The following is a 105685-nucleotide window of genomic DNA, read 5'->3' as shown; positions in this document are numbered from 1 at the left end:
CCGACCTACACGATCGGCGGCACGGACCTGCACAACGTGGGCGACGCGCTGACGAACCTGGATGGTCGTACGCAAGCGAACTCGGACGGTCTTTCGGACCTGCGCGACAAGCTGTCGGACGGCGGTGTGATCGATCCGACGACGGGCGAATCGCTGGCGGTGACGTACACGGACGCGAACAAGACGGCCGTGCAGCTGGGCAACGCCGGCACGCCGGTGACACTCCAGAACGTTGCGCCGGGCGCGCTGTCGGCGACCAGCACGGACGCGGTGAACGGTTCGCAACTGTTCGCGACGAACCAGTCGATCGGCGACCTGAAAGACTCGCTGTCGCAAGGCGGCGTGATCGATCCGACGACGGGCGAATCGTTGGCAGTGACGTACACGAACGCAGGCAAGACGGCGGTGCAGCTGGGCAACGCCGGCACGCCGGTGCGCGTGTCGAACGTGGCGGACGCTGTTGCGGACAACGACGCGGTGAACCTGAAGCAGCTTCGCGATTCGGGCCTGATTGGCGAGGATCCGAACACGGGCGATCTGACGTCGCTGGCCGTGACGTACGACGACGCGACGAAGGCAGGCATCACGCTGGGTAACGCGGGCACGCCGGTGTCGATCCACAACGTGGCAGCGGGTGCTGTTTCGGCGACGAGCGCGGACGCGATCAACGGTTCGCAACTGTTCGGCACGGCACAAAGCGTGGCGGGCGCGCTGGGCGGCGGTGCGGCGGTGGGTGCGGACGGCACGATCACGGCACCGACCTACACGATCGGCGGCACGGACCTGCACAACGTGGGCGACGCGCTGACGAACCTGGATGGTCGTACGCAAGCGAACTCGGACGGTCTTTCGGACCTGCGCGACAAGCTGTCGGACGGCGGCGTGATCGATCCGACGACGGGCGAATCGCTGGCAGTGACGTACACGGACGCGAACAAGACGGCGGTGCAACTGGGTAACACCGGTACGCCGGTGACGGTCCAGAACGTTGCAGCAGGCGCACTGTCGGCGACGAGCACGGACGCGGTGAACGGTTCGCAGCTGTTCGCGACGAACACGCGCGTCGGTTCGCTGGAAGACACGCTGTCGAACAGCGGCTTGATCGACCCGACAACGGGCGAATCGTTGGCAGTGACGTACACGGACGCGAACAAGACGGCAGTGCAGTTGGGTAACGCCGGCACGCCGGTGACGCTCCAGAACGTTGCGCCGGGTGCACTGTCGGCGACCAGCACGGACGCGGTGAACGGTTCGCAACTGTTCGCGACGAACCAGTCGATCGGCGACCTGAAGGACTCGCTGTCGCAAGGCGGCGTGATCGATCCGACGACGGGTGAATCGCTGGCGGTGACGTACACGAACGCAGGCAAGACGGCGGTGCAGCTGGGCAACGCCGGCACGCCGGTGCGCGTATCCAACGTGGCTGCGGGTACGGCGGGTACCGACGCGGTGAACGTGAGCCAGCTCACGAGCGGCCTGTCCGATCTCCGCGACGACCTGACCAACGGCGCGATCGACCTGCGCTACATCAAGGTCAACGCAACGGGTACCGCCGCGCTGGCAACGGGTGCGCAAGGCGTGGCAATCGGCTCGGGCGCATCGTCGTCGGGTCCGAACTCGCTGGCGCTCGGCTCCGGCGCGCGCTCCAGCGCGAACGGCGCGGTGGCGATCGGTTTCAACTCGGTCGCGAACCAGGCCAACACCGTGTCGGTGGGCAGCATCGGCAACGAGCGCAAGATCGTCAACGTCGCGGCGGGTGACCTGAGCGCGGGCAGCACCGACGCGATCAACGGTTCGCAGCTCTACTCGGCGTTGAACGGCCTGACGACCACGCTGAAATCGGAAACCGACCAGAAGATCGCCGAACTGAGCGCGAAGTCCATCGGCGTCAACGATGCGACCGATCCGCTCGTCGCGATCGACGGCCAGCGTATCGACAACTACGCTTCGCTCAACGGCGGTGATCCGGCGAGCGCATCGGCGATCGCCGTCGGCGTGGCCTCCGTCGCGAGCGGCAGCAATACGACCGCGATCGGCCTGCAGGCACTCGCCGGTTCCGACAACTCGGTGGCGATCGGCAGCTTCGCGCAGACCGGCAACGGTCAGCCGTATGCGGTGGCGATGGGCTCCGACGCGCAGACGAACGGCGCGGAAGCGGTGGCGCTCGGCGCGCACGTCCAGGCAAACGCGGACAACGCGCTCGCGGTCGGCAGCAACTCGAATGCGATCGGCAAGAGCTCGATCGCGCTCGGCAACGGCGCGCAGGCGCTCGCCGGAACGACGAACGCGATTGCAGCAGGCACGGGTGCGACCGTTGCGCTCAACGTCGCCGACGCGATTGCGCTTGGCGCAAACGCATCGGTCGCGGCCGGCGCGAACGGCGGTATCGCACTCGGCGCGGGCTCGGTCGCGAACCGCGGCAACGCACTGTCGATCGGCAGTGCAGGCGCGGAGCGTCAGATCATCAACGTCGCGGCCGGTACGCAGAAGACCGATGCCGTCAACGTCGGCCAGCTCGCGGGTGTGACCGGCGCGCTCGGCGGCGGTGCGGCGGTTGGCGCGGACGGCAGCATCGTCCAGCCGACGTACACGGTCAACGGCAAGGACTACACGAACGTGGCCGATGCGATCGACGCGGCAGCGGCGAGCGGCGGCGCACCGGTGGAAGGTGCGGTGACCTACGACGACGCGACGACGAAGTCGAGCCTCACGCTGGCCGGCGTGGACGGCACCACGATCTCGAACGTGAAGGCGGGTGCGGTGAGCGCGACGAGCATGGACGCGATCAACGGTTCGCAACTGTTCGGCACGGCGCAGAGCGTGGCCGGCGCGCTGGGCGGCGGCTCGACGGTGAATCCGGACGGCACGGTCACGGCTCCGACTTACACAGTCGGCGGCACGAACGTGCATACCGTCGGCGATGCGCTGACGAACCTGGACGGCCGCACGCAAGCCAACGCGGATGGCCTGTCGAACCTTCGCGACAAGCTGTCCGATGGCGGCGTGTTCGATCCGGCGACGGGCGAATCGCTGGCGCTGACGTACACGGACGGCACCAGGACCGCTGTGAAGCTGGGCAACGACGGCACGCCGGTACGTGTGTCGAACGTGGCGGACGGCGTGGACGACCATGACGCGGTGAACGTGTCGCAGCTGAAGTCGACCGGCCTCGTCGGCGACGACGGCAACGGCAACCTGACGTCGCTGGCGGTCGGCTACGACGATGCGCAGAAGGGTTCGATCACGCTGGGCGGTGCGAACGGCACGACGATCACGAACGTGGCGGCAGGCGCGGTGAGCGCGGCGAGCACGGACGCGATCAACGGCTCGCAGCTGTACGGCTCGGCGCAGAGCGTGGCGGACGCGATCGGCGGCGGCACGACGGTCGACGCGGACGGCAAGCTGGCGGGCACGGCGATCGAGGTGAACGGTTACAAGTACAAGACCGTTTCCGAGGCTGTCCAGGCCGCGGCTGCGTATGGCGCGACCGATCCGCAAGCGGTGCGTTACGACCTGAACGGCGACGGCACGGTGAACTATGGCTCCGTGACCCTTGGCGGCTCGGCGGCGGCGCCGGTGGTGCTGACGAACGTCGCGAACGGCACGAGCACGTACGACGCCGTGAACTACGGGCAGTTGTCCGACCTGCGTACCGAACTGAGCGATCGTATCGGCAGCATGGACGATCGCGTCGTTCGGCTCGAACAGGGCAGCGGCTCGGGCGGTGGTTCGGGTGGCGGCGACCTCATCGGCGGCACGGCCGGCGATGGCGGCAACATCGTGCCGGCTGACCCGGGCAACGGCAACGGCAACGTGGCCATCGGTTCGGGTTCGTCGATCAGCGACGGTGTGAACAACGGCACGGCGATCGGGTCGAGTTCGAACGTCGGCGGCTCGAACGGCACCGCGATCGGTTCCGGTTCGAGCGCGGGCGGCGAAGGCAGCACGGCGATCGGCCAGGGGTCGAGCGTCGCGGCCGGCGCGGGCAACTCGGTCGCGATCGGCCAGGGCTCGGTGGCCACGGAAGCCAACACGGTCTCGTTCGGCAACGGCACCGACGACGGCAACCGTCGAATCGTCAACATCGCGGACGGTATCAACGCGAGCGATGCGGCGACGAAGGGTCAGCTCGACCGCGCAGTGGGCGGTCTGCAAGGGCAGATCAACGACGTGTCGAAGAACGCGTACTCGGGTATCGCGGCAGCCACCGCGCTGACGATGATCCCGGGCGTGGATCCGGGCAAGACGTTGTCGTTCGGTGTCGGCGGCGCGACCTACAAGGGCTATCAGGCAGTGGCGTTCGGCGGCGAAGCCCGCATCACGCAGAACCTGAAGATGAAGGCCGGCGTGGGTCTGTCGAGCGGCGGCAATACCGTCGGCGTGGGTGCGTCGTACCAGTGGTAATCGCATAGGGCGGGGCGGCTCGCGCCGCTTCGCCCATGCACCACCGCGTCACGCATTCCGTTCATTCCAATTCAAATCAGGCGTCCGCCTTCGGGCGGACGTTTCATCATGACCATGAAAACTCTGTTGTTGCGCGCCGCATCGGTCGGCGCGATCGCGATGGCGCTCGGCGCCTGTACGACCCAGTCCGGGCCGACCTACGACATTCGTGCGGTATCGATGCCGGGCAAACCGGACAACGTGTTCCGCGTGAGCTGCGACGGGCTGCTCGGCAGCGCCAACTCCTGCGCCCGCGCGGCGGAGGAATTCTGCCAGGGCAAGGGTTTCACGCCGCTCGAGATGATCGACCGCGTGTACAGCCGTGCGCCGATGAAGGACCCGCGCGAGATCACGTTCATGTGCGGCAAGCCGCAGCCGGTCGCGCAGCCCGCGCCGCAGGCCCAGCCTCAACCGCAACCCGCGCCGCAGCCGGTGCAGCAGCGCCAGGTGCTGCTGCAGGGCGACGCGAACTTCGCGACCGACAGCGCGGTGCTGACGCCGCAGGCCCGCAACGACCTCGACCGCTTCCTCGCGGTCAATCGCGGCGTGCCGTTCGCGCGCGTCGCCGTGACCGGCTTCACCGATTCGACGGGTAGCGCGGCCCACAACCGCACGCTGTCGGAAGCACGTGCGCGCACCGTGGTGAACTACCTGCGCATGAACGGGCTGCAGGCGCGTTCGTTCGTGGCAGAAGGCCTCGGCGCATCGGACCCGGTCGCATCGAATGCGACCGAAGAAGGCCGCGCGCAGAACCGCCGCGTCGAGATTCGCCTCGACATGCAGTAACGCATCGCGGGTGCCGGACAGCCGGCGCCCGTCATGCCGGCGCCGGCCATGAACCGGTGCACGGAACGCACGTGGCCGGATCGTCGCGTGCAGCTTCCTCCGGCAGGCTTCAGGCCGCCCGCTCCACAAGAGCCGGCGGCCTGTTTCTTTTTGGGGACACGCCGGCGCGGCGGTGGCCCGCCCGCGATCCGTGGATCACGCCCCGGTTTCGTGCGAAGATAGCGCCGAATCAGCATCCGGCCACGCGCAGCCGCGCCGGTGCCGGCAACCGGGCGGCCGTTCGCCGCCTCGACAGCGGTGAACCCCCGGACGACTATGGGAAGCTATCAGATACGCGTGGTACTGGCCGACGATCACCCTGCGATGCTCGTCGGCGTCGAGCATGGCCTGTCGTCGGTGCCGACGATCCATCTCGCGGGCAAGGCCGGCAATTCGACCGAGCTGATCCGCCTGCTCGACGAAGGCGCGTGCGACGTGCTCGTGTCCGATTACGCGATGCCCGCCAACGAGCACGGTGACGGCATCGCGCTCTTTTCCTACCTGCAGCGCCATTATCCGGACGTCAAGCTGGTCGTGCTGACCATGCTCGACAATGCGGCCGTCGTCGGCGCGCTGGTGCGCCTCGGCGTGGGCTGCATCGTCAGCAAATCCGATACGGTCGACCATCTGATTCCCGCGATTCACGCGGCCGCGACGGGCGGCACCTACCATTCGCCGTCGGTCGACAAGGTCGTGCGCACGCTGTCCGCGCATTCGAGCGCGCGCTTCGTCGATCAGGCGCCCGCGCTGAGCACGCGCGAGATCGAGGTCGTGCGGCTGTATGCGACGGGCATGACGATCAACGAGATCGCGGACAAGCTGAGCCGCAGCAAGAAGACGATCAGCACGCAGAAGTCGCGCGCGATGCAGAAGCTCGGGATCGAAAAGGACATCGACCTGCTGCGCTACGCGATCGAGAACGGCATCGTGGCCGCGTCGGGTAGCGAGGGGAAAGGCGGGGAAGAGGCGGGCGGGGAAGCAACCGGCGGGAATCCGGGCGCCGGCGCGTGAGCGTCGGCGGCGCGTGCACGAGGCCGCGCGGCCAGCCGGCGCCGCTGCCGGCGGTCAGCGCGGCGTTCGGCGGCCGGTAGCAGGCGGGCCGGCGCGGGATGCGGCGCCGTCAGGAGGCCGGGTCGATCGGCGTCGCCGCGTTGCCCGGATCGGCGACCAGGCCACATGCGATCGCATAGCGGACCACGTCGACGTCGCGCTCGAGGCCGAGTTTCTGCATCGCCGAGCTTTTCTGCGTGCTGATCGTCTTCTTGCTGCGGTTCAGCCTGTCCGCGATCTCGTTCACCGACAGCCCCGAGGCGAACAGCCGCACGACTTCCGCCTCGCGCACCGACAGCGTGGGCGTCTTGTCGCCGCCTGCGCCAAGCTGGCGCAGCGCGCGATCCATCGACGGCGACAGATACCGGCCATCCGTATAGGCGGCGTGAATGGCCATCGTCAGATGGTTCGTCATGTCCGACTTGCTGACGAGGCAATGGATCCCGAGATCGATGAGCGCGCGCAGCGCGACCGCGTTCTCCAGCATCGTCATCACGACGATCTTCAGGTTCGGGTGGCGCTTCAGGATCGCGCTGAACAGCGTGATCCCGTCGCCGTATTCGTTGCCGGGCATCGCGTAGTCCGACACGAGCACGTCGCACGGATGGGCGGCGAGCGCCTCCATCAGCGCCGTCGAATTGTGCGCGGTCGTGACGACCGCCACGGTGCTCGACGCCGACAGTTCGTATTGCGCGCCGACGACGACGGCCGGATGGTCGTCGGCAATGATCACGCGTATGGGGAAGCTCTTCATCATGTTGGTCTCGATTGTCGCGCCGCACCATGCGAGCGCGTTTCGTCGTTCTGCATCAATGCTTGCCGGGCGTCGGCGTGAGAGCGCGATCGCAGCCGGCCTCGCGGCCGCGCGACGACACCCTCGCACCGACGGCCGATGGCGGCTCGCAACGAACCGCCATCGGCCGTCGGGCGAAAAGAGCGGAAGGATCGCTCCCCCCGCTCTCGCTCCGTTGCTCCGCGAACCGCAGCGATTCGCGGAGCCGGCCGGTCAGAACTCGTAGCCGACCTGGGCGCGCACACCCGCATCGCCCGTCGACGTGACGGACAGCGCACCGTTCATCAGCCACTTGCCGTCGCGCGTCCGGTAGGTCGCGCCGGCCGCCACCGCCGAGCCGCTCTTGTAGTTCGCGGCACCGACCGCGACGACGGTCTTGCCCGGCTGCGACGGCGTCAGGTTCGGCATCGCCATGGCCGCGGCCACACCGGCGTACGCGTTCTTCGCGACGTCGTTGATCATGCGGTTGGTTTCGCCGAAACGTTGGTCCACCGATTCCATCGCGCGGTCGAGCTGGCCCTTCGTTGCCGCGTCCGTCTGATTGACGCCGTCCGCGATGTTGACGAGCCGGCGGTTGCCTTCGTCGGTGCCGTCGCCGAACGAAACGGTCATCGCTTCGTCCGCTTTCGAGCCCGCGCCGATCGCGACCGAGCCGTTGCCGTTCGCGCTCGAACCCTGACCGATGGCCGTGCCGTTTTCGCCGGCGGTCGAACCTTGGCCGATGGCCGTGCCGTTTTCGCCCGCGCTCGCGCCCTGGCCGATGGCCGTGCCGTTGTTGCCCGACGCAACCGAGCCCTGGCCGACGGCCGTGCCGTTGTCGCCCGACGCAACCGAGCCCTGGCCGATGGCCGAACTGTTCTCGCCCGACGCGTTCGAGCCTTCGCCGACCACGAGCGAGCCGTCGCCGCCGGTGCCCGTGCCGGGGCCCATGCCGCCGCCCGATCCACCGCCCGAGCCGCTACCTGTTTCGAGGTCGCCGACGCGATTCGACAGGTCGCCGAGCTGGCCGCTCAACTGGCCGTACTGCAGCGCGAAGTCCTGCTGCAGCGCATACAGCTGGCCGCCGTTCACCGCATCCATGCTGCCCGATGCGATCAGGCCGGGCGCCACGTTGTGCAGCGCCGTGCCGTTCATGCCGCCGAACGTCACGCTGTCGAGATCGATGCCGTCGTACACCACGGCGCCGAGCTCCTTGCCCGTGTAGTCGATCAGGCCGGTCGCCTTAAGCTGCGCGATCGTCACCGCATCGTCGTCGTTCACGCCGTTGCCGACGCCGCTCAGCGTGCGCGGGCCGCCCGTGCCGGCAAAGTTCACCGACGTGCCGCCGGTGCTCGCGCCGACCGTGATCGTGCCCGTCGTCGCATCCTGTCGGACGAGGCCGATTTCGCCCGCCGCGAGCTGGTTGTTGATCGTCGTGATCGCGCCTTCGTTGTTCGTCACGCGGCCGTCGATGTTCGTCACGACGTCGCCGATGTTGTGAACGATGGTCGTGCCGCCGTTGCCATCGCCGACGGTGAAGCTCGGTGCGGTGATCGAGCCGTCCGGGTTGACCGTCGAGCCGCCGCCGATGGCCGACGCGACGCTGTCCGCCACGCCGTGAAGCTGCGAGCCGTTGACGGCCTCCGTGCTTGCGCTCGACACTTCGCCCGCCGCGACGCCGGCCAGCTTGCGCTCGCCCGCGGTGCCGGTGAAGTCGACCACCGCGCCGTCCGTGTCCTTCGCGACCGTGATGTTGCGCGTGGTCGCATCCTGCTGGACGAGGCCGACGGTGCCGTTGCCGATCTGGTCGGCGAGCTTCGCGATGTCGCCTTCGTTGGTCGTGACGCGGCCGTCGAGATTGGTCACGACGTCGCCGACGTTGTGAACGATGGTCGTGCCGCCGTTGCCGTCGCCGACGGTGAAGCTCGGTGCGGTGATCGAGCCGTCCGGGTTGACCGTCGAGCCGCCGCCGATTGCCGATGCGACGCTGTCCGCCACGCCGTGCACCTGCGAGCCGTTGACGGCTTCGTTGCTCGTCGCCGTCACTTCGCCCGCCGCGACGCCGGTCAGCTTGCGATCGCCCGCGGTGCCCGTGAAGTTCACGGCCGCGCCGTCGTTGCTCGCGCCGACCGTGATGTCCGCGCCTGCGCTCGCCTGCTGCACGATGCCGATCGTGCCGCTCGTCAGGTCACCGAGCTGGTTGTTGATGTTCGTGATGTCGGTCGCGTTCTTCGTGATGCCGGCCTTGGCCGTCGTCAGTTCGCCGTCGAGTGCGCCGAGCGCGTCGCCGACGGTGTGCTGCGTGCCGCCGTTCACGAGCGTGTACGTCGGGCCCGTCACGGCACCCGTCGTCGGATCGATCGATGCGCCGCCGCCGAGCGCGGTCACGACGGGTTCGAGCTGCGACACGTTCACGGCGTCGGTGGCTTGCGTGCCGGCGGCCATGTTGACGATCTGGCGTTGCTGCGTGGCGTTACCCACGGCAACGCTGTTGTCGCGATCGGCGCGCGAGTTGACGCCGAGCGCAACCGACTCCGAACCCGATGCGATCGCGCCTACGCCGAGGGCGGACGAGTGATAGCCGGTGGCCGACGCATAGGCGCCGATTGCGGTGGCTGCGCCCGTCGTGGTGCCGTTACCCCCGATGGCTTCCGCGCCGAAGCCGAACGCGGAGCTGTTCCGACTGCTGGCGACGGTGTTGTTGCCGACGGCCGTAGCGGCCACGCCGGTGCCCTGCGCATTCGCGCCGACGGCGATTGCGCTGCCGGCTGCCTGTGCGGCGGCGGCGCCCGACGACGTGTCGACCTTGAAGTAGTCGTCGGTCACGGCCGTGGCGAGCTTGTTGTTGATGGTCGTGATGTTGCCGTCGAGCGCGCCGAGTGCGCCACCGACGGTGGTCTGCGTGCCGCCGTTCGCGAGGGTGTACGTGGGGCCGGTGACGGCGCCCGTCTTGGCGTCAATCGCGCCGCCGAGTGCTTTCACGACCGGCTTGAGCTGCGACACGTTCACGGCGTCGGTATCCTGCGTGCCGGCGGCCATGTTGACGATCTGCTTCTGGAAACTCGCGGCGCCAACCGAGATCGTATTGGCACGATCGGCAACAGCACCGCTTCCCACCGCGGTAGAACCATTCGCCGATGCAGTCGTGCCATATCCCAGCGCAGTCGAACCGATCCCCGTCGCATTCGCGGCACGACCGAGCGCGGCCGTATAGCCTGCCGAGGCGTTGGCACCCACACCAACGGCTAAGGACTCGGTACCCATTGCGTGTGCAATTGTGCCGAGCGCCATGGCGTTTTGCGCGCTTGCCGTCGCACTGCCGCCGAGTGCAATAGACGACATACCGGTTGCGGTGGAGTTCGGGCCGATGGCCATCGAACTATCCCCCGTTGCTACCGCCGGGTTTGCAGGAGCATACGAGCCGGTTCTCAACTGAATGTAAGTATCGTCGAGCGCCGCCATTGTCCCGACCGAGCGCGCGCTCATCGTGCTTGCGATCTTGCACACGCCAGCCGCGTCGAGCACACCATTCTCGCCGTCCGCCGTCGTGCACGCATCGGCCGCGAACGCGCCACCGATACCCGCACCGCTCAGCGCGAGCGCGACCACCGTGTTGCGCGCCACGCGCGCCGAGCCCTTCGAATGCGACTTCGCCGTTTCGGCGACAGCCGTCCACGTGCCCGTCGCGGCGTTCCAGATATTGCGGTACGTCTTGTTCATTTCCCTACTCCTTTCAGTTTGTTGGGTAACTGAAAGCATGGTAGGGATCGGGCGCGTCCGATTCTGTCGTCCGGGGCTGAATCGTGGCGTGATCGTCGTGGGGCCAGTCCTACACGCGGGCGGCCGCTTGACATGGCATGTGCCTGAACGGCGCTCGAGGGGCGGGCGTGAGCACGGGCAGGCATTGGGATCGAGCCGGTACGCGGGCTTGCCGCGCGCTGCGGCCGCTGCCGGGCGGCAATGCAGCGTCGAAGCGCACGCATTGCGGGTCTGCCGGAAGAATGAAGGACGGACGCCGCTCGCATGAAGCGGGACCGCAAACCATCGTGGGTAGGGAGATCGCAACGCTGCGACTCGATCGAAGGCGGCGCCGGTGCGATGCGCGGGTGCATCGCACGCGCATTTGCGTGGTGCGATCACGCCGCCGCGCATGCCGCCTTCGCGGCAACGGGAACGACGGACTGAGGGGCGAGCGTTCAGTGTTCGCATCTGGCAGCGTGTACGTATCAACACCATCACCCATCTTTGTCGTGGCCGCGCCCACCGGCCACCACCAAACGTTCGCCCCTCAGTCGGCTCCCGGCATGAATGCAACGACTATTGCCGGAATCATGTCAGGACAGCTTACCTTCAACATCCGTATCGTCCAATCGGACCAGGCTGAAAGTGATCGGAGATCCATGCGCGCGAGAGCGGTCGCGACAACACACGGCGCGCGAATCGCCGCTGCGTTCGCCTGCATGCGTAGCGTGCGTCACGGAAATGGCACACGGTCGATGCCGTGTCGACGGCGCAGTGCCATCGTAGCGGCAGAAAGCGCGTGTGACGATCAGCCCAGTCCGAGTCGGGCCGTGAAAACGTGCGACGGAGAGGGCGGACGACGGATGCCGGTCAGGCCGCCGGTGCCGGTGTCGCGCGTCGTCGCAGCGCTTCGCGCGCCAGGCGTTCGGTGTCGGCGAACAACGCGGCGAGCGGTGCGGTATTGCCGGTGCGCACGGCGTCCTGCATGTCGCGCACGGCGTCGGCCACCGCATGCTCGTGAATCGTCGCGAATGCACCGCGCAGCGCATGCAACTCGTCGCGCAGCGCGCGCGGGTCGTCGTGCGCCAGTGCCGCGCGGATCGCCGCGAGCGAGCGTTCGACGCTGTCGGTCAGCAGCACCTGCACGTCCGGCGGCAACGGACCTTCCGCGAGTTCGACGAGCGCCGAGGCGCGCGGGCGTGCGGTGGCGACGTTCGCGAAACGCCGCACCGTGCGGTCGATCGTCTCGAGCAGCACGGGCTTCACGAGTACCGCGACGATGCCGGCTTCCGCGCAGCGCGCACGCTCGTCGGCGCTCGCGTGCGCGGTGCTCGCCACCACGGGCAGGTCGGGATACTGCGCGCGCAGCACGCGCGCGAGCGTATAGCCGTCCATCCCGGGCATGTTGAGGTCGGTCAGCACGAGGTCGTAGCGCGTGTCCGCGCAGCGGCGCAGCGCGGCGGCGCCGCCGTCGGCCGCGTCGGCCGCATAGCCGAGCGCGACGAGCTGGTTCTGCTGCAACGTGCGGTTGACCGGATGATCGTCGACCACGAGCACGCGCGCGGCGAGCGCGGGGAGTGCCGTTGCGTCGTCCGCGTCGGCGTTGCGTGCGACGTCGGCGTCGCCGGCCGCGCGCAACGGCAGCGTAACGACGAACGTGCTGCCCAGGCCGGCTTCGCTCTTGACGTCGATCGTGCCGTTCATCAGTGTCGCGAGCCGCTTCGTCAGCGCAAGCCCGAGCCCCGTTCCGCCGAAGCGGCGCGAGATCGACGTGTCCGCCTGCGTGAACGGTTTGAACAGCGACGCGCGTTGCGCATCGGTCATCCCGATGCCCGTGTCGCTGACGCCGATCGCGACGGGCGACGCGGGATCGGTGTCGTCGCGCAGATAGACTTCGAGCGTGACGTCGCCGCGGCTCGTGAACTTGATTGCATTGCCGACGAGGTTCGCGGCGATCTGCCGGATGCGGGTCGGATCGCCGACATAGCGCGGCGCGAGCGCGTCGTCGACGACGATGTCGAACTGCAGGCCCTTGGCCGCCGCGAGCGGCTCGAACATCGCGCCGGTCTGGCGGATCGTCTCCGCGAGGTCGAACGGGATCGCCTCGATCGTCATCTGGCCGGCCTCGATCTTCGACAGATCGAGGATGTCGTTGATCAGGTCGAGCAGCGTCGACGACGCACCTTCGACCGTCCGCAGGCGCTCGCCTTGCGTGTCGCTCAGCGGCTCGCGGCCGATCAGCTCGAGGTTGCCGAGGATCGCATTCAGCGGCGTGCGGATCTCGTGGCTCATCGTCGCGAGAAACGCGGACTTCGCGTCGTTCGCCGCGTCGGCCGCGCGTCGCGCGTCGTCGAGGTGGCGCTCGATGGCTTTCTGCGACGTGATGTCGGACACGTTGCAGAGCAGCACGTCCGCATCGCGAAAGCGTGTGCGCACGAGCGTCGCGAGCAGGTCGACCGTGTCGCCCTGCGTGGTCGGCAGCGGCACGTGCAGATCGGGCTGCCACGCATTCGCGCCGGGCGACCGGTCGAAGCGCGCGAACAGGCGCGCGGCGAGCGACGTGTCGCCGGCCGCGCGCGCGTCGTACGCGCGCATCGTGTCGTTCTGCATCAGCACGGTGCCGTCGTCGAGCGACAGCAGCGCGATACCGGATGGCGCGGCTTCGACGATGGTCCGGTTCAGGTTCTCGCTTTCGACGATGCGCCGCGTGCGCGCGTCGTCGGGTTTCAGAACCTTGCGGTCGAACAGCACGAGCATCGTCCACGCGACGCCGAGCGCGATCGTCATCAGCGCCGCGTACCAGCCGACGCGCCGCGCGAGCGCGGTCAGCACCGAGCGCATCGAGAACGACTGGACGAGCGTCCAGTCGGTGCCGCCGATACGCTGGCTCAACGTGAAGTCGCCTGCCCGATGCGCGGGCTGCGGGCCGTCGGCGCGCACCGCGCGCGCGGCGGCGACCAGCCGCTCGACGACAGCGTCGGCCGCATCGCCGTGTTCGGCCGCGCCGACGCGCAGCACGGGACGGCCGGCCGAGTCGACGACGATCGCGGCATCGCCGTCGTCACGGCCGGCGAGCCGCTCGCGCAGCAGGCCGGCCGGCAGCGTCGACACGAACACCATGCGCGGCTGGCCGGCGTCGTACGCGGTGCCGACGAGCCGGAACACGTCGCGCCGCTGGATCGGGTCGTAGGCGGGCGCGTGCCACACGTAGCGCCCGGGCGGCGCGGGCCCGAGGTCGGGTGCGAGCTTGTCGAGCAGCGCGGCGACGTCGGCGGCGCCGACCGTCGCGAGCGGGTCGGCCGGCTGAGGCTGCGGGATGACGAGCGCGAAATGGCGGTTCGGGTCGTACGCGTAGCCGGCGATCGCGCGGTCGGCCTCCTGTTTCGCGACGTACGCGCCGACCCGGTAGCTCATGTCGCTGGCCATTTCGAGCGCGCGGCCGTACGACGCGGCGGGCTGCGCGGGCGAGAGGTCGGCGAGGGCGAGCACGGGCGGAAACCGCGGGCTGCCTTGCAGCACGACGCGGCCGTGCCCGTCGGCGAGCCGCGCGGCGAGCGCCGGATCCGTCGAGCGCGTGCTCCAGACCGCTTCCTCGTGCGTGACCAGCGTATCCATGCCGGTCGTGCGCAGGTTGAACTCGAACCGGACGAAGAACTGGCGCACCGCGAACTGCGTATAGCGTTCCTGCACGTAGTCGCGGCCCATCGCGTACAGCAGCGACGCGCTCGCGACGAGCGCCGCGAGCGTCACGCCGATGCCGCCCGCATACAGCAGTGTGCGCTGACGGCGTCCGACGGGCGTGCGGGAGGCGGAACGGCGGCGGTCTGCGGCGGCGCGATGATCCATCGTGGCACGGGGTGGTCGGAGAAGGTTCCGCCATGATAAGCGAGACCGATCGCGCTGCGGGCGCGACATGCGCGCACCGCGCGGGGCCGCGGCCCGTCGCTGATCGCGCGACGAACGCGCGAAAGGGGCAGTGCGCGAGCGCTAATCCTGTTCCGCGCGATCGTCTTCGGGCCCGGATTCGACGAGCCGATAGCCGCATCCGTCGACGGTGAGCAGCCGCAGGCCGTGCCGGCCGTCGAGCTTCAGCCTGTCGCGCAGGTTCGCGACGTGCATATCGAGACGACCGTTCGCCATCGCGGCAAGCGAACCCCAGACGAGCTGGCTCAGATGGGCGCGCGACAGCGGCCGGCCGACGTTCATGAACAGCGCCGTGGCGATCTGGAAATGCTTGTCGGTCAGTACGTGCTCGCGGTCGGCGACGCGGATCGTGCGACTGCCGGCATCGACCTCGAAGTCGCCGATGCGCCAGCGCCGATGGCCGGTCGCCCGGTAGTGGGCCCAGCGCAGCCACGTCGCGACGCTCGACACGATCGTTTCGGCGGGGGACGTATACGGCAGGTACTCGTTCGCGCCGGCCTCGAGCGCGAGCACTTGCGCCGTGGCGCCGTCGGTCTGGCTGGTCGCGAGGATGGGCATCGAATCCGCGAAGCGCGCACGCAGCGTGCGGATCGCGTCGCTGGCCCGATAGCACGGCGTTTCGCACTGCACGACGATCAGATCGAAAGGCTGGATATCGCAGGCGGCCAGCAACTCGGGCAGGTATTCGAAGCGAACCGGACGATAGCCGGCCCGCCGGAGGATGTCGTCGATCCTGAGGCGATCGTTTCCGTGGCCGGCGCGCCGCAGCCGGTCGTCGAACGCATGGCGTGACGGATGATCGAGCGTCAGGATGCCGATGACGAGCGTCGAGTCGACGGTCATGACCGGCGCGTACAGAAAGCATGCCGGCAGCGCGCGCGGCGCGCGGGTGCGCCGGGCCTGCGCGCTTGCATGCGCCGCCGGCGCGCGGCGGCTCGTCCGAAACCGGGTGCCGCGCTGTCGCGGCGCTCGTCCGGCGAGATGGATGCGGCTTCGATGCGCCCGCGCCGCGCGAACGGAAGAGTGCTCATGGACGGACTCGATGCGCGCGTGAAAGACGAATGTCGCGCGAAAAAGATCCCGCCGTGAAGGCGGGATGAATATCGACAAACTATCTCTGGAATGCACGGCATGCCCGAATTCGGGGAAGGCATGCCGGCGGGAGAATTGTGATGCCGTTGGCGCACGGCGTGAATCGGTCTGGTCCGAAAATCGCGGGCGGGATGCGTACATGTCGAATCCGGCGTACCGGCTCGTTCGCGGCGACTTGCGTTCGGCCCTTGCCGTATCGGACTGGGCTTACCGGTCCTACGCGCAGTATCGGACCACGCGCAGCGGGATCGTGCGGACAATGCGTGCTGCGTCAGGATGGCGCGCCAAGGATGCGCGAGCAGGCATTCGGCCGCATCGCGTGCATTTCATCAAGGAACACGGTACTCGACATGAACGTTACACGAACCGCGATTACGCGGCTTGTTACCGCGACGCTATGCGCGGTGACGACGTCGCTCACGCCCGCGCATGCGGCCGATGCACCTTCGCCGGCGAGCGCTACGCCAGCCACCGACACGTTCGATTACGACCACCAGCGCGACTGGCATCTGGAATCCGGCGATGCGCAGTCGCCGGTGGCGATCGATTCGGGCACGGTCAGGCAAGCGACCCGTTATGCCGACGAGAACAACGCGATCGGCATGCATGTCGCCGATACGCGCGCGAAGGTGATCGACAACGGCCACACGATCCAGATCGTTCCGGCCGTCGGCAGCGCCACCATTCGCGGGCGCCATTTCAGGCTTCAGCAGATTCACTTCCATTCGCCGTCGGAGCACACGATCGACAGTCGCAACTATCCGATCGAGGGGCATTTCGTGTTTCGCGCGCAGGACGGGCGCCTGGCGGTCGTGGCCGTCCTCTATCGCACCGGCGCGGAGAATGCGCAGTTCGCGGCCGTGATGGACGCGCTCAAGACGGGCGACACCGCGAGCCTGTCGTCGTTCCACGCGGCCGCGCTGATGCCGGGCAACATCAATACCTACTATCACTATCTCGGGTCGCTGACGACGCCGCCGCTGACCGAAAACGTCGAATGGTACGTGCTCGACGAGCCTGTCGAGCTGTCGGCCGACGACATCGCCGCGTTCCGGATGCGTTATTCGCACAACGCGCGGGTGGTGCAGCCGCTGAACGGGCGGCCGTTGCTGCGTTACGACGTGAGATAGGCGGGTCGCATGTCGCAGCCGCGCGAATAGGTCCAGTCCGATTTACTCGGGCCGTGCGTGCAGCGATACTCGGAGCCATTCATTCACATCACGGGAGAGCGGATCGGCGCGGCACACGCGAGACGATTCGTCGTCGACATCATGGGCATGCAGGACATCACCGGACATTTCGCGTTACCGCTCGCGCGTCCTTACACGGACGTGCCGCCGCCGTACGGTCGGCGTCGCATGCCGTTCGTGAAGAGCAAGCGGCCACGGCCGGGCGTGTTCGATCTGCGTGCGGTGCGCGGGGCGACGGAGGCTTCACGCGTCGAGGTTCGCGCAACGGATTTCGGTTCGGACAACCGACCGTGGGTGAAGCCGAAAGCGCCGCGTCGCCGCTGGCGGCCCACGCTGCTCGCGCTGATCGCAGGCCTCGCGTTCGGCTCCGCGGGCTTTGCGGCCACGCGGCTGTTCGACGTCGGCAAGCCTGCGGCGTCGCCGCATACCGTCTACGGGGCGGCGATTGCCGTTCGGCCGGCGGAGACGGTCGTCACGACACTCGCCGCGGCGAACGTGGCGCCGGACTCGCCGCCACCTGCCGCGAACGGCGCAGCGGCAGTCGCGCTGCAAACCTCGAGCGCGCCGCAAGCCGACGTTCGCGCCGCCGATGCATTGGCGACGCCGGTTTCCGCGGCGAAACCGGCCGTTGCGCGACGCAAGAAGGCAACGGTCGCGGTGCCAGATCGCGCGGCCGCGTTCGGCGGCGTCCCGGCGCACGCGGCGGCAGCGAAGCCTGCCGTGCAACGCCAGCGGGAGGCGTCGGTCGAGCAGGTACCGAGCGCGGCCGACGCGGTCGGCATGACGGCCGCCGAGTTCTCGCGCTGGCTGGACGCGACGCGCGAGTCGTCGCGTGCGGCTGCTGCGCCTGCGCCGTCGAATCCCGACGCGTTGCGCGTCGGCCTGACGAATCAGACGCGCTTGACGGATCGTTGATTCGCGCATCGCGCGACGTCGAAATCCGCTGGCTTGCATCGAGCCGCGCGTCGCGACATTCACGGAGCGATATGGCCGGCGCTTGCGCACGCGATGCATGGCGGCGAGAAAGCGTTCGAATAGAACATTCGTACAACAGACGAATTGAATTCCATCGCCGGATTCGGACCAGGCCGATTCTCAGCCGATCAACCGTCGTCGACAATGGACGTGCCGGCCGGACGTGGTGACCTGCCGGTGTCTCCTCGACACGGAGACCTCTCCTTGACGACCGCTCTTCCCGGAGCGGTCTTTTTTTGTCCATGTCGGCGGCGCAGCCTCGAATGGACTGCGGCGACGCGGCGAGCGCATCGCACGCACATCGTCTGAAGACTTCGAATATTCAAATGGAGGCGCACATGGCGAATCAGGACGCGGCATCGACCATCGAGATGCCGGGCGAATCGAACGCGCCCGTCTCGGCCGTCCGCTACTTCCAGCTCGCGCTGCTCGTGTGTGCGGCGGGTGCGATCTATCCAATGCTGTACAAGGGGCTCGCGATCGGCGTGATCTCGCTGCCCGGCTATTCGCCGGACGTCTTCCTGCCGCTGCTCAACGGCCGGCTGACCACCGAGTATCCGGGCATGCAGGGTTACCAGCTGCATTTCGGCTACATCGCGTGCGGAGGTCGGTCGTGAAAGGGAACAGGAAGGCGGCTTGGATGCGGGCGCTCGATGCTCGCATGAGGCAGCGTTTCTCTAGAGGTACGGAACATGGCGTCGGACGACACGTGGCCGCGCCCACCGGCCACCATCGAGCACCCGCGTTCAAACCGTCGCCGGCACACGGGGCGCGGCAGCGGAGCGGTTCGCTCCTCCCGGCATGCAATGTCCAGACTGCCGCCCACGAACCGTTCCGGTACCGCGCATCGAAAGCATACCGGCCGGCAGGCGGCCCGCCAATCGGACTGGACTGAAACGGCACGGCAGCGACGCGCTGGCGTCTTTCGTATCGGAATCCAGAGAGATACGCGCGGGCGGCGCTCGCCGAACGATCAGAAGCGGCCGCGCAGGCCGATGAACACTTCGTTGGAGCGCAGCGACGCCTTCAGTTGTTCGTCGCGCGCCGATACGCGGTTCACGAACGTGTTGTAGCCGGATTCGACGTTGCCCATGTCGACGAAACGATAACCGACGTCGAGCGTGAAGCGCTTGTTGATCGCATAGCTGACGCCCGCCCCTGCGGAATACGCAAAATTCGTTTGCGTGCGCGACGCGAACTGGCGCGAATCGTTGGTCTGCCAGCCGTCCGCCGACACGATCGCCACGCCGATACCGGCCGTGCCGTAGACGGAGAAACCGCGGCCCAGATCGAAATCGCGATAACCGTTCAGCATCAGCCGTTGCGACGACACCTGGAACTGGTTCGCGTTGGCGTCGAACGGCGCCCAGTAGCTGACGAAATTGCCGCTGCGCTTGAACGTGTATTCGCCTTCCGCGCGCCAGCCGTTGCCGAACTGGTACCCGAGGCCGACGGCGCCGGTCACGCGCGACTGGCCGTCCGGGCCGCCGATGCGGCTCGTTACGCGCGGGCTGGTGAGTTCCATGTTGGCGGCGTTGTCGAACGCGCCGACGACGCGGGCCGTCGCGTAGTAGCCGGCGTCGCTGTTGGTCGACGTGCGGGACGTCGGGCTCGCGGCATCGGCGAGGGCGGCACCGGAGAACAGCATCGCGAGCGACGACGGGACGATGAAGAGTCGGGACATGACAGCGTTTCCTTGTAGACGATCGATGAAAACCGTCATCGTAGGAATTACGCCGCTCGCTCTGTACCCGCTCACGTACGGATGGCGCCTCCGTAGCGTTACGGAGGCGCCGCGCCGAGCAACGCCGCGTAGTCGCGCACGAGTTCGACGAGTGATGCGGTGCCCAGCTTGTCGAGGGCGATCGCCCGGTACGTTTCGACGGTGCGCGGCGACAACGCGAGTGCGCGCGCAATCTCCTTGTTGCTCAGCCCGCGCACGATGCCTTCGAGCACCTGACGTTCGCGTCCGCTCAATGCGGCGACGCGCTGCGCGCGATGCCGTTCGGCCTCGGCGCGCGCGCGCCGGTCCGCGTGGCGGCGGATCGTCTGCTGCACGACGTCGATCAGCTCGTCGTCGTCGGTCGGCTTGCGCAGGAAGTCGACGGCACCGCGCTTGAATGCGCGACGGCATGCGTCGACGTTGCCATGGCCGGTAAGCACGATGACCGGCAAGTCGCGTTGCTCGCGCAGACGGTCGAGCGCATCGAGCCCGCTCATGCCCGGCATGCGGATGTCGAGCAGCACGCAGCCGAGCGCGGTGTCGAGCGCGTCGTCGAGGAACGCGTGCGCGTCCGCGTAGCAGCGGGTCGCTATGCCGACGGTGCGCAGCAGCAGCGCGAGGCCGTCGCGCACGGCTTCGTCGTCGTCGACGATCGCGACGACCGTCGCTTCGGAGGTCGTCATGGCTGGATCTCCGCGAACGGCAGCGACAAGGTGGCCTCGACGCCGCCCGACGGCCGGTTGTGAATCGCCAGTGCGCCGTTCTGGCGCTGTGCGAGCGTGTCGCAGAGCGGCAGCCCGAGTCCGAGCCCGTGGCCGCGTGTGGTGAAGAACGGCTCGAAGAGGCGCGGCAGCATGTCGGGCGGTATGCCGGGGCCGTTGTCGATCACGGTGAAGCGATATTGCCGGCCGGTCCGCTCGCCACTCACGCGGATCGATCCGTGCGGTGCACCCGACAGCGCGTCGCGCGCGTTTTGAATCAGGTTGTGCAGGATCTGCTCGACGGCGACCGGATCGGCAAGCGGCCGCGCGCCGGGCGTCGCATTGTGCCAGCTGAGCGAAATGTGCTCGCGAGCCAGCTCGTCCCGGTACAGAAGTTGCAGCGCGGACACGATCGCGTCCGGATCGAGCGCATGGCGCTCGCCGCCGTGCGCCGACGTTGCGGCGACGCGCAGCCGGTCGAGAATCGATGCCGCGCGCTTGGCCTGCGCGACGCTCGTCTGCAGCGCACGCCGGACGTTGTCGCGTTCGACCGGGAGATCGAGCAGCCGCTCGGCGGCGCGCGTGTGCGTGACGATCGCCATCAGCGGCTGGTTCAGTTCATGCGCGATGCCGGCCGCCATTTCACCGAGCGTATCGAGGCGGCCGAAGCGGTCGAGCCGCGCGCGGGCGTGTTCGCGGCGTTGCGCGTCGCGCAGGCGCCATGCGCCGAGTACGCCGCCGACGAGCAGGATCGCGACGGTGTTCCACAGCGCGATCGGCAGCCACGGCAGATCGTCGACGGTCAGTGCGCGCGTCGCGTGCAGCCGCAGCGCCTGAGGCCCGGTCGGCAGGCGCTTGTCGAGCGTCATCGGCCAGGCGAGAGGCATGGCGGCCGGCGGCCGGTTCAGCACGTCGAACCTGCGCCCGTTCAATTGCAGCGTGACGGACGTCAGCGACGCCGGCCAGTCGCCGGGCTGGAGCATCGCGCGCGGGTCGATTCGCACGGCCCATCCAGTCGCGGCGACAAGCCAGTATTGGCCGTCGGCGTCGAATTCGAGCACGTAGGGATTTGCCGCTGTGGTCGGCGGCGGCCGCACACCGGGCGCCGCGCCGTTGGCCGCCTGCCATCCGCTGCCGGGCCGCCAGCGCGCGAGCCCCGTGAGTTGCGGCATGCGTTCGCGCAGCTCATCGAGCATGTGCGGCGGCACGGTGCCCAACGGCGTGGCGCCGAGCGTGGCGAGGATCGCTTCCTGCTGGGCCGTTTTCTGGCCGAGCACGCGGATCGCGATGCTGGTGTCCTGGAAAAAGCGGTCGTGCGCGTCGGACACCGAACGCGACAGCACGAGCGCGGTCCCCGAAAGGCTCAACGCAAGCCAGCCCGACAGCGCCACGATGCGAGTGGAAATTTTCATGATGCGGCGGCGATTACCGGTTCGATGCGCGATGCGTCGACGCGGCGATCGTTTCGCCGGGTGTCGCCACGCATGCGCCGCAATGCGGGCAGGTGCCCGTGTCGGTGCCGGCGGACGCGGCCTGTCGTGCGCGGCCGCGCTCGAGTGCCGTCGCCACGAGTTCGGCGCCCATGATGCCGGTCGGGAACGCGATGATGCCGTAACCCAGCAGGATCGCGCACGACGTGATCAAGCGCCCGAGCGGCGTGTGCGGCGTCAGGTCGCCGTAGCCGGTGGTGCTCATCGTCACGGCGGCCCAGTACACGCCGACGGGGATGCTCGTGATGCCGTTCTCGGGGCCCTCGACGAGGAAGATCACCGTGCCGAGGATCACGACGATCACGAACATCCCGCCGATGAATACGAAGATCTTGCGCCGTGCACGCGCGAGCGCGCGGATCAACATCTGGCCTTCTTCCAGGTAGATCGCCAGCCCGAGAATGCGGAACACGCGCAGCAGCCTGAGCAGGCGCACGTCGATCAGCGCATGCAGGCCCGGAAAGAAGAAGGCGAGATAGGTCGGCAGGATCGACACGAGATCGACGATGCCGAAGAAGCTGCGCGCGTATGCGGCAGGCTTCGGCGCGGTGAGGAGCCGCACCGCGTATTCGACGGTAAACAGCAGCGTGAACGCCCACTCGGCGGCGTACAGCGCTTTTCCGTGACGCGCGTGCAACTCCTGGACGCTGTCGGCCATCACGACGAACACGCTCGCGACGATCAGCGCGAGCACGGCGATGTCGAGTCCGCGCACGAAGCGGCGGTGACGGGCGGCGTCGCGGATCGCGGCGCGCACCGTCCGGCGAAGGGGTTCGGTCGAGAGATTCACGCGTCGGAGTCTACGAGCCGTATGACGTCAATCCAATCGGACCCGTCTGATTCGGCCCGACCGTGTGGCGTGCCAGCGGTAGCGCCGGCTCGGTATCCATCCATTGGGGCCGCATTGCTTTCGGACTGGTCTTATCGAACCGAAGGCATCGAAAAAATACAGTGATTTCCAACGGATCAACTCATCTCTGGAGTCACCATGAACAAAGCACATCGCACTCTCTTCAATACGGCCACGGGCACTTGGGTCGCCGTTTCCGAGCTTGCAACGGCCCGCAAGAAGTCCGGCGGTCGGCGCGCGCTGGTGCGCAGCGCGATCGCGCTGGCGGCCGTCGCACTGAGCTTGGGCGCTTCGCAGGCCTTCGCGGCTACGGCGGGGGCAGACGCGTGCACGACGGCCGACGGCCAGAATGGCGTGGTCGGCGAAGCGGGCGTGTGCACGGTGCCGAGCGCCGGAGCGATCGGGTCGGTGGGCACCATGGGCGCCATCGGCACCAGTGCGGTAGTGGACGACGCGTATATCAAGGTATTGCCGGCGACGATGGGCGGAACGGCAGCCACCGCATCGGGAACGGCCGCTGTCGCGATCGGGAATGCGGCGGTCGCCAACGGCACGTCGGTTCTGGCGTTCGGATCTGCCGCGACCGCAACCGGCACCGGTTCGATGGCATTCGGCCGTCTTGCAAAAGCGACCGGCGGCACTTCCGCGACCGCGATCGGTAACGATTCGATCGCGTCCGGCACGTCGGTGCTGGCGATCGGTTCCTCGGCGACGGCGACCGGCAGCGGCGTCGTGGCAATCGGTCGCCTTGCGACCGCAACCAGCGACAACAGCACCGCGTTAGGCAACCAGACGTCGGTACTGGCCACGGGCGGCGTTGCGCTGGGCACGCTCGCCGGCGTTTCGGCGGGCGCCACCAATTCCGTTGCGATCGGTAATCATGCGACCGTCGACGCGAACGTCACGAACGCAATGGCACTCGGTACGAATTCGAACGCGACGCGCAACGACACCATCTCGGTCGGCTCGTCGACGCTGCAACGGCAGATCACCAACATGGCAGCCGGCACGCAGGACACCGACGCCGTAAACGTGTCTCAACTCGCACCGGTCGTAACCGCACTCGGCGGCGGCGCGGCGATCGATCCGGTAACGGGCGTCGTGACCGGCCCGACGTACGGGCTCGCGAACGGCGGCACGCAGCACACCGTCGCCGACGCGCTCGGCGCACTCGACGGCGAACTGACGATCGCAAAGGGCGATATCGCGAAGAACGCGTCCGACATCACGAATATCAACAGCAAGCTGAACGCGGCCGTGACCGACGACTACGTGAAGATCAACACGGTAGCGGATCCCGCGCTGGCGGCGGCGGACTCGATTGCAATCGGCGGTGCGGCCACGGCAGTCGGGACCTACTCGGTCGTGGTCGGCCACCGTGCGGCCGCGACCGGCAACAACGCCACCGCGCTGGGCGTGGACGCGCAAGCATCCGGCGAATCCAGCCTGGCAGTGGGCAAGGGCGCAACGGCAGCGGGGCACTTCGCGTCGGCCATCGGAGTCGGTGCAACGGCGTCGGGCGACCAATCCGTCGCCCTCGGTATCCGCTCCGTCGCGGATCGCGATGCTACGGTGTCCGTCGGCTCCGCGACGCTGCAGCGCCAGATCATCCACATGGCCGCCGGCACGGACGATACCGACGCGGTCAACGTCGGCCAGTTGAAGGGCGTGGCCGGCGCGATCGGCGCGGGCACGGCCGTCAACGCGGATGGCTCGATCGCGGCGCCGAGCTTCATGGTGGGCGACGGCAATGGCGGCACGAAGACGTTCGATAACGTCGGCGACGTGGTGACGAATCTCGACGGCCGCGTGACGACCAACGAAAGCGACATCGCGAAGCTCGCGGACCAGATCGGCAGCGGGACGACGGGGCTCGTCCAGCAGGCCGGAGCCGGCGCCGGGATCACGGTCGGCGCGAACACGGACGGCGCGACGGTCAACTTCGCCGGCACGGCCGGCGAGCGCAAGCTGACGGGCGTCGCGAATGGCGCAATCGCGGCGGGCAGCACCGATGCCGTCACGGGCGACCAGTTGTTCGCCACGAATCGCGACGTCGCGAAGAACGCGTCGGACATCGCCGGTCTGGGCAGCGACGTGTCGAACCTCGGCACGCAGGTGACGAACATCGACGGTCGCGTGACGCAGAACGAGACGCACATCGCGAAGAACACGTCCGATATCGCCGGTCTGGGCAGCGACGTGTCGAACCTCGGCACGCAGGTGACGAGCATCGACGGTCGCGTGACGCAGAACGAGACGCATATCGCGAAGAATACGTCGGACATCACCTGGATCAACGATCAACTGGCCGAGCTGTCGGGCGGCACGATCGGTCTGGTGCAGCAAGCGGCGGCTGGCGCGGATCTGACGGTCGGCGCGAACACGGACGGCGCAGCGGTGAACTTCGCCGGCACGGCGGGCGAGCGCAAGCTGACGGGCATCGCGAACGGCGACGTTGCGGCAGGTAGCCGCGATGCGGTCACGGGCGATCAACTGCATGCGGTGGCCGTCGACGTCACGCATCTCGATCAGCGGGTGACGAACAACGAAACGTCGATCACGCAGATCCGCAGCGAAATGAACAACGGTTCGATCGGTCTGGTCAAGCAAGCGGCGGCGGGTGCGGACCTGACGGTCGGCGAGAACACGGACGGCGCGGCGGTGAACTTCGCCGGCACGGCGGGCGAGCGAAAGCTGACGGGCATCGCGAACGGCGACGTCGCGGCAGGCAGCCGCGATGCGGTCACGGGTGATCAGCTCCATGCGACCAACCGGTCCGTCGCGCAAAACGCGTCGGACATCGCGGACAACCGCACGGAGATCACGAACATCAACGACCGGCTCGCCACCGGCCAGCTCGGCCTCGTTCGCCAGGACCAGGCGACGGGCGCGATTTCAGTCGCCGCGAACACGGGCGGCGCTTCGGTGAGCTTCGCCGGCACGAACGGTGCGCGCACGCTGTCGGGTGTCGCGAACGCCGCGAACGACGACGAAGCCGTGACGCTTGCCCAGCTGAAGGCATCGGGGCTGGTCGACAAGGATGGCAAGGAACTCGGCGCGGTGGTGTACGACGATCTGTCGTTGGCCAGCGCGACGCTCGGCGGCGTCAACGGCACGGTCCTGCGCAACGTCGCGCCGGGCCTGATCGCGTCGGGCAGCATGGACGCGGTGAACGGCGGCCAGTTGTACGACATGCGGCAGGATTTCGAGAACCGGTTCGCCGGTCTGGGCGACCGCGTGTCCGATCTGGAAGCGGGCGGTGTGCCGGGCGGCCCGGGCAACGGTTCGGGCGACTTCGATCCGTCCGGCAGCGGCGCGGGCAGCGTTCAGCTCGGCGCGGGCGCCGACGCGGCGGGCAGCAACAGCACGGCGATCGGCAACAGCGCGAGCGCCACGGCCGGCGGCAGCACGGCGATCGGCCAGGGCTCGGTGGCGTCGGGCGAGAACAGCACGTCGCTGGGGCAGGGCTCGAACGCATCGGGCAGCGGCAGCACGGCCATCGGCCAGAACGCGAATGCGGCGGGGAACAACTCCGTCGCGCTCGGGGCGGGTTCGACCGCGGATCGCGACAACGCGGTATCGGTCGGCAGCGCGGGGGCAGAGCGGCAGATCACCAACGTCGCGGCGGGTACCGCGCCCACCGATGCGGTGAACGTGCAGCAGATGAACAACGCCGCGCACAGCGCGCGTCAGGACGCGATGGGCGGCGTAGCGGCGGCGATGGCCGTCGCCGGGCTGCCGCAGTCGACGCAGCCCGGCCGGACTTTCGTTGCAATCGCCGGCAGCACGTACGGCGGCGAATACGGTTCGGCGCTGGGTGTGTCGTACATGACGCGCGACGGCAAGTGGACGATCAAGGCCTCGGCGAACACGAGCAGCCGCGGTGCCGTGGGCGCGGTCGTGGGGGGCGGCTTCTACTGGTAAGCGGCATGCGTGCGACGGGCGGCGGCGCCGTGCCGCCGTCCATCGGTCCACTGGCGGTACGGAGTGCGCTTTGTGTGACGGCGTCCTTCATCCGCACGGTGGCAGCTTGCCGATGTGCGATTCGGCGGGATTCGCGGTTTCGACCGACAAGTCCGGTCACTTCCCCTGGCGCCGGTGTCGCGCGTATGTGATGAGCGCCATCAGCGGCTGATTCGGTTCGCGTGCGATGCCGGCTGCCGTTTCGCCGGGCATTTCGAGCTGTCGTAGCGGTCGAGCCGCGCACGCGCGTCGCGACGGGAAAGGCGATGCTTCGCCCAAGAATCGGATCAGGCCTACATTTCCCGCGCATCGTCGTCATGCAGTCCGATGTCTGTACGCGCGTTCAATCTTCAATATCTCTGTTTCGCGATCGGGCGCGACGAAATCGCGCTCGAAGGCGGCGGGCGCCCGGCGTCCGTCCCGCCATTGTTCCAGCGGTGCCAGTGTCTGCAGGATGCCGGACCCAACACCCTCACCACAACAGAACGAGAACCGACATGATCCTAGAAAAGTTTCGGCCAGCAACACTGGCCGCCCTGATGCTACCGCTGATCGCCGCATTGCCTCTTTCGGCGCACGGCCACGTCAAGTGGTTCAGCGAATACGACGTGAAAACGAGTCCGCTCGCTTTGAGCGAGCTCGCAACCTCTACGTTGTTCTTGACGTTGTTCGCCGCGAGCCTGATCGCAGTGCTGATCGTGATCGCGATCGATCGCAGACTCACGATGCCATCGGGCATCGCGCGGCTCGAGTATGCCGGCGAACGGTACGCGAGCCGTTTCGTGCGCGCCGCGACCGCCGTGTTCTTCGTCTCGTTGCAACTCGCCGGTCTCGACGTGCTGCTGACGCCTGAACTGGCATCCGCTTCCGCGCTCGTTCCCGTGCTGCACTATGCCATTGCCGCGCTCGTGCTGTTCGAAGCGACCGCGTGGCTCGGCGGCGTGCTGATCGTTGTGCTGTATGCGATGGGCGCGAGCCAGTACGGCATGTTTCATATGCTCGACTACGTGATCTTCATCGGTATCGCCGCCTTCCTGGTCCTTGTGTCGTTGTTTCGTGGCCAGCACGTCGAGAGGGCGTTGGCGATACTGCGCCTCTCGACGGCATTCTCGCTGCTCTGGGGCGCCATCGAGAAATTCGCGTATCCGGACGGCTTCCATCAGCTGTTCGACGCATACCCGTATTTGACCTTCGGGCTCGACAGGACCTTCTTCCTGTGGAGCGCCGGCTTCGTGGAGTTCGTGTGCGCGTATCTGCTCGTCGCGGGGCGGCTATCGGCAAAAGGCAGTTGCGTAGTGCTGCTGTTCTTCTTCGGGATTGCCGTCATTCCGTTCGGCATGGTCGATGCGATTGGCCATTGCATGTTCGCGGCCTCCTTGATCGCACTGCTATGCACCCCTAACCGGACCGGCGCGACCCTCCGCACATTCAGAAGCATCGGCCGTTTTGTGGGAAGCATGGTCGTCATGTTCGGGACGTATTACACGTTGCAGACTGCATTGGTGTAAGCCGGCGACAGCAGCTCGGCCAAGGTGGCCGTCAGCATCGCGGCGCCCCGACCATACTGCCGCGCCAGCGCGCCGATCGGCATTGCGCGCTGGCATGGCGGGCCTTGCCGCGTCGGCTCCAGGTTGCCGCAACGCTCGGATCACGATACGTCGGTGCGATGGGCGCACGCTTGCCTGATGCCACGACACGCATTTCTACAACCGGCGCCGGCCCGATGGTCCGCATCGCTATCAGCCTCCCGTAACGGCCCGTCGAGCCAGGCTGGATTCCGATAACGTCGACATCAGACGCACTGCCTGATCGGTTACAAAATTCCGTCGCGGGTCGCCTGGATGTGCGCCAATCGCGAACCATGCCCGCCGAGCGCCGGTCAAGTCGGGCGCAAGGCATTCAAGTGGCGCGGCTGCGCCGATTGCATCGCGCAGGTGACGAACCAGCTCGCGCGCATCGCCGGTATGGCACCGTCGCTTCAAGACGGTCTCAACGCGCATGGCCGTCAACAGCGCGTCGAGTTCGTCGGTCGCTGTGCACGCGCGCCGCCTTGTCGCGATGAGCGCATCTTCGTCGATGCCGCGCGTCGTGACGAACGTACGGACGAGTTCGATGTATTCCGTGACGGCCGCAATCGCACTGCTCGATACGGCGTCGAGCCGCCCGCGCTCCCAATCGGGCCACGCGAGCACGCTGACGCCGAGCGCAACGAGCGCGCCCGCGATGCTGTTCGCGACCCGCATGCCGGCAAGGAGCCACGGCGATGCGATCGGTGCACCGAGATACGCGACCAGGATGAAATGCGGCGTCAGGAACAAGATGTACGACACGTAGTCGAGCGGCCTCGCGGAAAACGTGCCCGTCGCAAGCGGCACGATGGCCAGCGCGAGAACCACCGGGTTATGACATACGAGCGCGACCGCTGATGCGAGAATCGCGCCCAGGATCGTGCCGAGTACCCTCAGGGCCGACGTCCTGAGCGTGTGCGGCACGGTCGGCTGCGCGACGAACAACGTCGTCAGCACCATCCAGTAACCCTGTTGGACGTCGAACGCGCGCACCAGTATGGCCGAGAGCATGGCCGCCACGGACAGGCGCAGCGCATAGCGCGCGATGCGTCCGTTTGCGCGGATTTCCATCAGCGCCGAGCCTGTCGCGGTCGCGATCGCGCCGAACGGCTCGTGCCGTCGCGTTTGCTGCGGCGGTGTCGGGCGTCGATTGACGCCATCCGTGCCGCCGATATCCGTGAATGCCATCACGAGCGCCAGACACGATTGCAGCCACGTCCGCGCCGGTTCGGCCAGCGCCGCGCCTTCCGCTCGCAGCGTCGCGCCGCGCAGATCCGCAGCCAGCCGGTTGCGCAGCCGCGTGACGGCGGCGCAAGCATCCGGCCGCGCAAGCACGGCGTCGGCGTGCGCGTCGATCAACGCGATGAGCCGATGCAGTGACGGAACCAGCAGCGCGGCTGCGGCGCCGCTGTCGGTCGGCCGATTGCGCATCAAGCTATCGAGGCTCGCAAGCAGTGCGATCGAGCGTTCGCCGCCTCGCTGCCATGCCGTCACGGCGGCGCCGACATCGTCCGGGTGGCTCCGTGCCGCGCGAACCAGCGCATCGAGGCGCGTTCGCAGTGCCGCGCGGTTCGGGCCGCTCGCGTGCCGCGCATCGTGCGCGACCGGCACCAGCGCACGCACGAACGATCCCGCCGCGTACAGATAGGCGAACGCCGCCCGGCGTGCGCGGGTCGCAGGGGTTTCGTGCCAGAGGCCGACGAGGCATGCGACCGCCCACAGGCTGCCGGCCGCGAAGCTTGCTGCATACTCGGCCGGCGCCGGCCACGGATGTGCGGGAAACGCGGCCGACACCGCGCACGCGGTGGCAAGCAGCAGGCCGCGCGTGCCGATCGTTGCGCCGCCCAGCCGGGCGAGGCCGCCGATATAGACGGCAATGCCGGTCAGGGCGATCGCGAGCCAGGCGAGATCCGCCACGGCTGTCGCGGCGGCGGACGCAAGCGCGCCGACCAGTCCGAACAGCACGCCCGCGAGCGCACGCTCGCGGATCGATTCCGACGGCTCGTCGGCGAGGCAGGTCCAGAACGCGGCAATCGCCGCCCAGCACAGCAGCGGCGCGTGCAGCGTGGCGGCGAGCAGCGCGGGCGCCGCACACACCAGTCCGGCCTTCAGAGCCGTGGGCAGCGGCAGGTGATGCCGCCCGTCGCGTACCACGCGGATAGCCGAGTCTCGGATGCGCTTGATGGCACTCATCGGATGCTCCTGCGTCAACGATCGCCGACGGGCCTCGGCAACGGGATAACGGTGAGCGAGCGGATACCCTGCGCGCCGCGCACCAGCACGCCCTCGATGTCGGCAGTCGCCGACGGCCCGCTCATCAACACGGCGTAATTGGCCGCGAAGAACTCGCTGCGGTGATACGCGTGGTGCAGGTTGCCGACGATGTCCGCGGGGTCGAGCAGGGCGACCAGGTGTTGCGACAGATAACCGAGCGCGTTGACGCCGTATTGCGCCTCGCTGAGCCAGATCGAGCCGGTTTCCGCGACGGCGAACGCCGGGCGCACGATGCCGACGTCGACGTCGTTCAGCGCGCGCGGATCGTCGATCGTCGCGAGGTCGCGGTTGCCGTCGAATTCGGGCGTGGCCGAGCAGAACACGGATGCGCCGGGAAACCGTGAGCGGACGAATGCATCGAGCGACGTGTTTTCGGGCATCGCGCACCACGTGCCGCCGAGTCGCGCGAGCGATGCGCGGAACGTATCGACGGCGGGCGGCAGAACCGTATCGAACAGCGGCACGTCGGGCAGCGGCCGGGGCGTGGGACGCACGTCGCGCAAACGGGAAAGAATCAGGTCTCGGCTGCTCATTTCTTGTTCCTCTTCAGATACCAGTCACGGAAAGTCTGCTCGGGCGCATCGGGCACTTCGCGATGCTTGCCCCACACGTTGAGTGGGTTGTAGAGTACGGCGCGCGGCAGTACCGATACCGCGGTGCCGGCCGTCTTGACGGCCGCGCGGTACAGCGCCGGCCGTGACAGCACCTGCCCGGCGACTTTCATCGCCTCCTGCTTGACGAACGGCAGTTCATGCTTTTCCGCGACGATCTGGCGCCACTTGTAGATCTGCTCGTGGATATTGATCTTTACCGGGCATACGCTGGTACAGCTGCCGTTCATCGTGGACGCGAACGGCAGTGAGCTGTACTTGCGCAGGTTGAAGGTCGGGTTGATGATCGCGCCGATCGGGCCGGAGTACACGCCGCCGTAGCTCAGGCCGCTGCTGCGGCGATAGACGGGGCACGTATTCATGCACGCGCCGCAGCGGATGCACTTCAGCGAGTACCAGAAGTCGTCCATGCCGAGCCGCTCGGAGCGGCCGTTGTCGACGAGCACGAAATGCATTTCGCCGCCTTTCTTCGGGCCGCGGAAGTGCGACGTGTACTGCGTGATCGGCGAGCCGATCGCATTGCGCGACAACATCCGGATGAACACGCCCAGATGCTCGAGCTTCGGAATCAGTTTCTCGATGCCGATCGACGCGATGTGCAATGGCGGGACGTTGGCGCTCAAGTCCGCATTGCCTTCGTTCGTGCACACCGTGATGCCACCCGTTTCCGCTACCGCGAAGTTGCATCCGGTCATGCCGGCGTCCGCATTCAGGATCAACGGGCGCGTGGCGTTGCGCTGCGCTTCGGCCAGTTTCGGGATGTTGCTCTCGTTCGGGTCGGTGCCGATCTTCTCCGAGAAGATCTTCGCGACGTCGGTGGCGAGCTTGTGTACGGCAGGCACGACGATGTGAGAAGGGAGCTCGTCATCGAGTTGCTGAATTTGCTCGCCGAGGTCGGTTTCGACGACGGTAATGCCGCGCTCCTCCAGGTACGGGCGCATTTCGCATTCCTCGGTCAGCATCGACTTGCTCTTCACGAGCAGCTTCGCGTTACGGCGCTCTAGGATGTCGTACACGATCCGGTTGTGTTCGGCGGCATCCTTCGCCCAGTGAACGATCACCCCGTTGGCGGTCGCGTTGCGCTCGAATTCCTCGAGATACTCGGGCAAATGCGTGAGCGTGTGCTCCTTGATCGCGGATGCAAGCGTGCGCAATTCCTCCCATTCGGGGATGCCGTGCACCTCGGTATCCCGCGACGTGCGCAGCTCCCAGAGGCGCTTGTCATGGAACTGGATGTGCTTTTCGTCGGCGATGAATTTCGCGGATGCGCCGACGTGGTCTACGCGTTTCATGCTCGTGCTCCATTCAGGATTTGTGCGATATGGATGAATTTCAGTCCGAGTCCAAGACGATCCGAGCAGCCTTTCTGATGCATCAGGCACGATGAATCGGCCGATACGATGTACTCCGCACCGTTGCGCTTGTGGTCGCGCACCTTGTCGGCGCCCATGCGCGCGGAAACCGGTTCCTCCGATACGCAGAACGTGCCGCCGAAGCCGCAGCATTCGTCGGGTCGATCGGGCTGGATGAACTCGATGCCCTTGACGCCCTTGAGCAGTGTCAGCGGCTTCGAGAAGAACGGCTCGTCGATCTCGGACATCTTCGCGGTCCGCAATCCGCGCAATGTGCCGCAGCTGTTGTGCAGGCCCACCTTGTGCGGGAATTCGGCCCATGGAAATTCGCGCACGCGCAGCACGTCGTGCAGGAATTCGACGAGCTCGTACGTGTTCTTGCGCACGGCGACGGCATCGCGCGTCTGGTCGGCCGCGGTCAGGTGGTCACGCACGTGGTGCACGCAGCTGCCGCTGGGCGCGACGATATAGTCGTAGCCGGTGAAGTTCCTGACGAACAGGTTCTCGGTTGCGGCGGCCTGCTTTTCGCAGCCGCTGTTGCCCATCGGCTGGCCGCAACAGGTCTGGTCGAGCGGATAGTCGACGTCGCAGCCGAGACGCTCGAGCAACTGCAGCGTGGCGATCCCGACGTCCGGGTAGAACGCGTCGATGAAACACGGAATGAAAAGGGCGACTTTCATGGGATTCCTCGGTTGAATTGAACGCTGGAAGCGAAAGCGTCAGTGGTATGCGTGATCGTTCGACACCTTGCCGCGGAACACCGAGTACGCGACGCAGGTGTAGAACACGATGAACGGCATGACGAACAGGCCGGCTCCCCAGAACATGAACGTCTCGCTCGCGCGCGGCGCGGCGGCCGCATCGAGCGTCAGGTCGAACGGCACGATGAACGGCAGATACGATGCGGCGAGCATCAGCACCATCGCGATGCATCCCGCCGCGGCGAACAGATAGGCCGATGCGCCGTCGCGTCGTGCCGCGGCGGGCACGTAAAGGAACGTCACGCACGCGGCGACGGGCAGCACGAACAGCAGCGGATGCAGCAGCCAGCGCGTTTCGACGGTCGTCTCGGTCAGCAGCGTCGACGCGAGAATGGACAGCACGAACAGTGCGGTGATCGGCGCGAGCCGGGTGATCGCGTCGCGGCCGATGCGCTGCGATGCGCGTTGCCCTTTCAACACCAGCCATCCGGCGCCGAGCAGCGCATAGCCGAGCGCGAGGCTCACGCCGCACCACAGCGGGAACGGCGAACACCATTCGAAACCGGTGCCCGCGTAGCGCAGGTGGTCGACCGGCAGCCCTTGCGCGTAGGTGCCCACGCACACGCCCTGCATCACGCTGGCAAGCAGCGAGCCGACGAACAGCAGCACATCCCAGAGGCGGCGCGAGCGCACCGCCTTGTGGCGAAATTCGATCGCGACGCCGCGCATGATCAATCCGGCGAGCATCAGGCCGAGCGGTGCGTACAGCGCCGGCAGCACGATCGCATACACCGACGGAAACGCGCCGAACAGGATCGTGCCGGCGATGACGAGCCACGTGCCGTTGCCGTCCCACACCGGTGCGATCGACGCGATCATCTCGTCGCGCGCATCGCCGGCGCAAGCCGTCAGCATGCCGACGCCGAGGTCGAATCCGTCGAGCATCAGGTAAGCGACGAGCGCGAACGCGAGCTCGACGAACCAGAACCAGTTCATCATCGAAGTTCTCCTTATCGAATCTTGAGGACGTCGCGGCGCGGCGCGTGCACCGGCAGCGCGGCGGGCGTATGCGTTTGCTGGATGACGTGACCGTTCCAGACGGTCAGCACGTTGCCGATCACGAGGCCACGCCGAACGATCCGCACGATGTAGTACACGCCGAAGCAGAAAATGAATGCGTACAGGGCGACGAACAGCGCGAGCGTCGCGGCCGCGAAGTGTGCGGTCAGCCCGGGCGTGAGCGCGTCCGCGGTGCGCAGCACGCCCCAGACGGCCCAGGGCTGGCGCCCGACTTCGGCCGTGAACCATCCGGCCAGGATCGCGATGAAGCCGAGCGGAAAGCTGCATGCGAGCGGCCAGAGCAGCCAGCGCCGTCGTTCGAGCCGGCCGCGTCGTGCCGCGACGGTGCCCGCCCATGCAAGCGCCAGCATGATCAGCCCGCAGCCGGCCATCACGCGGAAGGCGAAGAATGGAATCAGCACCGGCGGCCGGTCGGCGGCGGCAAAGTCGGTGAGGCCGACTTCGCGCGAATCCACCGTGCCCGACGCAATCAGACTGCCGAGCACCGGTACTTTCCATTCGAAGCGATTACGCTCGTGCGTGGCGTCCGGAATCGCGAAAATCACCTCGGCGGCCGGCTGCTCGTCGGTCCATCGACCCTCGACCGCCGCGAACTTGGCCGGCTGGTCGTCGTGCAGATAGTCGCCGGTCAGGTGGCCGAACAGGATCTGCAGCGGGACGAGCGCGGCGGCGAGGGTAACGGACATCCGGACCATGATCGTGGCTTCGACCCGGTAGCGGCCCTTCAGCAGATAGGCCGCGCCGACGGCAGCCACGCAGAACGCGGTCGTCAGGTACGCACCCAGCAGCATGTGCGGGAAGCGCACCCACACGACATGATTGAAGATGATCGCTGCCCAGTCGGTCGGTACGAATATGCCGTTTTGTACGACGTATCCGACCGGATGCTGCATCCACGAGTTGTTCACGAGGATCCAGAAGGCCGACATCGTCGTGCCGGCCGCGACAAGGATGCACGACGTCAGATAGAACCACGGCCGCACACGCGCGCGCCCCAGCAGCATCACGCCAAAGAACGTCGCCTCGAGCGCGAAAGCCGTAAACGATTCGTAAGTAAGCAGCGGCCCCTGGATCGGGCCGCTCGCGCGCGACAGCTCGCTCCAGTTCGTGCCGAACTGGAACGCCATCACGATGCCCGAGACCACGCCCATACCGAACGCGACGCCGAAAATCTTCAGCCAGAACTCGAACACCCGGCGATATACGCGGTTGCCCGTCGCGATGGACATCGCCTCGAGTACCGCGAGCCACGCCGCGAGGCCGATCGTGAAAGACGGGAAGATGATGTGAAAGGAGACCGTGGCCGCGAACTGGATTCGCGACAACAGGAGGGCCGTTGCTTCCATGCGAACGCTCCATTGCGAGATTGCATTGCGATGGAGTGTCGGCGCGGGGTGTTGCTTGTGCGTTGCAGATTGCGGCGGCTGCGTTACATTTGAAACGAACGCGGCGCCCGCCGGCCCGGTCGCGACGTCAGCGCAGCACGCGGGCGAGCGCGTCGGCGAGGTCGCGCGACTTCAGCGGCTTGCGCAGCACCATGCGCACACCGAGCGCGCGGGCTTCACGCTCGAGCGAGGCCGTGCTGAAGCCGCTGCAGAGAATCACCGGCAGATCCGCGCGCCGGTCGGCGATGCGTGCCGCGAGCTGGAGGCCGGTCAAATTCGGCATCGTATGGTCGGTCACGACGACATCGAAGCGGCCCGGATCGGCGTTCAGCGCATCCCATGCGGCCTCGCTCGACGAGAATCCGACCGGCTCGTACCCGAGATCGGCCAGCGCGTCTTCCGCGAGGCGCACGAGCGTCTCTTCGTCGTCGATCACCAGCACCACCTGCCCGTTCCCGCGAGGCGGCGGGTTCCCTGTGACACGCGGCGCCGGGCGCGCGTCCGCGGCGGGGAGATAGACGGCGAAACGCGCACCTTCCCCCGGCGCGGAGTGCACGTCGACGGCGCCCCCGTGTTCGCGGACGATGCCGTCGACGAGCGACAGGCCGAGTCCGGTCCCCTCGCCCGCGGGGCGCGTCGTGAAGAACGGGTTGAAGATGCGCTCCAGTATCTCGGCCGGAATGCCGCAACCGTCGTCCGCGACCGTGAGCCGCAGAAAGCGGGCGGCGCGCAGCGCGCCGTGCGACAGCGAGCGCGGCGTCTCGACGCTGACGACGTCAAGTTCGATGCGCAGCGTGCCGCCGGCACGCATCGCATGGATCGCGTTACCGCAGAGGTTCATCACGACCTGATGCAGATGCGTGGCGTCGCCCAGCACGTACGCATCGCGCACGCTGATACGGACGTCCAGCGCGACGTGCGGCGGTAGCGTCGCGCGCACGAGTTCCACCGTTTCCTCGACAACGGCGCCCACGTCCACCGGCTCCCTCGCGGTCGGGCCGCTGCGGCTGAATGTCAGGATGCGCTCGACCAGCAGCCGTGCCCGTTCTCCCGCCTTCAGCACCTGCTCGATGTCGCGGTGCGTGGGCGTGGCGGGTGCGACGCCGGCGAGTGCGCGATCGCCGAAGCCGAGGATCGCGGCGAGGATGTTGTTGAAGTCGTGCGCGACGCCGCCGGCGAAGGTGCCGAGCGCTTCGAGCTTCTGCGACTGACGGAGTTGGCGCTCCAGGCCGTGTCGCGCTTCTTCATCGGCCAGGCGTTGCGTGATGTCCTCGACGGTTGCGATGATCAGGTCTTCCGCATCCGTGTCGGCCGGCTGATGAGCCGAAAACACGCGCGCGACGCTCATGTCGGTCCATACGACGCGGCCGTCTCGGTGCACGTAACGCTTTTGAAATCTGACGCGATCCTGGCCGCGCACCAGCTGATCGATGTGCGCCTGCGTGAGGGCGCGATCGTCGGGGTGCGTGATATCCGATGCGCGTCGCTCGGACAGTTCGCGATCGCTGTAGCCAACCATCTGCTGAAACGCGGGGTTCGCCATCAGATAGCGGTCGTGCGCACGCAGCACCAGGATTCCGACCGGTGCGTTCTCGAACACCGTGCGCCAGTGCTGCTCGCTCGTGCGCATTGCCCGGTTCGCGTGTTCGAGACGCCGCATGTAGGCGGTCAGCACATACATCAGCAGAATCACGCACAGGCTCACGGCACCGACGCGGAACGTCGTGTCGCGCGCAAACGCGACCAGAACGAGCAGCACGGCCAGACACGCCGCCAGCATCATGGCCCGGTAGCGTCTCGCGCGCCACAGCGTTCGGTGATAGGGCGAGTTGTTCGGCATCGACGTTCAGTCCTGCTGCGGCGGCCTGACGACACGCGCGGACGCCGCTCGAGCCGTGCGGCTCGCGGGCGGCGGCCGCAGTCGCGTCGCGCCTCTTTCGTTGCGGGCCGTGCGCCTGAGCGGCATGTGCACGCTCACACCGGCGTTCCGTTCGTCCATCCGGCCGCCGCGCTCAACCGGGTGACCGGCACGTCGAGCACGTAGCCCGCGCCGCGCACGGTACGGATGAAGACCGGATGCGACGGGTCGGGCTCGATCTTGCGGCGCAGGCGCAGGATCTGGACGTCGATCGACCGGTCGTATACGTCGTCGTACAGCCTGCTTGATTCGAGCAACTGGTCGCGGGACAGCACGCGCCCGGGCGCGGCCAGAAACGCATTGAGCAGACAGAATTCGCCGTTGGTGAGCTCGACCGGCGTGCCCGCCGGATCCGTGAGCCGCCGAGTGCCGACGTTCAACTCCCAGCCGCTGAACCGGTATGCGCGTGCGTCGTTGCCCCGCCCGGTGGCGGGGGCCGTCGCACCAGCCCGCCTGAGCAATGCGCGGACGCGCGCAAGCAGTTCGCGATTGCTGAACGGCTTGGTAAGGTAATCGTCGGCGCCGAGCTCGAGCGCCATCACGCGGTCGGCTTCGTCACGTTTGCCCGACACGATGAAGATCGGCAGGTTCGAGCGCGCACGCAATTCGCGGGCGATCTGCACGCCGTCTTCGCCCGGCATGCGCAGATCGAGAATCACGAGATCGATCGCAAAGGATTCCAGCGCTCGCGCCATATCCTGGCCGCAGGCGGCAACCGTCACGCGGATATCGTTGTCGGACAGGTAGTCGGACAACAGTTCGCGGATCACCGGATCGTCGTCGACCACCAGCACGTGAGGAAGATTGGCGTCCGTCATTGCGCGGATATTCGTCGGGGGAACGGCATGAATTATAGCTGTCGCGCACCAACGAACGGCTGCCGCGGCGCGCCGTCCTGCACCGGTTCGTACCGCCCGACGCCGACGTCCGTGCAATGCCGATGCGAGCCAGAAGCGGATGTCTAGCCAAGTTGCCGAGATACCGACTCCGACACACGTTCGTCGACCGCCGGGCCGGCTTGCACGGGTACGAGAGAGCCGCAGCCCTTTGCTGCATGACGCCAGGCTCCGTCGCGACAATCTCCGCCGGTCCGCATCAGCCGTGCCGAGCCAGTGGAATGTGCTAAGTTCGAGACAGCCACGTCACCAAATTCGCCTCCGGGATCCCATGGATTACTTTGCCGCAGTACGGGCTTTCGTCCGCGCAGCTGAACTGGAGAGTTTCAGCAAGACGGCCAATGAACTGGCCGTCAAGACCTCGACCGTCTCACGCTACATAAGCGAGCTGGAAAAAGATATGGGCATCGCGCTGTTCAACCGGTCGACGCGCGGACTCGTCTTGACAGAGGGCGGCCGACTCTTTCGCGAACGCGCAGTTTTCGCGTTGCAAGCCCTCGACGAGGCACGGGAAGCAACCTCATCGCTGAATCGCTCGCCGCAGGGCCTGCTGCGCGTGACGATACCGCCTGCATTCGGGCGGCTGCACGTCGTGCCGCATCTGCCGGCCTTCATGGCGCGTTATCCCGACATCGACCTCGACATCGTCTCGACGGACGAAACGGTCAACATGATCGACGCGGGCGTCGATGTGGCCATTCGCACCGGCGTGATGCCCGATTCGTCACTGATGGCGAGGCGCCTCGCGCCACATCGCCGTATCGTCTGCGGCAGCCCCGCGTATTTCGGACGTCGTGGTACGCCAAGTACTCCAGACGATCTGCCTGCTCACGACACGCTTCGTTTGTCGCTGATGCCCGACGACAAATGGTCTTTTACACGTTCCCGCGCAGCTTTGCGGCCGGTGCAGGAAGCTTCTGAGCCGTTGATGATTGAACTGAAAGGCCGATTGCGCGCCGACGACCAGGAGGCCGTGCTCGCGCTCGCGGTGGCCGGTTGCGGCGTGGCGCTTCTGCCGACCTGGCTGGCGTCCGCGGACCTGCGCGCCGGAAAGTTGCAACAGGTGCTGCCCGAGTGGGAGGCGCGCCTCGGACGAGCCGAACCCGCGGTCTGGGCGGCGTATCCGCCCAAAAAAATCGTTTCGTCCAAAGTGCGCGCCTTCGTGGACTTCTACGCCGAAGCGTTCGGCGAGCCGCCGTACTGGGACGACGGACTCGAGCCGGAGCGCGCCCCTTAACGGGCGAAGCGGATGTCCAGCGTGCGCAGATACGTCTGCAAGCCCGCATCCTGGATCGGAATCACGTACGCGTTGTCATCGGTTTCATTGAAATGCGCGTGCCAGTATCCCGGCGGCGTCACGAATGCCATGCCTGCTTCCCAATCGACGCGAGTGGGATTCACGATATTGCCCTCTGCGTCGAGTTCGGTTCCGACCAACGTGTAGACGCCCGGGCCGCCGCCGGCGATGAAGTCGAGCGCAATCGACTGGTGCCGATGCGGTTTCTGCATCGAACGCGGCGGCACGATGCCGAACATTGCCCACAACACGTGCGTCACCGTGCGCGTCTGGGGAAAGTTGGCGTTGCCCAACAGTACGCTGATGCGATTGCGGCGGCCAGCGTTGCTTTGTTCCGCGACTTCGCGCAGCGCCGCCTGTGCCGCTGCTGCCGGATAGCGTGTGGGCGCAAAGCGCGCCTGTACCTGGGTTGCGCCGAGGTAGCTCAGCAATGGCGCATCGTTGACGTAATACAGCGTGGCGGTCGCATCCGCATTGAGCACAGCAGAGATACCGCCGGGAAGCGTAAAGAAGTCGCCCTGCGCGAACGGAAAGCGCGTTGCGCCTTGTTCCACCCGGCCCGTTCCGCTGATCACGTAGCAGACCTGCGAGGTCGCGATCGGATCGAACGTCAAGGCTTCTCCAGCCTCGATGCGCAGGAAGTTCGCGCTCAAGCCCGGACCGGTCGCGGGACCGGGACACCCGAGTTCGGCGGACAGGTCGAGCGGCACCACCCGCGTCGGACCGTCGGAGTAGAGTGAAGGCGGAAAATTGCGAAACGGCACGCGCGAGATGAGTTTCGCGCCGATCGGATTGGCGGACGAAGTGTATTCGAAGTATTGCGCGTCTTCGGTCGCCACGTCGGGGTTGGTGGCAAGTGTGGGTGATGTCCTGGTCAGCATGATTGTTCCTTTAGAACGTCAACTAAGCTTCGTGCGGGTCCGTTTTGGCGGAAAGCGCCGCATCCGAAGGCTGACCTGACTGTATGCGCGGGGCCTTGGTGCCAGAAGTACCGAACATCGAATTCACCATTGCGCAAAAGGGACATCGTGCCAGTTGGTTACCAGGCTGCGGTCAGCGGCGTGGTGACAAGGGCAGTGGGCGGGGCGTCAGCCGACATGGGTTGGGGAAGCTGATCGACCGTTCTGGGTCGGCTACAGCTGGCCAGTCCGAGACGTTCGATATCTCGTCCGGATCGCTTGCGCGGGAAGGGTTGACAATGTTTGATGGTGGGTCGTTGTAAGTGACTGTAACAATCCGGTACGATTCGCAGGCATGCAGACTGCATCGATGGCGGCCGTAACGGGGAGGTCGCTGAGCAGAGCGCTCGACGCGTTTTTCCGCTCGGGGAGTTTGGCTGGAAGACGTGGATCATTTGTTGCCAAGGAAGCGCATGCGACACGGCTGCTTTTCTTCTTGGCATCTGTATTCAAAAATCTACTAATATGACCAAAAATATTTATATCGCTCGAGTTGCCGCCACCATTGGACTGACATTGTCGCTGTCTGCGTGCTTGGCACCTCATTCGTATGTCGATCGGTCGCTTGGCGAACCGCGCTATGCGGAGTTGAAAAAATCCGCGAATCCGCAGCCAATCCAGCTGCTCGTTGAGTTCCAAACGAAGGGCGTCGCGAATGCTCACGCAACCGAAGCGCTGCGTCCACGTATCTTCGAGCAAGTGTCGCAATCCGGGTTGTTTAGTCGAGTCTCGTACGAACCGGTCCCGTCAGGACGCAAGCTTTCGATCACCCTCAACAACGTTCCGTTGACCGACAATGTTGCAGCGAAAGGTTTCGGAACCGGCCTCACGTTTGGCTTGATCGGCACGATGGTAACGGACGGCTACATCTGCACGACGAATTACCTCGAGCCTGGTCACGATCCAGTGACCACCACCGTCAAGCATGCAATTCATACGACGATCGGTAATGCCTCCGGGCCGGAAGGCTTGCAGCGAATGACGGTGCAGGAGGCGTCCGCGACAATGCTGCGTCAAATAATCGGGAAAAGCCTCGAACAAATCGATCAAGCCTCCGATCTCGCTCAATGATGCTGCGCACTGTGCCGCGATGGAAGTGTGGTTTGTCGCTCGGGAAGCGGTTGCTATTCGCCGGCATATTGGCTGCTTGCGGCGGGTGCGTGACGCCGGCACCTGTCTATCAGATTAGTATTGCAAATCAGATGGCATTGATGAAGGTTCCGAGCACGGCACGCTATCAGGTAGTGCGCGGGGCGGAACCTGCGGATATTCAGACGCACGTTCGGTCGTTGAGCATCGCGGCGCCGGCGGATGGGTCGTGGACCTCGTATTTGAAAGAGGCACTTCGCATCGAGCTCGTGTCGGCGGGGCTATATGCAGCGGACGCACCCGCCGTTTTGACCGCCTCCCTGTCCGATGTTCATGTGCTCGACGGGCACGCGGACCTCGCAGGGAGATTTGTCGTGTCGGACGGGCGGGCGGTCATCTATGACAAGGTGTTGCGCGCACAGACCAAGTGGGATGTGCAGTTCATCGGTGTGCTGGCTGCACGAGACGGGATGATGCAGGCGACTGCAATTTTCCAGAGTCTTCTGCATCAGTTGTTCGACGATCCCGAATTCATTGCGGTGAGCCGACAAATTGCAATGTCCCGCCCTTGAATCAAAAGGCGATCTTGATTCTTGGTGTCCTTGATCCATGCGGGTGCGCAACCGCAGCCTGACCCGGGGGTGCCGGTCTTCGTATCGAGGTGCTTGGTTTCCGTTTTCGCGTTGGTCGACTGGCGTGGAGCCAATCGAAGATGTCAATCCGGGGCGTGGTTTGCGAATCGGTTGGTGGCGGTACTGCGGTGTTGACGTCACTCACGCACTGTCTGCGGTGCACCGCGGCTGTTTCCGAGAGAGTTGAACGCCCGTTTCGGGTCGGCTACAGCCGAATACGTCTGGCTGCTGTCGGCCAACAACGGTCATCGATCGGCGTGCGCTCGTAGACTTTCGAATGGCAGTTGCTCTCGAGATGACCGACGTTCACTGGCAACTGCTCCGCAGACTCACAACGAACGCTGACACGAAGAGCCGCGTTCGGACCGGGTCCGCCGTTGTCGTTTAGAATATTCTTTTCGTGAAATGTCCACGTTGAAATAAACTTCCATAGGGAAAGATGATAGCTAAAAGCGATGCCGAGTGGCGAAAATTCGAGGAGCAGGTGGCGAGGATTGAATCTGCGTTATCTGGTAGTCTGGCGTCCATTAAATCCCCAGACTTTCTGATCGATGTTGATACTCGCGAGCCGCGAGAAGTGGATGCAGTGATGCGTGTTAACGCGGGCTCAACAACGTTGCTGATAGGATTTGAATGTCGAAAAAGAAACACGCCGCAGGATGTTACGTGGATTGAACAGCTGATCGGCAAAAGATCATCTTTAAATCTCGACAAGCTGATTGCTGTATCGGCGGAGGGCTTCACGCCAGCCGCGATGGAAAAAGCGAAAAAAAATGGAATCGAATTTCGCCAATTATCAGAAATGAAGGCGGCTGCGCTAGATGAGCTTAGAAATACGATCAGCTTTCACGGGTACAACTTTACGGCTTTACTGAAAAAACTGAGCCTAAAGTTAGATGCCAACGGCCGGCCACGCGGAGCGGCGGAGAGGCACTTGCATTCAGCGATGCGAGTGCATGGCTTCGATGTGACACTTATGCATCGATATTCTGATCACATGCCAATAAGTCTGAAACAGTTTGTTGTTGAATTGTGTGGAAAAATGGAAAAAGAACGAGTCGGGTTGCGCGAAACGAATCCAGTCATTAAGGTGAAGCTGACTTTCCCGACGCCGAATTATTACTATTTTTGCGACGAGGAGAAATATCCGATCAGGGGGGTCGATCTTGATCTTGATTTGAAAAATGGAATATTAAATTTCCCGATTGATTCCGCCAGCGACTACACGAAAGAGGATAAAAAAATTGGACGTGTGTTCCACACTGACGAATCCATCCTCGATGATAACAACGCCGCTCGACTGACCGTTGTATTCACAGAGGACGGGATTCGGTCGCAAGCCGTGTTCACGCAAAAAAAGAAAAGTAGTTGAATTGGTGCCGACCCAATTTTTCGTCCAAGTGCTGCGTGGACTTGACGGCATGAATGATCGATGTGCCGTGTGCAACGGACATTGCCTTCGCCGGGATCGGAATGACGGCAATGGGTCGGCTACGGCCGACCGCGTTGGGCGGCAGTCGGCCGGGAGGGGACGGTTGACACTGTCGCGTAGATCGCCCACATTCAATGCACTGGCGAACCGCGATTCGCTCCGCATCAATCCAGGCGCAACATGCGAAATGACCTGAACCGCGCAGCCTGCTGGATTGCGTTCATCCTCGAACGCTGCCAGTTTCCGAATCGCGATGCGCTCGCGGCACAATTCGCGAATGCTGAAATCGGCGAGCTTTGTCAATGCGGGTGCAACAGTTTCTCGCTCTCAATGGCTGCGCCCGATGGTGTGCCCAGAATATCTAAGAGCGGACACGGTTACGGTTTAGTGTTTGAAGCTAATTTTCGGGACCTCAGCGAGCCCGACGAGTCACGATCGCTGGAAATTCTTTTGTTCGCCGACGATTCAGGTCATTTGAGCTACATTGAGATCGACTACTGCGGAAATGGACTGCCAATGCCCGAGCGCATGAACCTTGAGTCAGTTCCCTATCGCCTTTTCCAGAGCGACACGCTGATCCGCGCATAGATCACGGGGCGTCCATCCGATTTGCGCTGGTCACGGTATGCCGACATACCGAAGACGTCCGCTTGGAGCGCCGAGCGGACGCTCCGGGCCGGCTACAGCCCACCAAAACCAGCACGTCGCGGTTATCACGCGCTTGACCGCATTCCGAGGCACAACGGCCGTTTATCCGCTCGCCGCTGAGAGGCCGTCCCCCGCCACTGAAGCGAACTTTACTCGCCCCCGGCTTGCGGTACTTGCACCGGGCTGCCCAAATCCGCGTCGGTTTTCAGCCCGCCTTCGACCCACCGCGCTTCGGACGCGCGCAGATGCGCGCGAATCGCAGTCTGCGCGGCGATCGGGTCACCCGCCTGCAGCGCCTGAAGTACGTTCTCGTGCTCCAGCACGGCGGCCGTCCATGTCTGCGGATTCTCCGCGTGGCCGCGCATGGCCGCGGCGATCGGGTCGTGTCGGCTGTCGAACAGCTCGCCGACGAAGCGAGCGAGTACCGAATTGCCGGCGGCTTCCGCGATCAGCATGTGGAACTGCCGGTCGGCTTCGACAGGCGATTTGCCGGCCTCCGCGAGCCGCTTCATGCGCTGCACCGTGCGGCGCAGGCGATCGAGCATCGCGGCCGTCATTCGCGCGGCGGCCAGTGCGGCGACGCTGCCTTCGATCACCGCGCGCGCCTGCATCAGCTCCGACGGACTGTCGCCGAGCGTGACCATCGCGCCGACATCATCGGCCGCCGTATCGCGGACATAGACGCCGGAACCCATCCGGATCTCGATCTGGCCGCCGATTTCCAGCGCAATCAGCGCTTCGCGAAGCGACGGGCGCGACACGCCGAGCGTGAGCGCCAGCTCGCGCTCGGGCGGCAGGCGCTCGCCGATCGCGAATTCCCCCTGGCGAATCAGCGCGACGATCTGGGCCGCGACAGATTGGTAAAGCCGCTTTGGTTCTGTCGATTTCATTCGATGAGTAATAGTCGAGGCGTGGTCGATGCTCGCGCGTGTCACGGAGTCTATCACGCCCGCCCTGGCCGGCCTTCCGGCAGCCGGTTCCGTCGGGCCTCCGGGTTTCTACCATTGGTAAGACAGGATAGATATATATAAATTGGCTTGACCAAACGTGCCGAGATTGATGTAATTCTTCGAAATTGGACTGACCAGGTGGTGTCGAGGTCGGCCCGCTCCAAGGAGACGCAATGGCAATGCCCAGCAAACCGCCGGTTCCAGCCGCGCAGGCCGAAGCCGACCGGGAGATCCTGCGCCTGGAAGGGATACGCAAGCGCTTTCCCGGCGTGCTGGCGCTGGACGGGATTCGCCTCGACCTGCGGCGCGGCGAGGTGCATGCGGTATGCGGCGAAAACGGGGCGGGCAAATCCACGTTGATGAAGATCATCAGCGGACAGTACCTGCCCGACGAGGGCGTCGTTCACTATCGCGGCGCGCCGGTGCGATTCGGTTCGGCATCCGAAGCGCAGGCGGCCGGCATCTCGATCATTCACCAGGAGCTCAATCTCGTGCCGCACCTGAGCGTGGCGGAGAATCTGTTCCTCGCGCGCGAGCCGCGGCGCGGCCCGTTCGTCGACACGAAACGCATGAACGCGGATGCGGCGCGCTGCATCGCGCGCATCGGCCTGAACGTCGCGCCGACCACGAAGGTCGGTGTGCTGTCGATCGCGCAGCAGCAAATGGTGGAGATCGCGAAGGCGCTGTCGCACGATGCGCGCGTGCTGATCATGGACGAGCCCACGTCGTCGCTGACTGAAACGGAAACGGCGCAGCTGTTTCGCATCATCGACGAGCTGCGTGCCGACGGCGTGGCGATCCTGTACATCTCGCACCGGCTCGACGAAATGGCGCAGATCGTCAATCGCGTGACCGTGCTGCGAGACGGACGCCACATCTCGACGGACGTGTTCGCCGACGTGAGCATCGACGACATCGTCGCGCGCATGGTCGGTCGCACGCTCGACGACGCCTATCCATCGCGTCAATCGGTGCCGACGGACGAAGTGCTGCTCGACGTTCGAGAACTGCGCCGGGACGGCGTGTTCGGGCCGGTGTCGTTCGCATTGCGTCGCGGCGAGATCCTCGGTTTCGCGGGCTTGATGGGCGCCGGCCGAACCGAGATCGCACGCGCGATCTTCGGCGCGGATCGCCCGGACGGCGGCACGATCGCGTTGCAGGGCCGGCCGGTAACGATCCGTTCGCCGCGCGAAGCGATCCGGCACGGCATCGCTTATCTGTCGGAGGACCGCAAGAACGAAGGGCTCGCGCTGTCGATGCCGGTCGCGGCGAACCTCACGCTCGCGAACGTTCGCGGCATCGCTTCCCGATTCGGATTCCTGCGCTTCGACGACGAGCTCGACGTGGCGCGCCGCTACGTGCAGGAGCTCGCGATTCGCACGCCGTCGGTGCATCAGCGTGTGCGCAACCTGTCCGGCGGCAACCAGCAGAAGGTCGTCATCGGCAAATGGCTGTATCGCGGCTCGAAGATCCTGTTCTTCGACGAACCCACACGCGGGATCGACGTGGGCGCGAAATTCGCGATCTACGGGCTGATGGATCGGCTCGCGGCGGACGGTGTCGGCGTCGTGCTGATCAGTTCGGAATTGCCGGAGCTGATCGGCATGACGGACCGGATCGCCGTTTTTCACGAAGGTCGAATGACGGCAATTCTCGATACGAAACACACCAGTCAGGAGGAGATCATGCACTACGCGTCGGGGCGTTCCCATGCTTGAAATGACATCCGATCGAAGCCAGGCCGACGAGCGGGCGGCGCGACAGCGGCGACGCGACCTGATCCAGAAGTTCGCGGCGCTGGGCAGTCTCGTGTTGCTGGTGTTCGCGTTCTCGGTATCGAGCGCGGCGTTCTTCTCGGTCGACAACCTGATGACCGTCGGCCTGCAGGTGACGTCGATCGCCTATCTGGGCGTGGCCGCGACCTGCGTCATCATCACGGGCGGCATCGATCTGTCGGTCGGCTCGGTGCTCGCGCTGGCCGGCGTGTGCGCGGCGCTGCTGGTCAAGGCCGGCGTGCCGGTACCCGCCGCGATGGCGGCCGGCATCCTGGTCGGCGCGCTGTGCGGGCTCGTCAACGGCATCTGCGTGACGCAGATGGGCTTGCCGCCGTTCATCGCGACGCTCGGCATGATGCTCGTCGCGCGCGGCATCGCGCTCCAGATCACGGGCGCCCGCCCGGTATCGGATCTCGGCGACGCGTTCGGCGCGCTCGGCAACGGCGCGCTGCTGCGGATCTCGCGCATCGGGGCGGACGGGTTCCCCGACACGACGTTTCCCGGCATTCCGTACCCGGTCGTGATCATGGTCGTGCTGTTCGTCGTGGTGTCCGTCCTGCTGTCGAGAACGTCGCTCGGCCGTCATATCTACGCGGTCGGCTCGAATGCGGAGGCGGCGCGGCTGTCGGGCGTGAACGTGCGGGGAGTGAAGCTGTTCACGTACGTGCTGTCGGGCGCGCTCGCGGGCGTCACCGGCTGCGTGCTGATGTCGCGGCTCGTCACCGGGCAGCCGAACGAAGGCGTGATGTACGAGCTCGATGCGATCGCCAGCTCGGTCATCGGCGGCACGTCGCTGATGGGTGGCGTCGGCACGATTTCCGGTACGGCGATCGGCGCGTTCGTGATCGGCGTGCTGCGCAACGGCCTGAACATGAACGGCGTGTCGAGCTTCATCCAGCAGATCATCATCGGCATCGTGATCCTGGGCACGGTCTGGATCGACCAGTTGCGCAATCGCCGGCCCTGACCAACAGCAAGCAGTCCCTACCAACGAGAAGCGGAGCGAGACATGAAGACATCCATCCTGCTGGCGGCATCGGCGTGTGTGTTCGCGATGTGCAACAGCGGTGCGTATGCGGCGGGCGGCGAGATCGCCGTGATCGTCAAGACGGTCAATTCGAACTACTGGCAGAACGTGCAGAAGGGCGCGAAGGCGGCACTCGACGGCGTCAAGGGCTACACGATGACGTTCCAGGGGCCGGCGGCCGAGTCCGACATCAGCGGGCAGGTCAACATGGTCGACAACGCGGTCACGCGTCACGTGGCCGGCATCGTGCTCGCGCCGTCCGATCCGGACGCGCTCGTCCCCGCGATCAAGAAGGCATGGGAGGCGCACATTCCCGTCGTGTTGATCGACTCGGCCATCTCGGATGCCGGCAAGCCGTACTACCAGGCGTTCCTGTCGACCGACAACGAGAAGGCCGGCGCGTTGTGCGCAAAGGCGCTGATCGACCGCGTCGGCCAGTCCGGCAAGATCGCGATCATGTCGTACGTGCCGGGCGCCGGGTCCGAGATCAGCCGCGTCGGCGGGTTCCGCAAGTACATCGAGAGCCATTCGAAGCTGCAGATCGTCGGCCCGTACTACTCGCAATCGCAAATGGCGACCGCGCTGAACCAGACGACCGACGTGCTGTCGTCCAATCCCGACCTGAAGGGCATCTTCGGCGCGAACGAGCCGACCGCGGTCGGCATGGGTCGGGCGCTGAAGCAGTCGGGCAAGGCGGGCAAGGTGGTGGCGATCGGCTTCGACGGCAATGAGGATCTGCAGGGCTTCGTGCGCGACGGCACCGTCCAGGCGATCGCCGTGCAGGGGTCGTGGCAAATGGGGAACCAGGGCGTGCGCACGGCGCTCGACGTCATCGAGCGCAAGCCTGCGCCGAAGCTGATCGACACCGGCGTCGTGATGGTCGACAAGCAGAACCTGGATTCGCAGGCTGCGAAGAACGTCCTGTACTGATCGCCCGTGCCTCGTTCTCACATCCGGTCACGCTTCATGAACGCAAACAATACGCGCACATTGCCGCGCAGCGGGTTGACGGTGTCGACGCTCGGGCTCGGCTGCTCGCAGCTCGGCGGCCTTTATCGGCCGATGTCTGCCGCCGACGCGGCCGCGCTCGTCGACGCCGCGTGGGCGGCCGGCCTGCGCTATTTCGACACCGCGCCGTATTACGGGTACACGTTGTCCGAGCGACGCGTGGGTGCAGCGCTCGCCGCGCGCGAGCGCGGCACGTTCACGCTCAGCACGAAGGTCGGGCGGCTAATGCGCGCCGATCCGGGCGTGCGGCCGGGCGACGACGGCTGGGCCGAGCCGCTGCCGTTCAGGCCGGTCTACGACTACAGCTACGACGGCATCATGCGCTCGCACGAGGACAGCATCCAACGGCTCGGGCTCGCGCGCGTCGACATGCTGTATGTGCACGACATCGGCGCGATGACGCACGGCGACCGTCACGCGCACTACTGGGAACAGTTGACTCGTGGCGGCGGGTTTCGTGCGCTGGATGCGTTGCGTTCCAGCGGCGAGATCGTCGCGTTCGGTCTCGGCGTGAACGAATGGGAAGTCGCCGCCGATGCGCTGAACGAAGCGTCACTCGACGCGGTGTTGCTGGCCGGCCGCTACACGCTGCTCGAACAGACGGCGCTCGAGCCGCTGCTCGATGCGTGCGTCCGTGAAGGGACGGGCATCGTGATCGGCGGCGTGTTCAACTCAGGCCTGCTCGCCGGCAACGGCAAGTTCAACTATGCGGACGCGAGTGCCGACGTGATCGACAAGGCGGCGCGGCTCGGCGCGCTGTGCGACCGCTTCGACGTGCCGCTTCCGGCCGCTGCATTGCAGTTTCCGTTCGGCCATCCGGCCGTCGTGTCGTGCGTGATCGGCGCGCGCAGCGTGGCCCAGCTGAAGCAGAACATCGAATGGTTCGAGCGCCCGTTGCCCGCAGGACTGTGGGCCGCGCTGCGCGACGAAGGTCTGATCGACGCGCGCGCGCCGGTTCCGGGAGAACATGCATGACCGCACGCATCGACGCCCATCAGCACTACTGGCGAATCGACGCGCGGGCCGGCGGCTGGCCGCCGGCCGAGCTCGACGCGATTCACCGGGATTTCGGCCCCGCCGACCTGGCGCCGCTGCTCGATGCGGCGCGCATCGATGCCACCGTACTCGTGCAATCGCTGCCGAGCGAGGCCGATACGCGCTTTCTGCTCGATGTCGCGGCGGCAACGCCAACAGTCGGCGCCGTGGTCGGCTGGGTCGACATGAAGGCTGACGACGCGGCCGCGCGGATCGCGGCATTCGCGTCCGCGCCGAAGGCGCGCGGCTTGCGACCGATGCTGCAGGATCTGCCCGACGACGCGTGGATCGACGATCCGCGGCTGGATCGCGCAGTCGCGGCGATGCTCGAGCATGCACTGGGCTTCGACGCGCTGGTGATGCCGCGCCATCTCGATGCGCTGCATGCGTTCGCGCGACGCCATCCACGTCTGCCGATCGTGATCGACCACGGTGCGAAGCCGTCTATCGAGCGCGGTGAACTTCAGCCGTGGCTGTCGTCGATGAGCAGGCTCGCGAGCCTGCCGAATCTTCATTGCAAGCTGTCCGGCCTCTGGACGGAGGCCGGGCCGTCGGCCGGCCCGGACACGGTGCGCGCGCGCACACGGCCGTACGTGCAAGCGCTGGCCGAGCTGTTCGGGCCGACCCGCTTGATGTGGGGCAGCGACTGGCCGGTGCTGCGGCTGGCATCGGCATGCGGCGGCTACGGCGAATGGCTGGCCGCGTGCGAGGAGGATTGCGCGCAGTGGCTTGGCGCGGCGGCGCTGGCCGGCGTCTTCGGCGGCAATGCGCGTCACTTCTACCGGATCGATACCGCACGCCACGACGAATGAACCAGAACCAAAGGAACCCGACATGCTCAGCGTGATTTGCGAATCCCCTGGCGTGCTGCGTGCGGAGCAGCGCGAACTGCCCGCACGCGGCAGCGGCGAAGTGCTGTTGCGCGTGCAACGCGTCGGCATTTGCGGCACCGACCTGCACATCTTCACCGGCAACCAGCCGTACCTCGAATATCCGCGCGTGATGGGTCACGAGCTTTCCGCGGTCGTCGTCGAAGCCGAGCCGGAGTCGGGGCTCGGCGCGGGCGACACCGTGTATGTGATGCCGTATCTGTCGTGCGGACACTGCATCGCATGTCGTCACGGCAACACGAACTGCTGCGTGAACATCAAGGTGCTCGGCGTGCATCGCGACGGCGCGCTCGCCGAATACCTGAGCGTGCCTGCGCAGTTCGTCCACAAGGCCGACGGCATTTCGCTCGACCAGGCGGCGATGCTGGAATTCCTCGCGATCGGCGCGCACGCGGTGCGGCGCGCGGACGTCCGCGCCGGGCAGCGCGCGCTGATAGTCGGCGCCGGGCCGATCGGCATGGCCGCGATGATCTTCGCGAGGTTGCGCGGCGCCGACGTCACGTGCCTCGACACGCGGGCCGATCGCCTGGCGTTCTGCCGGCAGCATCTGACCGTCGATGCGACGGTGCAGGCGGGAGCGGACGATGCGGCGCGTCTCGCGGAGTTGACGAACGGCGAGTATTTCGATGCGGTGTTCGATGCGACGGGCAATCTCGATGCGATGAATCGCGGCTTCGAGTTCGTCGCGCACGGCGGCAAATACACGTTGATCTCGATCGTGCGCGGGCACGTCGCCTTTTCGGATCCCGAATTCCACAAGCGCGAGACGACGTTGCTCGCGAGCCGCAATGCCACGGCCGAAGATTTCGAGACGGTGCTCGACGCGATGCGCGCGGCGCGCATTCCGGACCGCGCGCTGAACACGCACAGGATGCGGCTCGAGGATGTGCCCGATGCATTTCCGCGTCTGCTGGACGCGGGACAGACCGTCGTGAAGGCGCTCGTCGAATGCTGATCGACGCCAGTCGACGCGCGGAGCGCACGCCATGACGCCACCGATCCTCCAGTTCGGCACGAGCCGCTTCCTGCTCGCGCACGTCGACCTCTTCGTGTCGCAGGCACTGGACGAGGGCAGTGCGATGGGCGGCATCGGGATCGTCCAGACCACCGGCAATCCGGCCAGTCGCGCCCGAATCGACGCGCTCCGGGCAAACGGCCGCTATCCGGTGCGTATCCGGGGGCGCGACCGCGGTGTCGTCGTCGACGAAGTCGTCGAATGCCGGGCCGTGCAGCGCGCGTGGGATGCCGGAACCGACTGGGCCGAGATTCGCCGCGCCGTGATCGAGACGGTGCGCGTGATCGTGTCGAACACCGGCGACGCGGGCTATCGTGCGGATCCGCGCGACGCCACGGACCTGCTCGTCGAAACGGCGCGGGCACCGCACGGCTTTCCGGCGAAGCTGCTCGTGCTGCTGTACGCGCGCTGGCAGGCGCGGCCCGACGATGGCGTGTCCATCCTGCCGTGCGAGCTGGTCGCGAACAACGGCGACACGCTGCGCGACATCGTGCTGGACCTGGCGCAACGGTGGCGGGTGCCCGACGCGTTCGCCGGCTATCTGCGCGAGCGCTGCATCTGGGTCAACTCGCTCGTCGATCGCATCGTTTCCGAGCCGATCGATCCGGTCGGCGCGGTTGCGGAGCCCTACGCGCTATGGGCGATCGAACGCCGCGCCGGCATCGCGCTGCCTTGCCGCCATGCGCAGATCGTCGTGACCGACGATTTACACAGTCACGAGCGGCTGAAGCTGTTTTTTCTCAACCTCGGGCACAGCTGGCTCGCTGAACAGTGGCTGTCGGCAGGGCGGCGCGATTCGGAAACGGTGCGGGACGCGATGAACGACACGCGGCTGCGCGACGGTCTCGAAGCGGTGTGGCGCGATGAGGTCGGACCGGTCTTCGCGGCGCTCGGCTTGCGCGAAACGGCCGAGCGCTATGTCGACAGCGTGCGCGAGCGCTTTCTGAATCCATATCTGGCGCATCGCCTCGCCGACATCGCAAACAATCATCGCGAGAAGATCGCACGGCGGATCGAGCCGCTGCTCGCGCTCGCGGATTCGCTGGCGGTGCCGGCCGAGCAACCGCGCTTGCGGCAAATCGTTGCCCGCCATGGCAGCGCGGCCGATGCAACGACGGGGAGAATCGCATCGTGAATCAACCGACAGTCGTCATCCTTCACCGCGACGACAACGTCGCGGTCGCGCTCGACGCGCTCGAACCGGGCGGCTCGATCGACGTGAACGGCACGCCGCTGCGCGTCGCGGCGGCGGTGCCGGCCGGCCACAAGATCGCCACGGCCGCGATTGCGCGCGGCACGTCGATCGTCAAATGCGGGCAGTCGATCGGCATCGCGCTGCGCGACATCGGCGCCGGCGAGCACGTGCACGTGCACAACGTCGGGATGCCCGAGCGGCATGCGCTCGACGACGGACCTGCCGGTTCGGTGCACGACGCACCGCCGGATCGGTTCGATACCTTCGACGGATTCGTGCGGCCCGACGGCAGCGTGGGAACGCGCAACTACATTGGCGTGATCGCGAGCGTCAACTGTTCGGCGAGCGTGTGCCATGCCATCGCCGACGCGTACCGGCATGGCGCACTCGATGCGTTCGGCCATGTCGACGGGGTCGTCGCGATCACCCATCAGAGCGGATGCGGGATGTCGGCCACGGGGGACGGGATCGAGCTGCTGCGGCGCACGCTCGTCGGGTACGCGCGCAACCCGAATTTCGCCGGTGTGCTGTTCGTCGGCCTCGGGTGCGAAGTCAATCAGGTGCGCGCGCTCGCGGCGCAGTTGGACGCATCCGCGGCGGGCACCGTTCGCACGCTGGTCATTCAGGACGAGAGCGGCGTGCGCGAATCCGTCGCGCGCGGCGTGTCGATTGTCCGCGAGCTGCTGGAGGTGGCCGAAGGCGCGCGGCGCAGCACCGTGCCGGCGTCGCGGCTGACGGTCGGCCTGCAATGCGGCGGCTCCGACGGCTACTCGGGGATCACGGCGAATCCCGCGCTGGGGGCGGCCGTCGATCTGCTGGTGCGCAACGGCGGCACGGCGATCCTGTCCGAGACGCCCGAGATCTACGGTGCGGAGCATCTGCTGGTCGCGCGCGCGGCGTCGCGAGACGTGGCCGGGCGGCTGCTCGCCAGGCTGCAATGGTGGGAGCGCTACGTCGCCGACAACGGCGGTGAAATGAACAACAACCCGTCGCCCGGCAATATCGCGGGCGGTATCACGACGATTCTCGAGAAGTCGCTCGGCGCGGTGTCGAAGGGCGGACGATCGGCGCTTCGCGCGGTCTACGATTATGCCGAACCGGTGCGGCAGTCGGGCCTCGTGTTCATGGATACGCCCGGTTACGACCCGGTGTCGGCCACCGGACAAATTGCCGGCGGCGCGAACCTCGTATGCTTCACCACCGGACGCGGCTCGGTGTTCGGCTCGAAGCCGGTGCCGACGATCAAGATCGCGACGACGACCGGCCTGTTCGAGCGGATGCGATCCGACATGGACTTCGACAGCGGCGGCATCCTCGCCGGTTCGCTCACCGTCGACGAAGCGGGCGCGCTGCTGTTTCGGCTGATGCTCGACGTCGCGTCCGGACGAACATCCCGAAGCGAGGACAACGGCATCGGCGAGCGCGAGTTCGTGCCGTGGCAGCGCGGCGCGATCATGTGACGCGGGGCGACAGTCTCACTGGCATGCCTGCGGTTTCCGGATCGCGGGAGGTGTCGGGAAGCAGGATCGCTGACGAGTGCGCCGAGCATGGGGGACGTCGTTCGGCAGGCGATCAGCGGCGCGCGCCGGATCCAGCAGCGTAACGATCCGGTCTGGTTCCAACGTCGCATTTTCCGACGGGATGTTGTCGTGCGTTCAGCGATTAACCGCACATGCGGCTTCGTTCCCGTCGTGTGGACTGTACACCGCATATAGCTTCGTATAGCCGGACGTATCGAAATGCCCGGTCCATCCCTTCGGCAGCGTTACGGCTTCGCCGGCCTTCACGGTCATGACCGAGCCGTCCGCTGACGTCAGCTTCACACTGCCCGACAGAAAATAGAGAAACTCGTTGTACGGCAGGCCACCCGGCCCCTTGATCTCTTCATGCGACGGCCCTGATCGATAGATACCGGTCTGGAAAGCCGTATCGGTCGACGTGAACGTCGTCACGTCCGTGCCGCTGTCATTGCCTTCGCTTTTTCCCGATGCATTTGCGCGCGCAAGTAATGCGCCGGCAAGGTCCGTGTTCGACATCATGACCGGCTTGACGGTTTCGGCATGGGCGCTGCCAAAGAGCGCGGCACCGACTAGCAGCGCCCCGATTGCATAAGTAGACATCGGCGATTTCTCCTTTGATTGCTGCGATGGCCCGTAACGATTAACGCGCCGTCGCTGCACCATTGTGTCGGAATAACGCGCGACATTTCCACTCGGTTGCCGGGCGAGCGCGCGCAGATTTGTATCTCAATGTGGCTGGGCGCGGTACGGATACACGACGTTGCAATCGTGGGGCGGCGAGACACATGCGCGATACGTCTGCTCGTTCAAATAGCAGTGCAGCGAGCCCGAACGAGTCGACACGGCAGTCAGCGGCTGCCGACGGCCGGCCAGGTTCGCTCCCGTTGAACATCTCCAGGAGTACGACATGAAAGTAAAGAGCATCGCCATGGTCTTGATGGCATTCACCGCAGTGGCAACAACGGCTTCCGCTTTTGCCAGCACGGCAGTCGCCGCGAACACGAATGGCGGAATGGCACAGTCAGCGCGCGAGTGGGCGCCGGTCAACAACACGCCGAAGGGAAAGACGCGTGCCGAAGTGCGAGCGGAACTCGTGCGTGCGCAAAAGGACGGCCAACTCGCCGCCCTCAGCGAGCTTTATCGGGGCGGCTGATTTGCCGCGGCAGGCGGGTGGCGCTTCGAGCCGCCGCGATTGCCGTCATCGCGATGACGGCAACGCGGCGATCACCCGGCGTTCGGCCCGATACCGCGAGCGGCGAGGTTGGCATACAGCGCGCGCACGCCGAAGGTCCAAGGCGCGATTTCGGTGCACAGCCGCACGGTGTTGACGAGCGCGCCGAGCTCTGGCGTGGAAATGATGACGCGATCGCCGAGGTGATGCGTGAATCCGCTGCCGGGCGCATCGCGGTCCTGGATCGGCGAGAACATCGTGCCGAGGAACAGCATGAAGCCGTCGGGGTACTGATGATGCGCGCCGCAGGTCTGCGCGACGAGGTCGGCCGGGTCGCGGCTGATCTCGCGCATGTGACTGATGCCGTCGAGGACGAAGCCGTCGTCCGCGCCTTCGACCCGAAGCGACACGCTGGCCTGCCGGACGCTGTCGAGCGTGAAGCCGTCGTCGAACAGCCGCACGAACGGGCCGATCGCGCACGAACCGTTGTTGTCCTTGCATTTGCCGAGCAGCAGCGCCGAGCGGCCTTCGATGTCGCGCAGATTCACGTCGTTGCCGAGCGTCGCGCCCACGGGCCTGCCGTCGCTGGCGACCGCCAGCACGATCTCCGGCTCCGGGTTGTTCCACACCGACACGGGCAGCAGCCCGACATCCGCCCCGAAGCCCACCGCGGACATCGGCTGCGCCTTGGAGAACACCTCGGCATCGGGGCCGATGCCGACTTCCATGTATTGCGACCACGCGCCGCGTCGCTCGAGTTCCGCCTTCAGGCGTAGCGCGGCGTCCGAGCCGGGCACGATCTTCGACAGATCGGTGCCGATGGTCGTGGCGATCGTGTCGCGTACCTCCCGTGCCTTGGCCGGATCGCCGCCGGCCTGCTCCTCGATCACACGCTCGATCAGGCTGACCGCAAAGGTGACGCCGCACGCCTTGACGGCCTGCACGTCGCACGGCGCAAGCAGGTGCGTGGCGCCGGGCGTGCCGTCCAGCGCGGCCTGCATCAACGGTTCGACGCGGCCGAGCGATTCGCCGGCAGCCGTGCGTGCGACGCCGACTGCATCGGGACGGTCGAACAGGTCGGCCGTGGTCGACACGGTGCGTGTGATGTCGAACACTTCGCCGTCGCGCACGGCGACGACACTCGGGCCCGGGCAGGCACCGTCGTGCCGCCAGACGCGGCCGACCAGCAGCGCGTGGGCGAGGTCGTGCGGCAGGCAATCGGAAACGGAAGGAGTACGCATGGTCAGCTCCGCAGGAGTCGTGGGCGATTGGATCAGTGCGAGTGGCGCGGATTGCCGCGCTGCTCGATGACCTTCAGGTACAGCGTGGCCGGTTCGAGGCACCCGCCGGTGGACAGCTGGCCGACGAAGCGGCGATAGAGTTCCTGCCACGGCGTTTGCGCCTGCGGGACGCTGACACTTGCGGTCTCGCGGCGGCGCGCGAGTTCGTCCTCGTCGATGAGGACGTCGACGCTGCGGCGATTCAGGTCCACGCGCACGCGATCGTTCGTGCGCAGCAGCGCGAGCCCGCCGCCGACCGCCGCCTCCGGCGACACGTTGAGAATCGACGGGCTCGCCGACGTGCCGCTCTGGCGCCCGTCGCCGAGGCAGGGCAACGACGTCACGCCGCGCTTCACCAGCTCGGCGGGCGGCGCCATGTTCACGACTTCGGCGCTGCCGGGGTAGCCGACCGTGCCGCAGCCGCGGATGACGAGGATGCAGTGCTCGTCGATGTTCAGCGCCGGATCGTTGATGCGGGCGTGGTAATCCTCGGGGCCGTCGAACACGATCGCGCGCGCCTCGAACGTATTCTCCGCGCCGGGCTCGGAAAGGTAGGTCCGGCGGAACGCGTCGCCCACCACCGACATCTTCATGATCGCGCTGTCGAAGAAGTTGCCCGACAGCACCATGAAGCCGGCGCCGTGCTTGAGCGGCGCGTCGGGCGTGCGGATCACGTCGCGGTCGGCGTCCTGCGCGGCGTCGGCGATTTCGCCGATCGCGCGGCCGGACACGGTCAGGCAGTCGCGCCGCAGCAGGCCGGCCGCGTCGAGCTGGCGCAGCACGGCGGGCACGCCGCCGGCGCGATGGAAGCTTTCGCCGAGATATTCGCCGGCCGGCATGCAGTTCACGAGCAGCGGCACGGCTTCACCGAAGCGCTGCCAGTCGTCCAGGCTCAGCTCGACGCCCATGTGGCGCGCGATGGCGATCAGGTGCGGCGGGCAGTTGGTCGATGCGCCCAGCGCGGAGGCAACGACGATCGCATTCTCGAACGCCGCGCGCGTCATGATCTTCGACGGGCGCACATCCTCGCGAACCAGGTCGACCGCGCGCTTGCCGGTCGCGTAAGCCATCTGGCCGCGCTCGCGGTACGCCGCGGGAATGCTCGCACACCCCGGCAACGACATGCCCAACGCCTCGGCGAGGCTGTTCATCGACAGCGCGGTGCCCATGGTGTTGCAATGGCCGATCGACGGCGATGAAGCCGTGGTCAGCTGCATGAAGCCTTCGTAGTCGATTTCGCCGGCCGCGAGCAGGTTGCGCGCATGCCAGATCACCGTCCCCGAGCCGACGCGCTTGCCTTCGTGCCAGCCGTCGAGCATCGGGCCGCCCGACAGCACGATCGCGGGCAGGTCGACGGTGGCGGCCGCCATCAGGCAGGCCGGCGTGGTTTTGTCGCAACCGGTGGTCAGCACGATGCCGTCCAGCGGAAAGCCGTGCAGCACTTCCACCAGCCCCAGGTAGGCCAGATTGCGGTCGAGCGCGGCGGTGGGCCGGCGGCTCTGCTCGGCCAGCGGATGCACGGGGAATTCCATCGGAATGCCGCCCGCGTCGCGGATACCGGCCCGGGTGCGCTCGGCCAGCTCGATATGGTGGCGGTTGCACGGCGCCAGATCGCTGCCCGTTTGCGCAATGCCGATGATGGGCCGACCCGACTGCAACTCCTCGCGTGTCAGTCCGTAGTTCATGAAGCGCTCGACATAAAGCGCGGTCATGTCTGCGTGCGCGGGGTCGTCGAACCACGCCTGGCTGCGCAGACGGCGAGGGGTGTGTGACATGGCGGGGTGTCTCCGAATTTCGAATGGGGCCGCATTCCGTTCATGCGTGCCGGATAGTTACCGGTAACATCGTGGGGCATGTTAGCACGGCGGTTTTGCGTTGCGAAAGGGGAGGGTCATCGGCGGTGCGTGGCGCGGCGCGATGCGTTTCGACGAAGTCGCGCATGCTGCGCACCGCGCGTCGCCCGATTTCGCGGGCGACGGCGGGCTTCGTCGTCGACGTGTGTCAGGCGCTTTCGCGGGCGACGATCGTGTAGTCGATGCGGATGCGTCGCGATTCGATCGGCTCGCCGCCGTCACGGGCCTGCAGTGCCGCCAGCAACGCCTCGCCGGTGTGCAGGCCGATGCCGTAGGCGTCGACCGACACCGTGGTGATGGTCGGGTGGCAGCATGTCGCCACTTCGAAGTTCCCGAAGCCGGCTACGGCGATGTCCGCGGGCACCGAGAGCCCGCGCCGGTGACACGCCATGATCGCGCCGAACGCCGACATGTCGCTCACGCACATGACTGCATCGGTGTCCGGCCACTTGTCGAGCAGCGCTGCCATGGCGGGTTCGCCGTGGCTCATCGTGATCGGCGATTCACCGAGCCGCACGATACGCGGCTCGCCCAGCCCCAGCGCGTTGATCTCCGCCTGATAACCCTTGAGCCGGTCCAGGCCGCGGCGGTCCAGTTCGCTGGCGCCGCCGAGAAAGCCGATGCGGCGGTATCCGCGCTCGGCCAGATGCCGCACCATCGCCCGCGCGGCGCGCACGTTGGAGAAGCCCACGGCGGTGTCGATCGGACGCGTGGGCAGGTCCCACATTTCCACGACGGGAATGGCGGAACGCTCCAGCAGCTTGCGCGTGGCATCGGTGTGTTGCGCGCCGGTCAGCGCGATGCACCGGGGCTGGTGACGCAGCATGGAGCGTACCAGTCGTTCTTCACGCGCGAGGTCGTAGTCGGTATCGCCGAGCAGCAACTGCAGGCCATGCGGTTCGAGCGCATCGGTCAGGCCGCGCACGGTGTCGGAGAAATTGGAGCTCGACAGCGACGGCACCAGCACCGCGACGAACTCCGAGCGCCCGGACGACAGCGCACCCGCCGCGGCGTCGGCCACGTACCCGAGCTGGTCGATGGCCCGGCAGACGCGCTCGCGCGTGTCGGCGGCCACGCTATGGCCGGCAAGCACGCGCGACACGGTCATTTTCGACACGCCGGCCAGGCGCGCTACGTCGGACATGCGTGGCGGCCCGGCGGGCCGGACGGCGGTAGGACTGGGCATCGGAATCGCGGTCGGGAGAAGCCTGTAAAGGCTATATGATACCGGTGCCGGCCTGCCGTGCAGGCCACCCGCCGCACCCGTCGACATAACGCCCGTACTAGGGAAAGCCCGTGTCGGTCAGCCCTTGAATCCGCCTGTTCCGGCGTGCTACGTTCGTGTTTGTTACCGGTATCAGCGTACCGCTGGCTTCCGTCGTCCATCGACGGATTTTCTTGCTCGAGAATGTTATCGGTAACATCATCGCGCCGGCCGATCTGCGATCCGCCGATCCGTCGATACGCAGAAGACATACACAATCAGGAGACGAACGGATGCCATCCATCACGCAGACCGCTGCCGCGCCGGCCGCGGCCGACTTGTCCGAAGACGCCGTCTATCGCAGGGTGATGCGGCGCATTCTCCCGTTGCTGCTGCTGTGCTATGTGGTGGCGTACCTCGATCGTGTGAACGTCGGTTTCGCGAAGCTGCAGATGCTCGACGACCTGAGGCTGAGCGACGGCGTCTACGCACTCGGTGCCAGCATTTTCTTCTGGGGCTATTTCCTGTTCGAGATGCCCAGCAATCTGCTGCTGCACCGATACGGCGCGCGCTTCTGGATCGCACGGATCATGATCACATGGGGCATCGTGTCGTCGTCGATGGCGTTTATCGTGCCCCTCGCGCAGTTCTTCCACGTGCAGACGTCCACGATGTTCTACACGCTGCGCTTTCTGCTCGGCCTGTGTGAAGCCGGCTTCTTCCCCGGTGTCATCCTGTACATGAACTACTGGTTTCCGGCGCGCCGCCAGAGCGTGGCCATGTCGGGTTTCCTGGTGGCGATCCCGCTGAGCCTGACGCTCGGCAGCGTGGTGTCCGGCTGGCTGATGGAGCAGACGCATGGCTTGTCGGGCATGAGCGGCTGGCAATGGATGCTGTTGCTCGAAGGTCTGCCGTCGATCGTGGTGGCGTTCATCGTGCTGGCCTGCCTCGGCGACGGTCCGCAGTCCGCGAAATGGTTGTCCGCCGAAGAGAAGGCGATGCTGTCGCGCAATCTCGAACGCGAGGCCGTGCACAAGTCGCACAGCGTCGGCGCCGCGCTGCGCAGCCCGCGCGTGTGGCTGCTCACGTTCGTTCTGCTGACCTTCAATACCGGCTTCTACGGGCTGGCGTTCTGGCTGCCGTCGATCGTCCGCGCATCGGGTGTGCACAGCATGCTGCATATCGGCTTGCTGACGGCGATTCCGTATCTGACGGCCATTTTTGCGATGGTCTGGAATGCATCGCACTCGCGCAAGACGGGCGAACGCCGCTGGCATGCGGCGATTCCCGCGCTGATCGGCGGCATCGGCCTGATCATGAGCGCCGCATTCGCGCATAACGTGGCGCTTTCGATCGTATTCCTGACCATCGCCACCTGCGGCATCCTGGCCCTGATGCCGATCTACTGGACATTCCCCGGCCAGATCCTGTCCGGCACCGCTGCTGCTGCCGGCATTGCGCTGATCAATGCGGTGGGCAACCTGTCCGGCTTCACCGGCTCGATGATCACCGGCATCGCCAAGGAGATGACCGGGGACATCAACAACGGGACTTATGCACTCGGCGCGTGCCTGCTGGTCAGCTGCGTGCTGATCATGTCGATTCCGCGCAGCATCCTGGTGCCGCCGGCCGAGCGATAGGTCCCGGCCATCCCGCGCATCGCGGCGCCGGATGACCTGCTTGCGCTTCCGTGAGCACGGCCGGCATCGATTACGGATGCCGGCACGAACCGATCCCGAGGTCTGCGCGGGTCGGCACGCAGGGTAGGCGGGCCGACCGCTTTACGAAGTGATTGATGAAAGGAGCGCGCGTAACCTGTCCTTGCTACTCGGCTTTAACCGTCGATTGACGCACCGGCTTGAATGCCGCGCGCAATTCTTCTGCAAAGAGTTGGGGCTGTTCCCACGCCGCGAAGTGGCCGCCTTTGGAAACCGCGTGATAGTAGTACAGCGACGGATACGCCTGCTCGCTCCAGGTCTTTGGTGCACGATAGATCTCGTGCGGAAACACGCTGATCGCTACCGGTACCTTGATGTCGCGCGTTTTCTGCGCGACGGAGCTGAAATTGTTGTTGTTGTTTTCCCAGTAGAACCTCGACGACGATGCGCCTGTGTTGGTCAACCAATACAGCGTGATGTCGTTCAGCATCTCGTCCTTGGTCAGGACACGCTCGGGCACACCGCCGCTGTCGCTCCATTGCGCAAACTTCTCATACATCCACGCTGCGAGGCCGGAAGGCGAATCCGCGAGCGAGTATCCGATCGTCTGCGGGCGCGTGACCATGATTGCGCCGTATGCCGCGTTTCTGCCAAAGAATGTGCTGAGCGAATCGAATGCATCGCGCTCGGGCCCGGCCAATCCGGCAGGAGCAGGGGCGCCGCTGTTGATGGCCGTCACGAGATTGCCGGGAACGGTGGCGGGCATGTTGAGGTGAATCGCGAGCAGGCCAGGGGGCGCCTGGCGGGCGAGCGCATCGGAAATGACGGAGCCATGGTCGCCGCCTTGCGACACGTAGTGCGTGTATCCGAGGCGTTTCATCAACACGTCCCACGCGCGTGCGGTGCGGTCGGGGCCCCAGCCCAGCTCCGTCGGTTTGCCGGAAAAGCCATAGCCCGGGATCGACGGAATCACGACGTCGAACGCGTCCTCCGGGCGTCCACCATAAGCCACGGGATCGGTCAGCGGGCCGATCGCCTTGATGAACTCGAAGGTCGAACCCGGCCACCCGTGAGTCAGGATGACAGGCAATGCATTCGGGTAGCGCGAACGGACATGGATGAACTGGATGTCGACGCCGTCGATATGGGTGACGAACTCCGGCAGCGCGTTGAGTTGAGCCTCGGCTTTGCGCCAATCGTAATCGGTGCCCCAGTAGCGTACGAGTTCCTGCACTTTCGCCAGCTGGATACCCTGCGAATCGTCCTTGACCGTTTCCTTGTCCGGCCACCGTGTCTGCGCGATGCGCCTGCGCAGGTCGTCGAGTTGCGCTTGCGGAACCTGAACGCGAAATGGCCGAATGCTGTCGTCGCTACTCGTCGTTGCAGCGGGAATCGACGTGTTGTCCGCCGCATATGCGGGGCGCAGATAGCTTGCGGAGACGAGCAGGACCAATCCGATCGCCGTCGTTAATCCCTTGCGGGCGTTGTCTCGGAAAGGCGCGGTCAGACGGGTTGCTGCAAACATGGAGGCTCTCCCAGGAATTTGATTTACGGGTGACAGTCGCGAACCGCGTCGCGTCTTGCGCTCGCGTGGGAGTACTGTGCTCGGCTCGTGTATCCGGGATTTGTCGACTGCCTGCCGATTCGTGTATTTCTGTATGTAACGGTTATGCAGATACATGGCGATACATTTGAATGAACTGTCCAGCCGGCGTCGCGCCGACGTTCCGCGAGCATGAAGGCGAGGAATTCCTGTTCGTGCACCAGGGCCGCGTCGAAATCGAATTCCCAAACGAGACGGTACAACTCAGGACCGGCGATTCGGTCTATTTCAACGCACTCATCCCGCACCGCACGCGCAGCCTCGGCACTACGCAGGCGGAAATTCTGGTCATCGTCAGCCACGACGAATAGCCGAATCCCTTCTTCGCGGTGGCCTTTCGATCGTCACCGCTGATGGACCCAGCGCCGTGTGATCCCAGCACGCTCGCGTAACCGTGGCAGGTTTCCGGCAAATGCATCACGTTGAATGCGGGCGTTGTCGGCACTTTTACGGATATCGACAACGCCCGACTTCGGCAGCTTTTCCGCGCCTGCTTCGGTGAGCAACTCGCGGTTGAAGTCAATTTTCGGCCGTCGTCGTTGCGCTCGGCCACCCGTCATGCAGGCGAGCCGCATGAAGCGCCCGGTTGTGCGCAATCTCGGCCGATGACGGCGGGTAGTCGTTCCGGTTCGACGGCAGCAGGCCGTCGGCTTCCGCATCGATCAGCTGTTGGCGGACTTCGGCGCGCGTGACGGGCGCCTGGTTGGACTGGGCGAAGGCTTGCGTGCCGAACGGCAGGCTCAGTGCGGCAACGGCGAAGGCGGCGACGAGTTTCATGGCAACTCCCTGGCGAATGAATGAACGGTCGAGTGGGCGGGCCCACGCGTTGAATTCTGGATTCCGCGGCCGTCACCACACTGACCCGTTGATTACAGTTTCGTAATCAGCGCGGCTCGCACGGATGCGCGCGGCGTTTCCCTGTAACATCGGCGCATGCCACCACCGAATGCGACGGAGCGACCATGCGCATCCTGATAGTCGAAGACGAACCGAAGACCGGCGCGTACCTCAAGAAGGGCCTCGAGGAATCCGGATTCAGCGTCGATCTCGCGAAGGACGGCGGCGAGGGGCTGACGCTTGCGCAGGAGGAAAGCTACGACGTGATCGTGCTCGACGTGATGCTGCCCGTGCTCGACGGCTGGAGCGTGCTCAAGCGGCTGCGCGACACGCATGCGACGCCCGTGCTTTTCCTGACCGCGCGCGACGACGTGCAGGACCGCGTGCACGGCCTCGAGCTCGGCGCCGACGATTACCTCGTGAAACCGTTCGCGTTCGTCGAACTGCTCGCGCGCATTCGCACGCTCGCGCGCCGCGGGCCGCCGCGCGAGACGGAGCGCATTGCGGTGGGCGATCTGGAAATCGACGTCGTGCGCCGCCGCGTGAAGCGCGGCACGGTGCGGATCGACCTGACGCCGCGCGAATTCTCGTTGCTGCAGCTGCTGGCGCGCCGGCAAGGCGAGGTGCTGAGCCGCACGCAGATCGCATCGTACGTGTGGGACATGAATTTCGACAGCGACACCAACGTCGTCGAAGTCGCGATCCGGCGGCTGCGCGCGAAGATCGACGACGATTTCGCGGTCAAGCTGATTCACACGGTGCGCGGCGTGGGCTACGTGCTCGAGCCGAAGGACGGCGCGTGACGCGCGCCCGCTCGATCGGCACGACGCTCGCGCTCGCATTCGGCGCGACCACGCTCGCGGTATTCGCGCTCGTCGGCGCATACGCGTACACGGGCCTCGAACGGCAGGTCAGCGCGCAGGACGACCTCGACATCGTGCTCGCCGCGCGGCATACGCGGCGGCTGGCCGGCGAACTCGATTCGCTCGACGCGGTGCGCACGCATGCGGACCGGCTGACGAGCCAGGTGCTCGGCAACGAGGCGCTGTCGCTGGCCGTCGTCGACGGGCAGGGCCACGTGCTCGCGCGCCACAACGTCCGGCGCACCGACCCGGAAGATGCGCGGGATGCCGCGCCGGGTGCGGCGTCGCCTGCGTTGCCCGATGTCGACCTGTTGCCGCCGCACGCGATGCCCGTACCCGCGAACGAGCGGATTACCGCCGACCGGATCGTGACGTGGACCGCCGACGGCGGCACGGCCGTGCGCGGCGTCGTAACGGATGCGCAATTGCGCGACGGTACGAAGATCCGGATCGCGGTCGCGCGCAACATGAGCGATCGCACCGAATTGCTCGACGGCTACCGCGACAAACTGAAGATTGCCGGCGGCCTCGGCGCGCTGTTCGCGATGCTGCTCAGCTACTGGTTGATCCGCACGTCGCTCGCGCCACTGCGCGAGATTGTCTCGAACACGGGGCGAATCACCGTCGACAAGCTCGATACGCGGCTCGACGCGTCGCGCGCGCCGCGCGAGCTGACGGCGCTGGTCGACGCGCAGAACGCGATGCTCGGACGCTTGCAGCAAGCGTTCGGGCACCTGTCGCAATTCAGCGCGGATCTCGCGCACGACCTGCGCACGCCGCTGAACAACATGCGCGGCGCGACCGAGGTGGCGCTCGCACGGCCGCGCTCCGTCGACGAATACCAGGCGCTGCTCGAGTCGAATCTCGAGGAATACGACCGCCTCGCGCGGATGATCGAGAATGTGCTGTTTCTCGCGCGTGCCGAGCATCCGGGCTTCGTCACGCGGCAACGCGCCTTCGACGTGCATGAGGAACTGACGCGCATCGCCGGTTATTTCGAAGGGCTGGCCGACGAAGCCGGCTCGACGCTGCATGTCGCCGGGCACGGCCAGCTGATCGCCGACCTCGAGCTGTTCCGCCGCGCGGTCAGCAACCTGCTGGCGAATGCGCTGCGTTATACACCGGCGGGCGGCATCATCACGCTGGCCGTCGACGAAACGGCGGACGCAGTGCGCGTCGTCGTGTCGAACCCGGGCGAGCCGATCGATCCCGCGCTGCTGCCGCGCGTGTTCGAACGCTTCGTGCGCGGCGACCCCGCGCGCAGCGGTGGCGGGCCGGGCGGCACGGCCGGGCTCGGCCTCGCGATCGTGCGTTCGGTGATGGAGCTGCATGGCGGCACGGCACGCGTCGAAAGCGACGCGGCCGGAACGCGCTTCATCCTCACGTTCGTCAAGACACCGACGCCTTCGCCGACGACGTAGCGGCCGCGGGCGCGGCGCTCGTTGCGTTCGCATCCTTATTCTCGGCCGTGTTCCAGCCGCCGCCGAGCGCCGTCAGCAGCGTGACCGCCGCCTCCATCCGGCGCGCGGCGATCTGATCGGCCAGCCGTCGGTTCGACAGGGCAATCGTCTGCGCGGTCACGACGTCGAGGTAGCTGACGGCGCCCGCCTCGAAGCGGTTGGTCGTCAGTTTCAGCGACAGGTCGGCGGCGTCGGTCGCGCGTTGCTGGCTGTCTGCTTCCGACGCGAGCGCATCGAGCGTGGAAAGTTGATCCTCGACCTGCTGGAACGCGGCGAGTACGGTCTGCCGGTAATCGGCGACCGTGCCGTCGTATTGCGCATGCGCGGCGCGCAGCGACGCGCTGCGGCGCCCGCCATCGAACAGCGTGCCGGCAAGCTGCGAGCCGAGCGACCAGAACAGGCTCGGCGCGCTCAGCCACGGCGCGAAGAAACCGCTTTCGAGCCCGGTGCTCGCCGACAGCACGAGATCGGGAAAGAATGCGGCGCGCGCTGCGCCGATCTGCGCATTCGCGGCCGCGACGCGGCGCTCGGCCGCCGCGATGTCGGGCCGCCGTTCGAGCAACTGCGACGGCACGCCGGCCGGAATCGCCGGCACGTCGAACGATTGCACGCGCGGCGCCAGCGTGAACGTCGACGCGCTTTCGCCGACGAGCGTCGCGATCGCATGCTGAAGCTGGGCGCGGGACGCGTCGATGTCGGTGTCCTGCGTGCGCGTCGTTTCCAGCTGCGTCGCGGCTTGGGCAACCGCCGATGCGTCGATCGCGCCGGCCGCGAGCTGCTGTTTCAGCAGGTTCAGCGCGTCCGCATACGCGCGTACCGTATCGTCGAGCAGTTGCTTCTGCGTATCGAGCGAGCGCAGCGCGAAATAGTCGGTTGCGAGTTCGGCCGTGACCGACAGCTTCACGGCCTGCACGTCGGCCGCGCTCGCAGCGGCGTTCGCCTGTGCGCTCGTCACCGCATCGTGCACGCGGCCGAATACGTCGGGCTCCCAGCTCGCCGCCACGCCGGCCTGGTAGTCGGGCGTCGTCTTGCCCGCGAGCGACGAGCCGAGCTTGTTGCGCGACACGCGTGCGCGGCTCTGCGCGACGCCGGCCGTGATCGTCGGCAGGAATCCCGCATGCTGGTAGTCGACCATCGCGCGCGCCTGCTGAAGATCGGCGACGGCTTTTTTCACGGTCTGGTTCGATACGTCGACGCGCGCTTCGAGTTTGTTCAGGACGGGATCGTCGAAAACGGTCCACCATGTGCCGCGCGATGCGGTGTCAGCTGGCGATGCAACGTTCCAGCCGGGCTGTGCAGCCGGTACGCCCGCAGCCGGTACGCCCGCAGCCACAACCCCGGCATAGTGCGCGGGAACCGCGACGGCGGGTGGTGAATAGGCAGGCAGCGTCGAGCACGCGGACAACGCGGTCAGGGCGGCGGCGACACCGGGTACGACGACGCGCCGGGCGAACGGGAGCGGACGGGCGAAGGGCATGGCGAGTATCTCGTGAGTGTTCATGAGCGGATCAGCCGCGAGCCGGCGCCGCACCGGCGGCGCGCGCCGATGCAGCGGCGGCGGGCGTTGCCGCCGAACCGGTCGTCGAGTCTGCCGACATGGCCGGCGTTTTGTCGTGTGCGACGGACACGATCTTCACGGCTTCGCCCGACGCGATCGAATCGCCGGGGTTGTCGATCACGCGATCGTTCGCGGCGAGCCCCGCCACGATCTCGACGTGCGTGCCGAAATCGCGGCCGATCTGCACGGTCTTCAGCGCGGCGGTGCCGTTCGCGCCGACGGTTGCGACCGTCACGCCGTTCGGCCGGAACAGAAGCGCGCTGACCGGCAGCTCGAACGCGGATGTCGCGGCCGGCACGAGCAGGTGCGCCTGCGCATACGCGCCGGGCAGCAGTGCGCCGGCGCGGTTGTCGACGTCGATCTCGACGCGCAGCGTGCGCGTGACCGGATCGATCGCGCCCGCGCTGCGCGCGACACGCGCGGCGAAACGCCGGCCCGGATACTGCTGCGTGGTCAGGTAGACCGCCGTGCCGGCCGTCACGCCGCCCGCGCTGTCCTGCGGCACATCGACGAATACGCGCAGCGTGCCCGTCTGTTCGAGATGGAACAGCTCGCCGGACAGGCCGGGGCTGCCCGGCGTGCCGCCCGCGGTGACGAGCGTGCCGACGTCGACATTGCGTGCGGTGATCACGCCGTCGAACGGGGCCGTGACCGATTCGTACGACACCAGTTCGCCGAGGTGCGCGACGTTTGCCTGCGCGGAGGCCAGCATCGCGCGCTTCGCGTTCATGTCGGCGACCTTCGTGTCGGCGTCCTGCTGCGACACGGATTGCGTCTTCAGCATCTCCTGCCAGCGCTGCGCGGTCGATTTCGCATAGTCGTAGTTCGCCTGTGCGGTGGCCGCATCGGCGCGTGCCTGCCGCAACTGCGCATCGAGATCGGGCGCGGCGATCTGCGCGAGCGTCGCGCCGGCCTTCACGTGCGCGCCGATGTCGACGTTCCAGTGCGCGATGTAGCCGCTCGTGCGCGCGTAGATCGACGCTTCGGCATACGGCATCACCGCGCCCGGCAGCGTCAGCGTCTGATCGGCGGGCGCGGTGCCCGGCAGGATCACCGACACCGGCAATGCCTGCTGCGCGGCCACCTGCATGCGCTGCGCGGCGCGCGCGTCGATGCGCGGCACGATGGCGATCGCGAGCAGCGCGGCGGCTGCCGCGATGCCGGCCAGTGGGACGACCAGCTTGCGGCTGCGGCGGGAGGGCGACGTGCCGGGTGTCGTGCCGCGTGCAATCGGCGGCGCCGTGTCCGCTTCGGCGGCCGGCGGCGGGGCGAGAGGTTCGATCGAGTCGTTCATGATGGGTTCGAGGTCGGGCGAGGCGAAGGGAGTCGAGGTGAAACCGTGCTCAGGACAACGCCGGCGTGTCCGGCGCGCGGCGTGCGGCGGCCGCGTCGCGGCGCCGCTCGAGCCACGCATGGACGAAGCCGAACAGGACGGGCACGAACAGCAGCGTCGACAGCGTGCCGAACGCAAGGCCGCCGATCACCGCGCGGCCGAGCGGCGCGTTCTGCTCGCCGCCGTCGCCGAGGCCGAGCGCCATCGGCAGCATGCCGATGAGCATCGCGAGCGCGGTCATTACCACCGGGCGGAAGCGGCTGAAGCCCGCATCGAGCGCGGCCTGCCACGGCGGCGCGCCGCCCGCGATCAGCTCGCGCGCCGCATTGACGACCAGGATGCTGTTCGCGGTCGCGATGCCGATGCACAGGATCGTGCCGGTCAGTGCGGGCACCGACAGCGTCGTGCGCGTGACGAACAGCATCCACGCGATGCCGGCGAGCGACGCGGGCAGGCCGCCGACGATCACGAGCGGATCGAGCCAGGACTGGAAGTTGACGACCATCAGCAGGTAGACGAGTGCGATCGCGAGCGCGAGGCCGCCGAGCAGCCCGGCGAACGACTCGTGCATTGCCTGCACCTGGCCGCGCAGCACGATCGACGAGCCGGGCGGCAGCTGTGCGCGCGCCTCGTCAACGAGCTTCGCCACGTCGGCCGTGACGCCGCCAAGATCGCGCCCCTGCACCGACGCGAAGATGTCGAGCGCCGGCTGGACGTTGTAGTGCGAGACGACCGCCTGCTGCGTCGCGCGCGAGAAGCTGCCGAGCGCGCCGAGCAGGTTCTGCGCGGGGGCGCCGGCGGCCGGACCGCCGGCCGGCGTCTGCGGCGAACGCGCGATGCCGGCCGGCAGCGGCACGTTCGCGAGCGCCTGCAGCGAATCGACCGAATACTGCGGTGCCTGCACGATCAGCGGGTAGCTGACACCGTTGCGCGGGTCGAGCCAGAAGTTCGGCGTCGTTTGCGAGCTGCCGGACAGCGCGATCAGCAGGTTTTGCGCGACGTCGCGTTGTTCGAGGCCCGCCTGGATCGCCTTGGTGCGATCCACGTTCACGTCGATCGCCGGCTCGTCGCCCGGCTGCTGGATGCGCGCGTCGACGAGGCCGCGCACGCCGCGCAGCTTCGCGAGCAGCGCGTTCGCGACCGCGCGGTTCTGGTCGAGCTTGTTGCCGACGATCTGGATGTCGATCGGCGCGGGCAGCCCGAAGTTGAGGATCTGGCTGACGATGTCGGCCGGCAGGAACGCGAACGTGACGCCCGGGAACGACTGCGCGAGCAGGTTGCGCAGCTTCGCGACGTAGGCGGCCGTGGGCGCGTGGTTCGGCTTCAGCGTGATCAGCACGTCCGCATCCTCGGTGCCGACCGGGTCGGACGAGTCGTACGTGAGGTTGATCCCGCTTACCGGCACGCCGATGTTGTCGAGTACGCTTGCGATGTCGCTTGCGGGAATCACGTTGCGCACGCGTGCTTCGACTTCGTCGGTCAGGCGCGCGGTTTCCTCGATCCGCGTGCCGGTCGGCGCGCGCAGGTGCAGGCGGATCTCGCCGGTGTCGACCGACGGGAAGAAGTCCTGGCCGGCGAACGCGAACAGCGCGGTCGATGCGGCGCATGCGAGCAGGAACGCGGCCGCGAAACGGCGGCGGCGCGCGATCGCGGCCGACAGCAGCGCGCGATAGCGCAACCGCACGGCCTCGAAGCGATGTTCGAACGCGGCCTGAAAGCGCGCGATCCGCGCGAACACGCCGCGCGGCGGCCGGCCTTGCCCCTTCGCGCGCATCAGGACCATCGCGAGCGTCGGCACCAGCGTGCGCGAGAAGAAGTACGACGCCACCATCGCGAAGACCACCGCCTCGGCCATCGGCACGAACAAATAGCGCGCGACGCCTTGCAGCAGGAACATCGGCACGAACACGATGCAGATCGACAGCGTCGACACGAAGGTCGGCACTGCGATCTCGCCCGCGCCGGTCAGGATCGCGTCCTCGAGCGGCGCGCCGCGCTCGAGATGATGCGTGATGTTCTCGATCGCGACGGTCGCGTCGTCGACGAGAATCCCGACCGCGAGCGCGAGCCCGCCGAGCGTCATGATGTTGATGGTCTGGCCGAGCGCGGCGAGCGCGAGCAGCGAGGTCAGCACCGCGAGCGGAATCGACACCGCGATGATCAGCGTCGCGCGCCAGCTGCCGAGGAACAGCAGGATCATCACCGCGGTGAGGCACGCGGCGATCAGCGCCTCGCGCACGACGCCCTGGATCGCCGCCTTCACGAACACGGACTGGTCGCCGAGCGTCGAGATGTGCAATGCTTTCGGCAGGCCGGCCGCGATCTTCGGCAGCATGGCCTTGACCTGATCGATGATCGTCAGCGTCGACGCGCTGCCGGTCTTCTCGACGGTCAGCAGCGCCGCGCGCTTGCCGTCGGCGCGCACGATGTTGGTCTGCGGCGCGTAGCCGTCGCGAACGTGCGCGACGTCGCGCACGTACACTACGTTGCCGCCGATCGTCTTCACCGGCAGGTTGTTCAGCGCGGCGACCGTCTGCGTGCTGCCGTTCATCTGCACGTTGTACTCGCGCGTGCCGATCTTCGCGGTGCCGCCCGGCAGGATCAGGTTCTGCGCGTTGATCGCGTTCACGACGTCGATCGGCGCGAGCCCCTTCGCCTGCAGCGCGCGCGTGTCGAGATCGACGACGATCTGGCGGATCTTGCCGCCGAACGGCAGCGGCACGGCCGCGCCCTGGACGGTCGCGAGCTGCGTGCGAATGAAGCTGTTGCCGAGGTCGTACAGCTGCTGCTCGGCGAGCGTGTCGCTCGACAGCCCGAGCTGCAGGATCGGCACCGTCGACGCGTTGTACGTGATGATGTTCGGCGGCAGCGTGCCGGGCGGCAGGATCCGCAGGATCGACGCGGCATTGCTCGCGGCTTCCGCGATCGCGCGGTTGATGTCCGCGCCCGGGTGGAAGAAGATCTTCACGACCGACACGCCGTTCAGCGACTGCGATTCGATGTGCTCGATGTCGTCGACGTCGGACGTGAGCGCGCGCTCGTAGTTCGACGTGATCCGCTTGGCCATGTCCTCGGCGGAGAAGCCGTTGTACGACCAGACGATGCTGACGACCGGGATGTCGATGTTCGGGAAGATGTCGGTCGGCGTGCGCAGGATCGCGAGCGGTCCCGCGATGAAGATCAGCAGTGCGAGCACGACGAAGGTATAAGGCCTGCGCAACGCCAGCCGGACGATCCACATGATGTTGTTCCTCGTAGCAGGGCAAGGGGTCGCATTGGATGCGACGAGCGTGCAGTCTGCCGTCGCCGCGTTGACCCGGCCCTGACTCGAAGATTACGAAGCTGTTATCCGCGGGCTGCGCCGCAGATTTCGGTTTTGTCATCCGCGCGTCAGCGTCCGGCCGGCCTGGATGACCAGAATGAATGCGTCAGGCGGGGCAATCGCATCCGCGGTTCCGCCGGCGGCGCATCGACGATGCGTCCTCATCGAATCGTTCCGGGAGCTTCATCATGAATCGCAGATTGACCGCAGCCGCCGCGCTGCTCGTACTCACCCTCGGCGCACCGGTTGCCGCGCTGGCGCAGCAAGCATCGCAGGGTCTCACCCGCGCGGAGGTGCTCGCCGATCTCGTCCAGGCGCAGCGCGACGGGACCGTGCCGACGTCGAACTGGGACTATCCGCCGAGCAACCGGACGATCGCGCGCAACGCCGAGCTGTATGCGATCGCGCACGGCGAAGCGCGCACCGCGACCGCGTCGGCGCCCGTGCCGTCGGTCAGCACGCAATGAGCGGGGCGATGAAAGTCGTTTCCCGGCTGGCGATCGCCGCGCTGCTCGCGGCGGCGGTTGCCCCCGCCTTTGCGCGCGGGATGCCTCAGTTGCCCGACGACGACGGCTCGCGCGCCGGCGTGCTGCGCATGCTCGATCCGGCGAGCGCGAGCGCGAGCGACGAAGCGCACGTGCGCTCGGCCGTTGGCGTCGCCTCGCATCGGAGCGACGACACGGAAAGGAAGGCGGCGACCGGTCGGACTTGCGCGTCGTAAAGCCCTGCCGTGACTGCCGTCATGCCGCCCGGTTTCGCGGATGATCGATATGGCGCGCGCAATCGCGACACCGCGCCGGCGCTCGTCACGCTCGCCCCATGATCCGCGTGCCGAGCGAGATGCCGAGTTCGGACAACGAAGCGTTGGTCGCGAGTTGGTCAGCCTCCCAGCGCGACAGCGCGGCGTCGAATGCACTTTCGTGCACGCCGCCGCGCAGCGCTTCGGCAAGACCGACCGCGTTCTGCGCCGCCTTCGCGACACCGGCGGCGGTGTGTGGTCGCACGAGGCAGGCCGCGTCGCCGAGCAGCACCGCGCGCCCGAACGCCATGCGCTCGACCGCGAGATCGAGGATCGCCTGCGCGAACGGCACCTGGGTCGCTTCGACGAGCGCGGCGAGCGTCGGCGCGAGCAGTCGGCGGCCGGCGTCCACGAGTTCGCGCCGGTTGTCGTCGCGCATCGCGCCGGGCGGCAGCGAGCCGTCGCGCTGCGTGCCGTCCCGCGCGAGAAACAGCGACGGCACGCGATCCTGCTCGAGCCGCCGATACCAGACCCAGTTCACACGCCGCTTGCCCGGCTCGACCGCACCGTCGCGGCCCGGCACCAGGTAGGTCAGGAACAGATGCGCGTCGCCTTGCTGGAACGTGAACCGATCGCGCAGCACCCGCAGCACCGTGTCGGAAAGCGTGTGCTCGTCGACGAGCCCGCGCCACGCAACGTAGCCCGCATACGCGGGCCGCGCGTCGGGCAGCAACTGGGCGCGCACGGCCGAGCGGCCGCCGTCCGCGCCGACCAGCAGGTCGGCATGTTCGACGCGGCCGTCCGCGAAATGCGCACTCACGCGCGCGCCGTCGTGTTCGAACCGCTCGAACGACACGCCGGCGTGGACGACGCCGGCCGGCAGCGCGCGCTTCAGCGCGGTGTAGATCACGTTCCAAGCGGTCTGCGTTTGCGGCATGTAAAGGCGCTGCACGATCCGGTCACGTTCGTCGAGATAGATGCGGTCGATCGAATCGACACTCGCATCGTGCGGCACCGGCACGCCGCCGAACGTGAACGCGCGTTCGATCGGCGCCTGTAGCACGATGCCGCCGCCGCGGCTGTCGAGATCGTGCGGCGATTGCTCGAACACCTTGACGCGCCATCCGGCCGCGCGCAGCGCGGTCGCCGCGAACAGCCCGCCCACCGACCCGCCGATGACGATCGCCGACGGTTGCGAAGCGTCACTCATGATTTTTCTCCCCCGATGATTCGTCGCGCGAAGCCGGCTTCCGGGAGGCCGTGCAGCAGCACGACGGCACGCGTGCCGTCCGCATCGAAGCAGTGCTGGCGGACACCGTCGGCGGTGACGGCGTGATGGGCAATCGAAGGCATGTCGGTGCTCGCGTGACGGTCCATGTCCGGTCCGGCACCTGCGGGCCCGGACGCGAATGCAAATGCCTTTCGAGGATAGGCGAAGCGATCGGCGCGCCGGATGAATTGTTCTGAATTCGTCGGCTGCGCCTGCCGCCGCGTCACCCGCGTCGTCGTCGCCGTGCGGCCGCGCCGGACGCGAGCTGCTTCAGCGTAGCGGGCGTGCCATGGAGAAACGCGTCGACCAGCCGTTCGATTTCGGTGTCGAGATCGTCGGGCACCGGCAGCCCGTAGACCCACTTGCGCACGCCGAAATAGAAAATGCTCGCGTGCAGGCTCCACACGAGCTCGATTTCGGCGTTGCGCTGGGCCTCCGTCGCAGGCGTGGCGATGTCGTATTCGTGCCGCAATTCGCGCAGCACCGGCAGGAACACGCGCTCGCGCAGCCGCGACAGATAGCGCGTGTTGAAGCCCTCGCGGCTGAGCCCCGCGAAGATGAAGGTGCGGATCCATTCGCGCCGCAGGATGGTTTGCGCGTACGCGCGGTAGAACGCGACGAGCCGCTCCTGCAGCGGCACCGTGCGATCCGCGATCATTTTTTCCCAGTCGGGATTCCACGTGTAGACCTCGTCGTACACGCGATCGATCAGCGCCTCCTTGCTCGGGAAATACCGGTACAGCAGCGGCTGGGTGACGCCGATCTGCCGCGCCAGCTCGCGCGTGCTGCCGGAAAAGCCGTGCGTCGCGAAATGCTCGATCGCCTTCTCGACGATTTGCCGCTCGCGCGCTTCCGGCGCAAGGCGCCGGCCCGGCGTGACGGCATTGCCGTCGGCGTCCGTTCCGCGCTCGCGGGCGGGCGTGCTGCGTTTTCTTTCGGTCATGCATCGGCTCCTGATCGTGTGCGTGCTTGGCTATCGATCGAAAAATAACACGACCGGACCGCGAGAAACCCACGCGGCGAGGCTGCCGGCGCGACGGCGGAACCGTCGCGCAAGCGCGATGCGTCGCGTCGACCGCTCAGTCGGGCAGGGCGTCCGGGCGGCATCTTCAGGAAAATTCAGGCCATCGCCATGACATTAAGACGCTGCTTAACTAGTCTTGCTTCCGAACCGCCGTATGGACCGGACGCCAGTCGGCACCGCCGGACCGTTCGGCACAACCGGAGCGGACCATGCGTTATCTGATCTCGCCGGGCGCAGGCATCGCGTGCACCGGCGCAACCGTCGCCATCCAGGAGGCCGGGCCATGGCGACGCAGCCGGTAAGCGCTGCCGCGGCGCCCGATCACGTGCGTGGCGAGGACGTATTTCTCGCGTCGATCGCCGGGTACGTCGACACGCTCGGCTTCGTCGCACTGTTCGGCCTGTTCACCGCGCACGTCACCGGCAACTTCATCCTGATCGGCTCCGGGCTCGCCGGTGTCGGGCAAGGGCTCGTGATCAAGTGGCTCGCGTTCCCGGCCTTCATCGCCGGGATCGTCGGCGCGCGCGTGCTCGACCACCGGATGCGCTCGCTGGGCCACGGCCCGCGCGCACGTTCGCTGTACGCGCTTCAGGCCGTGTTGCTGGCGGGGTTCATGCTGGCCGGCGTGATGGCGTCGCCGATCGCCGACGCCGATGCGCCGCGCACGATCCTGTGCGGCCTGCTCGGCGCCGCGGCGATGGGTGTCCAGAACGCACACGGCCGGCTGACGGCGCGTTCGGTCGTCGCCAACACGGTGATGACGGGCAACGTCACGCAGGCCGTGATCGACGCGTTCGACTGGCTGGTGCCGCTCGCCGCGCCGGCCGAGCGGGACGCCGCGCGTGCGCGGCTGCGGCGCACGCTGCCGCCGGTCGCGGGCTTCGCGCTCGGCGCGGGCGCGGGGGCGGCCGCGTACGTGTTCGCCGCCTTCTGGGCGCTCACGCTGCCGCTCGCGACCCTGTGCTTCCTCGCCTATCGATCCGGCCGGCCCGACGACGGGCCGGCATCACGCTGAATCCGTGCGCGACGCACGGCAGCGCTTGCCACTTTCAAGGAGAATTTCGATGATTTCACTGAAGTTGCGACAAGTCTTGCAGATGACGGCCGCATCGACGGTCGTGCTCGGCGCATTGCTGGCGACCGCGCCGGCCCGTGCGGACGAAACGCGTCTGCTCGACACCTCGTCCGCGAAGGTGCCGGCCGTCGCGGTCGGCCCGCAGTACGACACGACGCACGTGTGCGTCGCGCCTGAAGACTTCGACCGCTTCACCGACAGCTTCGTCGCCACGTTCGGCGGCAAGAAGTCGCAGCAGGGCGTGTTCCAGGTCACGCCGACGCCGAGCCAGACGATGTCGCAGCTCGTGTTCACGCCGTCCGGCACGATCTCGGTGTTCGGCTTCAAGACGCCGATTCCGTATCCGTTCTGCCAGGAGCGCACCGGCTACCTCGTGACCGACATCGACGTCGCAATGAAATCGGCGCGCGCGCACGGCGCCGACGTGGTCGTCGACACGTTCCCCGATCCGATCGGCCGCGACGCGATCATCCGCTGGCCGGGCGGCGTGAACATGCAGCTGTACTGGCACACGCAGGCGCCGCACTACGATCCGCTGCAGACGGTGCCGGAAAACCGCGTGTACGTGTCGCCGGAAACTGCGACCAAGCTGGCGCACGACTTCGTCGCGTTCTCGCGCGGCAAGATCGTGTCCGACGTGCGCAAGGCGCCGGGCATCGAGATCGGCCGGCCGAACGACACGTACCGCCGCATTCGCATCGAGTCGGGCTTCGGCAAGATGACCGTGCTGGCCACCGACGGCCATCTGCCATATCCGTTCGGGCGCGAGATGACCGGCTACGAAGTGGCGGATCTCGCGGCCACGCTGGAGAAGGCCAAGGCCGCCGGCGTGACGGTGCTGGTGCCGACCTTCACGTCGGACGGGCGCGATGCGGCGCTCGTGCAGTTCCCGGGCGGCTACGTCGCCGAGATCCACGCGCGGTCGAAGTGATGGCGCGACGCGCGATGAAGCGGGCGTGGCGTGGCGTGCTGCCGGCTGCCGTGCTGGCGGGCGGCGTCGCCGCGTACACCGCGCCGGCGGCGGCCGCCGATGAAACCGCGGCGCCGGCGTCGACCGCCGGCGCGGCATGCACCGCGAAGCGGCCCACGGTGCTGTTCAACCGCTGGCAGGAAGACTGGTCGGTGCTCGCGAATCCATGCGTGCCGCGCAAGCCGCTCGACGGGCTGAAGTACATTCCGCTGGGCGCCGATCCGTCGACCTACCTGTCGCTCGGCGCGAACCTGCGCGAGCGCTTCGAGCTGAACAACGCGCCGCTGTTCGGGCTCGGCGCCGCGCACGACGACAATTACGTGATCCAGCGCGCGACGGTGCATGCGGATCTGCGCTATGCCGGGCACTTCCAGGCGTTCGTCCAGTTCGTCGATGCGCGGCCGTTCGGCAAGGACACGGTCGGCCCGGTCGACAAGGACCAGCTCGACATCGAGCAGGCGTTCGTCGCGTATGTCGACCAGCTGGGCGGCGGCACGTTCAAGACGCGCATCGGCCGGCAGGAGATGGCGTTCGACTTGCAGCGGTTCGTGTCGGTGCGCGACGGCCCGAACGTGCGCCAGGCATTCGATGCGCTGTGGGCCGATTACGAAATCGGCAACTGGCGGCTGATCGGCTATGTGACGCGCCCGGTGCAGTATCGCAACGACGCGGTGTTCGACGACGTGTCGAACCGGCACCTCAGATTCGATGGCGTGCGCATCGAGCACAACGCGGTCGGGCCGGGCGAACTGTCGGGCTACTGGTCGCGCTACACGCGCGACAACGCGCGCTATCTGGCCGGGGCCGGCACCGAGCGGCGCGACGTGTTCGACATGCGCTACGCGGGCAAGTCATCCGGTTTCGACTGGGACGCCGAGGCGATGCTGCAGACCGGACACATCGGCCAGGACACGATCGGTGCATGGGCGTTCGGCGCGTTGGGCGGCTATACGTTCGCGAAGACGCCGGGCACGCCGCGCATCGGCATCCAGGTGGACGGCGCGTCGGGCGACAAGCATCCCGGCGACGGGCGCATGGGCACCTTCAACCCGCTGTTCCCGAACGGCTATTACTTCACGCTCGCCGGCTACACGGGCTACAGCAACCTGATTCACGTGAAGCCGTCGCTGACGTTCAAGCCGGCCGGCAACGTGACGGTGCTGACCGCGGTCGGCTTCCAGTGGCGCGCGACGACGAACGACGCGATCTACGGACAAGGGATGCAGGCCGTGCCCGGCACGGCCGGCAAGGGCGGCGCGTGGACCGGCATGTACGCGCAGGCGCGTGTGGACTGGCTCGTCAATGCGAACACGGCGCTGGCGGTCGAGGCCGTGCATTTCCAGCTCGCCGATTCGATTCGCGCGCTGGGCGCGCGCAATGCCGACTATGTCGGCGTCGAGGCGAAGTTCGGCTGGTGACGCGGCGCGCCGCGCGGCTCAGTGCGGCGCGCCCGCGAGCGTCCCGACGAAGTCGATGAATGCCGTGACGCGCTTCGAGCCGCGCTGGTTCGGCAGGTACAGCGCGGTGACGACCGAGCGCGCCGCGCCGGGCATGACGTCGTACGCTTCGAACAGCCTGCGCAGGCGGCCCGCCTGGACGTCGCCGTCGACCAGCCAGTCAGGCAGCAGCGCGACGCCGGCGCCGTCGAGCGCGGCTTCGCGCAATACTTCAATGTGGTTCGACTTCAGCCGTCCGGTGACCAGCACCCTGGTCGTGCCGTGCGCATCGGCGAACGACCACGCCTGCTGGTCGCCGCCGAAGTGAAAGCGCAGGCACTGATGGTCGACCAGCTCGCCCGGCGTAGCCGGCGCACCGTGCGCAGCGAGGTAGTCGTGGCTCGCGACGACGAAGCGATGGAACGTGCCGAGCTGCCGCGCGACCACCTCCGCGGACGGCGCCGCCTCGCCGAGACGGATCGCGACGTCGATCCGGCCGGCGACGAGATCGACGCGTTCGTCGGTGAGCTGCAGGTCGAGGTCGAGCTTCGGATAGCGGGCGAGGAAGGCCCCGATGTGCGGCGCGATGCGGCGCATGCCGTACGCGACGGGCACCGACACGCGCAGCGGCCCGGACGGCTCGTCGCCGCGATCTGAGACGAGCGCGTCGGCTTCCGCGAGCTCCTCCAGCAGCCGCTTTGCCCGCGCGTAGTACACGGAGCCGGCATCGGACAGCGTGACCTGGCGCGTCGTGCGGTTCAGCAGCACGGCGCCGAGCGATGCCTCGAGCGCATCCACCGCGCGCACCACCGACGAGGCCGCGAGATCGAGGCGCCGCCCCGCGCTCGAGAAGCCGCCGGCTTCCGCGACTTCCACGAACGCGCGCAGCGCGGAGAATTTGTCCATGTCGTTGCCTTTGTGCGTGCCGCAACGATGCGTTGCGTGCCGTTCGCATTCTATCGCCGGCCGGCAAGCGCTATCTTCGAAACTGCAATCAACAGGAGAGCGCAATGAATTCCGTCGAAGTCACGATCACCCACGATCTCATCTGCCCTTGGTGCTGGATCGCCGAGCGCAGGGTCGTCGAGGCGATCGACGAAGCCGGGCTGGCCGGCGACGTGCAGATCCGGTTCGTGCCGTTCGAGCTGAACCCGACGATGCCGGCCTCGGGCATGGACCGCACCGCCTACCGCAGCGCGAAGTTCGGCAGCTGGGCGCGCTCGCAGGCACTCGACGCGCAAGTGGCCGAGGCCGGCCGTGCGGCCGGCCTCGTGTTCGATCATGCGCGGATCGCGCGCACGCCGAACACCCGGCTCGCGCACCGGCTCGTCTGGTTCGCGCAGCAGCGCGGCGGCGCGGCGGCGCTGGTCGATGCGCTGTTCGCCGCGTACTTCCGCGACGGCCGCGACATCGGCGATGCGAACGTGCTGGCGGAGATCGCGGCGGGCGCCGGTCTGCCGGGCGACGCGGTGCGGGCGTTCCTCGCGTCCGACGAAGGGCGCGACGCGGTGATCGCGCTCGAGGCCGGTGCGGTGCGCGCGGGTGTCGCGTCGGTGCCGTCGACGCGCATCGGATCGGTGATCGTCAGCGGCGCGCAGCCGGCCGCCGTGTTTCGCGACGCGTTGCTGGCCGCGCATCACCCGGTCGACTGAACCCGGTGGCGGTCAACCACGAGGTGGCGCGTCGCGATGAACGGACGCCACGCGCGACGGCGTCAGCGCGACATCCCGCGCCGCCATGCGCCGGGCGGATGGCCGACGATGCGCGCGAACAGGCGGTTCAGATGGCTCTGGTCGGCGAAGCCGCATGCGGCCGCGATTTCCGCGAGCGTCATGTCGGTCGTCTCGATCAGCTCGCGGGCGCGCATCACGCGCTGCTCCAGCAGCCATTGATGCGGCGTGCGGCCGGTGGTGCGCGAGAACGCGCGGATGAAATAGCCGCGCGACAGATCGCATTCGTTCGCGACTTCCTCGATCGATACGCCGAGGTCCGCCTTCTCCATCAGCAGTTCCTTGGCGAGCGCCGTCTTGGCCGGCGACAGCACGCCCTTGCGCTCCAGGTCGCGCGCATGCGCGCTGCCGTACCGGCACGCGAGATGCGTGCCGATCGCGACGCCCATCTGCTCGACGAACAGCGTGTTCAGCGCGCCCGGCACGTCGAGGCTGTCGGCGATCGCGTGCGCGAGATGGCCGAGCACCGGGTCCTGCACGTCGGGCGCGCAGGTCAGGCCGGCGATTTCGGCGCCGTCGTGCTCGCGGCCGAAGTGGTCGAGGTAGCTGCGCGACAGCTCGATCAGCACGAAGTCGAACTTGCCGTACAGGTCGGCGCGAAAATTCCGGGAAAAGTCGCGAATGTAGATGGAGTTGCGCTGAAAGCGTCGCTCGGATTTGCCGGCGCCACCGTAGATCGTGCGCCGATGCCCGGCGTTCAGCGACACGCCGATCAGGAAGCCGCGATCGCTCGCAGGCATTTCGATGCGCTCGAATTGTTCGTCGCGCATGCATTTGCGGTGGAGCGTCAGGCCGCCGGCCGACCTTTCAATATCCTTGGACAGCAGGCTCGCGATGCATCCGAGCGTGTCTTTCGGCGGCGCCGCGGCGGGCGCGACGAGAGGATTCGACATGATGGAGCGTCCTTCGGTGGGTGCGGCGCGCGAGCATTGTTGCGTGCGGTTGATACCGCACGCCCGACAGGCCGAGGATAACTTGAATAAATGTCCGCTTGCTGACGAAAAGTGCATCGGCCCGGCCGATCCGTTTCGCGGCTGCCGAACGATATCGCCGGCGCGGGACCGTCACGCGCAGGCACCAGGGCCACATGATACTGCCCCGTTTGGGTTTGCGCTGCCCGCGCGTGCACCGCGTGCGGCGGCGCCGGCCGCCAGTGCATTTTCATTCAAGATTTTTCTTTATACGGTGTTTACACTCGGCCCACTTTTTGACATTTCGTGCCCCGCGTGCCGCGCAGGCGCGGCGCGGGCTCCCGCCCCGGTGAACCGCGCGTTCACATGGCGGTCATCGTGGGGAACCTGGAGGCGGCCATGATCCAGATCGGGAATTTGTCGGTGGATTTCGAGCAGCGTGACATTCGCCATCACGGCGCGTCGTTGCGCATCGGCGCACGCGCGCTCGACATACTGGAAGTACTGCATCGCGCGAATGGCTCGCTCGTGTCGAAGGACGACATCATGGACGCGGTGTGGCCGGGCCTGATCGTCGAGGAGAACCGGCTGCAGGTGCACGTCGCGACGCTGCGCAAGGCGCTCGGCCCGAACCGCGACCTGATCAAGACCGTGCCGGGGCGAGGTTACCTGCTGATCGCGCATCCGCCGGTCGCGCACACGGTGCCGCCGCCCGCGTCCGACGCGGCGCGCGGCGCGGATGTGGCGTCCCACCCGGTGCCGCTCGTCGGGCGTCAGACCGAGATCGGGCAGATCGTCGACATGCTCGAACGGGTGCCGGTCGTCACGCTCGTCGGTGCGGGCGGCATCGGCAAGACGAGCCTCGCCGAGCGCGTCGCGCACGAACTGCGCGCTCGCTCGGGCCAGCGCGTGCTGTTCGTCGAACTGGCGTGCGCGGCGACGCGCGACGACGTGCTGCGCGCGATTGCGACGGAACTCGGCCTCGACGTGGACGGCGTGCCGACCGTCGAGCGCATCGGCGATGCATTCGCCGCGACGCGCGGCCTGCTCGTGCTCGACAACGCGGAGCACGTCGTCGATCTGGTGGCCGACCTCGTCGAAACGCTGACGTCGCACGGCGCGACGCCGCGCGTGCTCGTGACGAGCCGCGAGCCGCTGCATATTTCGGCCGAGGCCGTGTTTCGCGTGAGTCCGCTCGCGGTGCCGGACGACAGCGCGTCCGTCGACGAGATCGCGCGTCATTCCGCCGTCGAGCTGTTTCTCGCGCGGATTCGCGCGGCCACGCCGGATTACGCGGTCGATGCGGCCAGCCTCAGGCTGATCGGCGAGATCTGCCGGCGTCTGGACGGGTTGCCGCTCGCCATCGAACTCGCGGCCGCACGCGTCGCGACGCTCGGGCTCGAGGTCGTCGCGTCGCGTCTCGACGACAGGCTGAACCTGCTCACCGGCGGGTTGCGATCGGCCTTGCCGCGCCATCAGACGTTGCGGGCCACGTTCGACTGGAGCTATGTGCTGCTGGATGCGGCCGCCCGATCGCTGTTTCGCCGCATGGCGTGCTTCATCGGTCCATTTACGTTCGACGCCGCGCGCGACGTCGCGATGGATCCGGGCATGCCGGCCGCCGAGATGGTTGCGCTGCTCGGCGAACTGGTTGCGAAGTCGCTGGTCGCCGTCGAATTCAACGGCGCGCAGGCGCGCTATCGGCTGACCGAATCGACTCGCGCGTACGCGCTCGAGAAACTGCACAACGAAGGCGAATTCGACGCGGTTGCCGCACGGCATGCGCGTTACGAACGCGAACAGGCCGAAGCGCGCGTGCTCGCCCAGGCGCAGCGCGCGCACGGCGTGAGCCTGCGTCCCGCCGCGGACGTGGCGCCGCCTCGCGAACGCGCGGCGGCCGCGCCGCAGGTTGCGGAAATCGACGGGCTCACGCGTGCGTTGCTCGAGCCGGCGCGCATGCGCGAATGCGCGATATCTGCGAGACGCGCGCTCGATGCGCTCGACGCCGGGGCATCGGAAGCCGTCGATACTGCACGAGAAATGCGCCTGCGTGCGGGCTATGCGGCCGCGCTGCTGCATATCGACGGCGATACGCATACGGCCGCCGCGATGTGGGAGAGGACACTCGGCCTCGCGGGCCGGATCGGCGACGAGGCGTTCGACGCGCGCGCGCTGGTCGGGCTGTGGAACACCATGCTGACGCGCTCCGACATTCACGAATCGCTGCGCTACGCGACGCGCTTCGAGCGGGCCGCGCAGCGGCGGGGCGACCGGCCGCAACGGTTGCTGGCGAACGCGATGGTCGCGACCTCGCTGCACTACTTCGGCGAGCATGCGCAGGCACGCGAGCGGCTCGAGGCGGCGACGGCCGAGCTGGCCGACGCCGGTGAACCGCCGTGTGCGGAAGCGGCGCTGGGCGTCGACGTCGCGACGCTCGGCCGGACGATGCTGACGCGGCTCGTCTGGATCCAGAGCGATCCGGAATACGCGATGCGGCTGGCGGCGCAGGCCGTCGAGCGCGCGCGCCGCAGCGGCTCGGCGCTGGCGTTGTGCGTCGTGCTGGGCGCCGCTGCCGTGCCGATCGCGCTGCGCTATGGCGACCACGACGTGATCGCCGATTATCTGGCGACGCTGCGCGCGAGCGCCGACGAGAACGGGTTCGACATCTGGCGCAACCATGCCGAATGTCTCGCCGGGCGGTTCGACATGCAGGCAGGCCATCCGGGCGCCGGCCTCGCGCGGCTCGAGCCCGCGCTGCGGCGCATCGAGGCGAGCGGATTCCGGCGCCTGCTCGCGCCGCTGACGGTCGCATACGCGGAAGGGCTGACGCGCACCGGCCGAGCGGCCGATGCATGCACGACGCTCGACGCGACGCTCGCGCGCTGCCGCGCGCACGGCGAGCATCTGTTCGTGCCCGAACTGCTGCGCGCGAGGGGGCTGGCGACGCTCGAACAGGCCCGCGCCGCCGACCCGGAGCGCGCGGCCGCGTTCGAAGCGGACGGGCAACGTCACCTGCTGACGGCGATCCATACCGCGAACGCGCAAGGCGCCGCGATGTTGGCGCTGCGCGGCACGCTGGATCTCGCCGACCACCTGATCGAGCGCGGGCGCACCGCGCAGGCTGCGTCGCTGGTGGCCGACCTGTCCGGGCAGGTCGACCCGCAATCGCGCGCGTTCGACGTGCGGCGCCTCGCGCGTCTGCAGAACTTCGTTCGCCAGGAGAGCAGCGCCTCGACTGGCCTCGCGCGCGTGCGCCACGGGGCGGCGGATGCGATGCAGTCGGCGGCGTGACGGCGTGCGGGCGATCGTTCAATGTTCAAGGAGGAAGGGATGATCGGTGGATCGTCAAACCGGATGCATGCCGCGCGCGGCCGCATACCCGCTCTCGGCGCAAACGGAGGGACCTGACGGTGCTCGAGACGACGGCATCCGCCGAAGCGGCGGACCTCATCGTATACAACGGCAAGATCGCGACGCAGGACGAACGGCGGTCGTTCGTGACCGCGCTCGCCGTGAAGGACGGCCGGATCCTCGCGACCGGCAGCGGGCACGACGTGATGCGCCATGCGGGCGAGCGCACGCAACGCATCGACCTGAACGGCCGCACCGTGATTCCGGGGCTCAACGATTCGCATCTGCACGCGATACGCGGCGGCCTGAACTTCAATCTGGAGCTGCGCTGGGACGGCGTGCCGACGCTGGCCGACGCGCTCGGCATGCTGCGTCGCCAGGTGCTGCGCACGCCGGCGCCGCACTGGGTGCGCGTGGTCGGCGGCTGGACCGAATTCCAGTTCGCGGAAAAGCGCGGGCCGACAGTGGCCGAACTCAACGCGATCGCGCCGGACACGCCGGTCTTCATCATGCACCTGGGCGACAGCGCGCTGCTGAACGCGGCCGCGTTGCGCGCGATCGGCTACGGCCGCGACACGTCCGATCCGCCCGGCGGCGAGATTCAGCGCGATCGCCTCAGCCGGCCGACCGGCATGCTGATCGCGCGTCCGGACATGTCCGTCCTGCATGCGGCGCTCGAGCGGGCCCCGAAGCTCGGCCTCGACGACCAGATGAATTCGATGCGGCATTTCATGCGCGAGCTGAACCGTCTGGGCGTGACGAGCGCGATCGACGCGGGCGGCGACTTCCAGGCATATCCGGACGACTATGGCGCGGTCCTCGCGCTTGCGCAACGCGGCGAAATGACGGTGCGCATCGCCTACAGCCTGTTCGTGCAGCACGCGGGACGGGAGCTCGACGACTACGCGCGCTGGGTGACGCTGGCGAGGCCCGGTGACGGCGATGCGTTCCTGCGGATGAACGGCGCGGGCGAACTGCTCGTGTATTCGGCCGCGGATTTCGGCAATTTCCTCGAACCGCGCCCCGATCTGCCGGCCGCGCTCGAGACCGAACTGACCGAGGTGGTCCGGCTGCTGGTGCGGCACCGCTGGCCGTTCCGGTTGCACGCCACCTACGACGAATCGATCGGCCGCTTCCTCGACGTGCTCGAAGCCGTGAACCGCGAGATTCCGTTCGACGGGCTGCGCTGGTTCTTCGATCACTGCGAGACGATTTCGGACGCGAACATCGCGCGCATCGCCGCGCTCGGCGGCGGCGTGACGGTCCAGCACCGGATGGCGTTTCAGGGCGAGTACTTCATCGCACGCTACGGCGCGCAGGCCGCCACGCGCACGCCGCCGATCCGCGCGATGCTCGACGCCGGGCTGCCGGTCGGCGCCGGCACCGACGCGACACGCATCGCGAGCTACAACCCGTTCGTGTCGCTGTACTGGATGGTGTCCGGGCGCACGGTCGGCGGCACGGCGCTGTATCCCGAACGCAACCGGCTCGACCGCATGGAGGCGCTGCGCCGCTATACGGTCGGCAGCGCGTGGTTCTCGAACGAAGACGATTGCAAGGGCGCGCTGGTGCCGGGCCAGTATGCGGATTTCGCGGTGCTGACGGACGACTATTTCACGATCGACGAGGCGCGGATCAAGTCGCTGGCGTCGGTGCTGACGGTCGTCGACGGCAAGGTCGTGCATGCGGACGACGAATTCGAAACGCTGGCGCCGCCGCCATTGCCGGTCAGTCCCGCGTGGTCGCCGGTGGCCGAGTTCGGCGGATTCGCGCGGCGTCGTTCGACGGCGTCGATGCCGATGCGCGCGAGCGCGGACGGCAACCCGGATGCGCGCGTCGCGCGCGGTCATGCGAGGCGTTTCGCGCAGTGCGTGCAGGCGGCCGTGCGGGATGTCGCCGAGCAATGCGAAGGATTCGTCCGCTACGGTGCCGCCTTTTAGGACGGCCGGCGGCGGGATGGCGGTGCCGGAGCGTATCGTGCGGCCAATGGACAATTTGAGCCCCGGCAGCGGGCGGAAGGAGACGACATGAGTTTTGCGCACACGTGTGCACCGGCGGACGACGAAGTCGCCGGCGTTCGCATTCCCCGGACGCCGATGACGATCGAAGCCGTCGAGGCCGCGCGCGCGTCGCTGCCGCGGGTGATCGCCGATCATGCCTGCCGGGTGTTCGTTCTCGCGTCGCTTGCCGCGCGCCGCGCCGGCGAGACGCTCGATGCCGATGCGCTGTACGTGGCCGCGATGTACGCGAACATGGGCCTGAGCCCGGCCTACAGCCGCTCCACCGAGCGCTACGAGCTCGACAGCGCCGACGCCGCGCGGGCGTTCCTGCTGCGGCACCAGACGTCGCAGCACCTGTGCGACGACGTGTGGCGCGCGATTGCGCTGCATACGACGCCCGGTGTGGCCGCGCGCGTGTCGCCGCTCGCGCGTGTGCTGGCGTTCGCCGTGTCGACCGACCTGATGGCGACCGGCCTCGACGCGTATTCGGCGGACGAGCGCCGCGCACTGGTCGCCGCCTACCCGCGCGGCGAAGGGTTTGCCGATGCGTTCCTCGATGCGCTCGCGCGCGGCGTCGCGCATCGGCCTGCGTCCACGTTCGGCACCTGGAGCGCGGACGTGCTCGAACGCGCAGATCCGGATTTTCGCCGGCCGAATTTCTGCGGCCGCGTGCTCGGTGCGCGCTGGCAGGAGGGCTGAACGCATCGCCTGAGCGCGCGTTTCGCGATCCCGGCGGCCGAGCCGGCCGCAGCGGCAGCCGGGCTGCCGGCCTGCCGTCTGCGGCGTATTCGGGCGTTCACGCCGCCCCGTCGTGACGCGCGTAGTCGACGTAGCCCGCACGGTCGCCGCCATACCAGCCGACCGTCTTCGGCGCGGCGAGCGGCGCATTCGCCGCGATGCGCTCGACGAGATCGGGGTTCGCGATGTATGCGCGCGCGAATGCGACGAGATCGGCATCGCCAGCGTCGATCAGCGCATTCGCGGCGTCCGGCGCGATGCCGCCGTTGACGATCAACGTGCCGCGATACGCGTTGCGCGTATTGGCGACGATGCGCGGCAGGTCGGGCTCGCCGCTCCAGCCGTTGGTGTCCGCGGCGTGCACGTAGGCGACGCCGGCTTCGTCGAGCATGCGGCCGACGTACGCGTAGGTCGCATCCGGATTCGCGTCGCGCACGTTGTTGTACTTCGCGTACGGCGAGATGCGCACGCCCACGCGATCGAGCGGCAGCTCGCCGCCGACCGCATCGACGATTTCCTCGAGGAAGCGCGCGCGGTTCGCGAGCGAGCCGCCGTAGCGGTCGTCGCGGCGGTTCAGCGTCGACGACAGGAACTGGTGCGGCAGGTAGCCGTTGGCGGCGTGAATCTCGACGCCGTCGAAGCCGGCCGCCTTCGCGCGACGCGCCGCCAGGCGGAACTCCTCGACTGTCGCGGCGACTTCGTCGGTCGTCATCGCGCGCGACGGCGTCGCATGAATCTTCGTGTAGTAGCCGTTCTGCAACTGCGCCCACACCTGCAGCTGTTCGAGATCGTCGTTGACGCCGGACGGCGATAGCGGCGCTTCGCCGCCGAGCAGCGTCAGCGAGCTGACGCGGCCGCCGTGCCACAGCTGCGCGAAGATGCGCCCGCCGTTTGCATGGACCGCGTCGGTGACGTGTTTCCAGCCGGCCACCTGTTCGTCGGTGACGAGCCCGGGCGTCAGCTCGAACGCCGCGGAAGACGGGCTGACGTTGGTCGCTTCGGTGACGATCAGGCCGGCGGACGCGCGCTGCGCGTAGTACTCGGCCATGAGCGCAGTCGGCTGGCCGCGCGACGGCGCGCGAGAACGCGTCATCGGGCCCATCACGATACGGTTGGGAAGCGGCAGGCCGCGCAGATCGTAGTGGCTGAGCAGGGAAGACATGATGGATTCCTTTTGCGTGGGGCAGGGCGGTGTCGCGCAGCGTCCGGTTGCGGACGGTGCGGGGGCCGGCCCTGCGGGAAGTCGGAGATGACGTGCCGGCAGCGTTCCGTTGCGCGAGCGGCCTGAGCGGCGTTCGCGTGAACCGGTGCCGGCGCCGGTTCAGGCCTGTGCGTGGCGTTGCGCGTGCGGCCGCCCGATCGCGAGGTAGTGGGCGAGCGCGACGATCGGGAACACGCCGGCGACGGCCGCGACGAGCGGCCAGCCGCCATGCTCGTACAGCGGGCTCGCCAGCGCGGAGCCCACGGCACCGCCGACGAAGATGCTCGTCATGTACAGCGCATTCAGGCGATTGCGGCTCGCCGCATGCAGCGCGTAGATCTCGCGTTGGCCGAGCACCATGTTCATCTGCACCGCGAAGTCGAGCACGATGCCGGTGACGACGAGACCGTACAGCCCGGCGCCGTGGACCAGCGCGACCGCATACGACAGCGCGCCGGCGACCAGTGCGATCAGCGTGGCCCGTACGGTATGGCCGGCATCCGCGAGGCGGCCGGCGACGGGCGCCGACGTCGCGCCGATTGCACCGACCAGCGCGAACAGGCCGATGGCCGATTGCGACAGGCCGTAATGACGCGTGAGCTCGACCGGCACGGCCGTCCAGAACAGGCTGAACGACGCGAACATCAGGCCCTGGTAGAACGCGCGATGGCGCAGCACCGGCATCGTGCGCACGAGATGCAGCAGCGAGCCGATCAGTTCGAAATACGTCGCGCGGTGGTCGGGCTGGCGCGACGGAATCGTCAGCGCGAGCACGGCCGTCACGAGCGTCATCAGCACGGCGGCGGCCGCGAACACGAAGCGCCAGCCGAACGCATCGGCCACCACGCTCGACAGCGGACGCGCGAGCAGGATGCCGAGCAGCAGCCCGCTCATGATCGTGCCGACCACGCGGCCGCGCGAATGATCGGGCGCCAGGTGCGCGGCGAGCGGCACGAGGATCTGCACGGCGACCGAGCTGAAGCCGATCAGCAGCGAGATCGCGAGAAACGGGCCGGGCGTCTGCACCATCGCCGCGGCCGCCAGGCTCGCGATCGACACGACGGCGGTCGTGATCATCAGCTTGCGGTTCTCGAGCAGGTCGCCGAGCGGCACGATGAAGAACAGGCCGAATGCGTAGCCGATCTGCGTCAGCGACACGATGAGGCTCGCGGTTTCGCCGGACATGTGCAGGCTTGGCGCGATGAGTTCGGTGATCGGCTGCGCGTAGTACAGGTTCGCGACGATCGCGCCGCAACTGAACGCGAACAGCAGGATGAGACCCTGCGTGAGCTTGGCCGCGTGCCCGTGAGGCGCGAGCGGGGTGGATTCTGCTGACATGGTCGACTCCTTGAAGAGAGATGTCGGGAGCCCGTTTCTCGGGCGAGCGTTGCGATTGCCGGTGTGGCGAAACGACAACCGCCGCATTGCCGTCAGATTATTGATCGCCCGATAACAAGGGAATACACCTGCTGCGCAATCGAGCATTGCGCGGCGCGCAAAGGGGGGATCGTGCCCCGATTCATGCACGGGCGCCGAGGCCCGGTTCGGTCGCGGGCCGGATGTCGGCGCGTGTGTGTCTGGCGGGCGCGACGTGGCGTATGGCTACTCGCGACGCGGTTTGCGTCGCGATGTCACGGGCGTCGTGCGGCAGCGTGTGCGCGCGCGTGAAGCGAGCCCGCGGCGCGGATATCGCCGACCGCGAGGCGCCTGAACCAGTCCGGATCACGCGGACTGCATTACCCCGACGCGCGGCCGTGGTTCACTTGTTTCATGCGCGGCCCGACGAGGGCTCGACAGGGACTCGACGAGGGCGCCGCCTTCAGCCGCGCTTGCCCTGCAGCGTCGGAATCTCCGCGAACAGGCCCGCGAGCCAGTCGACGAAGAGCTTGAGTTTCACGGGCGTGTGCCGGTTCGGCGGATACAGGATCGAGATCGGCCGCGGCGGCGCGTTGAAGTCGGTGAGCACCTCGCGCAGGCGCCCCGATTTCAGGTACGGCTCGACCAGGTACAGCGACGTCTTGATCAGCCCGATCCCCGCGACACCGCATTCGATGTACGTGTCGGCGTCGTTTACCGCGACCGTGCCGCACATCTGCACGATGCGCGGTTCGCCGTCGACGACATAGTCCCAAGGCCGCGGCCGGCCCGTGTCGGCCGAGATGTGGCTGACCGCGACGTGCTGCGTCAGGTCGTCCACCGTTTCGGGGGCGCCGCACCGGTCGAGATACGCGGGGGCCGCGCACGTGCAGGTCGTGAGGCTGCCGATCCGCTTCGCGATCATCCCCGAGTCGTCGAGCGCGCCGACGCGCACGACGCAATCGACACCTTCGCCGACGAGATCGATCTGCCGGTCGGTCACGCCGAGTTCGACCGAGATGGCCGGGTTGGCGGCTAGAAACTCCGGCAGCGCGGGCACCATGATCTGCTTGGCCATCGCCGGCGGCAGGTTCACCTTCAGGCGGCCGCGCGGCACGTTGCGCGCCTGCGACACGGCCGCTTCCATGTCGTCGATCTCGCGCAGCACGCCGACGCAGCGTTCGTAATAGGCCTGCCCGTCCTCGGTCAGCGAGATGCGGCGTGTCGTGCGGTTCAGCAGCCGGCAGCCGAGATGTTGCTCGAGCGTGCTCAGCAGCGCGGACACGCGCGGCGTCGTGAGTCCGGTGGTGTCCGACGCGCGCGTGAAGCTGCCCGTCTCGACGATGCGCGTGAACACGCGCATCGAAAGCAAGGTATCCATCGTTGAGAAATCTCCAGCCTGTCTGGTTGTCGACGCCGGTTCGTGCCGGCGCGATCGATCGTGATATTCGGCTATGCGTCGATGCGTTTCCTGAGCGAATCGCCGGCGAACGGCATTTCGCGCATGCGCTGGCCGGTCGCGTCGAAGATCGCGTTGGCCAGCGCGCCGGCGGTCGGACCCATCGACGCTTCGGCCGCGCCGAGGAACGGCGCGCCGGGGCGATTGATCAGATGCACCTTCAGGCTTTGCGGCGCGGCCGAGAAACGCAGGATCGGATAGCTGCTCCAGTCGAAACTGCGGATGCGTCGCGTATCGTATTGCAGCGCCTCGTACAGCGTCCAGCTGGCCGCCTGCACGATGCCGCCCTCGATCTGGTTGCGGATGCCGTCGGGCGACACGATCTGGCCGGCGTCGACGGCGACTTCCGCGTGGTCGAGCGTCACGTGGCCCGTCTCCGGCACGACCGTGATGTCGACCGCGATCGCGACGTACGCCATCAGGTTCTTGTATTTGCCGAACGCGAAGCCGACGCCGCGATTGCGCGCGCGCGGCGGCCGCGGCCAGCCGAATTTGGTCGCGGCGAGCTGGATCACCTGGCGCGCGCGATGATCCTGCATGTGACGCAGGCGGAATTCGACCGGATCGATGCCGGCGGCGTGCGCGAGCTCGTCCATGAAGCTTTCGATGGCCCACACGTTGGTGTGCGCGCCGAGCGAGCGCATCGCGGACGTCTGCAGCGGCATCGTCGGCGAGAAGTTGTTGACGATGTGCATGTTCGGCAGTGCGTACAGCGGGATCGCGTTGCGATCGCCGCCGCCCTCGGGCTGCAGCATCGGCGTCGACGGCGCGGGCACGAACGGCGGCTCGAGCATGCGCGCGGGCAGCAACCGGCCCGCGTTGACGATGCGCTCGTTATGCGAACTGCTCCACAGCGCGTACTGCCAGTCGACGATGCGGCCGCCCGCGTCGAGCGACGCGCTGAGCTCGGTGACCATTGCCGGCGTGAAGTGGTCCCACGTGTGTTCCTGCTCGCGCATCCACTGCACGCGGATCGGCTTGCCCGGCATCGCGGCCGCGATCAGCGCCGCATGCGCGGCGGCGTCGTCCGCGCCGTTGTGCCCGTAGCAGCCGGAACCCTCGGTGTGGATGCAGCGCACGCTCGCCTTCGGCATCGACAGCATCTCGGCGAGCGCGTCGCGCAGCGGATACACGCCCTGCGAGTGGGTCCACACCGTCAGCGTGCCGTTCTCGAGATGGGCGACCGAACACGATGGCCCGATCGAGCCATGCAGCAGGTAGTTCTTCAGGAACGTGGCGGAGAGCGTCTTCGTCGCGGGCGCGCTCGGCGCATGCGTGTTGGCGATCTCGATACGCTGGGTGGCGATGCGCTTCAGATCCTCATGGACCGTTGCGCGATCGGGCAGCGTCCGTCCATCGGACCAGCGGCAGCCGGCCGCCAGCGCGCGTTGCGCGACCACCGTCTGCCATTCTCCCTGCGCGACGACGGCGAGCATGCTGCCGTTGCGCACGATCCGCACGACGCCCGGCATCTTCAGGATCGCGGCTTCGTCGAACGACAGCAGCTTCGCGTCGTACACCGGCGGCATCACGACGCGCGCGTGCAGCATGCCGGGCAACGTCATGTCCTGCACGTAGCTGACGCCGCCCGTGACCTTGTTCGGAATGTCCACGCGCGGCAGCGACGTGCCGATCACGGCGAACGTGGCCGGCGGCTTCAGCGGTGAGCTCGGCGTGGCGTTGCGATGCAGGTCGACGGTGCGCACCGCGTCGGCGTAACGCATCGTGCGGCCGTCCGGCGCCTTGATGACGGCGTCGGCGACGGTCAGCGTGCGCGGATCGACGCCGAACTGTTTCGCCGCGCCGTCGACCAGCAGGCCGCGCACCTGCGCGGCGGCGTTCAGCAGCGCGGAGCCGCTGTCGGCCATCGTGTGGCTGCCGGCCGTCAGGCCCTCGTCGGGGGACGCGCCGGTATCGGCGGTCAGGAACGTGATCAGCGAGGGCTTCATGTTCAGCTCCTCGGCGGCCACCTGCAGCAACGCGGTGCGCACGCCGGTGCCGAGCTCCACCTTGCCGGTAAACACGGTGACCTTGCCGTCGGGCGCGATCTTGATCCACGCGTCCAGCAGCGGATTGGTCTTCAGGCTGCCGGCCAGCGTTTCGGTGGCCTTGCCGACGTGGACGGCGGCGCCTTCGTCCGCGATCACGACTTCGGCGAGCGCCCGCGCGGCGGGCGCCAGCGTGAACGCGACGAAGAGCGCGCCGGAAACCATGAAGTGCCGGCGGCCTTCGTCGATGTCGTCGGGGGCGTTCATCAGAGTTCCTTGTTGATCGTGACGGGCGCGGCGGACGGTTCCGGCTGCGGCAGCCCCGCGACCTGGCGTACGGCCGCCAGGATCCGCATATGCGTGCCGCAACGGCACAGGTTCGGTTCCATGTGCGTGCGCAGCTCGCGTTCGGTCGGCTTTGGATTGCGTTCGAGCAGCGCCTGCGCGCGCATGATCATGCCCGCGATGCAGTAGCCGCACTGCGCGGCCTGGTGATCGATGAACGCTTGCTGGAGCTTGCCCGGATGCTCGGCGCTGCCGAGGCTCTCGACGGTCCTGACGTTGCGCGTGCCGATCGCGGCGACCGGGATCAGGCACGAGAACGTCGGCTTGTCGCCGACGATCACGGTGCACGCGCCGCATTGCCCGAGGCCGCAGCCGAACTTCGCGCCGTGCAGGTGCAGGTCGTTGCGCAACGCGTAAAGCAGCGGCGTGGACGGGTCGATGTCGAGCGTGTGCTGCACGCCGTTCACGGTGAGGTTGATCATTGCGCGCTGTCCTCCTTTCTGAGCTTCGCGGCCATTGCTTCGACGCCGGTCCACGCGGGGCGATCGGAGTAGGCGGCGCGGATGTATGCGGCGAGGTCCGCGATCTGCGCGTCGTCATACTGGTCGAGGTAGGACGGCATGTAATTCAGCGTGTCCTCGCCATGCCAGCCGTTTCCGTTGAAGATCATCTGGATCGCATTGCGCGGCGTGTCGGCGCCAAGCGCCGAGCTGAACGCGAGCGTCGGCCGCTCGCCGATCGACTGCATCGGCGACGCGGGCCCGTGGCATTGCGCGCACGACGCCTGGAACAGCACGGCGCCGCGCTGCGCGGCGGGCGACGCCGCGTTGCGCGCTTCGGCGCTTGCCGCGGGACGCGGGCCGCCGGGCTTCTGGATCGACAGGATGTAGGTCGCGATGGCTTCGACGTCTTCGACCGGCACCGTCGCGAGATCGCGCGTGACCGGCAGCATCGGCCCGGCGGCCGCGCCATGCTCGCTCGCGCGGCCGGTGCGCAGGTACGTGACCAGTTGCGCCTGCGTCCACGGGCGCGCGGCGTGGCCGAGCGTATTGAGCGGCGGCGCTTCCCAGCCGTCGACGATGCCGCCGTCGAACGCCTTGCCGGCCTGTTCGCCGCCAATCGCGTTCAGCGGCGAATGGCAGGACGCGCAGTGCCCGAGGCCGTCGACGAGCGCCTTGCCGCGATTCCATTGCGCGGATTGCGACGGGTCGGGCTGGTAGGCGCCCTTGCGCAGGAACAGGATGTTCCAGAACGCCAGCGGCGGCCGGAAGTTGAGCGGGAAGATCAGGTCGTTCGCGGGCGCCGTCGCGCGGACGGGCTCGCGCGTCATCAGGTACGCATAGGCGGCCGCGATGTCGTCGTCGGACATCCGCGTGAAATGAATGTAGGGAAACGCCGGATAGAGCAGATGGCCGTCGCGGGCGATGCCGCTGCGCAGCGCGCGCGCGAATGCCGCCTGCGACCAGCGGCCGATGCCGGTCTCGGCATCCGGCGTGACGTTGGTCGCATAGATCGTGCCGAACGGCGTCGCGAGCGGCAGGCCGCCCGCGAACGGCTTGCCGTCCTTCGCGGTGTGACAGACGACACAGTCGCCGAGCGCGACGACGCGCGCGCCTGCCCGGACGAGCTGCGGATCGAACGACGCGCGCGCGGGCGGATCGATCGGCGCGATCGACGGCTCGTACATGATGCCGATCGCGACCGCGAGGCCGACGATCGCGATGCCGGCGGCACCGAACCAGAGTCGTTTGTGCTTCATATATGCTCCACGCGGGCCGATCCGTCGCGCAAGCGTGCGGCGGCCGGATACCGGCGGAGATTCGCGGCGGAATTCAACGCGTCACTCCGGGGAAGGGGCCACGCACGGGCAACGCTCGTGCGCGGCTGATGCAGGCAGTCTACGCGGGCGTCGTCGTCAGATCCTGAAGCCGCGCTGAAACGTTCTGAACACGGTCGTCATTGCGCGCGCGGCGTGCCGAGGCCGAAAGACGCGGCAAGCTGCGGCCCTTTCTCGAGCAGCGACATCACTTCCGTGCGCCGCTGCGCGGACCATCGGGCCAGTCGCTGCACCACGTCGGGTGCATCCGCGGGCAGCGACTCGGCCAGCGACACCGCATCGTGCGCCGCCTTCGACGTGCCGGACGCGGTATGCGGGCGCACCGTGCAGGCCGCGTCGCCGACCAGCGCGACGCGGCCGTCGGCGAAGCCGGGACTCAACGCATCGAAGATCGCCTGGACGAACGGTGCGCGCGTCGCCAGCACGAGTTGCGACAGCGTCGCCGGCAGACGGTCGGCGGCGAGCCGGCGCAGCATCGCAACGGCCTCGTCGGCAAGCTGTCCCGGCGGGATCGATGCATGGTGGACGTGCCCGGCACGATCCGTCAGGTGGCGGCGCAGTGCGTCGGGATCGGTTTCGTTGCGATACCAGAGCCAGTTGAAGCGGCGCGTGCCCGGCTCGAGCGATCCGTCCAGCCCGGGAATCAGAAAAGCCATGAACAGCTCGCCCGGCGCGTTGTGCAGCGTCATGTTCTCCACCAGCGTCGCGATCGCGTCGGCATCGAAATCGGCTTCGTCGACGATGCCGCGCCACGCGAGATAGCCGGCGAACGACGGCGCATAGCAGGGAAAGAGCCGCGCGCGCAGGCGCGAACCGGTGCCGTCGGCTGCGAGCAGCACGTCCGCGCGGAGCCGTTCGCCGTCGAGGTGCACATCGACGCCTTCGGCATCCTGAGCGAAGCCGGTTACCGCGCTACCGTAGCGAATCCGCCCCGGCGGCAGCGTCGCGCAAAGCGACCGGTAGACGGCATCCCACGATGAGAACGGGAGGATTTCGGGCTCGTCCCGCGTGAGCGCGCCGTCGCGGTCGATCCAGCGCCGCCGGTGTGTCGGCACGCTGATCGTTCGACGGCAGTGATGGCCATGCTGTTCGAGAAACGCCATCATGCGGCGCAGCACGGCGACGCCGCCGCCTTGTCCGCGCAACGGCACGGGCGAGCGCTCGCAGACCGTCACGTCGTGGCCGATGCAATCGAGCGTCAGCGCGGCCGAGAGGCCCGCGATCGAGCCGCCTGCAATCACTATCTTCATGTGCGTAAGCTCCCGTGTGCGGCAGACGGATGCTCGCCGGACGTCGAGACGGCGCGCGCTGCCTGCGTCATGCACCGGATCATGTCATGCGCGGCGGCGGCCTGCGCTGGCCGCGCATGCATCGCGCGCGGCGGCCCTCGCGCTAGATCCGCAGCAGCTTGCCCGCATTGCCGCCGACGATCATCGCGCGCTGTTCGGCCGTCAGGTCGAGGCGGTCGAGAAAGCGGACCGGCTGGTCGTAACCCATGTCGAAGCAGTAGTCGCTGCCGAGCACGAGCCGGTCGACGCCGACGTTCGCGATCAGGAACTCCAGCACGGGCCCGGAATGGGACACCGTGTCGTAGCTGAAGCGCCGCAGATAGCTGCTGGGCTTTTGTGCGAGCCGGCGCGTCTCGGGCCGCACGGTCCAGCCCGCGTCGAGGCGCCCCGCGATGATCGGCAACGCGCCGCTCGCATGCGGCAACGTGAAGTGCAAGCCCGGATGGCGGTCGAGCACGCCACCCAGGATCAGGTGCGCACCCGCGATCGCCGTGTCGAACGGATTGCCGAGCAGGTTGCTCAGGTAGAAATCGCCGAGCCGCGCGCCGCCGACCGTTTGCTGCGGATGCAGGAACACGGGCAGGTTCAGTTGCTCGATGCGCGCGAAGACGGGCGCGAACAACGGATCGTCGAGATCGCGATTGTCGATGTTGGTGCCCATGTACACGCCGCGCACACCCGGCAACTGCACGGCGCGCTCGAGCTCGTCGATCGCGTCGGTCGCGTTCAGCATCGGCAGCGTCGCGAGTACCGCGAATCGCGCCGGATGGCGCTGGTAGACGCGCGACGCGGCCGCGTTCCAGTCGCGCGCGAGCTTCGCATTGAACGCGCGGTCGCCCCAGTACGCCATCGGCACGCTGAGCGACAGCGCCTGGACGTCGACGCCGGACGCGTCCATGTCCCTGAGTCGGGCATCGACGTCGATGAATTTCATCGGCAGGGGCCCGAGGCCGCCCGCGGGCGTGCGGAACGTGAACGATGTGTCGTCGCACGTGAACGATCCGCCGAAGCGCTTGCCTTCGCCGCCGACCAGATCGCAAAAGCTTTCGGGGTAGTAGTGCGCGTGGATATCGATCGCGCGCGGGCGCGGCGTCGGTCGGGCCAACGATGCGGCCGGCGTGCCCGCGCTTTCGGCGGCCGAGGCCGGGCGGCCGGCCATGGCGGCGCCGGCGAGCGCGGCGAATGTGCCGAGCAGGCGTCGCCGGGTCGGCGACGGGCAGCAGGTGCAGGTCAACGTGGGATGTCTCATGAGGATATCGAATCTTCGAATCATGCGGCGCGGCCGCGTGACGTGATGCCCGTTTCGCACGCGACGAGCTGGGTGTCGAACTGCGCGCGCTCGTGTCGCGCGCGGGCCGAGCGGTCGGTGACGGAGAACAGGACGATGCCGGCGAACGCCGCCGCCATCGAGAACAGTGCCGGGTATTCGTACGGATAGACCGCATGCGCATGACCGAGCACCGTCACCCAGACGGTCGGGCTCAGCACCGTGAGCGTGACGGCGGTGGCGAGCCCGAGCAGGCCGCCCAGCACCGCGCCGCGCGTGGTCAGTCCGCGCCAGTAGATCGCGAGCAGCAGCACCGGGAAGTTCGAACTCGCGGCGATCGAGAACGTGAGGCTCACGATGAACGCGATGTTCTGCTTCTCGAACGCGATGCCGAGCAGGATCGCGAGCACGCCGAGCACCACGGTGGTCACGCGTGCCACGCGCATTTCGTCGCGATCGGACGCGCGCCCGTGCCGCAGCACGTTCGCGTAGAGGTCGTGCGAGATCGCCGACGAGCCCGCGAGCGTGAGTCCGGCGACCACGGCCAGGATCGTCGAGAACGCGACCGCGCAGATGAAGCCGAGGAACACGTTGCCGCCGACCGCATGCGCGAGGTGAATTGCCACCATGTTGGCGCCGCCCGTCACCGCGCCCGACGCGTCGTGATACAGCCGGTCCGGCGCGACGAGCGCGATCGTGCCGAAGCCGATGATGACGATCAGCATGTAGCCGACGCCGACGATGCCGGTCGCATGCAGGATGCTCTTGCGGGCCGCCTTGACGTCGCCGACCGTGAAGAAGCGCATCAGGATGTGCGGCAGGCCGGCCGTGCCGAAGATCAGCGCGAGGCCGAGCGACACGGCCGAGACCGGATCGGAGACGAGGCCGCCCGGGCGCAGGATCGCCGCATGCTTCGGATGCACGCGCACGGCCTGCGCGAACAGCGCGTCGAGGCTGAACCCGAAGCGGCCGAGCACCATGAAAGCCATGAACGCGGCGCCGGCGAGCAGCAGCACGGCCTTGACGATCTGGATCCAGGTGGTCGCGAGCATCCCGCCGAAGAACACGTAGACGACCATCAGCACGCCGACGACCAGCACCGCGACCGTGTAGTCGAGGCCGAACAGCAGCTCGACCAGCTTGCCCGCGCCGACCATCTGCGACACCAGATACAGCAGCACGACGACGATCGAGCTCGATGCGGCGAACGCGCGGATCGGCCGTTGCCGCAGGCGATAGGACACGACGTCGGCGAGTGTGTACTTGCCGAGATTGCGCAGCGGTTCCGCGATCAGGAACAGGATGATCGGCCAGCTCGCGAGAAAGCCGACCGAATAGATCAGCCCGTCGTAGCCGCTCGTGAACACCAGCGCGGAAATGCCGAGCAGCGACGCGGCCGACATGTAGTCGCCGGCGATCGCCCAGCCGTTCTGGAGCGCGGTGATCCGGCCGCCGGCCGCGTAATGGTCGGCCACGCTGTGATTCTTGCGCGCGGCCCAGCGCGTGATGACGAGCGTCGACGCGACGAACAGCAGGAACATGCCGATCGCGACCGGGTTGTGCCCGTGTGCGAGCGTCGCGGGGCCGGCCGCCGCGAATGCCGGTGAAGCGCCGGCGGCGATGATCGATGCGAGGAACAGGCGTTTCATTGCGCGTCTCCGTCACGAAGGGACGCGACCAGCACGTCGTGGACCGAATTGGCCTGGAACACGTACAGCGCGACCAGCGCGAACGTGACGACGAACATGCCGAAGCCGACCGGGATGCCCCACGGCGTCGGCCGGCCCGGCACGATCGGCTCGCCGAGCAGCGTCGGCGAAAGCGCCAGTGTCAGGATGAACGCGAAATACAGCGCGAGCATGACGAGCGTCAGCGACCACGCGAGCAGCCTTCTGCGCCTGACGAGCGTGCGAAAACGCGCATCGCGCAGCAGCGGATGCGGGGTTTGCGCCGGCGAGTCCGGGCCGGGCGCGGTGGCGACGGTGGCCGATAGCGGATGGTTCACGGTGTCTCCTCGATGAATCGAATGTCATGGCCGGGGAGCGGGTGTCGCACGTGTCGCACGCGACGCCCGCCCGCGCGCGACTCAGAAATGCGGCGGCACGGCGGTTTCCCGCATCACGACTTCCGGCGTTCGATAGCGCTCGGCCATTTCGCGCTCGGTGTCGTTTTTCAGTTGCGCCTGCATGTAGGCGCCGAGATGGCGCGCATGCTGGACGATCGCCACGCCGAATGCCGTGCGCGTTTCGCTGTATTCGCACAGTGCGTCGAGCGTGTCCGCGCGCGTGGCGAGCGACGCGACGAGCGCGAGCGCGTCGCCGGCGGCCTTCGTGACGCCCATTCCGCAATGCGGCCGCGCGACGAACGCGGCATCGCCGAGCAGTGCGATTCGGCCGAACGCCATGCGCGGCACCTCGAGGTCGTAGATCGGCTGGAACAGCGGCTGCGTCGCGCTGGAGACGACTTCCGCGAACTGCGGCGCGAGCAGCGCGTGGGCCGCGTCCTCGAGATCGGCGAGGACGTCGCGCCGGATCAGCGTCGGCGGAATGCCGCCCGCCCAGAGCTTGCCGGTCTCGTCGGTCAGCAGGTTCGGGAGGTCGGTGTCTTCGCGCGTCGCGCGATACCAGACGAAGTTGTAGCGGCGCTCGCCGGGCCGCGTGCTGTTGCCCTGGCCGGCGACCGGATAACCGAGGATCTGCTCGCGCGGCGGCAGGCCGAACGCGAACTTGTCGAACAGGGCGGCGTGGGTCGCGTCCGACAGCGCGGCTTCGTCGACCAGCCCGCGCCATGCGACGTAGCCCGCGTATTGCAGCCGCGCGTCGGGCACGAGCCGTTCGCGAATCGCAGAGCGGAAGCCGTCGGCCGCGACGACGAGGTCGGCGCGCACGACCGAGCCGTCGGACAGTGTGATGGCCGCGTGCTCCGGCCCGTCCGAGACGTCGGTCACGATGGCGCCCGGGTGATAGTGCTGGTCGGGCAGCGCCGCGCGCAGCACGTGGTACATCTTGCTCCATGCGGTGAGCGTCTGCGGCAGCCGGCGCTCCGACGTCACGGCACCGTCCTGCGACAGCGTGATGCGCGACTCGACCTTGACGCCGATCGACTCGTCGATGCGCACGCCGGCTGCGAGCATCACGTCGAACAATTCGGGGTGCGTGACGATGCCGGCACCACGGCCCGACAGCGCCTCGGGCACCCGCTCGTACACGTCCACGTCCCAGCCGTTGCGCAGCAGGAGGTTCGCGGCGAACAGTCCGCCCAGCGAGCCGCCGACGATGACGGCCTTGCGGTGGGTTGAAGCGAGGTTGCTCATGTCAGTCTCCGATGACGGCGCCGGCCGATGCGGCCGTGCCGGGAAGCGCCAGGCCCTCGACCTCGGCGGCGGGGAAGTTGAGTTCGATCGTCACGCCGGACGGATCCTCGATGAAAACCTGGTGCAGCCCGAGGCTCGGCACCGTGCGGTCGCGCCACGGCACGTTCTCGGCGCGCAGCGTGCGCCACATCGCTTCGACGCCGGTCGCGAGGAACGCGATGTGGTCGACGGTGCCCGTGCCGCTGGCCGGCAGCGCCTTGTCGCCGAGATAGGCCGCGAGCCCGTCCGGATTGGCCGGATCGACGCCGATGATGTGAACGATTCCGTAGTCGGCTTCGTCGCCGCCGTTGTAGAGCCACGCGCCCGGAAAGTCGAACGGCGGGCGATAGCCGCGTTTGAAGCCGAGCACGCGTTCGTAGAACCGGCACGATTTTTCGAGATCGAGCGTGCGGATCGAGTAGTGCGCGAGTCTGGATACAGGCATGGGACACCTCGTGTTTATCGAACGATAACTTATCGTTCGATAAATTCTAGTGGAAAAGATCGGCGGCACAAAGCCGCGATCGAGCGGTGTTTACCCGTGGTCGAAAAGGGTGCCGGATGCCGGCGCGCGGTCCGCTACGATGCGATCTCGCCGGCCATGACGCCGTCCGCGTAGCACCACACCCAGCGCTCGCCCGGCTCGATCGATCGTGCGAGCGGGTGGCCGGTTGCGTGGAAATGCCGGCTCGCATGGCGATTCGGCGACGAGTCGCAACAACCGACTTGCCCGCAGCTCAGGCACAGGCGCAGATGCACCCAGTGGCTGCCGGATTTCACGCATTCCTCGCAATAGTCCTTGTCGGTGTTCAGCACGCGTGCTTCGCCGAGATGAGTGCAGGTCGTGGCCATCTGTCGCTCCGATGCCGGCACTGCAGAGCGCTCGCAGCGCGGCCGGCATGAAGCTGCAAGCGGAAGTGAAGGTTCATTGTGGACGGTCGCGGCGCGAGCACGACCTTAATTCTTATTAAACGTGGCGGCGCGAACGCGTCGACGACGTACAGTCGCAGGTGCGGCCCGCGTGAGATGCCACGGTGCGGTCGCCGGGAGGGTCTCATGACGCAGTCTCAGCATGTCAAGGTCGTCGGCTTGCCGAACAGCAAGGAAGCCTACGCCATTCGCGATTTCCTGAAACGCGGCGTGGTCGAGTACGAGTGGTGCGAACTGACGTCCGACACCGACTGCATGCGCGAGCTGGGCATCGCGCCGCTGCGCGACATCCGGCTGCCGGTCGTCGTCTTTCCGGACGGTACGTGCCTCTACCAGCCGACGCTGCCGGAAATCGCCGCCAAGCTCGGCTGGGTTGCCCGGCCGCGCTTCGTCGAGTACGACGTGTCGATCTACGGCGCCGGGCCGGCCGGCCTGTCGGCCGCCGTCTACGCGGCGTCGGAAGGGCTGAGGGCCGTCGTGATCGAGCGCGATGCGATCGGCGGACAGGCGGGGACGAGTTCGCTGATCGAGAACTACATGGGATTTCCGGACGGCATCCCGGGCGCCGAGCTCGCGGAGCGTGCGCGCCAGCAGGCGGTCAAGTTCGGCGTCGAGCTGCTGATGATGCGCGAGGGCGTGCACGCGACGTTCGTCGACGGAAAGATCCGTGTCGACCTGGCCGACGGCTCGATCCTGACCGCGCGCGCGAACATCTGCGCGACCGGCATCGAATACCGCAGCCTCGGCCTGCCGGACGAGGCGCGGTTTCTCAACGCGGGCCTGTTCTACGGCGCGGGATCGAGCGAAGCGCCGATGTGCGAAGGCAAGCATGTGTTCATCGTCGGCGGCGGAAATTCGGCCGGCCAGGCGGTGATGAACTTCGCGCGGCACGCGCGCGAAGTGACGATGATCGTGCGGGGGCCGTCGCTCGCGGCAACGCTGTCACGTTACCTGATCGACCGGATCGAGCGCATGCCGAACGTGACCGTCCGCTACGGCACGACCGTTGACGCGCTGCAGGGCGACGGCCGGCTCGAGGCGATCGTGCTGCGCACGGAAGACGGCGCGCGCGAAGTGCTGCCGGCCACGCACCTGTTCGTCTGTATCGGCGGTGCGCCAAATACCGAATGGGCAAGGGATACGAACATCATCCGCAATGATGGCGGGTACCTGGTTACCGGCAGCGACCTTTACGACTGTCCGGATTTCGAACGCGTGTGGCCGCTCGAGCGCCGGCCGTACTATCTGGAAACGAGCGTGCCGGGTTCGTTCGCGGCTGGCGACGTCCGCTCGGGTTCGGTCAAGCGCGTCGCATCGGCGGTCGGCGAAGGGGCGATGGCCGTGACCTTCGTCCATCGGTTCCTGAGCGAGGACGCCCACCGTCAGGGCGGAAGCTGACCGGTGCGATGACGGCGTCGCGGCATCTTCAGAACAGCCCGGCGCGATGCGAATCGCCGGCGGACGCTGGCGCAGGCGGCGTCCACCCGCCGCCCAGCGCGCGCACGAGACCGATCGTCGCGCTCGCGAGTGCCTGCCGGCTGTGGATCAGCTGGCGTTGCGCGCTCAGTGCATCGCGGTCCGCGTCGATGACCTCCAGATAGCTGACGTAGCCGTGCGCATAACGGCTCAGCGACAATCGGGCCGCCGCCTCGGTGGCGCGCGCCGCGCTGTCGTAGCGCGCGATCCGCTGCTTCTGCGCGGCGATGTCGTTGAGCGCGTCCTGAACCTCGCGCAGCGCGCCGAGCGCGGTCGCGCGATAGCTGGCGTCGGCGAGCTCCGCGCCGGCCGTCGCGGCGGCCACTGCGGCGTCGCGCTTGCCGCCGTCGAACAGCGTTTCGGCGACGCTCGCGCCGAGCCCCCACAGTGAACTGTTGCGATCGAGAAACGTACCGAGATCGCGGCTGGCGAAGCCGCCCTGCGCGGTCAGCGTCAACGTCGGCAGCCACGCGGTGCGGGCGACGCCGATCTCGAGCGATGCCGCATCGACACGACGCGCGGCCGCGTACACGTCCGGCCGCCGCGCGAGCAGCGCGGACGGCAGGCCGGGCGGCACGTCCGGTACGCGCACGACCGATGCGGTCGGCGCGACGGCGAAGGCGGTCGGCGACACGCCGGTCAGCACGGCGAGCGCATCGACGAGGTTTTCGCGCAGCCGCCGGCTGTCCGCGAGATCGGCGCGTGCCGTATCGAGATCGGCCGACGCGCGCAACGCGTCGAGATCGCTCGCGGCACCGGCCCGCACGCGCGCGTCGATCACGTCGAGCGCGGTGCGCCGCAGTTCGATCGCGCGCTCGAGCGTCGCGAGATCCCGTTCGACGAAATGGAGCGTCAGGTAGTCG

General features: G+C 67.4%; 80 protein-coding genes and 3 pseudogenes (1 of these 83 only partly in view). 37 read left to right on the top strand and 46 right to left on the bottom strand.

The genetic code is table 11. From position 1 onward, the window contains the following. The 3 genes from HW466_RS13680 to HW466_RS13670 all read left to right on the top strand — a co-directional run. A partial coding sequence (locus HW466_RS13680) for a beta strand repeat-containing protein (RefSeq protein WP_244138229.1) occupies nt 1-4404 on the top strand: 4404 nt, incomplete at its 5' end. Between the two features lie 108 nt (nt 4405-4512). After that, nucleotides 4513-5229: an OmpA family protein gene (locus HW466_RS13675; RefSeq protein WP_060272743.1), complete on the top strand. Its 717-nt coding sequence runs from the start codon at nt 4513-4515 to the stop codon at nt 5227-5229. Nucleotides 5230-5544: 315 nt separating this feature from the next. Then, nucleotides 5545-6279, top strand: coding sequence for a response regulator (locus HW466_RS13670; RefSeq protein ID WP_060347681.1), 735 nt, complete (start codon nt 5545-5547; stop codon nt 6277-6279). Between the two features lie 109 nt (nt 6280-6388). Here HW466_RS13670 and HW466_RS13665 read toward each other — a convergent pair whose 3' ends face one another. The 4 genes from HW466_RS13665 to HW466_RS13650 form a co-directional block, all read right to left on the bottom strand. Further along, nucleotides 6389-7075, bottom strand: coding sequence for a response regulator (locus HW466_RS13665; RefSeq protein ID WP_060347682.1), 687 nt, complete (start codon nt 7073-7075; stop codon nt 6389-6391). Nucleotides 7076-7324: 249 nt separating this feature from the next. Continuing rightward, entirely contained in the window at nt 7325-10810 is a 3486-nt protein-coding gene (locus HW466_RS13660) for an ESPR-type extended signal peptide-containing protein (RefSeq protein ID WP_151005725.1), read from the bottom strand. Between the two features lie 891 nt (nt 10811-11701). Further along, nucleotides 11702-14677 (bottom strand): hybrid sensor histidine kinase/response regulator, encoded by a 2976-nt coding sequence (locus HW466_RS13655; RefSeq protein ID WP_174905821.1) that lies wholly within the window; start codon nt 14675-14677, stop codon nt 11702-11704. A gap of 141 nt (nt 14678-14818) precedes the next feature. After that, nucleotides 14819-15598: a response regulator transcription factor gene (locus tag HW466_RS13650; RefSeq protein ID WP_151007132.1), complete on the bottom strand. Its 780-nt coding sequence runs from the start codon at nt 15596-15598 to the stop codon at nt 14819-14821. Between the two features lie 599 nt (nt 15599-16197). Here HW466_RS13650 and HW466_RS13645 point away from each other — a divergent pair. The 3 genes and pseudogenes from HW466_RS13645 to HW466_RS31915 all read left to right on the top strand — a co-directional run. Then, nucleotides 16198-16977, top strand: a complete 780-nt coding sequence (locus HW466_RS13645) for a carbonic anhydrase family protein (protein WP_151006944.1) — start codon at nt 16198-16200, stop codon at nt 16975-16977. A gap of 57 nt (nt 16978-17034) precedes the next feature. Then, nucleotides 17035-17952, top strand: a complete 918-nt coding sequence (locus HW466_RS13640; RefSeq protein ID WP_174905820.1) for a hypothetical protein — start codon at nt 17035-17037, stop codon at nt 17950-17952. A 515-nt stretch (nt 17953-18467) separates the two neighbouring features. Next, nucleotides 18468-18611 (top strand): annotated as a pseudogene (locus HW466_RS31915) (MFS transporter); the annotation flags it as partial. Between the two features lie 374 nt (nt 18612-18985). On the opposite strand, the gene HW466_RS13630 reads toward HW466_RS31915, so the two are convergent. The 4 genes from HW466_RS13630 to HW466_RS13615 form a co-directional block, all read right to left on the bottom strand. Continuing rightward, a complete protein-coding gene (locus HW466_RS13630) occupies nt 18986-19696 on the bottom strand; it encodes an outer membrane protein (protein WP_151006411.1) in 711 nt (236 codons plus the stop codon). A 98-nt stretch (nt 19697-19794) separates the two neighbouring features. Continuing rightward, complete coding sequence (locus HW466_RS13625) at nt 19795-20418, bottom strand: response regulator transcription factor (RefSeq protein ID WP_059792249.1); 624 nt, start codon at nt 20416-20418, stop codon at nt 19795-19797. Further along, nucleotides 20415-21848, bottom strand: coding sequence for a sensor histidine kinase (locus tag HW466_RS13620; RefSeq protein WP_174905819.1), 1434 nt, complete (start codon nt 21846-21848; stop codon nt 20415-20417). The genes HW466_RS13625 and HW466_RS13620 overlap by 4 nt, the downstream gene beginning before the upstream one ends. A gap of 13 nt (nt 21849-21861) precedes the next feature. Beyond that, nucleotides 21862-22683 carry an ion transporter gene (locus HW466_RS13615; RefSeq protein WP_244138230.1) on the bottom strand — a complete coding sequence of 274 codons (822 nt, stop codon included), beginning with the start codon at nt 22681-22683 and terminating at the stop codon, nt 21862-21864. Between the two features lie 231 nt (nt 22684-22914). On the opposite strand from HW466_RS13615, the pseudogene HW466_RS32280 reads away from it, so the two are divergent. The 3 genes and pseudogenes from HW466_RS32280 to HW466_RS13605 form a co-directional block, all read left to right on the top strand. Beyond that, nucleotides 22915-23409 (top strand): annotated as a pseudogene (locus HW466_RS32280) (ESPR domain-containing protein); the annotation flags it as partial. A 54-nt stretch (nt 23410-23463) separates the two neighbouring features. Next, nucleotides 23464-26700: a YadA family autotransporter adhesin gene (locus HW466_RS13610; protein ID WP_420908220.1), complete on the top strand. Its 3237-nt coding sequence runs from the start codon at nt 23464-23466 to the stop codon at nt 26698-26700. Nucleotides 26701-27236: 536 nt separating this feature from the next. Beyond that, a complete protein-coding gene (locus HW466_RS13605; protein ID WP_151006472.1) occupies nt 27237-28247 on the top strand; it encodes a hypothetical protein in 1011 nt (336 codons plus the stop codon). A 231-nt stretch (nt 28248-28478) separates the two neighbouring features. Here HW466_RS13605 and HW466_RS32275 read toward each other — a convergent pair whose 3' ends face one another. The 8 genes from HW466_RS32275 to HW466_RS13565 form a co-directional block, all read right to left on the bottom strand. After that, nucleotides 28479-30500, bottom strand: a complete 2022-nt coding sequence (locus HW466_RS32275; RefSeq protein WP_174905817.1) for an FUSC family protein — start codon at nt 30498-30500, stop codon at nt 28479-28481. A gap of 14 nt (nt 30501-30514) precedes the next feature. Beyond that, the gene (locus HW466_RS13595; RefSeq protein ID WP_151003533.1) at nt 30515-31114 is read right to left on the bottom strand and encodes a LutC/YkgG family protein; all 600 of its coding nucleotides are present in this window, start codon (nt 31112-31114) and stop codon (nt 30515-30517) included. Then, a complete protein-coding gene (locus HW466_RS13590; protein WP_151003535.1) occupies nt 31111-32484 on the bottom strand; it encodes a lactate utilization protein B in 1374 nt (457 codons plus the stop codon). The genes HW466_RS13595 and HW466_RS13590 overlap by 4 nt, the downstream gene beginning before the upstream one ends. Then, nucleotides 32481-33224: a (Fe-S)-binding protein gene (locus HW466_RS13585; protein WP_151003536.1), complete on the bottom strand. Its 744-nt coding sequence runs from the start codon at nt 33222-33224 to the stop codon at nt 32481-32483. Before HW466_RS13585 ends, HW466_RS13590 begins: the two co-directional genes overlap by 4 nt. 39 nt (nt 33225-33263) lie before the next feature. Further along, nucleotides 33264-34244: a cytochrome d ubiquinol oxidase subunit II gene (gene cydB, locus HW466_RS13580; protein ID WP_203385186.1), complete on the bottom strand. Its 981-nt coding sequence runs from the start codon at nt 34242-34244 to the stop codon at nt 33264-33266. Between the two features lie 11 nt (nt 34245-34255). Further along, nucleotides 34256-35671: a cytochrome ubiquinol oxidase subunit I gene (locus HW466_RS13575; RefSeq protein ID WP_151003538.1), complete on the bottom strand. Its 1416-nt coding sequence runs from the start codon at nt 35669-35671 to the stop codon at nt 34256-34258. Nucleotides 35672-35798: 127 nt separating this feature from the next. After that, nucleotides 35799-37550 carry an ATP-binding protein gene (locus HW466_RS13570; RefSeq protein WP_151003540.1) on the bottom strand — a complete coding sequence of 584 codons (1752 nt, stop codon included), beginning with the start codon at nt 37548-37550 and terminating at the stop codon, nt 35799-35801. Nucleotides 37551-37684: 134 nt separating this feature from the next. Further along, nucleotides 37685-38446 carry a response regulator gene (locus HW466_RS13565; protein WP_151003542.1) on the bottom strand — a complete coding sequence of 254 codons (762 nt, stop codon included), beginning with the start codon at nt 38444-38446 and terminating at the stop codon, nt 37685-37687. A gap of 349 nt (nt 38447-38795) precedes the next feature. On the opposite strand from HW466_RS13565, the gene HW466_RS13560 reads away from it, so the two are divergent. Continuing rightward, on the top strand, nt 38796-39761 hold the full coding sequence (locus tag HW466_RS13560; RefSeq protein ID WP_151003545.1) for a LysR family transcriptional regulator: 966 nt from the start codon (nt 38796-38798) through the stop codon (nt 39759-39761). Here HW466_RS13560 and HW466_RS13555 read toward each other — a convergent pair. Next, entirely contained in the window at nt 39758-40702 is a 945-nt protein-coding gene (locus HW466_RS13555) for a cupin domain-containing protein (RefSeq protein ID WP_059507896.1), read from the bottom strand. The two genes, HW466_RS13560 and HW466_RS13555, sit on opposite strands and share 4 nt — an antisense overlap. 543 nt (nt 40703-41245) lie before the next feature. Between HW466_RS13555 and HW466_RS13550 the strand changes: the two genes are divergently transcribed. From HW466_RS13550 to HW466_RS13535, 4 genes are all read left to right on the top strand, one after another. Continuing rightward, nucleotides 41246-41851 (top strand): hypothetical protein, encoded by a 606-nt coding sequence (locus HW466_RS13550; RefSeq protein WP_059774399.1) that lies wholly within the window; start codon nt 41246-41248, stop codon nt 41849-41851. Then, on the top strand, nt 41848-42441 hold the full coding sequence (locus tag HW466_RS13545) for a hypothetical protein (protein ID WP_151003547.1): 594 nt from the start codon (nt 41848-41850) through the stop codon (nt 42439-42441). Before HW466_RS13550 ends, HW466_RS13545 begins: the two co-directional genes overlap by 4 nt. A 499-nt stretch (nt 42442-42940) precedes the next feature. Further along, the gene (locus HW466_RS13540; protein WP_151003549.1) at nt 42941-43873 is read left to right on the top strand and encodes a restriction endonuclease; all 933 of its coding nucleotides are present in this window, start codon (nt 42941-42943) and stop codon (nt 43871-43873) included. A gap of 240 nt (nt 43874-44113) precedes the next feature. After that, nucleotides 44114-44521, top strand: coding sequence for a hypothetical protein (locus HW466_RS13535; RefSeq protein ID WP_151003551.1), 408 nt, complete (start codon nt 44114-44116; stop codon nt 44519-44521). 209 nt (nt 44522-44730) lie between these two features. On the opposite strand, the gene HW466_RS13530 is transcribed toward HW466_RS13535, so the two are convergent. Next, nucleotides 44731-45471: a FadR/GntR family transcriptional regulator gene (locus HW466_RS13530; RefSeq protein ID WP_151003553.1), complete on the bottom strand. Its 741-nt coding sequence runs from the start codon at nt 45469-45471 to the stop codon at nt 44731-44733. A gap of 233 nt (nt 45472-45704) precedes the next feature. On the opposite strand from HW466_RS13530, the gene HW466_RS13525 reads away from it, so the two are divergent. The 8 genes from HW466_RS13525 to HW466_RS13490 are packed head-to-tail and all read left to right on the top strand — an operon-like array spanning nt 45705 to nt 54936. Next, nucleotides 45705-47249, top strand: a complete 1545-nt coding sequence (locus HW466_RS13525) for a sugar ABC transporter ATP-binding protein (RefSeq protein ID WP_151003555.1) — start codon at nt 45705-45707, stop codon at nt 47247-47249. Next, entirely contained in the window at nt 47242-48273 is a 1032-nt protein-coding gene (locus HW466_RS13520; protein ID WP_151003557.1) for an ABC transporter permease, read from the top strand. The genes HW466_RS13525 and HW466_RS13520 overlap by 8 nt, the downstream gene beginning before the upstream one ends. Before the next feature lie 42 nt (nt 48274-48315). Next, nucleotides 48316-49263, top strand: a complete 948-nt coding sequence (locus HW466_RS13515; RefSeq protein ID WP_059545860.1) for an ABC transporter substrate-binding protein — start codon at nt 48316-48318, stop codon at nt 49261-49263. A gap of 36 nt (nt 49264-49299) precedes the next feature. Then, on the top strand, nt 49300-50316 hold the full coding sequence (locus tag HW466_RS13510) for an aldo/keto reductase (RefSeq protein WP_147957587.1): 1017 nt from the start codon (nt 49300-49302) through the stop codon (nt 50314-50316). Next, complete coding sequence (locus HW466_RS13505) at nt 50313-51188, top strand: amidohydrolase family protein (protein ID WP_151003559.1); 876 nt, start codon at nt 50313-50315, stop codon at nt 51186-51188. The genes HW466_RS13510 and HW466_RS13505 overlap by 4 nt, the downstream gene beginning before the upstream one ends. Before the next feature lie 22 nt (nt 51189-51210). After that, nucleotides 51211-52221, top strand: coding sequence for a zinc-binding alcohol dehydrogenase family protein (locus HW466_RS13500; RefSeq protein WP_151003561.1), 1011 nt, complete (start codon nt 51211-51213; stop codon nt 52219-52221). Nucleotides 52222-52252: 31 nt separating this feature from the next. Then, nucleotides 52253-53416 (top strand): mannitol dehydrogenase family protein, encoded by a 1164-nt coding sequence (locus HW466_RS13495; protein WP_151003563.1) that lies wholly within the window; start codon nt 52253-52255, stop codon nt 53414-53416. Further along, nucleotides 53413-54936 carry a UxaA family hydrolase gene (locus tag HW466_RS13490; protein ID WP_151003565.1) on the top strand — a complete coding sequence of 508 codons (1524 nt, stop codon included), beginning with the start codon at nt 53413-53415 and terminating at the stop codon, nt 54934-54936. The genes HW466_RS13495 and HW466_RS13490 overlap by 4 nt, the downstream gene beginning before the upstream one ends. Before the next feature lie 195 nt (nt 54937-55131). On the opposite strand, the gene HW466_RS13485 is transcribed toward HW466_RS13490, so the two are convergent. Continuing rightward, complete coding sequence (locus tag HW466_RS13485) at nt 55132-55596, bottom strand: cupin domain-containing protein (protein WP_151003573.1); 465 nt, start codon at nt 55594-55596, stop codon at nt 55132-55134. Nucleotides 55597-55903: 307 nt separating this feature from the next. Between HW466_RS13485 and HW466_RS13480 the strand changes: the two genes are divergently transcribed. Beyond that, a complete protein-coding gene (locus tag HW466_RS13480; RefSeq protein WP_151003567.1) occupies nt 55904-56149 on the top strand; it encodes a DUF4148 domain-containing protein in 246 nt (81 codons plus the stop codon). 71 nt (nt 56150-56220) lie between these two features. Here HW466_RS13480 and HW466_RS13475 read toward each other — a convergent pair whose 3' ends face one another. From HW466_RS13475 to HW466_RS13465, 3 genes are all read right to left on the bottom strand, one after another. Beyond that, nucleotides 56221-57408: a fumarylacetoacetate hydrolase family protein gene (locus HW466_RS13475; protein WP_151003569.1), complete on the bottom strand. Its 1188-nt coding sequence runs from the start codon at nt 57406-57408 to the stop codon at nt 56221-56223. 32 nt (nt 57409-57440) lie between these two features. After that, complete coding sequence (locus HW466_RS13470) at nt 57441-59222, bottom strand: IlvD/Edd family dehydratase (RefSeq protein ID WP_174905816.1); 1782 nt, start codon at nt 59220-59222, stop codon at nt 57441-57443. 226 nt (nt 59223-59448) lie between these two features. Beyond that, nucleotides 59449-60486, bottom strand: coding sequence for a LacI family DNA-binding transcriptional regulator (locus tag HW466_RS13465; RefSeq protein WP_081053799.1), 1038 nt, complete (start codon nt 60484-60486; stop codon nt 59449-59451). A 311-nt stretch (nt 60487-60797) separates the two neighbouring features. On the opposite strand from HW466_RS13465, the gene HW466_RS13460 reads away from it, so the two are divergent. After that, nucleotides 60798-62144: an MFS transporter gene (locus HW466_RS13460; protein ID WP_059774422.1), complete on the top strand. Its 1347-nt coding sequence runs from the start codon at nt 60798-60800 to the stop codon at nt 62142-62144. A 184-nt stretch (nt 62145-62328) separates the two neighbouring features. On the opposite strand, the gene HW466_RS13455 is transcribed toward HW466_RS13460, so the two are convergent. Then, a complete protein-coding gene (locus HW466_RS13455) occupies nt 62329-63687 on the bottom strand; it encodes an epoxide hydrolase family protein (protein ID WP_059847186.1) in 1359 nt (452 codons plus the stop codon). A 188-nt stretch (nt 63688-63875) separates the two neighbouring features. Between HW466_RS13455 and HW466_RS13450 the strand changes: the two are divergent. Further along, a pseudogene (locus tag HW466_RS13450) lies at nt 63876-64076 on the top strand (cupin domain-containing protein); the annotation flags it as partial. A 208-nt stretch (nt 64077-64284) separates the two neighbouring features. Here the strand turns inward: HW466_RS13450 and HW466_RS13445 are convergent. Further along, entirely contained in the window at nt 64285-64542 is a 258-nt protein-coding gene (locus tag HW466_RS13445) for a DUF4148 domain-containing protein (RefSeq protein WP_059447398.1), read from the bottom strand. A 185-nt stretch (nt 64543-64727) separates the two neighbouring features. Between HW466_RS13445 and HW466_RS13440 the strand changes: the two genes are divergently transcribed. Then, the gene (locus tag HW466_RS13440; protein WP_059447397.1) at nt 64728-65405 is read left to right on the top strand and encodes a heavy metal response regulator transcription factor; all 678 of its coding nucleotides are present in this window, start codon (nt 64728-64730) and stop codon (nt 65403-65405) included. Continuing rightward, complete coding sequence (locus HW466_RS13435; RefSeq protein WP_059948958.1) at nt 65402-66886, top strand: heavy metal sensor histidine kinase; 1485 nt, start codon at nt 65402-65404, stop codon at nt 66884-66886. The genes HW466_RS13440 and HW466_RS13435 overlap by 4 nt, the downstream gene beginning before the upstream one ends. On the opposite strand, the gene HW466_RS13430 is transcribed toward HW466_RS13435, so the two are convergent. From HW466_RS13430 to HW466_RS13420, 3 genes are read right to left on the bottom strand one after another with little or no spacing between them, the layout of a single operon-like run. Continuing rightward, nucleotides 66855-68402, bottom strand: coding sequence for an efflux transporter outer membrane subunit (locus HW466_RS13430; RefSeq protein WP_174905815.1), 1548 nt, complete (start codon nt 68400-68402; stop codon nt 66855-66857). The genes HW466_RS13435 and HW466_RS13430 overlap by 32 nt on opposite strands. 31 nt (nt 68403-68433) lie before the next feature. After that, on the bottom strand, nt 68434-69777 hold the full coding sequence (locus tag HW466_RS13425; protein ID WP_174905814.1) for an efflux RND transporter periplasmic adaptor subunit: 1344 nt from the start codon (nt 69775-69777) through the stop codon (nt 68434-68436). Nucleotides 69778-69826: 49 nt separating this feature from the next. Beyond that, complete coding sequence (locus HW466_RS13420) at nt 69827-73057, bottom strand: efflux RND transporter permease subunit (RefSeq protein ID WP_174905813.1); 3231 nt, start codon at nt 73055-73057, stop codon at nt 69827-69829. A 269-nt stretch (nt 73058-73326) separates the two neighbouring features. On the opposite strand from HW466_RS13420, the gene HW466_RS13415 reads away from it, so the two are divergent. Next, nucleotides 73327-73605: a DUF4148 domain-containing protein gene (locus HW466_RS13415; protein ID WP_059507918.1), complete on the top strand. Its 279-nt coding sequence runs from the start codon at nt 73327-73329 to the stop codon at nt 73603-73605. A gap of 8 nt (nt 73606-73613) precedes the next feature. Continuing rightward, on the top strand, nt 73614-73859 hold the full coding sequence (locus HW466_RS13410; protein ID WP_060347730.1) for a hypothetical protein: 246 nt from the start codon (nt 73614-73616) through the stop codon (nt 73857-73859). An 85-nt stretch (nt 73860-73944) separates the two neighbouring features. Here HW466_RS13410 and HW466_RS13405 read toward each other — a convergent pair whose 3' ends face one another. From HW466_RS13405 to HW466_RS13395, 3 genes are all read right to left on the bottom strand, one after another. Continuing rightward, nucleotides 73945-75087 (bottom strand): FAD binding domain-containing protein, encoded by a 1143-nt coding sequence (locus HW466_RS13405; RefSeq protein ID WP_060329728.1) that lies wholly within the window; start codon nt 75085-75087, stop codon nt 73945-73947. After that, nucleotides 75084-75254, bottom strand: coding sequence for a hypothetical protein (locus HW466_RS13400; protein ID WP_174905812.1), 171 nt, complete (start codon nt 75252-75254; stop codon nt 75084-75086). The genes HW466_RS13405 and HW466_RS13400 overlap by 4 nt, the downstream gene beginning before the upstream one ends. A 116-nt stretch (nt 75255-75370) precedes the next feature. Continuing rightward, nucleotides 75371-76090, bottom strand: coding sequence for a TetR/AcrR family transcriptional regulator (locus HW466_RS13395; protein ID WP_059447385.1), 720 nt, complete (start codon nt 76088-76090; stop codon nt 75371-75373). A 364-nt stretch (nt 76091-76454) separates the two neighbouring features. Here HW466_RS13395 and HW466_RS13390 point away from each other — a divergent pair, with 364 nt between their 5' ends. The 3 genes from HW466_RS13390 to HW466_RS13380 are packed head-to-tail and all read left to right on the top strand — an operon-like array spanning nt 76455 to nt 79634. Continuing rightward, nucleotides 76455-77186 carry a YoaK family protein gene (locus HW466_RS13390; RefSeq protein ID WP_176316082.1) on the top strand — a complete coding sequence of 244 codons (732 nt, stop codon included), beginning with the start codon at nt 76455-76457 and terminating at the stop codon, nt 77184-77186. Between the two features lie 49 nt (nt 77187-77235). Next, entirely contained in the window at nt 77236-78177 is a 942-nt protein-coding gene (locus HW466_RS13385; RefSeq protein ID WP_059507924.1) for a VOC family protein, read from the top strand. A 14-nt stretch (nt 78178-78191) separates the two neighbouring features. Beyond that, nucleotides 78192-79634: an alginate export family protein gene (locus HW466_RS13380; protein ID WP_174905584.1), complete on the top strand. Its 1443-nt coding sequence runs from the start codon at nt 78192-78194 to the stop codon at nt 79632-79634. A gap of 18 nt (nt 79635-79652) precedes the next feature. Here the strand turns inward: HW466_RS13380 and HW466_RS13375 are convergent, their stop codons facing one another. Continuing rightward, nucleotides 79653-80558: a LysR family transcriptional regulator gene (locus HW466_RS13375; RefSeq protein WP_059545889.1), complete on the bottom strand. Its 906-nt coding sequence runs from the start codon at nt 80556-80558 to the stop codon at nt 79653-79655. Nucleotides 80559-80662: 104 nt separating this feature from the next. On the opposite strand from HW466_RS13375, the gene HW466_RS13370 reads away from it, so the two are divergent. Next, the gene (locus tag HW466_RS13370) at nt 80663-81304 is read left to right on the top strand and encodes a DsbA family oxidoreductase (protein ID WP_060347707.1); all 642 of its coding nucleotides are present in this window, start codon (nt 80663-80665) and stop codon (nt 81302-81304) included. 62 nt (nt 81305-81366) lie between these two features. Here the strand turns inward: HW466_RS13370 and HW466_RS13365 are convergent, their stop codons facing one another. Beyond that, on the bottom strand, nt 81367-82275 hold the full coding sequence (locus HW466_RS13365; protein WP_151006604.1) for a helix-turn-helix domain-containing protein: 909 nt from the start codon (nt 82273-82275) through the stop codon (nt 81367-81369). 417 nt (nt 82276-82692) lie between these two features. Here HW466_RS13365 and HW466_RS13360 point away from each other — a divergent pair, with 417 nt between their 5' ends. The 3 genes from HW466_RS13360 (at nt 82693) to HW466_RS13350 (ending at nt 88343) form a co-directional block, all read left to right on the top strand. Further along, complete coding sequence (locus HW466_RS13360) at nt 82693-85584, top strand: ATP-binding protein (protein WP_174905583.1); 2892 nt, start codon at nt 82693-82695, stop codon at nt 85582-85584. A 119-nt stretch (nt 85585-85703) separates the two neighbouring features. Beyond that, complete coding sequence (locus HW466_RS13355) at nt 85704-87584, top strand: amidohydrolase (protein WP_151005101.1); 1881 nt, start codon at nt 85704-85706, stop codon at nt 87582-87584. An 87-nt stretch (nt 87585-87671) separates the two neighbouring features. Then, nucleotides 87672-88343, top strand: a complete 672-nt coding sequence (locus tag HW466_RS13350) for an HD domain-containing protein (protein WP_060347709.1) — start codon at nt 87672-87674, stop codon at nt 88341-88343. 97 nt (nt 88344-88440) lie between these two features. Here the strand turns inward: HW466_RS13350 and HW466_RS13345 are convergent, their stop codons facing one another. From HW466_RS13345 to HW466_RS13285, 13 genes are all read right to left on the bottom strand, one after another. Then, nucleotides 88441-89544 (bottom strand): alkene reductase, encoded by a 1104-nt coding sequence (locus HW466_RS13345; protein WP_151005099.1) that lies wholly within the window; start codon nt 89542-89544, stop codon nt 88441-88443. Nucleotides 89545-89703: 159 nt separating this feature from the next. Next, nucleotides 89704-90921 (bottom strand): MFS transporter, encoded by a 1218-nt coding sequence (locus tag HW466_RS13340; RefSeq protein WP_059545899.1) that lies wholly within the window; start codon nt 90919-90921, stop codon nt 89704-89706. 481 nt (nt 90922-91402) lie between these two features. Continuing rightward, nucleotides 91403-92320 (bottom strand): LysR family transcriptional regulator, encoded by a 918-nt coding sequence (locus tag HW466_RS13335; protein WP_151005097.1) that lies wholly within the window; start codon nt 92318-92320, stop codon nt 91403-91405. A gap of 71 nt (nt 92321-92391) precedes the next feature. Beyond that, nucleotides 92392-94653, bottom strand: a complete 2262-nt coding sequence (locus HW466_RS13330; protein ID WP_151005095.1) for a xanthine dehydrogenase family protein molybdopterin-binding subunit — start codon at nt 94651-94653, stop codon at nt 92392-92394. After that, nucleotides 94653-95153 (bottom strand): (2Fe-2S)-binding protein, encoded by a 501-nt coding sequence (locus HW466_RS13325; protein WP_151005093.1) that lies wholly within the window; start codon nt 95151-95153, stop codon nt 94653-94655. Before HW466_RS13325 ends, HW466_RS13330 begins: the two co-directional genes overlap by 1 nt. After that, nucleotides 95150-96430, bottom strand: a complete 1281-nt coding sequence (locus tag HW466_RS13320; RefSeq protein ID WP_174905582.1) for a c-type cytochrome — start codon at nt 96428-96430, stop codon at nt 95150-95152. The genes HW466_RS13325 and HW466_RS13320 overlap by 4 nt, the downstream gene beginning before the upstream one ends. A 197-nt stretch (nt 96431-96627) precedes the next feature. Beyond that, nucleotides 96628-97758 (bottom strand): FAD binding domain-containing protein, encoded by a 1131-nt coding sequence (locus HW466_RS13315; RefSeq protein ID WP_151006503.1) that lies wholly within the window; start codon nt 97756-97758, stop codon nt 96628-96630. 142 nt (nt 97759-97900) lie between these two features. Then, nucleotides 97901-99046, bottom strand: coding sequence for an amidohydrolase family protein (locus tag HW466_RS13310; protein WP_174905581.1), 1146 nt, complete (start codon nt 99044-99046; stop codon nt 97901-97903). A 20-nt stretch (nt 99047-99066) separates the two neighbouring features. Then, nucleotides 99067-100713 carry a cation/acetate symporter ActP gene (gene actP / locus HW466_RS13305; RefSeq protein WP_174905580.1) on the bottom strand — a complete coding sequence of 549 codons (1647 nt, stop codon included), beginning with the start codon at nt 100711-100713 and terminating at the stop codon, nt 99067-99069. After that, entirely contained in the window at nt 100710-101069 is a 360-nt protein-coding gene (locus tag HW466_RS13300) for a DUF485 domain-containing protein (RefSeq protein ID WP_059507938.1), read from the bottom strand. Before HW466_RS13300 ends, actP begins: the two co-directional genes overlap by 4 nt. Nucleotides 101070-101150: 81 nt before the next feature. Next, nucleotides 101151-102377: an FAD binding domain-containing protein gene (locus HW466_RS13295; RefSeq protein ID WP_151006012.1), complete on the bottom strand. Its 1227-nt coding sequence runs from the start codon at nt 102375-102377 to the stop codon at nt 101151-101153. A 1-nt stretch (nt 102378) separates the two neighbouring features. Further along, the gene (locus HW466_RS13290) at nt 102379-102861 is read right to left on the bottom strand and encodes a VOC family protein (protein WP_059507940.1); all 483 of its coding nucleotides are present in this window, start codon (nt 102859-102861) and stop codon (nt 102379-102381) included. 134 nt (nt 102862-102995) lie between these two features. Beyond that, nucleotides 102996-103268, bottom strand: a complete 273-nt coding sequence (locus HW466_RS13285) for a ubiquitin carboxyl-terminal hydrolase 14 (RefSeq protein ID WP_059545913.1) — start codon at nt 103266-103268, stop codon at nt 102996-102998. A gap of 204 nt (nt 103269-103472) precedes the next feature. Between HW466_RS13285 and HW466_RS13280 the strand changes: the two genes are divergently transcribed. After that, a complete protein-coding gene (locus HW466_RS13280; protein WP_151006011.1) occupies nt 103473-104744 on the top strand; it encodes an NAD(P)/FAD-dependent oxidoreductase in 1272 nt (423 codons plus the stop codon). A gap of 28 nt (nt 104745-104772) precedes the next feature. On the opposite strand, the gene HW466_RS13275 is transcribed toward HW466_RS13280, so the two are convergent. Continuing rightward, nucleotides 104773-105685, bottom strand: partial view of an efflux transporter outer membrane subunit gene (locus HW466_RS13275; RefSeq protein ID WP_174905579.1) — the 3' portion only. 512 nt of this gene lie beyond the right edge of the window; 913 of the gene's 1425 nt are visible here — the last part of the coding sequence; its start codon lies off the right edge, out of view; it ends in the stop codon at nt 104773-104775.

The organism is Burkholderia territorii (assembly GCF_902833055.1).
GTDB lineage: Bacteria > Pseudomonadota > Gammaproteobacteria > Burkholderiales > Burkholderiaceae > Burkholderia > Burkholderia territorii.
The sequence above is the reverse complement of the archived record's forward strand: the minus strand, read 5'-3'. Positions and strand labels throughout refer to the sequence as shown.

What these genes read in the sequence shown, in the direction of transcription:
- HW466_RS13370 (WP_060347707.1), top strand. Translation starts at nt 80,663, where the DNA reads ATGAATTCCGTCGAAGTCACGATCACCCACGATCTCATCTGCCCTTGG.
- HW466_RS13475 (WP_151003569.1), bottom strand. Translation starts at nt 57,408, where the DNA reads ATGCGTACTCCTTCCGTTTCCGATTGCCTGCCGCACGACCTCGCCCAC.
- HW466_RS13525 (WP_151003555.1), top strand. Translation starts at nt 45,705, where the DNA reads ATGGCAATGCCCAGCAAACCGCCGGTTCCAGCCGCGCAGGCCGAAGCC.
- HW466_RS13290 (WP_059507940.1), bottom strand. Translation starts at nt 102,861, where the DNA reads ATGCCTGTATCCAGACTCGCGCACTACTCGATCCGCACGCTCGATCTC.
- HW466_RS13560 (WP_151003545.1), top strand. Translation starts at nt 38,796, where the DNA reads ATGGATTACTTTGCCGCAGTACGGGCTTTCGTCCGCGCAGCTGAACTG.
- HW466_RS13425 (WP_174905814.1), bottom strand. Translation starts at nt 69,777, where the DNA reads ATGAACGACTCGATCGAACCTCTCGCCCCGCCGCCGGCCGCCGAAGCG.
- HW466_RS13535 (WP_151003551.1), top strand. Translation starts at nt 44,114, where the DNA reads ATGCGAAATGACCTGAACCGCGCAGCCTGCTGGATTGCGTTCATCCTC.
- HW466_RS13295 (WP_151006012.1), bottom strand. Translation starts at nt 102,377, where the DNA reads ATGAGCAACCTCGCTTCAACCCACCGCAAGGCCGTCATCGTCGGCGGC.
- HW466_RS13375 (WP_059545889.1), bottom strand. Translation starts at nt 80,558, where the DNA reads ATGGACAAATTCTCCGCGCTGCGCGCGTTCGTGGAAGTCGCGGAAGCC.
- HW466_RS13455 (WP_059847186.1), bottom strand. Translation starts at nt 63,687, where the DNA reads ATGTTTGCAGCAACCCGTCTGACCGCGCCTTTCCGAGACAACGCCCGC.
- HW466_RS13460 (WP_059774422.1), top strand. Translation starts at nt 60,798, where the DNA reads ATGCCATCCATCACGCAGACCGCTGCCGCGCCGGCCGCGGCCGACTTG.
- HW466_RS13655 (WP_174905821.1), bottom strand. Translation starts at nt 14,677, where the DNA reads ATGGATCATCGCGCCGCCGCAGACCGCCGCCGTTCCGCCTCCCGCACG.
- HW466_RS13545 (WP_151003547.1), top strand. Translation starts at nt 41,848, where the DNA reads ATGATGCTGCGCACTGTGCCGCGATGGAAGTGTGGTTTGTCGCTCGGG.
- HW466_RS13645 (WP_151006944.1), top strand. Translation starts at nt 16,198, where the DNA reads ATGAACGTTACACGAACCGCGATTACGCGGCTTGTTACCGCGACGCTA.
- HW466_RS13470 (WP_174905816.1), bottom strand. Translation starts at nt 59,222, where the DNA reads ATGTCACACACCCCTCGCCGTCTGCGCAGCCAGGCGTGGTTCGACGAC.
- HW466_RS13285 (WP_059545913.1), bottom strand. Translation starts at nt 103,268, where the DNA reads ATGGCCACGACCTGCACTCATCTCGGCGAAGCACGCGTGCTGAACACC.
- HW466_RS13390 (WP_176316082.1), top strand. Translation starts at nt 76,455, where the DNA reads ATGGCGACGCAGCCGGTAAGCGCTGCCGCGGCGCCCGATCACGTGCGT.
- HW466_RS13415 (WP_059507918.1), top strand. Translation starts at nt 73,327, where the DNA reads ATGAATCGCAGATTGACCGCAGCCGCCGCGCTGCTCGTACTCACCCTC.
- HW466_RS13480 (WP_151003567.1), top strand. Translation starts at nt 55,904, where the DNA reads ATGAAAGTAAAGAGCATCGCCATGGTCTTGATGGCATTCACCGCAGTG.
- HW466_RS13310 (WP_174905581.1), bottom strand. Translation starts at nt 99,046, where the DNA reads ATGAGACATCCCACGTTGACCTGCACCTGCTGCCCGTCGCCGACCCGG.
- HW466_RS13505 (WP_151003559.1), top strand. Translation starts at nt 50,313, where the DNA reads ATGACCGCACGCATCGACGCCCATCAGCACTACTGGCGAATCGACGCG.
- HW466_RS13380 (WP_174905584.1), top strand. Translation starts at nt 78,192, where the DNA reads ATGAAGCGGGCGTGGCGTGGCGTGCTGCCGGCTGCCGTGCTGGCGGGC.
- HW466_RS13345 (WP_151005099.1), bottom strand. Translation starts at nt 89,544, where the DNA reads ATGTCTTCCCTGCTCAGCCACTACGATCTGCGCGGCCTGCCGCTTCCC.
- HW466_RS13440 (WP_059447397.1), top strand. Translation starts at nt 64,728, where the DNA reads ATGCGCATCCTGATAGTCGAAGACGAACCGAAGACCGGCGCGTACCTC.
- HW466_RS13395 (WP_059447385.1), bottom strand. Translation starts at nt 76,090, where the DNA reads ATGACCGAAAGAAAACGCAGCACGCCCGCCCGCGAGCGCGGAACGGAC.
- HW466_RS13365 (WP_151006604.1), bottom strand. Translation starts at nt 82,275, where the DNA reads ATGTCGAATCCTCTCGTCGCGCCCGCCGCGGCGCCGCCGAAAGACACG.
- HW466_RS13575 (WP_151003538.1), bottom strand. Translation starts at nt 35,671, where the DNA reads ATGGAAGCAACGGCCCTCCTGTTGTCGCGAATCCAGTTCGCGGCCACG.
- HW466_RS13280 (WP_151006011.1), top strand. Translation starts at nt 103,473, where the DNA reads ATGACGCAGTCTCAGCATGTCAAGGTCGTCGGCTTGCCGAACAGCAAG.
- HW466_RS32275 (WP_174905817.1), bottom strand. Translation starts at nt 30,500, where the DNA reads ATGAGTGCCATCAAGCGCATCCGAGACTCGGCTATCCGCGTGGTACGC.
- HW466_RS13350 (WP_060347709.1), top strand. Translation starts at nt 87,672, where the DNA reads ATGAGTTTTGCGCACACGTGTGCACCGGCGGACGACGAAGTCGCCGGC.
- HW466_RS13315 (WP_151006503.1), bottom strand. Translation starts at nt 97,758, where the DNA reads ATGAAGATAGTGATTGCAGGCGGCTCGATCGCGGGCCTCTCGGCCGCG.
- HW466_RS13320 (WP_174905582.1), bottom strand. Translation starts at nt 96,430, where the DNA reads ATGAAGCACAAACGACTCTGGTTCGGTGCCGCCGGCATCGCGATCGTC.
- HW466_RS13530 (WP_151003553.1), bottom strand. Translation starts at nt 45,471, where the DNA reads ATGAAATCGACAGAACCAAAGCGGCTTTACCAATCTGTCGCGGCCCAG.
- HW466_RS13445 (WP_059447398.1), bottom strand. Translation starts at nt 64,542, where the DNA reads ATGAAACTCGTCGCCGCCTTCGCCGTTGCCGCACTGAGCCTGCCGTTC.
- HW466_RS13385 (WP_059507924.1), top strand. Translation starts at nt 77,236, where the DNA reads ATGATTTCACTGAAGTTGCGACAAGTCTTGCAGATGACGGCCGCATCG.
- HW466_RS13335 (WP_151005097.1), bottom strand. Translation starts at nt 92,320, where the DNA reads ATGGATACCTTGCTTTCGATGCGCGTGTTCACGCGCATCGTCGAGACG.
- HW466_RS13550 (WP_059774399.1), top strand. Translation starts at nt 41,246, where the DNA reads ATGACCAAAAATATTTATATCGCTCGAGTTGCCGCCACCATTGGACTG.
- HW466_RS13630 (WP_151006411.1), bottom strand. Translation starts at nt 19,696, where the DNA reads ATGTCCCGACTCTTCATCGTCCCGTCGTCGCTCGCGATGCTGTTCTCC.
- cydB (WP_203385186.1), bottom strand. Translation starts at nt 34,244, where the DNA reads ATGATGAACTGGTTCTGGTTCGTCGAGCTCGCGTTCGCGCTCGTCGCT.
- HW466_RS13410 (WP_060347730.1), top strand. Translation starts at nt 73,614, where the DNA reads ATGAAAGTCGTTTCCCGGCTGGCGATCGCCGCGCTGCTCGCGGCGGCG.
- HW466_RS13555 (WP_059507896.1), bottom strand. Translation starts at nt 40,702, where the DNA reads ATGCTGACCAGGACATCACCCACACTTGCCACCAACCCCGACGTGGCG.
- HW466_RS13360 (WP_174905583.1), top strand. Translation starts at nt 82,693, where the DNA reads ATGATCCAGATCGGGAATTTGTCGGTGGATTTCGAGCAGCGTGACATT.
- HW466_RS13590 (WP_151003535.1), bottom strand. Translation starts at nt 32,484, where the DNA reads ATGAAACGCGTAGACCACGTCGGCGCATCCGCGAAATTCATCGCCGAC.
- HW466_RS13330 (WP_151005095.1), bottom strand. Translation starts at nt 94,653, where the DNA reads ATGAACGCCCCCGACGACATCGACGAAGGCCGCCGGCACTTCATGGTT.
- HW466_RS13540 (WP_151003549.1), top strand. Translation starts at nt 42,941, where the DNA reads ATGATAGCTAAAAGCGATGCCGAGTGGCGAAAATTCGAGGAGCAGGTG.
- HW466_RS13650 (WP_151007132.1), bottom strand. Translation starts at nt 15,598, where the DNA reads ATGACCGTCGACTCGACGCTCGTCATCGGCATCCTGACGCTCGATCAT.
- HW466_RS13405 (WP_060329728.1), bottom strand. Translation starts at nt 75,087, where the DNA reads ATGAGTGACGCTTCGCAACCGTCGGCGATCGTCATCGGCGGGTCGGTG.
- HW466_RS13665 (WP_060347682.1), bottom strand. Translation starts at nt 7,075, where the DNA reads ATGATGAAGAGCTTCCCCATACGCGTGATCATTGCCGACGACCATCCG.
- HW466_RS13510 (WP_147957587.1), top strand. Translation starts at nt 49,300, where the DNA reads ATGAACGCAAACAATACGCGCACATTGCCGCGCAGCGGGTTGACGGTG.
- HW466_RS13420 (WP_174905813.1), bottom strand. Translation starts at nt 73,057, where the DNA reads ATGTGGATCGTCCGGCTGGCGTTGCGCAGGCCTTATACCTTCGTCGTG.
- HW466_RS13585 (WP_151003536.1), bottom strand. Translation starts at nt 33,224, where the DNA reads ATGAAAGTCGCCCTTTTCATTCCGTGTTTCATCGACGCGTTCTACCCG.
- HW466_RS13570 (WP_151003540.1), bottom strand. Translation starts at nt 37,550, where the DNA reads ATGCCGAACAACTCGCCCTATCACCGAACGCTGTGGCGCGCGAGACGC.
- HW466_RS13605 (WP_151006472.1), top strand. Translation starts at nt 27,237, where the DNA reads ATGATCCTAGAAAAGTTTCGGCCAGCAACACTGGCCGCCCTGATGCTA.
- HW466_RS13340 (WP_059545899.1), bottom strand. Translation starts at nt 90,921, where the DNA reads ATGTCAGCAGAATCCACCCCGCTCGCGCCTCACGGGCACGCGGCCAAG.
- HW466_RS13485 (WP_151003573.1), bottom strand. Translation starts at nt 55,596, where the DNA reads ATGTCTACTTATGCAATCGGGGCGCTGCTAGTCGGTGCCGCGCTCTTT.
- actP (WP_174905580.1), bottom strand. Translation starts at nt 100,713, where the DNA reads ATGAAACGCCTGTTCCTCGCATCGATCATCGCCGCCGGCGCTTCACCG.
- HW466_RS13325 (WP_151005093.1), bottom strand. Translation starts at nt 95,153, where the DNA reads ATGATCAACCTCACCGTGAACGGCGTGCAGCACACGCTCGACATCGAC.
- HW466_RS13565 (WP_151003542.1), bottom strand. Translation starts at nt 38,446, where the DNA reads ATGACGGACGCCAATCTTCCTCACGTGCTGGTGGTCGACGACGATCCG.
- HW466_RS13670 (WP_060347681.1), top strand. Translation starts at nt 5,545, where the DNA reads ATGGGAAGCTATCAGATACGCGTGGTACTGGCCGACGATCACCCTGCG.
- HW466_RS13620 (WP_174905819.1), bottom strand. Translation starts at nt 21,848, where the DNA reads ATGAAAATTTCCACTCGCATCGTGGCGCTGTCGGGCTGGCTTGCGTTG.
- HW466_RS13520 (WP_151003557.1), top strand. Translation starts at nt 47,242, where the DNA reads ATGCTTGAAATGACATCCGATCGAAGCCAGGCCGACGAGCGGGCGGCG.
- HW466_RS13660 (WP_151005725.1), bottom strand. Translation starts at nt 10,810, where the DNA reads ATGAACAAGACGTACCGCAATATCTGGAACGCCGCGACGGGCACGTGG.
- HW466_RS13500 (WP_151003561.1), top strand. Translation starts at nt 51,211, where the DNA reads ATGCTCAGCGTGATTTGCGAATCCCCTGGCGTGCTGCGTGCGGAGCAG.
- HW466_RS13400 (WP_174905812.1), bottom strand. Translation starts at nt 75,254, where the DNA reads ATGGACCGTCACGCGAGCACCGACATGCCTTCGATTGCCCATCACGCC.
- HW466_RS13515 (WP_059545860.1), top strand. Translation starts at nt 48,316, where the DNA reads ATGAAGACATCCATCCTGCTGGCGGCATCGGCGTGTGTGTTCGCGATG.
- HW466_RS13430 (WP_174905815.1), bottom strand. Translation starts at nt 68,402, where the DNA reads ATGCCCTTCGCCCGTCCGCTCCCGTTCGCCCGGCGCGTCGTCGTACCC.
- HW466_RS13465 (WP_081053799.1), bottom strand. Translation starts at nt 60,486, where the DNA reads ATGCCCAGTCCTACCGCCGTCCGGCCCGCCGGGCCGCCACGCATGTCC.
- HW466_RS13595 (WP_151003533.1), bottom strand. Translation starts at nt 31,114, where the DNA reads ATGAGCAGCCGAGACCTGATTCTTTCCCGTTTGCGCGACGTGCGTCCC.
- HW466_RS13625 (WP_059792249.1), bottom strand. Translation starts at nt 20,418, where the DNA reads ATGACGACCTCCGAAGCGACGGTCGTCGCGATCGTCGACGACGACGAA.
- HW466_RS13495 (WP_151003563.1), top strand. Translation starts at nt 52,253, where the DNA reads ATGACGCCACCGATCCTCCAGTTCGGCACGAGCCGCTTCCTGCTCGCG.
- HW466_RS13675 (WP_060272743.1), top strand. Translation starts at nt 4,513, where the DNA reads ATGACCATGAAAACTCTGTTGTTGCGCGCCGCATCGGTCGGCGCGATC.